This is a genomic window from Bradyrhizobium huanghuaihaiense (genome assembly GCF_007830635.1).
Lineage (GTDB): Bacteria > Pseudomonadota > Alphaproteobacteria > Rhizobiales > Xanthobacteraceae > Bradyrhizobium > Bradyrhizobium huanghuaihaiense.
Map to the genome: position 1 here is coordinate 1 of NZ_VLLA01000023.1, position 113,978 is coordinate 113,978.

Sequence of the window (113,978 nt, forward strand, 5' to 3'; positions counted from 1 at the left end):
TTCTGTCAAACCCCGTCGGTGTTGCGCGTGCTTGACCAGTGGATCAGGCGACGGTTGCGCGCCGTTGCCTGGAAGCAATGGAAGTATGGACCCGCTCGCTTTGCCGAGTTGCGACGCCGCGGCGTCGGCCGGGATCTGGCGGCGCAAACCGCCGGCAGCCCACGTGGCCCTTGGCGGCTCGCGAACAGCCCCGCGCTCACCATTGCTCTGCCAAACGGCTTCTTTGCCTCACTCGGCTTGGCTTCCGTCGCGGCACGGCGACCCGCATAATCCGCTGAACCGCCGGATACGGACCCGTATGTCCGGTGGTGTGGGAGGGGCGGAGCCGCGAGGCTTCCCCCTATCCCGATTGTGGCGCAGCTGTCACCACAGCGTCATTGCGAGCGAAGCGAAGCAATCCAGAGTCTTTCCCTGGAGGCAGTCTGGATTGCTTCGTCGCAAGAGCTCCTCGCAATGACGGAGGATGGAGCTACGGCGCCGCTACTCCGCCGGCTCGGCCGCCAGCGTCGGGTAGTCCGTGTAGCCCTTCGCGCCGCCGCCGTAGAACGTGTTCTTGTCCCAGTCGTTCAGGCCAGCACCCTGCTTCAGCCGCTCGACGAGGTCGGGGTTGGAGATGAACGGCTTGCCGAAGGCGATGAGATCCGCAGCGTTCGCGTCCAGCACCTTGGTGGCGAGATCGAAGTCGTAGCCGTTGTTGGCGACATAGGCGCCGGCAAAACGCTTGCGCAACGACGCATAGTCGAACGGCGCGATGTCGCGCGGCCCGCCGGTAGCGCCCTCGACAACGTGCAGATAGACCAGCTTCAACGCGCTGAGGCCGTCGACGATGTAATTGTACAGGGCCTGCGGGTTGGAATCCGAGATGTCGTTGGCCGGCGTCACCGGCGAGATGCGGATGCCGGTGCGATCGGCGCCGGCTTCAGCCACGACGGCCTTGGAGACTTCGAGCATCAGCCGCGCGCGGTTCTCGATCGAGCCGCCATAGGCGTCCGTGCGCTTGTTGCTGCCGTCCTTGGCGAACTGCTCGAGCAAATAGCCGTTGGCGCCATGAATCTCGACGCCGTCGAAGCCGGCTTCCAGCGCGTTCTTCGTCGCACGCTTGAAGTCGTCGATGATGCCGGGGATTTCGGAAAGCTCGAGTGCGCGCGGCTCGGAGACATCGGCGAAGCCGCCGTTCACGAACGTCTTGCCCTTGGCGCGGATCGCGCTCGGCGCCACCGGGGCTGCGCCATTCGCCTGAAGATCGACATGCGAGATGCGGCCGACATGCCAGAGCTGGATGAAGATCTTGCCGCCGCGCTCATGCACCTTGTCGGTGACCTTGCGCCAGCCGGCGACCTGCTCCTTGCTGTAGATGCCGGGGGTGTCCTGGTAGCCCTGGCCCTGCTGCGAGACCTGGCTTGCTTCGGTGATCAGGAGCCCTGCGGACGCGCGCTGGCCGTAATAGTCGGCGGCGAGCGCGCCGGGTACGAAGGTGCCGGGCACGGCGCGGTTGCGCGTCAGCGGCGCCATGACGAAGCGGTTGGCCAGCGTGATCGGGCCGAGCTTGTAGGTCTCAAACAATTTGGTCGAACGGCTCATGGGAATGCTTCCAGGCGGTGAGAGGTCCCGAACACTTGTGCATCGCGACATCAGGCGCAAGGGATGAGCCATACGGAAAGTGCAGGCGAGCTACGCGGCAGCGCCCGCGTAGCATAATTCATGTGCAATTCCGGCTGCGACAGCGGATTTCCACTGACGCCGCCGTGCGATTTCGCAAATCAGTTCGCGCCGAGGAAATCGCGCTTGCCGATCTCGACGCCGTTATGGCGCAGGATGCCGTGGGCGGTCGTGGCGTGGAAATAGAAGTTCGGCAGCGAGAATGCGCTGAGGAATTCCTGGCCCTTCATTGTGGTGGTTTTGTTGGGGCCGGTCGGGAAGGTGACGTCCTTGGCTTCGGCGCCCTCGAACTGCTCGGGCTTGAACGATTTGACGTAGTCGATCGTCTTCGCCAGCCGCTGCTTCAATTCCGCAAAGCTGGTCTCGGTGTCGGGATTCGAAGGCACTTCGCTGTGCGTGAGCCGCGCGCAGCCCTTGGTGGCGAAATCGCTGACGAGCTGGATCTGCTTCGACAGCGGCAGCATGTCCGGGAACAGGCGCGAGCCGAGCAGCACGCCGGGGTCGATCTTTTTCGCCGCGCAATGCGCCTCGGCCTTGGTGAGCAGGCCGGTCAGGCTGTTCAGCATTTGCAAATAAGCAGGGACGACGGCGTCGTAGAAGGACATGTGATGCTCGCTTCAATGAGAGGAAATCTCAGGAGAAAACCTGAGCCACTCACATGGGAGCCTCATGGAAAAATACAATCGCGAAAGCGGCTTGTGCGGTGCGAAAATTCTATCGCGCTACCTTCTTCGCTGTCATCGCCGCCATCCCCTCGCTGTCATCGCCCGGCTCGACCGGGCGATCCAGTACGCCGAGACAGTTATGGTTGAATCGATAGGCCGCGGCGTACTGGATGCCCCGGTCAAGCCGGGGCATGACAGCCAGATGGGTCGCTACCGCACCACTCCCGCCGGCTGCGCCTGCGCCGTGCCGCCGCGCATCCGGGCGAGCAGCTCGGCGGTCGGCCAGGAATCCGCCGGCAGGCCGAACTTGATCTGCATCGCCTTCACCGCGGCGCGGCTCTGCTGGCCGAGCACGCCGTCGACCTTGCCGACATTGAAGCCGGCCTGGACCAGGAGCTGCTGCAATTGCTTGAGCTCGTTGAACGGCAGCTGCGCAACCGGCGCAGCAGGCTTGCGCATCGGGGCCGCGCCCGCGATGCGGGTGGCGAGATAGCCCGCGGTGGTCGAATAGATCAGCGAGTTATTCCACTCGGTGTAGGCCGCGAAATTCGCATACGCCATGAAGGCAGGACCGGTCCGTCCCATCGGCAGCAGCACGGAGGCCGGCAGATTGTCGTTCGGCAGCGGCCGTCCGTCGGGATAGGTGACGCCCAGCTGCGCCCATTTCGAGCGCGGCTGTTGCACGGTGAGATCGGTCTGCTCCCACGGCAGGTTTTGCGGCACCTTGATCTCCTCCAGCCACGGCTCGCCGCGCCGCCACTTCAAGCCGTTGGCGATGTAGTTCGCGGTCGAGCCGATCACGTCGTCCTCGCTGCGCAAGAGATCGCGCCGCCCGTCGCCGTCATAGTCGACCGCGTAGTTGACGTAGTGCACGGGCAAGAATTGCGTCTGGCCGAGCTCGCCGGCCCAGGAGCCGACCATCTCGTCGGGCGTGAGATCGCCGCGGTCGATGATCTTCAGCGCGGCGATGGTCTCGTTCACGAACATCTCCGAGCGGCGGCAGTCATAGGCGAGCGAAACCAGCGATTTCAGCGTCGGCAGGTTGCCCATGTTGGCGCCGAAATCGCTCTCCAGGCCCCAGAAGGCGGCGATCACCGCCGGCGGCACGCCGTATTCCTTTTCGGCGCGCGCGAAGGCAGAGGCGTGGTTCTTGATGTGCTGCTGGCCGTTCTGCATGCGATAGGGCGCGGCCATGCGTCCGGCGAACTCGGTGAAGAGCTGGCCGAACACGCGCTGGCCGCGGTCGCGGTTGACGATGCCCTGGTCGTAGACGAGGTAGGGCGAGGCTTCCGCGATCGTCCGCTGCGATACGCCGGCGGCGACCGCCTGGCTCTTCACGTCGGCGAGGAAGCGATCGAAGCTCGCGCCGTTATGGCACGAGGGCGCGCGCAGCGACGGTGCGGTCGCTTTGGGCGCCGCGGGCCTTGCGGGCGGCGGTGCGAACTGGGCAGAGGCGGTGGTGGAGCATGCGAGGAGCGCGACGGCCGCGATCGCAAATCGGGTCTGGAGCATAGGGGTTCCGGCGGGGAGGGCAGGCGTGGATTCGCCCGAAGTCTAAAGCATGATCCGGAAAAGTGCGAAGCGGTTTTCCGAAAAGATCATGCCTATCCAAACAGCCGCATCAGCAGCGCCTTTCCGACCGGGAGCGCCCTGACGCCCTGATAGGCGCGCACATATTCGCCGGCATAGAACGCCCTGATCGCGTGCACGCGCGTGTCCATGCCCTCCTCGAACCGCACCGCGAATCCGTCCGTCGTCCGCCGCACCACGATCGCGGCGATCGAGCGGCCATAGATCCGGCAGTCGATCGTGCTGCCGGGCGCGGGCGGCTCGGGGTCGATCAGCCGGGCGCCGGTGATGGAGATGTCGGCGAGCCGCGCCAGATGCCAGTTGCCGTCCTGGCGCAGCAGTACCGGTTCGTTGCGATGGAAGCGCTCCGCCTTGCGCTTGCGCGGCTGCTCGATGCAGACGAAGCAGACCACGGTGAGGATGAGCGCGTTGTAAAGGCTCCATGCCAGCGCCAGTCCGCCATAGGCGATGTTCTCGCCGCGCAGATGCAGGATGAAGGCGTAGGCGATGGCCGCCAGCGTGATGAGAAGCGCGCTGCCATAGAGCCGCAGCAGCGGCCATTCGACGAACCGCCTGTCACGGTCGCCGCCTTTCGCGGTGACCTTGAACTTATGTCCTTTCGGCCTCAAGAGGCCGGTTGCCACCGCCATGAGCACCGCAGGCGCCGCGATGAGTTGCGACACGTCCGTCATCATGGCGAGCGAGCGGCCGCGCGACAGCCAGGCCATGGTGAGACCGTGCCAGACATAGAACGGCAGAAAATAGCGCAGCAGCTCGGTCAGGTCGGCGCGGACGGCCTTGATGCCGAACAGCAGGAACAGCCAGGGCACCACGAGGCCCGCCACCTTCGAGGTGTAGACCGCGGCCCAGCTCATGAAGGCATCGACCAGCGAGAGCCGGTCGATGAAGGAGAGCTTCGACCTCCGCGACAGCGGTCCGCTGCGGCCGCGCACGATCTGCATCAGGCCGAGGCACCAGCGGGCGCGCTGGGTGATGTATTCCTTCAACCCTTCCGGCGCGAGCCCGATCGTCAATCGCTCGTTGAGATAGATCGTGGTGAGGCCGCCTTCCTTCAGGCGCAGCGTGACGAGATAGTCCTCCGTCACCGAGTCGGTCGGAAAGCCGCCGATCCGCACCAGGCCGGCATAGCGAATGAGCGACGAGGTGCCGCAGCAGAAGGCGACGCCCCAGGCATCCTTCGCCGGCAGCAGGATGTCGAAGAAGAATCGTTGCTCGTCGGGCCAGACGTCGGTCGCGGCAAGGTTGGTCTGGATCGGGTCGGGATTGATGAAGTGCTGCGGCGTCTGCACCACGCCGACCGAGGGATCATCCATGAGCGAGATGGTTCGCGCCAGGAAGTCGGGCCGCGGCACGAAGTCGGCATCGAGGACGGCGATGAATTGTGGCGGCTCGGACATTGCGCCGACATGCCGGAGCGCGTGATTGATGTTGCCGGCCTTGGCGTGGCGGTTGTCGGGCCGCGTCAGATAGTGGCAGCCGAGTTCGCCGGCGAGCCGCCTTAGCCAGGGCCGCCTTCCGTCGTCGAGCACCCAGACGCGATAGTTGCCGTACTCCATGCCGGTGGCGCCGATGATCGTGCGCTCGAGGATCGATCGCTCCTCGTTGTAGGTGCAGATGAAGACGTCGATGAGCGGTGCGCGCGGATCCCTGGCGCGGCCATCGATCCGGGCCGCCTTGGTGCGGTCGAGCGTGCGGCTCAGGAACAGCAGCGACAGTGAGACCGCAACGAGCGACGCCGCCTCCAGCAGCATGAAGGGATAGCCGATCACGGCATCCGCCGTCAGGTGCGGCGGCGGCAGCGTTGCGGTCACACGCCAGTGGAGATAGCGCAGCAGCAGAACGAGTGACGCGATGGCTAGAAACGAGCGGGCCATCGTGCTCTCGCGCCGGAGCAGCGGCACGATCGCCATGAAGGCGCCGAGCGCGATCAGGCCAGGCGTCAGCGCGCTCGTCACGGCGCGGTCTCTTGCCTTGCAAACACGACGCGGCCGGTGCGCCCCACCGTGCAGCCATGGGCGGCGGCATCGGCCAGCGCAACGGTCACGCGATACGGCTCCTTGCTCAGCGCGTCGGGATTGATGGCGAGATTGGCGGGCGCGCCGGCGGCGCCGGTCAGATTGACCACGGTGCCGGAGATCGGCGCACCGCCGTCGTTCGGCTCGAACGTCGCGTGGTCACCGAGCTGCAGGCGGTTGTAGACACCCTCGGTGACGTTCGCGGTGATGACGGCGCCGCTGCAATCGAGCACCTTGAGCAGCGGCTGGCCGGCCTGCACGTCCTCGCCCGGCGAGGTCATCATCTCCCAGACACGCCCTGAGACAGGCGTCGTGATGTTGGCCTCGGAGAGATCGGAGAAGCGAACCTCCTCGATGATGATCTCGTTGGCGAGCCAGGCGATCTCGGTGTCGATGCGTGCGAGGTCGGCCTCGAGATCGCCAGCACGCTGGCGCATCTCCTCCTCGCGCTGCACCGAGCTCGGACGGTCGTTGTAGCTGTCGCCGAGGAAGGAGCCGCTCCGTGCCGCGGTGAGCTCGACCTTGGCAGCGTCCAGCCGCTTGCGCGCACCGAGCTCGGTCTGCTGCGACACCGAAAGCTCGCGCGTCAGCCGCGCCAGCTCGACGGTGGAGACATTCCCGGTTTTCGCCAGCGAGGAGGCGCGCTCGACGGCGGCGCTGGCCTCGTCCCGCCGCGCCGCGGCCGCTTCGATCGAGGTCTGGATCTCGGCGATGCGGGCCTCGAGCTGCAGCACGCGTCCGTCGCGGAATTGCGCGGCCTGTCGCGCCAGGTCCTTTTGCGCGGCTTGCGCGGAGGCGAGCTTGGCGGCGAGGCTCGGCCGCTCGTTCTCCAGGCGCGATTTCTGCCGCCGGAGGTCGTCGAGCCGGGTGCGATCGCCGCGCGAGTTGACCACGCGCAAGACCACGGCGCCGGCGTCTAACCTGGCCTGGTCGGTCAGGCGCTGGGCGGCGACCACGCGCCCGCCGATCGGCGTGCGCAGGGTGACGAGGCGGGAATTCAGCACGGCCTCGACGCTCGAATATTCCCATATCGCGCGCAGCGGCAACCAGCCGAACACGGCGAGGAGGGCAAGGCCGATGGCGATCTTGGCGCCACGTCGCAGATGCGGCCAGCGCGGCTGCGATTCCGCCGTGGTCTGCGCCTCTGGCGAATGATCGGGCTCGTCGTTGGCGAACAGCTGCTCGTGCAGCGCCTCCTGCAATCCCTTGGCATCGCCTCTGGCGTCCTTGGCGTCGTGAGGCGGGGCAGCGGATGCTGGATCGGTGGAAGCTGCGCGAGAGCGATCGATCATGACGGTCACCGTGCTGACGCAATGTCAACGGAACCAGGTCAATGCACGACAACCGTGCGGTGTGCCCGGTTACCGCCAATTTAGCCCAGGCTGCACTTTCCAGGTTCCTAAGCCTGTGCGTGTGTTTTTGCGCAAATCCCGGTCAAGCTTTAGCAACGCAGGAAAGGCTGGCCGCGCATCCAGGAATCTGCGGCCCGGCGACGCACGAACCTTGCAGCGGCTGCCTGCATTCATACCTCGGAGGTGCCGGCCGGAGGCTTGCCCGCGGCCGCTCCAGGAGACGGCCATGAACTATCTTCGTACCGCAATGCTGCTTGCAGGCCTCACCGCCCTGTTCATGGGCGTGGGCTATCTGATCGGCGGCGCCTCCGGTGCCATGATCGCGCTCGTCATTGCTGCCGCGACCAATCTCTTCACCTACTGGAACTCCGACCGCATGGTGCTGCGCATGTACGGCGCCCATCAGGTCGATCGCGCGAGTGCGCCGGAACTGATCGGACTCGTTGCGGAACTTGCGGGCCGCGCCGGCCTGCCCATGCCGCGCGTATTCGTGATGGACGAAGCGCAGCCGAATGCATTCGCGACCGGCCGCAATCCCGAGAATGCCGCGGTCGCCGTCACCACCGGCCTGATGCAACAGCTCAGCCGCGAGGAGCTCGCCGGCGTGATCGCGCACGAGCTCGCGCACATCAAGCATCACGACACGCTGCTGATGACGATCACCGCGACCATCGCCGGTGCCATCTCCATGCTCGCCCAGTTCGGCATGTTCTTCGGCGGCCACCGCGACAACAACAGCGGCCCGGGCATCGTTGGCTCGATCCTGCTGATGATCCTTGCCCCGATCGGCGCCATGCTGGTGCAGATGGCGATCAGCCGCACCCGCGAATATGCAGCGGACAATCTCGGCGGCCGCATCGTCGGCCAGCCGATGTGGCTCGCCTCGGCTCTGATGAAGATCGAGGGCGCCGCGCATCAGGTCCCGAACTTTGAGGCCGAGCGCAATCCCGCGACCGCGCACATGTTCATCATCAATCCGCTGTCGGGCCAAGGTATGGACAATCTCTTCACCACCCATCCCTCGACGCAGAACCGCATCGCGGCGCTTCAACAGCTCGCCGCCGAGCTCGGCGCGCATGCGGCGCCGTCGCTGGGCGCCAACGAGAACTATCCGCCGCAAGGCCCGTGGGGCCGCTCGTCCTGGCGCGGTCCTTCACGCGGTCCGTCTCGCGGTCCTTGGGGCTGACGGAACCCTCGGGTTTTACGCCGGGGTTTGTGACCTGGCGCACACAGGATCGTCGCGGCGGGTGTTAACACCTCGCCGTGAGATTTGCTTCGAAAGGGGATGCATGGCCGGCCCTCAGCCGGCCAGCGTCGAAGATGACCAGAATTGCCGTACCATTGCTGATCGTCCTGGCCGTGCTCATTGGCCTGTCCACGCATATGGTGGTCAATTGCGGGGACGAGGACGATCCCGACATCTGCGCGGCCGTGATCGGCTTCTCGCCGCTGCGCGGCTCGCTGATCGCCTTTGCTTATGAGGGCCGCGGACGGATCGCGCTGCGCCGCGGCGACTTTCGCCGGGCGATCGCCGATTTCGACGAGGCCATCCATCTCAATCCCAACCGCGCCTCGCTCTATCGCGACCGCGCGCTCGCACGCCGGCAGAACGGTGATCTGGAACTGGCCATCGAAGACTATGACGAAGCGATCGCGCATGATCCCAAGCACGCCGCGCCCTATCACCAGCGCGGCCTCGCGCTCGCGGCCACCGGCGATCTCGACCGCGCCATCCTGAGCTACAACACGGCGGTGCGCCTCGATCCCTCTGATGCGCAGGCGCGCCTCGACCGTGGTCTGGCATTTCTCGCCCGCGGCCAGCTCGACGACGCGCGCGCCGATTTCGAAGCGGCGCTGGCGCTTCCGCCCGGCAAGGACGTCCGAACCCGCGAAGCCGCCCGCGCCAAGCTCGCCGAACTCGCCAGTGCCGAGCCGACCCGGCTCACCACGCCAAGGCGGTGAGGGAAGGTCTCTCTCCCTCTCCCCGCAAGCGGTGGGGCTATCGCAGCCGCGAAGGTGAGTGATTTCTATCCGCGAATCCCGGAATCGTAGGGTGGGCAAAGGCGCACTTGCGCCGTGCCCACGATCTTTGCAATACGGCAACAGGCGCGTGGGCACGCTTCGCTTTGCCCACCCTACGATGCTGAATGTGCAGAAAGATGGCGCCTACTTCGCCTTCTTGGCCTTTGCCTTCTTCGCTTTCGCGGCCTTCTTCGCCGGCTTCTCTTCCTTCGCCTTCTTCTCCACCTTCACCGTGACAGGCGTGCTGGCGGCGAGGCGCATCGCGCGGGCGTAGCTGTCGGCGACGTTGTCGGCGGACATCTGCAGGCGCTTGGCGGCGGCGGTGGCCTGCTCCATGGTGGCCTTGGCCATCATCTTGAAGCGGTCGCCGGTCTCCTTGCCCTTGGCCTTGGCCGCGAGGCCGTTGAAGCGATCCCGCCGCTCCTTGGCGCGGGTCATCAGGCCCGTATGCAGCTGTCTGGCCAGTTGCCGGATCACGACATCCAGGTCGGCGTCCGCCATGTTCTTCCATCCTCTTGAAAACAGGTATCGATGCGGGCGGGACTATGCAGATCGGGCCCCACCTTGGCAATTGGTGGCCGCCCGTCATCCGCAGCTTCCGGTACCCAAAACAAGAAAGCCGCGCATTTTGCGCGGCTCTTGTGTGTCCGGCGGTGTTTCCGCCTTACTTCAGCGAGGCAACCGGGCCGCTCGACGCGGCCGGGTCGGGGTCGAAGCCGAACACGCCGACCAGGTATTTGTAATAGTCCGGCATCTTCTCCTTGAGCACCTCGCGCGACTTGGGGTCGTGGAATTCGCTCTTTCCGGAGAGGAAGATGCTGGCGGTCACGGCGAAGAACTCCATCGGGTTCTTCATCGCATAGGATTCCTTGGGCAGCATCTCCTTGGACTTGGCCAGGGCATAGTAGCCGATCACGCCCTTGTTGGCGTAGCCGTCCGGCAGAAGCCGCGCGTGGAAGGCGTGCAGCATCTCGTGCAGCAGCACGGCCTCCTTCTCGTAGCGCATCATATCCGGCCGCAGCATGATCACGCCGAGACCGGAATCGACCGCGAGGTCGACGGCATTGGGATTGCTCCAGCGCTGCTTGGCGGGATCCCAGACCGTCAGGGTCCGGGGCGCGGTGCGCTGCATGTCCGGCGTGACCCGGCCGTAGCAGGCGGTGGCGGCGCCTTCGTCGAGGCAGGCGAGCTCGCTCGCGACGATCGGAACGGTGTGGAAGAAGCGCAGCACGCGCGGGGAGAGGCCGACGCCTTCGACGACGTCGATCTGGCTCTTCAGGTTCTCGGTGAGCTTGTCGACGTCCTTGCGGTCACGGTTCTCGGAAATGTCGAACATGTAGCCGCGATAGCTCTGGAAGCCCGGCGGCAGCGCCTGCACCGCGTCGGCATCGAGCGAACCGGCATTGGACGGATTGGCAAAGAGCGCGCCGACAATGGTCGCGGTCAGCAGCAACGCAATGCGCATGATGAACCCCCTGATGTCACTTCGCCCGGCAGGATAGGCCGCCGTTGTTTGCGAAAAGTGAGTGGGGCGAGACTAAGGCAGCGATGTTGAGGCGTGCTTAACCGTTGGTTGCAGATCGCGAAGACGGATTAGGGCCGGGTTAACCAAGGAGGGCCAGCTCGAAGTGGCCCAGCAAACTGCTTCCCCGTCATCCTGAGGTGTGAGGCTGGTGATGCGGAAGCATCGCCGGCCGAGCCTCGAAGGATGCACGGCCCGGCTGCTGCACCCGGGCCCTCCATCCTTCGAGGCTCACTATGGGGCGCTCTGCGCCCCATAGTGAGCGCCTCAGGATGACGGGGTTGGCTATCCGGTGTAAATTGACGCCACCAAGCTTCAGACAGCCGGAAGGGGAGGATGCCATGTATGCCGCCATCCGTCAGGCCAAGGCGAAAAGCGGGAGTGCGGAAGAGCTGACGCGCCGCATCAAGGACGGCGCCGTTCCGATCATCAGCGATGTCGAAGGTTTCCGCGCCTATTACGTCGTCTATGCCGGCGACGACACGGTCACCGCGATCTCGATCTTCGACAAGTTCGAGCAGGCCGAGGAGGCGAACAAGCGCGCCATCGCCTGGATCGAGAAGGATCTCGGCCCGCTGCTCGCCGGCGACGCCCGCGCCGTGGCGGGGCCGGTGATCGTGCATACGCTGGCGTAGGGTTGGCGGGAAGTCACGCCTCATTCTCAGCTGTCATCGCCCGCGAAGGCGGGCGATCCAGTACTCCGTGACGGCAGTGATTGAGCCGATAGGCTGCGGCGTACTGGATGCCCCGCCTTCGCGGGGCATGACAGCGGAGTGAGCGGCGCGCGCTTGCCACTAAGCACGCCTCCCCTCACAACTCCCTGGCATTCGAGAACGCGAAGCTCGACACCCTTCTCGTCGTCTCATCCAAAATCAGCGTGCGGGTGATCGGCGGCTCGGCGCGCTGGGCGCAGTTTTCACGTTCGCAGAGGCGGCAGTTGACGCCGATCGGCGTGCCCTCTGTTTTCTCCAGATCCATGCCGGCGGCGTAGGTCAGGCGCGCGGCGTGACGGATCTCGCAGCCGAGGCCGATGGCGAAGCGCGGCTGCGGCAGCGGGTGCGGCGCGACCGGGCGGCGCACCATTTGCGCGATCGAGAAATAGCGCGTGCCGTCGGAGAGCTCGATCACCTGCTTGAGCAGGCGGTCCGGCGTGTCGAAGGTCGAGTGCACGTTCCAGAGCGGACAGGTGCCGCCGAATTTCGAGAACGGGAACGTGCCGGACGAGAAGCGTTTTGACACGTTGCCGGCATTGTCGACGCGGAGCAGGAAGAACGGAATGCCGCGCGCGTTCGGCCGTTGCAAGGTGGTGAGGCGATGGCAGACCTGCTCGAAGCCGGAATTGAAGCGCTGCGCCAGCACGTGGATGTCGTAGTTGAGCGCTTCGGCGGCCGCGAGGAACGCGGGATAGGGCATCATCACGGCGGCCGCGAAGTAATTGCCGAGCGTGATGCGGAACAGCCGCCGCGGCGCATCGTCAAGCGGGCCGGCTCGGGCGATGATGGTCTCCAGGGCTTGCGCGCATTCGCCAAGCCCGAGCTGGAAGGCGAGCTGGAACGCGCGGCCGGGCGGGTCGACCAGCTCGGAGATCAGGAGCTGCCTGCGGTGCCGGTCGAAGCGCCGCAGCGTCTCGCGCATGACGTCGACGGGCATGATCCGGGTCTGGATCGAATGCTTCTCGCGCAATCGCGCAACGAGTGCCGCGTACAGCGCCTCGGCCGGCACGTTCAGTTCATCGCGCAGGTTTTCCGCGGCCTGCTCCAGTTCCGGAAAATAGTTGCGGTTGGCTTCGATCAGCTCGCGCACGCGCTCGACCGGATTGGCCTCATAGCGCGTGCCGACGTCGCGGTCGGCCATCTGGGCGGCCGCCAGCGTCTCGCCCTGGCGCGCCTCGGTATAGGCGGCGTAGAGCCGTTGCAGCGCATGGGTGACGCCGGGGCAGAGTTCGGCGAGGTCACGCAGTTCCTGCTTGGGAACGTCGATCTGGCGGAACAGGGGATCGGAGAAGATCTCGTTCAGCTCGGCGAAGAAGCGGTCCTCATCGGCGGTTGCGAGGTCGCGCAAATCGAGGTCATAGGTCTCGGCCAGCCGCAGCAGGATCTGCGCCGTGACCGGTCGCTGGTTGCGCTCGATCAGGTTGACGTAGCTCGGCGAGATTCCGAGCCCCTCGGCGATCTGGGTCTGCGACAGCCCCAATTGCTGCCGGATCCGCCGGAAGCGCGGGCCGACGAACAGTTTCTTCCCGGATTCAGCGGGCATGTTTCAGATCTCCTGACGCATCAAGGACAGTCTTGCTGACCTATATTTTTACAAAATTTACAAAATAACATCTATTACATGTTCTGATGTTACATGACATCACCAATAAAAAACAAGCCATCTATACGAAGTTTATGTTTTCGCGTTTAGCTCCTGACACGCATCTCGCAATGCATTGTCAAGAATGTCGATGGCCAGCCATCGGGCATCGTCAGCGAAAGGATAGGCACATGAATTACCAGCCCCGCGGCATCAACGCGCTCCAGCGCCCGGCCTCGTATCAAGACGAGATCAAGGCGGCTCAGGCGCTCCTCGAGACCAAGCCGACGTGGAACGGGGTGTCCGCCGAGGCGGTCGCACGCATGCGCCTGCAGAACCGCTTCAAGACCGGCCTCGACGTCGCCCGCTACACCGCGGCGCTGATGCGCGCCGACATGGCGGCCTATGACAACGATCCGACCAAGTACACGCAGTCGCTGGGCTGCTGGCACGGCTTCATCGCGCAGCAGAAGCTGATCTCGGTCAAGAAGCATTTCGGCGGCAAGACCGATCGCACCTACCTGTATCTCTCGGGCTGGATGATCGCGGCGCTGCGCTCCGAGTTCGGTCCGCTGCCCGACCAGTCGATGCACGAGAAGACCTCGGTGCCGGCGCTGATCGAGGAGCTCTACACCTTCCTGCGTCAGGCGGACTCGCGCGAGCTCAACGACATCTTCCGCAGCCTCGACAAGGCGCGCAAGGAAGGCGACAAGATCCGCGAGAAGGAGCTGATCGAGAAGATCGACAACTTCCAGACCCATGTCGTCCCCGTCATCGCCGACATCGATGCCGGCTTCGGCAACGCGGAGGCGACCTATCTGCTCGCCAAGAAGATGATCGAGGCGGGCGCCTGCGCGCTCCAGATCGAGAACCAGGTCTCGGACGAGAAGCAGTGCGGCCATCAGGACGGCAAGGTCACCGTGCCGCATGACGTCTTCCTCGCCAAGATCCGCGCCTGCCGCCACGCCTTCCTCGAGCTCGGCATCGAAGACGGCATCGTCGTGACCCGCACCGACTCGCTCGGCGCCGGCCTGACGCAGCAGATCGCCGTCAGCCACAAGCCCGGTGACATCGGCGACCAGTACAACAGCTTCCTCGATTGCGAGGAAATCACTGCGGAGAACGCCCGCAACGGCGACGTCATCATCAACCGCAACGGCAAGATGATGCGTCCGAAGCGGCTGCCCTCCAACCTCTACCAGTTCCGTCCCGGCACCGGTGCGGACCGCTGCGTGCTCGATTGCATCACCTCGCTGCAGAACGGCGCCGACCTGCTCTGGATCGAGACCGAGAAGCCGCATATCGAGCAGATCGCCAGCATGGTCGATCGCATCCGCAAGGTCGTGCCGAATGCGAAGCTCGCCTACAACAACTCGCCGTCGTTCAACTGGACCCTCAACTTCCGTTGGCAGGTCTACGACGCGATGAAGGAAGCGGGCCAGGACGTCAGCAAGTACAACCGTGCCGAGCTGATGAAGGCGGAGTACGACGATACGCCGCTGGCGAAGGAAGCCGACGAGCGCATCCGCACCTTCCAGGCGGATTCGGCCAAGCGCGCTGGCATCTTCCACCACCTGATCACGCTGCCGACCTACCACACGGCCGCGCTGTCCACCGACAACCTCGCCCGCGAGTATTTCGGCGAGCAGGGCATGCTCGGCTACGTCAAGAACGTCCAGCGCGCCGAGATCCGTCAGGGCATCGCCTGCGTGAAGCACCAGAACATGGCCGGCTCCGACATCGGCGACGACCACAAGGAGTACTTCGCGGGTGAAGCTGCCCTGAAGGCGGGCGGCGCTCACAACACGATGAACCAGTTCGGCTAACGCACCACGCAGTTCGAGAGGAGACTGACATGACCACAGGCAGCAATTTCTGGGTGATCGGCGGCGAGTTCGGTTCGATGAACTTCCACAAGCTCGTGGAAGGCTCGGCCCAGGTCAAAGGTCCGTTCAAGACCCGCAAGGAAGCCGAGGACTGCTGGCGCGAGGTGTCGGAAGAGAGCCGCCACAAGGCCGGCGTCCGCTTCTCGATCGTGGAAGAACCGTCGCGCGTCTCGGCCTGAGGGCCGACCTGCCGACCTGAACTAAGAAGACGTCCAAGGACGGATGGTCCCATCCAGGCTCTGCCTGGGTGGGATCGTCTGTTTTTGGCACAGGTCACGCGCCTGTGGGCGCCGTAAGTATTTGGAATTATGGGCCCTTTGCGCAGGGTTTGGTTGCTGATAGGTTAACGGGAATAAGTCGAGGACGAGGCCGACAATGTCAGAGCCCGAGACCAGCGGGACCCATCCCAGCCAGCCGCGCCCGGTGCGGCTGCGCGATGCGCTGTTGCGCGCACGGATCGAGGCCGCGGACCGGACCGGCGTCGTCGTCGACCTCCGCGACGCCGAGGTGGCGCGGCTCGAGATCCTCAATGACGCGCTCGATCCGCTGTTCGCCCAGGTGCCGGAGCAGATCGACCTGTTCGACCGCGGCATCAGCCAGGGCGATACGCCGAGACTCTGGATCGACGTCGTCGCGCACATCATGATGGGGCGCGACAAGCGGATGTACCGCTTCGTCCAGGACACCCGCTTCGGCCGCATCGTGCTCGCCGAATCGCACGATACCGCGGTCATCGTCGAGGCCGTCACCGACTATGTCGCCCGCCGCATGATCGAGCGCGAGCATGCGATGGTGGTCCCGCCCGAGCCGCAAGCCCCAGCCGCCGAGCAGCCAGCCCGCTCGCGGGTCTGGCCGTTCATATTCGGCTTTGTGCTCGGTGCTGCTGCGCTGTTTGGCCTCGCCGCGCTGGCGGTCTTGCGGAGCTGGTGAAGACGCTCCCGTAGCCCGGATGGAGCGAAGCGCAATCCGGGAAACCTGCCGCTGCAGATGCACTGTCCCGGATTACGCTGCGCTCCATCCGGGCTACGGAACGGGCTCGCACCCCGCATGCCCCGGAATGACAGCGAACTAAATCAACCTCGCCTGCTTGATCTGCCCGATCTGGAATCCCGCCCCCAGCGCCCGCACCGTCTGCTCGCAGCGCCAGCCCGCATTGTCCTTTTCGATCCTGAATAGATTGTACGCCGCCGCCGGATAACGTCCGTGCGCGAGCGCCGAGGCCGAGGGCACGCCCAGCGCGGGAATGTTGCCGTTGGGACCCTCGAACCACATCGTCGAATGAATGTGGTCGTGTCCGTGCAGGATCAGCTCGACGCCGTGGCGCCTCAACAGCGCCAGGAGATCGGCGGAGTCCGTCATCCGCTTCTGGCGCGCGGCGGACTTCAGCGGATGATGCACCAGCAGCACGCGGAAGACGTCTTCGGTCGCGAGCCGTTCGAGAACTTCGGCGAGCGCGGCGAGCTGATCGCGCCCGAGCGTGCCCGTCGCCATCAGCGGCAGGGTCGGCACCGCCGTGGACAGGCTGATCAGCGCCAGCGGCCCGCGCCGGCGCAACGCAGGAAAACCGATGCGGCCGTCGTCGCCCGCGAGATAAGGTGCAAAGGTCTCGCCGAAGCGATGAAAGGTGGCGCGGACATAGGCGTCGTGATTGCCGGGAATCGTGGTGACGCGATCGGGCGGCCCGACCTCGTCGAGCCAGGCGCGCGCCGGCGCGAACTCGGCTTCCAGCGCCAAATTGACGAGATCGCCCGTCACTGCGATGTGGTCGGGCGCCTGCGCCTTCATGTCGGCGACGAGTGCGTCGAGCACCTCGCGGCGCTGGTATTTGTGGCGGTTGCGCGTCCAGTTGACGTAGCCGAGCGCGCGCTTGCCGGCGAGTTCGACCAGCCGCGGCTTCGGCAGCGGCGCTAGATGCGGGTCGGACAGATGGGCGAGCGTGAAGGGGGCCATGGTGCGCGATTGCCTCGCTATTGGTCCACTGTAATGGCAAGGTCGCGAGGACTGTGCAAGCGTGGCCCGGACAGGGGCCTGTTGGGAGCCTGATGGGGGATCGTCTGAATCGCGTTCGACGCAAATTCGAGCCGCTGCTGCGGCGGATCTTCCACGCCTATTTCCTGCTGGTGCGCGGCATGACCCTCGGTGTCCGCGCCGTGGTGCTGGATGCCGAGAACAGGGTGTTCCTGGTCAGGCACAGCTACATCAACGGCTGGTATCTGCCCGGCGGCGGCGTCGATCTCGGCGAGACCATGGAGCAGGCGATGCGGCGCGAGCTCAAGGAGGAGGGCGACATCGATCTCACCGGCGAGCCCGTGCTGCACGGCATCTTTTTCAACAGCCACATTTCCCGGCGCGACCACGTCGCGGTCTACGTCGTCAGGCATTTCCGGCAGGACCGGCTGCCCGAGCCCAACCGCGAGATCGTCGAATGCGGGTTCTTCGCAATTTCCGCATTGCCCGAGGGCACCACGCTCGGCACCCGGCAAAGACTCGCGGAGGTGCTGGATGGCCGGCCGCTGATTGCGACGTGGCGGTGAGGGCGGCCTGTGCTAGTAGTCACCGCGTACGCGGTCTCGACGTATGGACGGGGGATGGAGATTGTCTGAAGCGACGAGGTCATGGCCATTTCGGGTCGCCGTGCTGGTCCCCTGCTACAATGAGGAAGCCGCCGTCGCGACGGTCATCGCGGACTTCCGCAAGGCACTGCCTGCGGCCGAAGTCTACGTGTACGACAACAACTCGACCGACCGTACCGCGGCGATCGCGCGCGAGGCCGGAGCGATCGTGCGTAGCGAATGGCGCCAGGGCAAAGGCCACGTCGTGCGCCGCATGTTCGCGGACGTCGAGGCAGACATCTACGTGCTCGTCGACGGAGATGCGACCTACGATGCGCCGAGCGCGCCGGGTATGATCGACAAGCTCGTCGATGAGCATCTGGATATGGTTGTGGGGCTGCGTGTCGATCGATCGCAAGCGGCCTACCGGCGCGGTCATCGCATGGGCAACCGGCTGTTCACCGGTTTCCTGGCATCGACCTTCGGCCACGCCTTCAAGGACATGCTGTCCGGTTACCGCGTTTTCTCGCGCCGCTTTGTCAAATCATTTCCAGTTTTGTCCGATGGTTTCGAGATCGAGACCGAATTTGCGGTCTATGCGCTGGAATTATCGCTCCCGGCCGCCGAGATCGAGACGCCCTATTACGCGCGCCCGGAGGGTTCCTTCTCCAAGCTCAATACCTGGCAGGATGGTTTGTGCATCTTCAATATGATGCTGAAGCTCAACCGATCGGAGCGGCCGCTGCGCTTCTTTTCGGCGATCGGCATCGTCCTCGCGCTGCTGTCGATGGCTCTCGGACTGCCCGTCGTAATCACCTTCCTCGAAACCGGCCTCGTGCCGCGCCTCCCGACCGCCATGCTTGCCATGGGTCTGATGATCATGGCGCTGCTTTCGGCTTCGTCGGGGCTCGTGCTCGACACCGTGACGCGCGGCCGGCGGGAAATGAAGATGCTCGCCTATCTGTCCCAACCGCCGCTCGGGAGGAACTGAAATTGCCTCTGAGGCGGGCCTAATCCCATGGACCACCGCCCTCCGAGGTGATATCCCGCCCACGCCGGTCGACCATTTTTTCCCGACGTGAACCGATGACTCCGCTTGAAGACGCATTGAGGCGATGAACGATCTCTCACTCACCATCCTGCCGGAAGTTGCCGGCGATGCTCAGGCGATCGAGCGGCTGCACGAACGCACCTTCGGACCCGGCCGCTTTGTGCTGAGCGCCTACCGCATCCGCGAGCACGTGGATCACGTGCTCGAACTGTCCTTCACCGCCCGTATCGGGACGTTGCTGGTCGGATCCGTGCGGCAATTGCCGATCTGCGTCGGCGATACGCCGGCGCTGCTGCTCGGACCCCTAACGGTCGAACCTCCGTTCCGCGGCCGCGGCGTCGGCCGGCTGCTGCTCGAGCGCGCGCTGAAGGATGCGAAGGCGCTGGGCCACCGCCTGGTGCTGCTGGTCGGCGACGAGCCCTATTACAGCCGCGTCGGCTTCAAGCCGGTGCCGAAGGGACGGGTCACGATGCCGGGCCCGGTCGATTACGCCCGGATCCTGGTCCTCGAGCTCGTCGAGGGCGCGTTCGAAGGCGTGTCTGGGCCGGTCGGTCCGGACTGGAGCAAGACGCCAACCTGACGCGCCATCGCTTTGCAGCCCACGTGGGGTAACGTAGTGCCGGTCGATCAGCAATATTACCGGGAGGTGGCGTCCGGGAGCACGGCGGAAAAGCTGCTCATCACGGCGCGCGACCGCATATTCCAGGATTTCATCGCTCACATGCAGCCGTCTGCGTCGGACGAGGTCCTGGACGTCGGCGTGTCCGACGTGATCAACGACGGCGCAAACGTGCTGGAAAGAAGCTACCCACATCAGCACAAGATCACGGCCTGCGGGCTCGGCGAAGGAGTCGGGTTCAAGGCGGCTTTTCCGCTTTGCCGTTACGTGCAGATCGAGCCGAATACACGGCTGCCGTTTGCCGACAACGAATTCGATGTCGCTACGTCCAATGCTGTTCTCGAGCATGCCGGCAGCCACCAAAATCAGGTGCTCCTGGTCAAGGAGCTTTGCCGCGTCGCGAGGAGGGTATTCATCACCGTGCCCAACAGGTTCTTTCCGGTCGAGCACCACACGGCCATCCCGCTGGCGCACTACCTGGACGGCACTTTCAGGATCGCCTGCATGATCACCGGCAAGTCGGAATGGACCGACGAGCAGAACCTGATCCTGATGACGCGGAAACGGCTGCTGGCGTTCACCGCGCTGATCGCCAAGTCAGCGGCGGTGGGTTACACCGGCTTGTCGCTCGGCCCGTTATCGTCCAATCTCTATCTTGCATTCCGCTGAAGCGGAGCCAGCCTCCCGCCGCGGCATGATCCCAATGAAGCGAAACGGCACGAGCAAAGTCATCTTCGCCGTCTTGTTTATCGCGATGCTGGTCGGCCATTTCTGGACCATGTTGCGATGGAATGAGGCTCGCGGCGTCTACGACGACATCTGCTACCTGCGGCAGGCGCATCTGTTTCAGAGGTTCGGGCTGGCGGGAGGCTTCGACACCAACCTCGCCCTCGACGACGATGACTATCTGAAATCAAAGCTGAAGGAGATCGACTACCCGAACTGGGACGATACGACCGATGCGCCCTGTCACAACTTGATGCCGGCCACAGGGAAGGTCGTCATCCAGTACCCGCCGGGTGTCGGCCTCGTGTTGGCGTTATTTCCGAGAGGTCACCAGGTCGTACCCATGTACATGATGGCGACCGTTGTCGTCTTCGGGTTCGCGCTGTTTGCCCTTTCTATCGCGCGCACCGCGAGATCGATCCTGATGGCTGGAACGTTCGGCTGTCTTGCAATCTACCTGATGGTCAATCCGGTCAAGGCGAGCTATTCGATGGCCCCGACGGTCGTCGTGTGTGCGCTTGCAGGATGTCTCACGGCGCGATGGTTGGCGAGCCCGCAATCTCAACCGAGGATCGGGCTGTTGGCGTCCATCGGCTTCCTGCTCGGATTGACGGTCGATTTCCGGTTGGCCAACCTCTTCCTTGCGTCCGGCTATGGCATATTCCTCCTCGTCGCGTTCCTTGCGGAACGCACGATGTCCCGGTTCTTGCAGGGGGCCGTGTTCGGCATTGCGTTGCTGGCCGGTGTGACGCCGACCATCGTCTCTTACGCCGTCAATGCCGGCAGTCCTTTCGCGTCGACCTACGGCAACAACCCCGATGTCAGACCACTCGATTTTTCGTTCGCGGTGATCCGGGACTACCTCGCCGACCCGCTCCAGACGTTGTTGCTCATCATCGGAATTGCGGGATCGATCTGGCTGTTGCGGCAGGCGAATGGCCTCCGCCGTGTCGCGCAGCTTACGATCACCAATCTGGTGATGAATCTCGCCTTTTTCTTCACCTATCCGATCGCGACGCCATACTACACGATTCCCATTTCTCTCCTGACGCTATGGAGCCTGCTGTTTGCCTTCCTTTTTCAGGAGGAGGCAGAGGATGCTCCCGAAACGGCCGCCGCTTGGGCCAAAGCGCGATGAGTTCAGCCTGGTCAACGCGCTTCGGCTTTGCTTGAGTGATCGTCCCGGAAGACTGGTGCGTTTCCGGATCGTGCCTAGAACTTGAAGTCCACAGCCCGGACGACCCTCTCATACGGAGTATCGCCAATGCAGGTGCGTCCCGCTGATGCCGGTGAGATCGATCATCTCGCGCAGCTCTGGCACGATGCCTGGCACGGATCGCATGCCTCGCTTGCGCCGCCCGAACTGGTCCGCCTCCGCACCCTCTCGAGCTTTCGCGACCGGCTCGCGGTCATGCTTCCCACGATCAGCGTCGTCGGTCCAGCCGGTGCGCCGCTCGGCTTCTGCGCCATCAGGGGCGATGAATTGTACCAGCTCTTCGTATCGTCGCAGGCGCACGGCGCGGGCGTGGCGGCCGCGCTGATCGCCGACGCGGAGGCACGGCTCGCGGCGGGAGGTGCGGAGCTGGCGTGGCTTGCCTGCGCCGTCGGCAACGCGCGCGCCGCGCGGTTCTACGAGAAGAGCGGCTGGCGCAACGCCGGCACGTTCGTGATGATGTCGGAGACGTCGAACGGGCCTTTCCCGGTCGACCAATGGCGCTTCGAGAAGCGGCTGATGCATTCGGCGTAAGTTGGAAGCGCAGCGGCGTCACCTCATACTCCGTCATTGCGAGCGCAGCGAAGCAATCCAGAGTCGTTCCGCGGAGGGATTCTGGATTGCTTCGCTTCGCTCGCAATGACGGAACTGGTCGGGGCCCGCAGGCGCGGGCCCCGACACGATCGTGCCTAGAACTTGAAATTCGCGAACGCCCTGACGCCGATGCCGGGCATCAGCACCTCGTCCTTGGTGTAGGACACGGAGTTGCGGATGCTCTCGTTGAGGAGATTGTTACCGACGATGCCGGCAATCATCTCGCGCGCGCCGAACCAGTTGCGATCGAGCTTGGTCTTGTAGCTCACCTCGGCCTTCAGCAAATTGTAGCCCGGCGTCGGCGTCTCCGCGATCGCGGCGATGTTGTTCTGCGCGAAGGCGTGCAGCAGGTTCACCCGCATCAGCCAGTTGTCGTCGCGCCAGAACACGCCGCCGCCCAGCCGCACCGGCGGAATCCGCGGCACGTTGGTGCCGTCGGTGAAGGTGGCACGGACGACGTCGAGCTGGTTCTCGATGCCCCAGATGCCGCCCTGGAATGCGCCGACATCGAGCTGCGACTGGAATTCGCCGCCGCGGAAGTTGGCATTGCGCTGCGAATAGACCGCCTGATTCAACTCGGCACCGGGCGTGCCGCACGAGGCGAAATCGTCATCGCACATCACGCCGGTGAGGCGGCGAAAGATGAAATTGTCGAAATGCGTGTAGTAGACGGTCGCCTCGAAGCGGAACGGTCCCGCCGCCTTGCGCAGGCCGACCTCGACGGACTTGGCGGTTTCGATGGTGAGATTGGGATTGCCGATGTCGAAGGTCGCGGTCGCATCATGCGCGCCGCGCGAGAACAGCTCCGCCGCCTTTGGTGCGCGCTCGACATATTGCGCGGTGATGCTGCCGACCATGCCGCCCGGCAGGTCCTGCAACAGGCCGATGCTGCCGCTCTTCGGCGTGTAGGCGGGATTGCGCGCGATCGCCACCTGCGGCGTGCCGTCGGGCAAATAATCCGCCGGGAAGTTCGGCGTCGTGCCGTGCAGCTCGACATGCTCGATGCGCCCGGCGATTTGCGCCCGCGTCGCTTCCGTGAACTTGAACTCGTTGAAGGCGTAAGCGGCAACGCGCGTGTTGTTGTTGGGGTCCCACAGGCCGTTGAACAGCGTGCCGGGATTGTCCGGGCTCGGCGCGCTCAATTCCTGATGGCCAACCTGGAAGCCCAGCGCCGTCGTCACCTCGGCGAAGCGCGCGTTGAACGGCATCAGCTGCACCTCGGTGCGGATCTCCTGCTCCTTGTTGGTGAAGGTCTGCCGCACACCGTCGGTGTTGGGATCGGCGGGATCGGCAAGGCCGATCTCGTTGTGCCGATAGTCGGTCGCGCCGGCCCAGAAACGGACGGCGTCGATCGCAGCACTGTCGGGATGGTACTCACCCTTGACGTTGATCTTGGTCTGGTGCGCGTCGATCCGGGTGTTGTGGTCGGCGCCGTCGATGCCGGGGATGTGGTAGAGCGAGTCGTTCTGCGTGATCGACGCGCCGATATAGCCGCCCTGGAAGAAGTACGAGCCGCCGATCGATGCGCCGTCCGATCGCGTCGCCGAATTGGGCTGGCGCCCGTTGGCGACGGTCCGCGTCTGGTCATTCAGATACGGGTAGCTCGGGATGCTGTAGTCGGTGGTGTTTCGGCCGTAGACGTCGGCGTGGAACGCGAAATTGCCGCCGCCGGTGTCGAGCAGCACGCCGCTCTCGACGCCGCGGTCGACCGAGCTGAACGCGCTACGCGTTTCGGCGGTCACGCAGGGCGTCCCGGCGCCTGCGAGCGGCGCCTTGACCGGCAGGCCATAGCTCTGGAACGGCTGGCCGCCGCAGTTCGGCAGCGCGTCCGGAATCCGGTTGTTGGTGGCGCTGACGACGCCGCCGATCGAGGTCGAGCCGTAGCGAAGCGCGGCCGGCCCGCGCACCACCTCGACCTGGTTGGTCGCGAGCGTATCGACCGGGACGAAATGATCCTCGCCGAGATCGGATGCGCCGTTCGAATTGGTGCCGTTCTCGACGATGCCGACGCGGTTGACGTCGAGACCCCGGATGATCGGCCGGCTGGAGGCGCCGGGCGCGAAGCTCGATCCGGTGATGCCGGGCTTGGAGAACAGGAGATCGCCGAGCTGACCGCCGCCCTCGCGGCGGATCTCCTCGTTCGGCACCACGGTGACGGTGGCGAACTGGTTGGTCACGATCGGCAGCACGCCCTGCTGAGGCGCGGCCGTCGCGGGTGCCGCCGGCGCTGCTTCTGCCGTGCGCTGCTGGCTGCGGGAGCGTCCGGTGCGGGCGACGCGGACCGGGCTGCGGGTCGGCACCGCCCTGCGCACGATCGGGCTCGGCGCCGTCACGGTGACGGCGGGGATCTCCGTCGACGACTTGTCCTGCGCAGGCGCTTGTGCAGGTGCCTGTGCAAGCTCTTGGGCGAACGCAGATGTGGCGGCGGCGCCGAGCAGGAGCAGGCTCGCTCCGCCCAGACGCTGCACGCGTCGCAATTCAAATGACATGGTCCTGATTCCATCAGGCGCCGTCCGCATGTGGGTGTGTTGATCGGACGCGGCCTGCCGTCGCAGCGCGACGGAATTCGACTTCAACTTCTCCCGGCCGATCGCCTGAAAACGGCGAGGGCGGGCGTGATCACGCGATGTTGGAAGTCAGGACGCGGGAGGGGCGCGCGGCTGGAATGCCGTGCCGGCCGATTTCAGATGGATGAATTCGGCATCAGTGGTGCGGTGGAGCAGCTCGATCGCCTGCGGCAGCTGCAGCAGCGGCGGCGTCGCGAACAGGACGGTGCCCGCCATCGCGACCAATGCGCAGATCGCGCAATTGTCGTCGCCCGGCTGCTCCCGGTCGGGGCTTCCAGGCACTTGCTTCTGGACCGCCGCACGGTCGATCGAAGCGGCCGCCTTGGCGCTGTCTGTTTGCTGGAGCGAGGCTGCCGCGAGGGGAGCGGCCTGGGCAAACCAGTGGCTATGGCCGAAGGTCAGCGCGAATTGCACCAGCATCGCGAACAACGCGAGTCGTGCACCGTGCCTGATATGCGACCGGAACCACTTCATCTGCAGACGCCACCCCGCATCGCGAGGCGCCAATCCGCGGCGTCTGCGATGTTATAATGTAACATCGCAGCATCGGTCAGTGGATGTCAACGGCGGGCGGCCCCGCGAGCGCAGGCAGCCGGCCCGATGTGTCGTTCGGGCAACTAACGCCCGATGGAACGGAGGTGCGCTCCCTCTCCCGCTTGCGGGAGAGGGGTGGGGAGAGGGTGTCTCCGCGTCGGGATTGTCGCGGATCGCGGAGGATGTCCCTGCGTGGCGAGAGCCCTCACCCGCCGCGCTCCGCGAGTGCGTCGGCCTCTCCCGCAAGCGGGAGAGGCGGAGCAAGCCCGCGGACAGTCCTCGCGAGATCCGTTTGCGATCGCCCTCCCGCACGAGAGGGAGGGAAGGGAGAGAGCGCTGCCGGCGACTGAAAGTCGATCCAACAGATCGCGCTTTAGCGCCCCTCGCGCGCCCAGGTCGCCGCAAACGCGCCGAGCAGCAGCAAGAGACCGATCAGGCCGGCGAAGATCGGCAGCACGCCGACGCCCTTCACGACGCTGGCGTCGCGCATCCTGACGCCCATCCAGCCGTCGCCGGCGAAGACGCTCGCCGAGCGCGACGGCACGATGCGCGGCAGCTCGACGCTGTTGCCGTCGACCACGCGCACGGCATTGCCGCCGGTCGCCTGCGTCAGCGGCCTCAATGTCTCGGTGGTGGAGGTGACCTCCGAAAACTCCTTCGGATTGGTCGGGCCGACATTGATCAAAGCCTTCAGCGTACCGTCGGTCGCCTGCCACAGGCCGAGCTCGTTCGCCGGCAGGCTGGCGCGCCACTCGCCGGGATCGCCGGCGCTCAGCGTCAGGTCCTGCGACACGCCCGACGGCGAGGTCACGCTGACAGGCTGGACGCTGTCTGCCATGGTCTGGCGCACCACGACGAGATTTTTGCCCTGCACCTGGAGGCGCAACGCCTCCTCGTCGAGATCGGGCTGCTTCATCAGCCAGTGCGACATCCGCCTGAGCAGATCGAGATGCGGCCCACCGCCCTCATAGCCGCGCGCCCACAGCCAGATGTGGTCGGACAGCAGAAGCGCGACGCGCCCCTCGCCGAAGCGCGACAGGAACAGCAGCGGCTTGCCGTCGAGGCCCGTCATCACCGGCGGGTTGACGGAATTGCGGGTGTCGACGGTACGGAAGAAGCGGCTCCAGTGCGGCGGCTCGAAGGCCGAGCCCTCCAACCCGCGCGTAACCGGATGCCGTTTGCCGATGTCGGACAGATGCGCATAGAACGGTTTCTCGGTCACGCCGACCGGTTCGGCCGGCAGCACCGAATCCAGCGGCGTGCGCCAGATGCTGGTGTTGGAGGCATAGTCGGGCCCGGCCGAGACCAGCACCGCGCCGCCTGCGCGCACATAGCGCGCGATGTTGTCGAAATAGGCGATCGGCAGCACGCCCTGGCGGGCATAGCGGTCGAAGATGATCAGCTGGAATTCGTTGATCTTCTGCTGGAACAGCTCGCGGGTCGGAAACGCGATCAGCGACAATTCGTTGATCGGCGTGCCGTCCTGCTTCTCCGGCGGCCTTAGAATCGTGAAGTGCACGAGGTCGACGCTGGCGTCGGACTTCAGGAGGTTGCGCCAGGTGCGCTCGCCGGAATGCGGCTCGCCCGAGACCAGCAGCACGCGCAGCTTGTCGCGCACGCCGTCGATGGCGACAACGGCGCGGTTGTTCACCGGCGTCAACTCTCGCTCGAGCGGCGAGGCCTCGATCTCGACGATGTTCGGGCCGGCATGCTTGATGTCGACGTCGACGCTCGCGCTCTGGCCGCTCGAGAGCGTGCGCTCGTTGATGACCTCGCCGTCGCGGCGCACCGTGACCCTGGCGCGCTCGCCGGACACGCCCTGGTCGTCGAGCCGGTAGGTGATGGTCTGCATCTGGCCGACGATGCCGAAGCGCGGCGCCGCCGTGATCGCGATACGGCGGTCGCGCTCGTCCTTCTGTCCGGTGATCAGCGCGTGCACCGGCGCCTGGAAGCCCAGCGCGGCGGCGTTCGCGGGAATGTCGTGGACGCGGCCGTCGGTGATCAGGAATGCGCCGGCGACGCGGTCGACCGGCACGTCCGACAGCGCCGAGGCGAGGGCGCCGAACAGCCTCGTGCCGTCGGTCTCGCCGTCCGCCTGTCCGGCCTCGACGACGCGGACATCCAGGCCCTTGATCTTCTTCAGGCCGTCGACCAGCGCTTCCTGCGCCTGGGTGGCCTCGCGATTGCGGTTGCCGAAATTCTGGCTCGGGCTCTTGTCGACAACGATGGCGGCGACCGAGGTGAGCGGATCGCGGTCCTCGCGGGTGAAGGAGGGATTGGCGAGCGCCAGCAGGAACAGCGCCAGCGCGGCCACGCGCACGGCCGCACCGCGCGCACGCGCCACCGCCAGCAGAAGTGCGATGACGACGATCGCAGCCAGCGCCAGCCAGAGGACGATCGAAGGAACAAGCGGCGTGAACGCTATGCCGTAATTCATCAGACTGACCTATCAACGTCATTCCGGGGCGCCTCGAAGGGGCGAACCCGGAATCTCGAGATTCCCCGGTGCGCAGTGCGCACCTGTGGTCTGGTCCTTCGGACCATCCCGGAATGACGAGGCGTATGGCTCAAGTTCGTCACGCGCATCTCTATTGCCCCAGCCGTTCGATCAGGGCCGGTGCGTGCACCTGGTCGGCCTTGTAGTTGCCGGTCAGCGTGTACATCACGATGTTGGCGCCGGCGCGGTAGGCGAATTCGCGCTGGCGGGGGTCGCCGCTGGTCACCGGCAGCATGTACTGGCCGTCGGGGCGCACGGCCCAGGCGCCGGCAAGATCGTTCGAGGTGATGATGATCGGCGAGACGCCGTCGCCGCCGCGCGCCGGGCGCTGCGCGCTGTCCTCGTCCTCGTCGCGCGGCAGGGTCTCGACCCAGGTCTGGCCAGTGTTGAAGCGGCCGGGGAAGTCGCGCAGCAAATAGAAGGTCTTGGTCAGCACGTGCTCGCGCGGCACCGGCTCGAGCTCGGGCACGTCGAGCGAGGACAGGATTTCGCGCAAGGCCCGCATGCCCGGCGTCTGCGAGGCGCCGTTGTCGCCCGGCGGCGCCTCATAGGCGTCGCGGGTGTCGAACAGCACGGTGCCGCCCTGCTTCATGTAGGCGTCGATCTTGTTGATGGCGTCCTGCGGCGGCTTGGGCGCGCCGGGCACGATCGGCCAGTAGATCAGCGGGAAGAAGGCGAGCTCGTCGCGCGCCGGATCGATGCCGACGGGATCGCCGGCCTCCAGCGCCGTGCGCTGCGCCAGGAACAGCGTCAGTCCGGTGAGGCCGGCCTTGACGATGGAATCGACGTCGGCATTGCCGGTGACGACATAGGCGAGGCGGGTCTGCGACACCGCCTTCATCGCGAACTCGTCGGACGCGCTGTCGGCGCGCGACGGCGTGGGCGACAATGCGACGGCGCCCGCAAGGACGAGTCCGAGGACGATCATCGCCGGCGCGGCGCGGCGGCGCAGCAGCGCGGCGAGGCCGCCGCCGAGCAGCGCGACGATGATGGCGTCGATCAGGAACAGCCCGAGCGCGGTGGACAGCAGCCAGCCGCGCAAATCGCGCGGCTCGGCATTGGTGTAGGTGGCGTGCCGGGCGCGCAGGCTCGCGGTGCTCAGGGCTGCGATGCGGTCGGCGCTGGCAAGCGTGTTCACGGCGAGCGGTCCTTCTGCAGGACCATAGAAGCCCGGCGGATGATCTGATGTGGCGCGGTCGCGGTAATCCGCGGGCAGCGGCTTTGCTGTGGCCGGCGGCGGGCCGAAGGCGCCAAAACCGTCGAGGATGTGCAGCGGCGCCACCGTTTCAGTGGTCGCCTCGCTGGCAACGCCGGGGCCGGGCTTGGTGGTGTAGCCGGACATGTCGACGACCCGCCGCAGCATCTCGACGAAGATGCCCGACATCGGCAGATCCGACCAGCGCATGTCGGCGCTGACATGGAACAGGCTGACGATGCCCTTGCCGCGATGCTCGCCGGTGACGAGCGGCGTGCCGTCTTCGAGCGAGGCCCAGCTCTTGGTGGCGAGCACGGCGTCGGGTTCGGCCAGCACCTGGCGGCTCACGGTGACGTCCTTGGGGACCACGACGCCGGCGAACGGGCCGTCGGCGGCGAACGAGGCGAGATGCTGCGGCTTCTCCCAGGTCAGGCTGCCGCCGAGTGTGCGGCCGCCCTTGCGCAGCTTCACGGGCACGAGATCGTCCTCGGCCTGCGCCAGGCGGGGCCCTGCGAACCGCACCAGCACGCCGCCCTGGTCGATCCAGGCATTGAGACGCTCGCGGATTTCAGGGGCGATGGTGCCGACATCGGCGAGGATGATCATCGGCAGCTTCTGGTCCAGGAACTGCGTGATACCCTGCTGCGGCGAGCCCTTGTCGGCGAGCCGCACGTCGGCGAACGGCGCCAGCGCGCGGGTGAGGTAGAAGGTCGGCGCCAGCAGCGGCTGCGCGGTCTCGCTGGTCGCCCCCGAGACGATGCCGATGGCGCGGCGGCGCCAGCGCTTGTCGAGCAGCTGCACCGCACCGGCGGAGCGCTCGCCCGAGATCTCGAGCCGGGTGATGTCGTTGCGCAGCTCGACCGGCAGGTCGAACGCGGCGTCGGTTTCCTTGTCCTGCGGGCCGAACGAGAAGCGCGCCTCGCCGATCGGCGAGGCCTTCTGGTCCAGCGCGCGCACGGTGCCGGCCGCAATGCCGCTGTCGGTGCGCAGCACCTTCACCGTCATCTTCGCCGCGGCGTTCTCGGCCGCGACCAGTGCGAGCGGCGAGGAGGTGCCGCCTTCGAAGATGGTCAGGCTGCGATCCCCTAAGGTCTTGCCGAGGCCGGCCACGAACTCCTCGCCGCGGCCGGTGTCGACGCCGTCGGACAGCCAGGCGATCTCGCAATCGCCGGTCGCTTTCAGGAAACGATCGACCGCAGTGAGCGTGTCGACGCGGTCGATCGAGTAGGGCTTTGGCGCGAGCTGGCGCAGCGCGACGCGCGCGGCACCCGCCGGCATCAGGGTGATGTCGCGGTTCGGCTCGGACAGCGGCACCAGCGCGATGGCGCGGCGGTCGTTGTCGGCATTGGCGATCAGCTCGTCGGCGGCTCTGATCCTGATGTCCCAGTTCGACGCCGCGCTCCAGCCGTCGTCGAGCATGATCATCAGCGGCGCCTTGCTATTGGCGGCACCGACCTGCGGATTCCAGATCGGCCCGGCGGCGGCGAAAATGACGAGGGCCGCAGCCAAAAGGCGCAGCGCCGTCAGCCACCACGGCGTCCGCGACGGGGTCTCCTCGCGCGGTGCGATATCGAACAGCAGGCGCGTCGGCGGAAACTCGATGCGGCGCGGCCGCGGCGGCATCACGCGCAAGAGCCACCACAGTACCGGCAGGCTGACGAGGCCGATCAGGAGCAGCGGTTCGGTGAAGGCGAGCGGCAATCCCATCATGCGGCCGGCCCCACCTTGATGGTCGTGGTGCGCGCGCCAGATTTGCTCACCTGCATGCCGGCGTGCAGATACAGCAGCAGCTCGGCGGCGGAGCGGTCGGTCGCATGGGTCGTGAACAGCCAGTCGAGCCTCGAGGTCTCGGCGCGGATCTGGTCGCGATGCAGCGCAAGGCGCGCGGTGTAGTCCTGCGCCCAGCTCTCGGCGCGGCCGGCGGTGATCACGCCAAAGCCCTCGGGCTCGACGAACTCGATGCGGCCGGAATAGGGGAACGATTCCTCGGCGGGATCGACGACCTGCACCATCGTGCCGTGCGCGCCGGAGCCGGACAGCCCGGCGAGCGTCGCACCGATCTCGGAGATCGGCGACCAGAAATCCGACAGCACGATGATCTCGGCCAGCGCCGACGGAACGAAGGAGGGCGGCAGGCTGAGGCGGTCGGCGTCGTCATGCAGCATCGCCTGCGCCATCTTGTCGATGACGCTGCGGCTCGCGGTCGGCGCCATCAGCCCGGGAATGCCGACGCGTTCGCCGCCCGACACCAGCAGCTCGGCCAGCGCGAAGGCGACGATCAGCGTGCGCTCGAGCTTCGACTCGCGCGCCGCCTTCGAGGCGAACGCCATCGAGGGCGAGCGGTCGGGCCAGATCCAGACCGTGTGCGATGCCTCCCATTCGAGCTCGCGGACATAGAGATGGTCGTCGCGCGCCGAGCGGCGCCAATCGACGTTCTGCGCCGGCTCGCCGGAGACGAAGCGGCGGTATTGCCAGAAATTCTCGCCGGAGCCCGCGCGGCGCCGGCCGTGCAGGCCGTGGATGACGTTGGCGGCAACGCGGCGGGCTTCGAGGACAAGGCGCGGCAGCGAAGCGGCGAGCGTACGGCTTTCGCCATCGGCACGTCGGATCGCGATGATCTCCTTCGCTGTGTGCCCGGTCTCTGCGGCCATCAACCGATCCGTGTCTTCAATTGCCGGATCACGTCCGGAATCGTGCGGCCTTCGGCGCGCGCCTGGAATGTCAGCGCCATGCGGTGCTTCAAGATGGGCTCGGCGAGGTCGAGCACGTCGTCGATCGAGGGCGCGAGGCGTCCGTCGATCAGCGCGCGGGCGCGCACGGCGAGCATCAGGGATTGGCTGGCGCGCGGGCCGGGGCCCCAGGCGATGAACTTGCCGGCTTCGCCGCTCTCCTCGCCCGGACGGGCCGAGCGCACCAGCGACAGGATCGCCTCCACCACGGAATCGCCGACCGGCAGGCGGCGGACCAGCCGCTGCGCGGTGATCAGCGCATCCGCGGTCATCGAGCCCTTCGCCAGCGTCTCCTCGGCGCCCGTGGTCTCGAACAGGATGCGGCGCTCGGCCTCGCGGTCGGGATAGTCGACGTCGATCTCCATCAGGAAGCGGTCGAGCTGCGCTTCCGGCAGCGGATAGGTGCCCTCCTGCTCCAGCGGGTTTTGCGTCGCGAGCACGTGGAAGGGTTTCGGCAGATCGTGACGCGCGCCGGCGACCGTGATGTGCTGCTCCTGCATCGCCTGCAACAGCGCCGACTGCGTGCGCGGGCTGGCGCGGTTGATCTCGTCCGCCATCAGGAGCTGCGCGAACACGGGACCGGCAATGAAGCGGAACGCGCGCCTGCCGGCGGTGCTCTCGTCCAGCACCTCGGCGCCGAGGATGTCCGATGGCATCAGGTCGGGCGTGAACTGGATGCGCTTGGCGTCGAGACCGAGCGTGACGCCGAGCGTCTCGACCAGCTTGGTCTTGGCAAGGCCGGGCACACCGATCAGCAGCGCATGGCCGCCGGAGAGGATCGTGACCAGCGTGTTCTCGATGACGCGGTCCTGGCCGAAGATGACGGAGCCGATTGCCTCCTTCGCCGCGCGTATCTGGGCCGACACCTGCTCGGCCGAACGGACGATCCCATCCTCGAGTTTCTCGACACTCTCCGCCATTTCGCTCGCTCCTTCAGCCTGCCATGCGGCTTGCTTGCGCGGTCACTTCCTGCGTCGTCGCGCCGTCACATGGGCCCTATGCTAGACTTGCAGGAAGGCCATGTATTCGTTGAATTAACCTATCCCCACCTTATCGGCTTAAGGGTATGTAGGGCATCACGAAGTGGCGACCTCCACACCGGACTAATCCGGGGTGGAACCGAGCACCAATCTGCAACGTAGACCTGCACCAATCGTGCCAGATGACAAAGTCAGGGCAAACCATGGCGAACCAAGGGCAGAGCGCCGATCGCGGTCTTGAGGGGCTGACTGCCGCCGCCAAAAGTGCTGCCAATGCCGAAGGCGCCAAAAAGGGCCTGCCTCCGGTGCATCTGTGGAATCCGCCGTTTTGCGGCGATCTCGACATTCGAATCGCCTCGGATGGTACATGGTTCTACATGGGGACGCCAATCGGGCGTCACGCCCTCGTGCGCCTGTTCTCGACCATCCTGAAGCGCGAGGACGACAAGCACTTCCTCGTGACGCCGGTGGAGAAGGTCGGCATCCGCGTCGACGATGCGCCGTTCATGGCGGTCGAAATGCAGAAAGACGGCGAGGACAACCATCGCGTGCTGAGCTTCCGCACCAATGTCGACGACTGGGTGACATGCGATGCCGCGCACCGGCTGCGCTTCGAGCAGGCGGCGGACGGCGGGCTGACGCCTTACCTGCATGTCCGCGCCGATCTCTGGGCCAAGGTGACCCGTGCGCTCTACTACGATCTGGTTGACATGGGCGAGGAGCGGATGGTCGATGGCCAGCCGATGTTCGGCGTCGAGTCGGCCGGCGAATTCTTCGCCATGGCCGACGCGGAGCAGGTGAGGGCCGCGCTTTGAACAAGCCTATCCCCGATAGCAAGCCTGAGCGCGAACCTGTCGCGCTGGGAGCTACGGATTTCTTCGCCCGCTCGCGGGCGCGGCTCGGCTTCGACGTGCCGGCCGGCCTCTACGATCCCAACATCATTCCGGCCTCGGGCGATCCCGGCACCGACAAGATGCTGGAGATCATCGCGCGCGAGCAGCCGGTGCGGCCGGCAGCGGTGCTGATCGCCGTGGTCGACCATCCCGAGCCGACCATCCTCTTGACGCAGCGCTCGGCCCATCTCAACGACCACGCCGGCCAGATCGCCTTTCCCGGCGGCAAGATCGATGCGACGGACGCGTCCCCGCTCGATGCCGCGCTGCGCGAGGCCGAGGAGGAGGTCGGCCTGTCCAGAGACTTCGTCGAGCCGATCGGCTATCTCGATCTCTACGGCACAGGTTTCGGCTTCCGCATCCTGCCGACGGTCGCAAGGGTCAGGCCGGGCTTTGCGCTCACCATCAACCATTCCGAGGTTGATGATGCGTTCGAGGTGCCGCTATCCTTCCTGATGAACCCGGTGAACCACCAGCTGCACAGCAAGGAATTCCGCGGCATGGAGCGCTTCTATTACGCGATGCCGTTCGCGGAGCGCTACATCTGGGGTGCGACGGCTGGAATGCTGCGTGTGCTGTATGAGCGGATCTACTCGTCATGATCCGGACGGTCCTGACCGAGATCGGAATTTTCCTCATCCCTTTTGCCGTCTATGCGTTGTTCCTGGCCGCCACCCGCTCCGGGCTGTTCGCGCGATCGTCCTGGCCGGTCACGATCGTCTCCCGCCTCGCCCTGGTCGCGCTCGCGCTGGTGATCGCGGGCCTGATTGGTCTCGCACAATTCTCCGGCGGCGGACCGGATTCGACCTACGTTCCCGCCCATATCGAGGACGGCAAGTTCGTGCCGGGCACGGAAAGATAGGGGCGGGACGATGAGCGCGGAGCCGATCCTTACGCCGATTCTTGCCGATGCGCCCTGGCTGACCGCCGGCGGGACCGCGCGCGTCCTGCAATTGCTCGGCACTGATGGCGAAGAGGCACGGGTGGTCGGCGGCGCCGTGCGCAACGCGCTGCTCGGCCTCGTGCCCGGCGACATCGACATCGCGACCACGGCGCTGCCGGAGGAGGTGATCCGCCGCGCCAAGGCCGCCGGCATCAAGAGCGTGCCGACCGGCATCGAGCACGGCACCATCACGCTCGTCATCGACGGTCACCCTTACGAAGTGACGACGCTGCGCGAGGACACCGAGACCTTCGGCCGCAAGGCCAGGGTCGCGTTCGGCCGCGACTGGGTGAAGGACGCCGAGCGGCGCGACTTCACCATGAACGGCCTGTCGGTCGACGCACGGGGCGTGGTCTACGACTATGTCGGCGGCATCGCGGATGCGAAAGCGCGCCGCGTGCGCTTCATCGGCGATGCTGACCAGCGCATCGCCGAGGATTATCTGCGCATCCTGCGCTTCTTCCGCATCCATGCCGCCTTCGGGGCGGGCGAGCCCGACCGCGACGGCTATCTCGCCTGCATCCGCGGACGCGAGGGGCTAGCCAGGCTGTCGGCCGAGCGGTTACGGATGGAGATGCTGAAGCTGCTGGTCGCCGGCGGCGCCTCCGCGGCTGCGGTGGCCATGGCCGATGGCGGATTGCTGCAAACGCTGATCGGCGGCGTTGCCTATACCGGGCCGCTCACCGCGATGATCGCGATCGAGCGCGAGCTTGGCCTCACCCCCAGCGCCACGCGGCGCCTCGCCGCGCTGACGGTCGCCGTGACCGAGGACGCCAAGCGCGTCGCCGCGCGCCTGCGGCTCTCCAATGCCGAGGCCAAGGCGCTGGACTCGATGGGCCATCGCTGGTGGCGCTTCGCCGCCAAGGACGAGGCGAATGCGCGGCGGCTGCTCTACCGGCTCGGCCCTGAGCGCTATCACGATCGCGTGTTGCTCGGCTGGGCGCGCGCCGCCGGCGAGGTGCATTCGCCGCGCTGGCGCGCGCTCGCCGAGCTGCCGCAGCGCTGGACTGCGCCGAAATTCCCGCTGCGCGCCGCCGACTTCATCGCGCGCGGGTTGGCGGAAGGACCTGCGCTCGGACACGTGTTGACACTCGCCGAGGACGCTTGGCTTGCGGCGGATTTTCCCCTAGAGGAAGCCGCGCTCGCCTCCATCGCCGATCAAGCTGCGGCACGCGTCAGCCGCGACGGGAAAACGTGACCATCGTTTCAGGCTTCGCCGACATCTCGATCCTTCAGCTCCTGCTGGTCGCGTTGATGGCGTTGTTTGCTTCGATCATCGGTGGTCTCGCCGGCTACGGCACCGGCGCCTTGATGCCGCTCGTGTTGGTGCCGCTGGTCGGCGCCGAGCCCGTGGTGCCGATCATCGCGATCTCCGCGATGCTGACCAATGCGAGTCGTGCCGTCGCCTATCTGCGCTATGCCGATCGCCGCCGCGCGCTGATCGTGCTGGCCTGTGCGGCGCTGACGACCGCGCTCGGCGCCTACGGTTACACGCGCCTCACCAATGCCGGCGCAGCCCTCGTGATCGGCACCATGCTGATGCTGAGCGTGCCGCTGCGCCGCGTGCTGCGACGGCGCGAGGTCAAGATCGGCGACACCGGCCTTGCCGCCGGCTCGGTCGGCTACGGCGTGCTGGTCGGCGGCACCTCCGGCTCCGGCGTAATCCTGCTCTCGCTCCTGATGGCCGCGGGCCTCGAGGGCGCCGCCGTGATCGCGACCGACGCGATGATCTCGCTCGGCACCGGCCTCATCAAGATCTCGGTGTTCGGCCTCGCCGGCGCCGTCACCGCGCAGGTGCTCGCCTTCGCGCTGCTGATCGGAGCGATCGCGATCCCCGGCGCGTTTCTCGCAAAGGCGTTCGTGGAGCGGATGCCGCTGCACATCCACACTGCCATTCTCGACGTCGCCGTGATCACGGGCGGGCTGGTGATGATCTCGGCGGCGGCAAAGCAGCTGATCGGATAGCGAGGATCGAAGCCTGTCGGGCGTGTACGCACAGACGTCGGCTTTCGATTCCCAGCCGGGACGCGTCAGCAGCCCCGGCACACGCCCTTCAGCCGGTTACGAAGACTGATCTCATCTCGTAGGAGGTCACAACTTCGCTTAAAGTCTTGCTCTGTAACATCAGGCGGCCTTGCGAAGACAAGCACGACTGCCAAGCTCAGGTCACTGTCGGGAAGTTCGGGAGGCGCGGGAGGAAATGGTTGAGCGCTAATCACCGCGGCCAAAGCTGCAGCATCAATTGAAGCGACCCCTGACCCGCTCAGGAGCCTGCTGGAAATCACTTTGCCGGAACGATCAAGAGCGAAGCCCAATTTCGGTTCACCGCTCCGACCGCACGCCTCTGCCGGAAATCGCGCATGGGACTTCAGTTGGAGATGAACTTTTTGCTTCCACGCGCTTATCGCGTCCGACTGTCCCCAACAGGGCGGGCTAACGATCGCCAGAAGCAAGAGCCAAGGCCCCAATTTTTTCGTCAATCGACCACGCACCAAAAAGCCCCGTCCCAAACGACAAACTTCATATCACAACTGTTGGTCGGTGTCGCCTTCCGGCCTATACCCGAGCAGCATCGTCAGCCGAACGCGACTATTGGGCGATCGATTTGCGCATTGAATCTGGTTAACTTACGCAAATACTGGCGCCTGAAGAACATGAAGAGCATCGACGGCCTGCCGACCGAGTTTGCTCCCGACAGCATGGTTCCGCCTGGCTGACAGGCCGGGGATTGCGTGCCATGCCGGAGCGGGCTGGCCTTGCGGGCGATAGCAGCTCGGCGGCTATTATTGTCGGGCTTCCAAGTCTCCCGCCCGAGGTTTACGCTGCTGTCGTCAGTCCAAACCAGCAGGGGCAGCGGTGGTCACGGCGCGCGTTGAGAGGCGGTTGGCGGCGGTGTTGGCGGCGGACGTTGCCGGCTATTCGCGGCTAATGGGCGCTGACGAAGTCGGCACGCTCGAAGCCCTCAAGGCCATCCGCCGCGAAATCGTCGATCCAGCCATTGCGGAGCACAAGGGCAGGATCGTCAAGACGACTGGCGACGGCCTCCTGGTCGAATTCGCCAGCGCTGTCGACGCGGTGACTTGCGCCGTGGCTGTTCAAGAGAAGATGGCTGGCCGCGAAGCACAGATTGCCTTTCGCATCGGCATCAACATCGGCGACATCATCAGCGACGAAAACGACATCTTTGGTGATGGCGTGAATGTCGCCGCGCGCGTCGAGAACGAGTGCTCGCCGGGTGGCGTGTGTTTGTCCGGAAGTGCGTTCGAGCAAGTCAGGGGAAAAACGAAATTCGAGTTCGACGATCTCGGTGAACGATCACTGAAGAACATTGACCGGACGGTTCGACTGTATGGCGTCAAACTTGGCAACGCGCCGAAGGCCACGATTGCGGACAGCAATCGACCGCTGCCGCTGCCGGAGAAAGCCTCGATCGCAGTTCTGCCGTTTCAGAACATGTCCGGTGACCCCGAGCAGGAGTATTTCGCCGACGGCATGGTGGAAGACATCATCACCGCGCTGTCCCGTTTCAAATGGCTGTTCGTGATCGCCCGCAACTCGACCTTCACGTACAAGGGGCGGTCCGTCGACATCCGGCAGGTTGGGCGCGAACTGGGTGTTCGTTACGTGCTGGAGGGCAGCGTGCGACGGGCAAACGATCGAGTGCGAATCACTGCGCAGCTCATTGACGCCGAGACCAGGGCCCATATCTGGGCGGATCGCTACGATCGCGCCGTCGACGACATCTTTGCCTTGCAGGATGAGATTACCGTGAGCACGGTCGCCGCGATCGAGCCCAGCCTGCGTCAAGCCGAAATCGAACGGGCGAAGCGCAAGCGCCCTGACAGCCTCGACGCCTACGACCTTGTGCTCCGTGCGACGCCTCTGGTGGATACCGGGATGCCGGAGGGCGCGTCGCAGGCCGTGCCACTCCTCGCGCGCGCACTTGAACTCGAGCCGAACTACGCGCTAGCGCACGGACAGACAGCGTTTTGCAATGAAATCCTGTATCTCCGAGCGGGCAGGCGTGAAGAAAATCGCGCAGCTGCGATACAGCACGCGCACACTGCAGTGGCACTCGGCCCCGACGATGCCCCGGCACTTGTCTACGCCGCGATCGCTATCGGTCTTGTCGAGCACAACCGCATGCTGGCTCTCGAAACGTTCGAGGCTGCGCTTGCAATCTCCCCATCAGCTGCCTGGGCATATTCCTGGGGTGCGTTGATCTTGGGCTGGGGAGGCGAAGCCGAGCGTGCCATCGAATGGGGCGAGCGAGGTATCCGGCTTAGTCCGCTCGATCCGTGGATTACGGCGGCGCTGCATGGCATCTGCATGGGCCATTTTCTTCGCGGGCGCTATGAAGAAGCTGCGGCGGCGGCACAACGGGCCATTCGGAGCAAGCCAGGTTTCAGCGTCTCGCACATGTTTCTGGCGGCAGCGCTTGCCAAACTCGGACGAATGCAGGATGCGAATGCGGCCGCCGAACGCGTCATGCAGCTTCAACCCAATTTCAGCAGCAATGGTCAGTGCTCCGCCATCGGTTGCGTCCCGGTGCTTGCAGCGCCTCTTATCGAAGCAATGCGCGCTTCAGGTCTTCCGGACTGATCGGGATCGGCCACCGAACGAGCTGACCTCGCGGGCAGCCTGTTCCTCGTCGAACAGGCGCGAACGGCGATAACGGTGTCGCATTTTGGTGACAGTCAGCTTCGCTAAAGCATCGGCGTGGCCACCCCGCCTTGGACAGCGGGGAATATGCGTGTAGCTTTCTCTTGGGAACCCTGCCGCGGAGTTGGGGGCAATGAAAGCCTTGCAGGCCGCCTGCATCGTGGGTGTCATTGCATTCACGGGGATGATTCATCGCGCCGTAGCGGAGATCTCTGCCGCACCCGGAGCGTCGCCTGGAGCAACGCGCGGGCCGGTCTCCGGGGCGGCTTCTGCCCGGTCACTGGTTGCCCAAGCCAAAATCGATGACGATTCCAGCGCGACGAAAGCGAACGCAGTGGACCACATTGATGCTGCGCAGCCGGTCCCGGCAATGCGCGATGCATTGGATGTTGCGTCCAGCCCCGCGCCGGTGAGCCAGGATTTCCGGTATCTGATCTATTACATTTGGTCAGAATATCCGCCCGCAGAGAAGCCGGCCGATATCGTGTTGAGGTCGCTCAAGGACACCCTGGTCGGAACGCCGATCGAGGAGATCAAGCGCGCGTCCGATGCGTTCGGTCTCGATTTCAATTTCATGAAAGCGGTCGCGAAGGTCGAGTCCGGGTTCGATCCCAAGCAACGCACCGGGTCGTATATCGGCCTGTTCCAACTGAGTGAATATGAGTTCAACAAGTTCGGCTCGGGGCAGATTCGCAGTCCCCGCGACAATGCCGTAGCGGCGGCCTACAAGGTCATTACCGAAGGCGTGCTGTTCGAGTGGGTGACGCACCAGAAGCCGACCTTGAGCGATCTCTACCTGATCCATCAACAGGGCTGGGAAGGCGCCGCCGAGCACATCAGCCAACCTGATCGCATCGCCTGGAAATCAATGTGTGCCACCGGCGAGGGCAAGGAAAAAGGCGAGAAATGGTGCAAACGTGCGATCTGGCGGAACACTCTTCCGGCCGTCAAGCAGGCATGGAAATCGGTCGACAAGCTGACATCCGGAGCGTTCGTCGGCATGTGGCGCGCGCGGATTGCTGAACTCTATTCGAAATATATGGCTACAGCCGCCGCCGAAGGGCCGAAGCAGTAACTTTCGTTGAGTGGTCGGCTGCAGACAGTGTGAGCAATTCAAATGACGATGGAGCTGAGAGGCGCGAGAGGCGAGGGATTTGCGACGATTGCCGCTGACGGTCGCGTGTTGGATTCCTGGTTTCTTCAGCTGAGCCTGGTCGAGGAGGCCGGCAAGGCGGCAACGGTACGGCTGACGACGGACGAGATCATTGGATCGTTGGGTGAGCCGGCGGACGGATATGCGCGACACGACGACATTCGCAATGTCGACATCGTTCCAATCCGCACAGAGATTGACTCTCTCGCGTCTGCGCCGACTGATGTCCACGACGCGTATCTTCGACTCCATCTCCTGAGCCACCGGCTCGTCCAGCCCAATTGCCTGAACCTTGACGGAATTTTCGGTCTGTTACCCAACGTTGCCTGGACGACCCTGGGTCCCTGCGAATGCTGTCGTGTGCCGGAAGCGCAAATGGTCGCGCGAAAGCGGGCCCTCGCGTTCGAGGTGACGGGCGTGGATAAGTTTCCGCGCATGACTGACTATGTGACGCCTGCGGATGTGCGAATTGCGGATGCGGATCGCGTCAGGCTCGGAGCCTATTTAGCGCCGGGCACGACCGTCATGCATGAAGGCTTTTGCAATTTTAACGCAGGTACGCTCGGTCCCTGCATGGTCGAAGGTCGGATCAGCGCCGGTGTGGTCGTGGGACGTGGCAGCGACGTTGGTGGCGGGGCCTCGATCATGGGCACGCTATCAGGAGGAGGCAAAGAGAGGATTACGGTTGGTGAGCGCTGCCTGATCGGAGCCAACGCCGGTATCGGCATTTCACTGGGTGACGATTGTGTCGTCGAAGCGGGCTGTTACGTCACGGCAGGCGCGCGCATCCTTTTGGAGGACGGCCGAGTGCTGAAAGCCAAGGAACTTTCCGGGCAAAAGGGTCTTCTTTTTCGCCGCAACTCCCAGAGCGGCGCTCTTGAGGCAACCAGACGCACATCCAATTGGGACGGCCTCAACTCGCAACTTCACGGCTAGGCAGCGCCAGCGTCGGCGCCTGCCGAGTTTGAAGCGGCGGGCCGATTGAGTGCGCCGTCACGCTGCGTCACACCGCCGCTTGCGACCCAACTCGGACATCGTTTGCCGGGAGTTTGAACGCTTGCACGACACAATTAGGAACTGAAGCGGGACCAGCCTGTTGGTTCGATCAGCCAAGCGGAGTCTCGCAATGCGGATCATTCTGATAACGGCGGTTGGCTGGGCGTTGTCGTGCGGATTTGCGACGGCACAGACCGATCCCAAGGACATGACAACTGGACGCTCGGCACCTGAAGAAAAAGGTCAATTGCAGCCACAAGGTTGGACCGGACCGCTCGACACGAAGTCGGGTGGCGCGCCGCCGGAAAGCCCGCAAGGTCAAAGCCCACCGGGAATGCAGGCAGCGCCGGACGGATCAACCAAAGTGGTGACCGAGCCACGGAAGTAAGTCTGACTTGATTTGTCGTTGGGAGGTCGGCTTCGCCCGCGATGAGCCGACCCGTAACGTCTGCCTGTGGCCCGAGGCTGCCTAGCTCGGTGCTCGTCCAAGTGCTCATCCAAGTGCTCATCCAAGTGCGGCTGCCAAGTGTCGAGCAGAAGTGGCCGGCAAGGATCCGCGCCGGGTGCTGATGTATCTTGCAGTCGTTGATCTATCGCAATGGTCCCCTCGCGCCGGGACGGACGGTCGGGCCCCAGGGAGCTTGCGATGAACACGGATTACATGGCGGAAGCCGCCCGGCATCGGCACGTAGCCGAGGAGTACCGAACGATGGCGTCATGCACCTCGGATGAGGGACTGCGTAAGGTCTACCTTAGGCTTGCAGACGATTACGATTCGCTCGCCACGAACGAAGATAGGGTCGCCTGCAATCGCAGGCTCGCAAACTAGAGGCCGAGTGGTTGGCGATCTTCAGTCGTATCGATGTTGGGATTCTGGCCCATCTGCGAAGTCGCGAGATAAGTCATTTAGGTCCGCTTGGCAGGGCCAAAGCGCGGCGCGATTTGGATGAATCGTCATCGCGCTTTGGATGTTGTTGACGCATGATCCTCCCGGAAAACCGCTTCCCGCTTTTCCGGATCATGCTTGAGCGCTAGCGCTTTGACCGCTTGAGATCGGCGACTTGAAACTTGTTGCCGGCGGAGAGGCTGCTGCAGAGCCAGTAGGCTCTGTTGCGGTAGTCTCCCAGGAACACCTTGGTCTCGACGCAATCCACGTAGTTCTTGTGAGTGATGGTGTCTGTGCAGGTCGGCGAGAAAGGTGCATCTGTTTGTCCGCCGCCCGACTCGCTGCACCCGACCCAGGGATCCTTGCCGTGTCTGAAGCTTGTTTGACAGCCACCGTTACAACTGCTGGCGCGCTTCTCCAGCGCGGCAATCCTCGCCAATGGTGAACCCGGTGCTGGCGATGGCGTTCTACCGGATGACGGTTGAGCGGTTGCCGATCGTATGTGGCGGGTTGACGATGTCGGGCGAGATGCCCCGGTGTTGACCGCCTGCTTCGGCCTTGCCGCCTGCTTCGGCGCATCGACCGTGACGGAGGGAACCTGAGTGGGGGAGCTTGTTGCGGTTTGCGACACCGCAGGGCCGCACAGCAAGACCGTTGACAAGAAAGCGAAGGCTGAAGGCGCGACAAATCCTGGCGACAATCTCATGATATGTCCTTTCGGGGACGGACATTCCGTCCCAATGCCGGCACGCCGCAAAATGCTAGCCGAAACTTCCGAATCTGACTACCGGGGGTTGAAACGATTTCTGCGGATGACTGCCATGCGCATGCGGCCGAGGAGAATGCGGACGATGCGCCCGGAGCGGTTGCCATGTCGGCTGCCGGCTCTTCCGTGACATACAGTGATGTCCGCTATAGCGCTGTCATCGGCGGAGCAGCGGACATCATGGGCGCCGGAGCGGAACGCTCCGATCTGACGAGGGGGCGGTCCTAGAGGCGCCTACTCCTCGTCTTCGTCCTCGTCGTCATCCTCGTCTTCGTCGTCCTCTTCTTCCACCTGCACGAGCGCGGCCAGCGGCAGCGTCTCGCGGAAGAGATCGCCTTCCATGCCCATCCAGAGGCAGAGCACCTCGTCCTCCTTCACCTCCGCAACCGTCAGCGGCTGGCCGCCGGATTTCAGCATCACGACATCGCCGGCTTTCAAGTCCATGGATTGTCCTTTCGGGTTGATCGACCGGACAGGAGGCTAGCAGGCGGTCATGACACGGGGAAAACGGACGGGGCGGCGATGGCCAGCGCGGTCTATGTGCGGACCGCTCGAATGAGGGGAGAGGGCTCACATGGGAAGCTTCTTCATCGCACGCATCCCGACGATGGCATTATGCCCCTGTTTTGCCCGACGGGTCAAACGCGATTCGTAAAATCCGTAAACCCTTGATCTTGCAGCAGCCCGCTACTGTGCATGGGGTTGTTTTCGCAGTTTTGTTCGCGAGCCCCGTTACGGCTGGTCCGGCACCAGCTCGGTCAGCGAGCGGATGATGCGGTCGGGCTTGACGGTCGAGCCTTCGGGCAGGCCGTCGCCATGCACGTCCATCCAGATCGCGTAGATGCCGAGACGCTGCGGGGTGACGACTTCCCATTCCAGATTGTCGCCGATCATCCAGGTGTCCTTGGCGGTGACGCCGAGCGCCTCCATCGCGTGCAGATAGGCGCGCTCCTCGGGCTTGCCGAAGCCGTGCTCGCCCTCGATCTGGATGTGGTGGAAACGGTGCGCGAGCTCGAAGCGCTCGACCTTGGCGCGCTGCATGTCCGCGGCGCCGTTGGTGACCAGCGCCAGCTTGATGCCGAGCGCCTTCAATCTGTCGATCGCCTCATGCGCGCCGGGGAACACGAACATCTCCTCCTCACGATAGGCGGTGAAGCGGTCGGCGAGGCGGATGGCGAGATCGTCGGGGAGGGCGCGATGGCCGGCCGCCGCGAGCGCGGCAAAGCCGCCCTTGACCGTCAGGTGCCGCGCTTCGGCGAGCTTCATCCGCCAGGCGGCTTCCGCGTTGGCCCAGAAGTTTCGCGCGAAGGCCAGAACGGCGGTCGCGACCTGCGCCGGAGGCAGCGGCGCAAGCTCCTCGGCGAACTCGTTCGCGATCGTGTTCCAGGCGATCTCGGGCCGGCCATAGGCCGACAGGATGGTGTCGTCCATGTCGATCAGCATGGCGCGGGGGAGCGGACGCATCACAGCGCTCATGGCCACTTCACCTCCGGCGGCAGCGACGACAGGATGGAGTCCACGTTGCCGCCGGTCTTGAGCCCGAAGATGGTGCCGCGGTCGTAGAGCAGGTTGAACTCGACATAGCGGCCGCGCCGGATCAATTGCTCCTCGCGGTCCTCAGCCGTCCAGGCGCTCGCGAAATTGCGCCGGACGATGTCGGGGTAGATCTTCAGGAAGGCGCGGCCGACATCCTGCGTGAAGGCGAGGTCGGCGTCCCAGTCGCCGCTGTCGTGCCAGTCGTAGAAAATGCCGCCGATGCCGCGCGCCTCTTTCCGGTGCGGCAGATAGAAATATTCGTCGCACCATGTCTTGTACTTGTCGTAATCGGCAACGCCGTTCGGCTGCGCACAGGCCTCCTTCATCGCCGCATGGAAGGCGATGCTGTCCGCATCCTCCTGCGTGCGCCGGCGATCGAGCACCGGCGTGAGATCGGCGCCGCCGCCGAACCAGGCTTTTGTCGTCACGACGAAGCGCGTGTTCATGTGCACGGCAGGGACGTTCGGATTGCGCATGTGCGCGATCAGCGAGATGCCGGAGGCCCAGAATTTTGGATCCTCCGCGGCGCCGGGGATCTGGGCGCGAAACTCGGGGGCGAATTCGCCATGCACGGTCGAGCAGTGCACGCCGACCTTCTCGAACAGCCGGCCATGCATGATCGACATCACGCCGCCACCGCCGGCCGCGCCAGTGTGGTCGGTGCGCTGCCAGGGCGTGCGTTTGAAGCGGCCGGCCTCGCCGGGATAGAGGCCTTGCGGCGCATCATCCTCGAGGCGCTCGAAGCTCGCACAGATGTCGTCGCGCAAGCGCTCGAACCAGGTTCGGGCGCGCGTCTTGCGGTCTTCGATGGCTGAAGCGTCCATATCCAATTCCCAAACTGGCTCTCGTAGGGTGGGCAAAGGCGCCCTTGCGCCGTGCCCACCATCCTTCATCGTCGCACTCGATGGTGGGCACGCTGCGCTTTGCCCACCCTACGAGACCGCGATCGTAGCTAACCTTGCGGACCGTAATAGGTGCAGCTTTCGTTGCAACTGTCGCGGTGGATGCTGACGCGGGTCAGCTTGCCGATATGCTGTAGCCGCTCCCAAACGAAGCGCGACAGGTTTTCCAGCGTCGGCTTGCCCAGCGCCTCGATCTTGTTGAGGTACTTGTGGTCGAGCGTCAGGCGCACGTCCTCGATGGCGCGCTGGAGCAGGCCGAGATCGACCACCATTCCGGTGTCGGGGTCGGGCGTGCCGCGCACGGTCACCTCGGCGCGGAAGGAGTGGCCGTGGATCTCTTCGCTCGCCGCGCCAAACGTCGTTCCCGACAGCGAATGCGCCGCCTCGAAGCGGAACGATTTCGTCAATTCCCACATCTGTTCGAAAACCAATCCTATCTGATGCCGAGCGATTTATGCGTCTGCACGCTGAGCCGCCATTGCGGATGATGCAGGCAGTAGTCGATCGCCCGCGCGGTGTTCTCGGCGACCTCGGGTCCGTCCATCGGCTGCAGCGAGAAGCGCTCGAAGGCGAGGCCTTCGAAGGTCTCGGGCGCGGCGAGGGCCTGCGGATAGACCAGCTTCAACTCGTGGCCGCGGCGCAGCACCAGCTCGCTGCCGCCCTTCGGGCTGACGCAGATCCAGTCGAGCCCTTCGGGCGCCTCGATCGTGCCGTTGGTCTCGACGCCGATCTCGAAGCCGCGCGCATGGAGCGCCTCGATCAGGGCGGTATCGACCTGGAGCAGCGGCTCGCCGCCGGTCAGCACCACGTAGCGGTTGGCGGCCGTTGCCGTCCATTGGGCCGCGATGGTGTCCGCGAGGTCCGCAGCCGAGGCATAGCGGCCGCCGAGCGTGCCGTCGGTGCCGACGAAATCCGTGTCGCAGAACTTGCAGGTCGCATCCCCGCGGTCGGCCTCGCGGCCGCTCCAGAGGTTGCAGCCGGCAAAGCGGCAGAACACCGACGCACGCCCGGCATGGGCGCCTTCGCCTTGCAGGGTCAGGAAGATCTCCTTGACCGCGTAACTCACTGGTCTCTCCTCAATCCTGTGGACCGCAATCCTGTGGACCGTTCGGGTTCCGGATCTGCCGCAGCGCCTCGCCTGCGGCCATCGCCGCGCTCATGGCGACATTGAGCGATCGCAGCCCTGGCATGACCGGGATCACCAGCCGCGCATCGGCGGCCTCGACCACGGCGTCGGTGACGCCGGCGCTCTCGCGTCCGAATAGCAGGATGTCCGACGTCTGGTAATGAAAATCGCGGTAGTCGGTGGCGGCCTTGGTGGTGAACAGCAGCAGGCGGTAGCCTTGGCCTGCGCGCCAGTCCTCGAACTTCGCCCAGGAGTCATGGCGGGTAATGCTGACCTGGTCGAGATAATCCATTCCCGCCCGGCGGAAATGCCGGTCGGAGACCGGGAACCCCGCAGGTTCGATGATATGGGCGGCGATCCCCAGGCAGGCGCACAGCCGGAGAATCGTGCCGGTGTTCTGGGGGATGTCGGGCTGGAAAAGCGCTATCTGCATGGGCGGCGGCGGGTGGGTTGCGGGCCGGAAATGTCTCAATAAAACATCGCCTGCCCGGGAATTCGTGCATTGCACGCTTCCCCGCCGTTAGCGGGCTTGCGCTCGCCCGGCAAGGGTGCCAATAGAACGATTCTGGACTGCTGTTTTCGCCCTATTCTGGTGGGGACAAGCGAAGTTCTGCCGCCGCGGGGGGCCGCGGGCGCCGGCAGCACTGTTCTAGGGACCTTTGGGGGGCTCCTGGAGCGGTTCCACCGGCAGCATAAGAAGAAAGGGTTGGAATCGTGACGACAGCGTCTTCGGCGGACCATCCGACACGCCGTGATTTCTTATTCGTTGCAACGGGGGCAGCTGCAGCAGTAGGGGGCGCGGCCGCGCTCTGGCCCTTCATCTCTCAAATGAATCCTGATGCTTCGACCATCGCCGCCGGTGCGCCGATCGAGGTCGATCTCAGCCCGATCGCCGAGGGCCAGGACATCAAGGTGTTCTGGCGCGGCAAGCCGATCTACATCAGCCACCGCACCAAGAAGCAGATCGACGAGGCGCGCGCCGTCAACGTCGCGAGCCTGCCCGATCCGCAGTCCGACGAGGCCCGGGTCAAGTCCGGCCACGAGCAGTGGCTGGTCGTGATCGGCATCTGCACCCATCTCGGCTGCATCCCGATCGCCCATGAAGGCAATTACGACGGGTTCTTCTGCCCCTGCCATGGTTCGCAGTACGATTCGTCCGGCCGCATCCGCCAGGGGCCCGCGCCCGCGAACCTGCCGGTGCCGCCGTACCAGTTCGTTTCCGACACCAAAATCCAGATCGGCTGAGCTTCGGACCCGCGTCCGAAGCTTCGCGCCGTCTCGTCGTACTATTTCCTCAGGATCGCATCATGAGCGGACCATCCGACTACCAGCCGAGCAATCCGGCCCTGCAATGGATCGAGCGACGTCTGCCGATCTTTGGTCTCATCCATTCCTCCTTCGTCGCCTATCCCACCCCGCGCAACCTGAACTACTGGTGGACCTTCGGCGCCATCCTCTCCTTCATGCTGGGGATGCAGATCCTGACCGGCGTGATCCTGGCGATGCACTACACGCCGAATGCCGATCTCGCCTTCAAGTCGGTCGAGCTGATCGTCCGTGACGTGAACTACGGCTGGCTGCTGCGCAACATGCACGCGGTCGGTGCCTCGATGTTCTTCGTCGCCGTCTACGTCCACATGTTCCGCGGCCTTTACTACGGGTCGTACAAGGAGCCGCGCGAGGTGTTGTGGATCCTCGGCGTCATCATCTACCTCCTGATGATGGCGACCGGCTTCATGGGCTACGTGCTTCCCTGGGGCCAGATGAGCTTCTGGGGCGCCACCGTCATCACCAACCTGTTCTCCGCCATTCCCTATGTCGGCGAGAGCATCGTGACGCTGCTGTGGGGCGGCTATTCGGTCGGCAACCCGACGCTGAACCGCTTCTTCTCGCTGCACTATCTCTTGCCGTTCGTGATCGCGGGCGTCGTGGTGCTCCACGTTTGGGCGCTGCACGTCGCCGGCCAGAACAACCCTGACGGCGTCGAGCCGAAGACGGAAAAGGACACGGTGCCGTTCACGCCGCACGCGACCATCAAGGACATGTTCGGCGTCGCCTGCTTCATGCTGCTCTACGCCTGGTTCATCTTCTACATGCCGAACTACCTGGGCGATGCCGACAACTACATTCCGGCGAACCCGGGCGTGACGCCGCCGCACATCGTGCCGGAATGGTATTACCTGCCGTTCTACGCGATCCTGCGCTCGATTCCGAACAAGCTCGCGGGTGTCATCGCGATGTTCGGGGCGATCATCATCCTGTGCTTCCTGCCCTGGCTCGATGCCGCCAAGACCAGGTCGTCGAAGTACCGCCCGCTGGCCAAGCAGTTCTTCTGGATCTTCGTCGCGGTCTGCATCCTGCTCGGCTATCTCGGCGCGCAGCCGCCGGAGGGCATCTACGTGGTCGCCGGCCGCGTCCTGACGGTCTGCTACTTCGCCTACTTCCTGATCGTGCTGCCGCTGCTCTCGCGCATCGAGACGCCGCGGCCGGTGCCGAACTCGATCTCGGAGGCGATTCTCGCCAAGGGCAGCAAGGCCGTGGCTTCCGTCGCGGTCGCGCTGGTCGCCGCCGGCGCGCTGTTCCTCGGCAGCTTGCAGGACGCCCGCGCCTCCGAAGGCAGCGACACGCCCCCGGGCAACAAATGGTCGTTCGCCGGTCCCTTCGGCAAGTTCGACCGCGGCGCGCTCCAGCGCGGCCTGAAGGTCTACAAGGAAGTCTGCGCCAGCTGCCACGGCCTGTCCTATGTCGCCTTCCGCAACCTCGCGGAGCCCGGTGGACCCAGCTATTCCGTGGCGCAGGCGGCGGCCTTCGCCTCCGAGTACAAGGTCAAGGACGGCCCGAACGACGCCGGCGACATGTTCGAGCGCCCGGGCCGGCCGGCGGATTATTTCCCCTCGCCGTTCCCGAACGAGCAGGCCGCGCGTGCGGCGAACGGCGGCGCGGCGCCGCCCGACCTGTCGCTGATCACCAAGGCGCGCTCCTACAAGCGCGGTTTCCCCTGGTTCATCTTCGACTTCTTCACCCAGTATCAGGAGCAGGGCCCGGACTACGTCGCGGCGGTGCTTCAGGGGTTTGAGGAGAAGGTGCCGGAGGGCGTCACCATCCCGGAGGGCTCGTACTTCAACAGGTACTTCCCGGGCCACGCCATCAAGATGCCGAAGCCGCTCAGCGACGGCCAGGTGACCTATGACGACGGCTCCCCGACCACGGTCGCGCAGTACTCCAAGGACGTCACCACGTTCCTGATGTGGACCGCCGAACCGCACATGGAAGCGCGCAAGCGCCTCGGCTTCCAGGTGTTCGTGTTCCTGATCATCTTCGCCGGCCTGATGTACTTCACCAAGAAGAAGGTCTGGGCCGACTCGCACTGAGCGGCGCGCGACAAGACGAAATGAAAAAGCCCCCGCAAGGGGGCTTTTTTGTTGGGCCCGTGTCCCGGACGCGCGAAGCGCGAGCCGGGATCCAGAATGCTCGTGGGTGGGCCCCGGCTCAGCAGCGCATCACGCCGCAAGGGCGGCGCGCTGCGCGGCATCCGGGGCACGAGAGTGCGTTGTTTGGCGCGATTGCGTATCGCTCGCTCACCCGCCAAAATACCGCCAACCGCTCCCCCAAAAACTCACCCGGAGGACACCATGGGAACCGCCATCACCTTCAAGCGCCCGGACGGCAAGGACGCATCGGGCTATCTCGCCAATGCCGCGCGCGGCAACGCGCCGGGCGTGGTCGTGATCCAGGAATGGTGGGGCCTGTCGGACCAGATCAAGGGCCTGTGCGACCGCTTCGCGCTCGCCGGCTTCGATGCGCTGGCGCCCGATCTCTACAAGGGCAAGGTGGTGCCGTATCACGACACGGAGAGCGCCAACAAGGAGATGAACTCGCTCGACTTCATGGACGCCACCACGCAGACCGTGCGCGGCGCCGCGCAGTACCTGTCGCGCAACGGCGCCAAGGTCGGGCTCACAGGCTTCTGCCTCGGCGGCGCCGTGACCATCATCGGCGCGACCAAAATCCCGGAGCTCGCCGCCGGCGTCGTGTTCTACGGCATCCCGCCGGAGCAGGCGGCTAAGCCCGCCGACGTCAAGATCCCGCTGCAGGCCCATTTCGCCAACAAGGACGATTGGTGCACGCCGGAGCTGGTGGGCGGCTTCGAGAAGGCCATGAAGGCCGCCGGCAAGTCGCTCGAGCTGTTCCGCTATGACGCCGAGCACGCCTTCGTCAACGAGCAGCGCCAGGCCGTGCACGACCGCGAGGCCGCCGAGCTCGCCTGGGGCAGGGCGACGGAGTTTTTCAGGAAGCATTTGGGGTGAGACCGGAGCGACCGATCGGGAGCGACGGAGCATGTCGACGTCGTCTTTCACGCGCCTTCTTGGGCTGATCATTGGATCGATGGTCGGCGTTGCCAGCGTCACCGCGCTGACGACGGCTCAGGCGGCGGCGCAGCAGGCATTCGTCACGCTGAACGGCGACCTCAAGAAAGAGGCCTGGTGGGTCATTGCGGATTTCCATCCATTCACGACCGAGGTTCGCGGCATCCCCGCGAACCAGATCCGCAAGAGCTGGTGCAAGGCGACTGAATTCCGCAAGGACCTGATTCCGAAAGAGCTTCTGTTCGAAGGTGGCGTCGATGTGATGCAGTCAGCCGGCATGTCGTTTGCCGTCGAAGGCCGCTTCGACGACACGGCGGCAAGACAGGTCGCGGTGGTTGGCGTTTTTCAGGATTGCGCCGGTCCGAAGGGCCGGTTCATCCTGATCCTCGATCACCCCGCCGACGGAAAGCCCAAGGTCCGGTTTGTCAACGCTGTGCACACAGATCGTCAGTTCGGCGCGCTTCGGAAGGGGAAGGGCGGCACGCTGGTCGCCTCGGCGTGCATGGAATGCGACGAGAGCTCTGTCCTGAAATGGGATCGGAAGAAACGCAAATTCGACTGGGTGCCTCAGGCCGACGAGCTATAGTCACGCGCAGCAATCCCCGGCTGGCGGGCACTTCAGTCCGAACCGGCCCAGGTTCCGGCCCTTGACGCCGCCCCCGCGCCATGGTGAGTATCCCGCCCATGAGCACCGCCGACCGCCCAGCCCGTCTTTGGTGGCGCACCTCCTGACGAGGTGGCCGGTGCGATTTCTTTTCTCAAAATCGTCGAAGGTCGCCAGCACAGCGCGGCGGCCTGATCGTTTGTCCTGTGTGGCGTTCCCTCGGCAAGTCTCGTAAGAGGACCCCAAGAGGATCACATGAACAGGACAGTCTTTGCCCTCCCGGCCAGAAGTGAGTACGCGACCCGCGCCGGTCTCGCGATCACGCGCGTGGCGGAGCAGTTCACCGGCGGCGCCAACAGGCTCGACGATCTCGTAAGCCTGCTCGACCGCCGCCGCGGCGTGGTGCTGTCCTCGGGCACGACCGTGCCCGGCCGCTACGAGAGTTTCGACCTCGGCTTCTCCGATCCGCCGCTCAAGCTCGAGACATCAGGCGTCAATTTCAAGCTGGAAGCGCTGAACGCGCGCGGGCAGGTGCTGATCGCCTTCCTCGCTGACGTTTTGCGCGAGCCCTGTGTCGTCATCTCCGAGAGGACGGCGACGCGGCTTGCCGGCCACATCATCCGCGGCGATGCCCCGGTCGAGGAAGACCAGCGCACGCGGCGCGCCAGCGTGATGTCGCTGGTGCGCGACCTCGTCGCCGCCTTCTCCACCAACGATGACGGGCTGCTCGGCCTGTTCGGCGCCTTCGCCTATGACCTCGTGTTCCAGATCGAGGACCTCGTGCAGAAGCGCGCGCGGGAAGCCGACCAGCGCGACATCGTGCTGTACGTACCCGATCGCCTGCTGGCCTATGACCGCGCCACCGGCCGCGGCGTGGTGCTTTCTTACGACTTCGCCTGGAAGGGCAAATCCACGGAGGGTCTGCCGCGCGAGACCGCCGACAGCCCGTATCTGAAGACACCGCGCCAGGGCTTTGCCGATCACGCCCCCGGCGAATATCAGGCGACCGTCGAAACCGCGCGCGCGGCGTTTGCCCGCGGCGATCTGTTCGAGGCCGTGCCGGGCCAGCTGTTCGCCGAACCCTGCGATCGCTCGCCGGCCGAAGTGTTCCAGCGCCTCTGCGTCATCAACCCGTCGCCTTATGGCGCGCTGATGAATCTCGGTGAAGGCGAGTTTCTCGTCTCGGCTTCGCCGGAAATGTTCGTGCGCTCGGACGGCCGGCGCGTCGAGACCTGCCCGATCTCGGGCACGATCGCACGCGGCCTTGATGCGATCGGCGATGCCGAGCAGATCCGCCAGCTCCTGAACTCGGAGAAGGACGAGTTCGAGCTCAACATGTGCACCGACGTCGATCGCAACGACAAGGCGCGCGTCTGCGTGCCCGGCACGATCAAGGTCTTGGCACGGCGGCAGATCGAGACCTACTCAAAACTGTTCCACACCGTCGATCACGTCGAGGGCATGCTGCGCCCCGGCTTCGATGCGCTCGATGCCTTCCTCACCCATGCCTGGGCCGTCACCGTCACCGGTGCGCCGAAGCTGTGGGCGATGCAGTTCGTCGAGGATCACGAGCGATCGCCGCGGCGCTGGTACGCCGGCGCCATTGGAGCTGTGAATTTCGACGGCAGCATCAACACCGGCCTCACCATCCGCACCATCCGCATGAAGGATGGCCTTGCCGAAGTGCGCGTCGGCGCCACCTGCCTGTTCGACTCCGACCCCGCCGCGGAAGACCGCGAATGCCAGGTCAAGGCGGCAGCGCTGTTCCAGGCGCTGCGCGGCGATCCGCCGAAGCCGCTCTCGACCTTCGCGCCCGATGCCACCGGCTCGGGCAAGCAGGTGCTGCTGATCGATCACGACGACAGCTTCGTGCACATGCTCGCCGACTATTTCCGCCAGGTTGGCGCCAGCGTCACCGTGGTCCGCTATGTGCATGCGCTCGACATGCTCAAGCAGAAGAGGTGGGACTTGCTGGTGCTGTCACCCGGCCCCGGGCGCCCTGAGGATTTCGGGATCAGGAAGACCATCGATGCGGCGCTGGAGAAGAAGCTGCCGGTGTTCGGCGTCTGCCTCGGCGTGCAGGCGATCGGCGAATATTTCGGCGGCGAGCTCGGCCAGCTCACCCATCCCGCCCATGGCCGTCCCTCGCGGGTCCAGGTGCGCGGCGGCCGCCTGATGCGCAACCTGCCGAACGAGATCGTCATCGGCCGCTATCACTCGCTCTTCGTCGAGCGCGACAGCATGCCGGAGGTGCTTGATGTCACCGCGAGCACCGAGGACGGCGTCGCCATGGCGCTGGAGCACAAGACCCTGCCGGTCGCCGGGGTGCAATTCCACCCGGAATCGCTGATGTCGCTCGGCGGCGAGGTGGGACTACGTATCGTTGAGAATGCGTTCCGGCTGGGTGCTGGGGCGAGTTGAGTAAGGGCCGTCATTGCGAGGAGCGAAGCGACGAAGCGATCCAGACTGCTGCCGCGGAAGAACTGGATTGCTTCGCTTTGCTCGCAATGACGGTGGAAAAGCCAGAGCGAGATAACCATGACCTTTGACCACGATCTGAAGGCGAGCGTCCGCACCATTCCCGACTATCCCAAGCCGGGGATCATGTTCCGCGACATCACGACCCTGCTCGCGGATGCGCGCGCCTTCCGCCGCGCGGTGGACGAACTCGTCAATCCCTGGGCCGGCAACAAGATCGACAAGGTCGCCGGCATGGAGGCGCGCGGCTTCATCATCGGCGGCGCGGTGGCGCATCAGCTCTCGGCCGGCTTCGTGCCGATCCGCAAGAAGGGCAAGCTGCCGCACACCACGGTGCGCATCGCCTATTCGCTCGAATACGGCATCGACGAGATGGAGATGCACGTCGACGCGATCCAGCCCGGCGAGCGCGTGATTCTGGTCGACGACCTCATCGCCACCGGCGGCACCGCCGAGGGCGCGGTGAAGCTGCTGCGCCAGATCGGCGCCAACGTCGTCGCCGCTTGCTTCATCATCGACCTGCCCGAGCTCGGCGGCGCCGCCAAGCTGCGCGCCATGGACGTGCCGGTGCGCACGCTGATGACGTTCGAGGGGCACTAAAGGTCGGCGCGATCGTCAGATCGCCTCTGCCTTCAACTCGGCCTGCCAGTGCAGCACGCGATCCTTCAGGAGGGCGTTCCTGACATAGGCGCTCTCCTCATCCTCCAGACGCTCGCATTCGCCGAAGGTCAGGCCTGCCTCGCCATGCGCGTTCCAGGCCGCCTGGAGACCGCGGCAGGTGTGGCTGCCCTGGCGCAGCGAGAACCAGATGCGGTTCTGGATCGTCTCCAGGTTCGGCGCCTGGCCGACCCAGGCCTCGCCTGAGGCCGCGCAGCGGACGACGTAGATGCCCGCAACGGTCTTCCGCTCCTTGTAGGCTGCGATCGCTGCTTTCCGGTCGATGCTCACGGGGGATAGGACCTTGTTGAGGGATACCGATGTCCGCCTCAATAAGCCCGCTCCAGCCCGCAGTCAATATTATCCGGGTAAAATAACCTACGACCGCTGCAGAATCAGATTGAGCTCCAGCTCGCGGAACGCGAGGTAATTCCTGCGGGTCCACTGGTGCAGCTCGGTGGAGTGGTCCTTCTCCTGGCGCAGATAGCCGGTGAAGGAGAAGCTGAGCCGGTCGATATAGGTCTTGAGGAACCCCGGCAGCGCGGGCAGGCGGAACAGCCGCCCGCCTTCCATCGCAGGCGGCAGCTCGCCGCGCACGACATATTCGTTGTCCACCGTGATCAGGTTCATCCGCGGGATCTGCCCGCGCAGCATCTCGTGGGCGCGGGCCGAGACGCGGTCGGTGTCGGCAACGAACAGGATCTGCGGCGCGACGTGACGGCGTGCCGCCTCCTTGAGCAGGCCGATCTCCTCGGTCATCTTGAAGAACTCGTCGAAGGCGTGGAAGCCGAGGTCGATCACCTTGGCGAGCCCGTCATCGATGATGACGCGGTCCATCAGCTGCATCTTGCCGTAGGTGTCGATCACGTCGGCGGTCTCGGTGATCTTCGGCAAATAGTCCAGCAGCGACGGTTCCTTCAGGTTGACGTCGAAGGCCGCGACGTTGCCGTTCTTGAGCAACAGGAATTCGCTCAACAGCCGCGCCAGCAGGGTCTTGCCGACCTGCGGGCGGGGCGAGCAGATGATGTAGACGGGCGTTGCGGACATTGCAGGCTATTATTTGAGCGAACTTGTCGCCCAATCCAGCCGAATCCGTCCGGGGTCCGCAACTATTTTTCGGTGTTGCGGGTCGCAGGCTTCGAACCGACGATGTCGGTCAGGCGGATGCGGTCGAACTCGCTCCAGACATTGGCCAGCCAGTGCCGGACGTAGCCGCGCAGCACGAAGGAATAGTTCGCGGCCTCGTCGCTGATGCCCTTGTTGGCGACGAATTTCAGGAACGGGACGGAGGACACCTCGACCTGCTCATAGGCCATTTCGTTGAGCTTGGGGATGGTGAGCTCGGTCGCGTCCTTGATGCGATGGAAGTAGGAATTATAGGTCGCCTGGTCCCACTGGAAGAACTGGGTGTCGTTGATGAAGTTCTTGACCAGGAAATATTTCGCGCCGGTCATGAAGCCCGCGGTCTCGGCGATCTCCTCCAGCGAGGCGATCGAGGGTCCGAGGATGTGGAACACCGCGAAGGTGATCTGGCCGGCCTTGGCGGCGTCGAGGAAGCCGATGTCGCGCAGCGAGGCCAGCGCCGGCGAGAGCAGGCCGGCGCGGACGTCGATCACGGTCACCGACGGGCTCACCGCGTTGAGCGTGTCGAAGATCTTCATCTGGTCCGACGTCGTCGTCATGTCGACGATCTCGGTGATGTCAGGGTGGAAGCGCTTCAGGGTTCCGCGCGGCGACTCCGTGTCGAAGGCGCGCGTCGGCACGTTGTTGGCTGAGAAATAATCGAGCAGGGTGCGCGATACCGTGGTCTTGCCGACCCCGCCCTTGTCCGCGCCCACCACAACCACTGCCGGCTTTGCCATTGCTGTCCCCTAACGCGCGCCCCCGATCGCGAGGTCGCAATCGGCCGGGCCCCAAATCGATGTCCCGAAAGACGTCCCAAGTCTGCTGTTGGGCGCGAAGATGGCAGAAACAAGGGAGAATTCAATTCCTTGCGCCCCGGTTGCGGCAATTCCCGAGGTTTTTCCCGATCGGTGTCAAACCCGCAACGAACCGCGGTCGATCACATGGCTCAGTGACGGCCCCACGGTCCCATCGGATTGGCTGTCGGGGCCTCTGAGGGGCGTGGTGCGGGAACGGGCGGCGGATTGGCTGGACCGGCTGCATCGCCCCATGGCCCCTGCGACAGCGGCGGCGGGGCATCCTTCGTCTCGGGTTGGTCCGTCTCGGGCTGATCCGTCTCGTCAGTGGGGTCGGGCAGCGGACCGGGATCATGGCCGCCGGCGAACTTGACCAGCGCGTCGACCCGGGACTGCACGGAAGGGTGGGTCGCGAACAGGTCGGCAAAGCCCTCGCGCGGATTGTCGACGCAGAGCTCCATCACCGCCGAAGTTGCGCCCGGCAGCTCGCCGCGATTCTCGATCTTGCGCAGCGCCGAGATCATGGCGTCCGGATCTTTCGTCAGCTCGACCGAGCCGGCGTCGGCGAGATATTCGCGCGAGCGCGACAATGCGAGCTTCACCACCTGCGACATCAGCCAGGCCACCACGATCAGCACGACCGCGATGATGATGACGATCACCGCGCCGCCGCCGGAGCTCTTGCTGTCGCTCGACGACGAGGACGAGCGCGACGACGAGGAGGAGCCCGAGGACCACGAGCCGCCGGAGTTCCAGCTCAAATTGGTGAACAGGCGGAAGAACAATTCGCCGAAGAAGCCGACGACGCCGGCGATGATGACGGCGACCACCATCAGCTGCACGTCGCCGTTCCTGATGTGGGTCAGTTCGTGGCCCAGCACCGCCTCGATCTCCTTGTCGTTCAGCGCGTTGAGGAGGCCGGTGGTGACGGTGACCGAATATTGCCGCGGGTTGAGGCCGGTCGCGAACGCGTTCAGCGCCGGGCTCTCCATGATCTTCAGCTTCGGCATGGTGATGCCGCGCGAGATGCAGAGATTTTCGAGCAGATTATAGAGCCGCGGCTCTTCCTGCCGGGTGACGTCGTGGCCGCCGGTCACCGCGTCGATCATCGACTGGTGGAAGAAATAGGCGATCACGACCCAGACCGCCGTCACGACCGTTGCAACGGGCGCAGCGACGATCAGATCATGGAAGGCGTGGCTCAGGTAGAAGGCGACGGTCCGGTTGCTGTCGATCAGAACTTCGGCGACCAGTGCGCCGGCATAGACCAGTACATAGACCAGCGCGAACAGGCCGGCGAGCAGCAGCATCGAACGAAACTTGTTCGAGGCGATGTGCGTGTAGAGACCATACGCGGCCATGACGCCACTTCGTCAAAGTCTGTCGTTCCGGGGCGCGCCGAAGGCGTGAACCCGGAACCTCGAGATTCCGAGTTCGTCGCTTTGCGACGCCCCGGAATGACGGAGAAAAACAATGGACATGTTAGGCAATCAGAACTTCACCTGAGGCGCCGCCTCGACCTCGGTGCGGCTGGCGCCGAGATCGAAGAAGTCCTTCTTGGTGAAGCCGAACATGCCGGCGAACAGCGCGGCGGGCATCTGCTGGATGCCGGTGTTGTATTCCTGGACCGCGTTATTGAAGAAGCGGCGGCTTGCCGCGATCTTGTTTTCGAGGTCCGACAGTTCGCTCGCGAGCTGCTGGAAATTGGCGTTGGCCTTGAGGTCCGGATAGGCCTCCGACAGCGCGATCAGCCGGCCGAGCGCGCCGGAGAGCTGGGTCTCGGCCGCGGACACCTGCGCCGGCCCCTGCGCCGACATCGCCGAATTACGTGCCTTGATGACGTCGTCGAGCGTGCCGCGCTCATGCGATGCATAGCCTTTCACCGTCTCGACCAGGTTCGGGACCAGATCGTGGCGCTGCTTGAGCTGCACGTCGATATCGGCAAAGGCTTGGCCGACGCGCTGGCTCAGCGCCACCAGACGGTTGTAGGCACTGAAGGCCAGGAACACGAGGACGACGACAACGCCGAGAACGATCCAGCCGGTCGACATGGAGAACTCCTGAAGAGGGAAAGAAGGCGGGCGCTAGGGTAGACCAATTTGGCGCAGGGCGAGAGCCCCGGCGGAGAGGGGAGGCAAGACTTGGTCGGATCTGGAGCCCTTGGAGTTCAAGGCAAAAGGCCCGAAGAGGTTAACTTTCGGCAATGACGGCGGCTGCCGGTTACGCCACGGTATCGAACCTGGGGATGCCGGTGGCACGCACCAGATGCGATACGGCGAGACTGACATCGCGAAGCGTCCCGCTCGGCAGGGGAATGGAATATTTCCCACCTTGCTTCAGTTCGATATAGGCACCGTAACTAACTCCGCCCTCGTTGCGGTATTCCATCGTTCCAACCCGGGTGCATTCGTCGAGCGGACAATCGAAAACGATCGTGTTCGGGCGGCCAAGCAGGCTTTGCGAAATCGTCAACTTTTGACCGGTGAGATCGAACTCCACGGTCCAGCGTCGCATGACCGTCAGAAGCAGAGAGATCGCGAGCACGACGAGGGCGATGAGAAGCCCAGCCGCGCCTGCAGGTGTCACGACCGTTCCGGTCGCGCCCTTTGCGAAAACCAACATCAAGCCGAGGGCAATGACGATCCCGCCGATGGCTGCGCCCGAACTGGGTTTGGACGTAACGTAGGTGAGCTTTCCGTCCAGGACGGTTGGATGAGGTTCGACCATTGTGCGGTGATCCGACCGAAGTGCGGCCCATGATAGCCGGTAATCGGCAAGAGTTGTAGCCGGCACCAGTCTCAATCTTTGATACTTAGCTCGTCGTATCTCCCCAGCGCCAACGCCTTGCGTCCGCATAGGCCAGCTTGTCGCGCCGCGGCACCTTCGTGATGGCGACACCTTCCTCCCTGCAAAGCTTGGCCGTGATTTCGGCCTTGCCGACATCGGGCGGCGCCAGCACGCGTGTGGCGCGCGTCGCCGGCGGCGTGCGGGTCAGCGCGACGTAGATGAAGCGCTCGTCCTCGAACGGCACGTCGGCGCCCTTGATCTGGCGGTGCGCCTGCGAGCGCGGCAGGCGCTGGGAGAAATGGCACCAGTCGGGCGCGGCGAGCGGGCAGGGGTTTTCGTGCGGGCAGGGGGCGGCGACGTAGGCCCCGGCCCCGATCAGCTGCTGGCGCAGCGCGAGGATGCGGGCGTAGCCGGCGGGCGTGCCGGGCTCGATCACGACCAGCGCGTGGCGGGCTTTCGTCCACATGGCCTCCGTAAGCTTGCGCTGGTCGCTCTCGCCGAGCTCGCCGATGATGTAGCTGGCAATCACGAGATCGGCTTGCGAGACCTCGGCGAGGTTCGCACCGGCATCGCCCGGCAGGTAGCGGCACTCGGCGAGGCGCGTGCTGTCGCGGGCCAGTTCAAGCGCAAGGCGGCTCAGGGTGGCATTGGCGTCGAGCAGGGTGAAGTCTTGGAGCGACGGAAACGCCTCCGCGGCGGCCCAGCTCGCGGTGCCCGGGCCTGCGCCGACGTCGAGCAGCGTCTCTGGGGCGAGGTTCGGTACAATCTCGGTCAGTGCGTTCAGGCTCGCGGCCACGGCCGCGTAGGTCGCGGGCATGCGCGCCAGTGCGTAGGCGAGCGCGTCGGCCTCCGACTTGATCGTGCCGGAGCCGCCGCCGGCACGGTAGGTGGTCGAGATCTTCTGCGATCGCTGCGCCGCGTCGGTGCGGGAGAAGCCCTGCAGTTTGCCGTCGAGGGCGGCTTTCAGTTCGGCGGGGAGGGTGGGGGAGATCATCATCCGCAGTCATGCCCCGCGAAGGCGGGGCATCCAGTACTCCGAGACAGTGCCGTCAACCGAGAAGCCGCGGCGTACTGGATCATCCGCCTTCGCGGATGATGACGCAATGGGTGTGGCGCGACTGCGAAATCACGCCACGTTCTGGTCGAGAATGTCCACCGCCTCGGCGAGGCTCACCGACACCAGCTGCGACACGCCGCGCTCGGCCATGGTGACGCCGAACAGCCGGTTCATCCGCGCCATCGTGATCGGATTGTGGGTGATGATGATGAAGCGCGTGTCGGTCGAGCCGGTCATCTCGTGCAAGAGGTTGCAGTAGCGTTCGACGTTGTGATCGTCGAGCGGCGCGTCGACTTCGTCCAGCACGCAGATCGGCGAAGGGTTGGTCAAGAACACGGCGAAGATCAGCGCCATCGCGGTCAGCGCCTGCTCACCGCCCGAGAGCAGCGACAGCGTCTGCGGCTTCTTGCCCGGCGGCTTTGCGATGATCTCGAGACCGGCTTCCAGCGGATCGTCGCTCTCGATCAGGTGCAGCGCGGCCTCGCCGCCGCCGAACAACTCGACGAACAGGCGCTTGAAGTGGTTGTTGACGACCTCGAACGAGGTCAGCAGCCGCTCGCGGGCCTCCTTGTTGAGGCTCTGGATGCCCTGGCGCAGCCGCTTGATGGCTTCGACCAGGTCGTCGCGTTCGGTGACGAGACCGGTGTGCTGGGTCTCGACCTCGCGCAGCTCTTCCTCGGCGCGCAAATTGACGGCGCCAAGGCGCTCGCGGTCGCGACGCATCTTTTCGAGGTCTTCCTCGATGTCGTGCAGCGGCGGCAGCTCCGCGCCCGGCTCGATCTCGGCGAGGCCGGCAACGGCCTGCGGCTCGACCTCGAGCATGTCGCGGATCTCGCGCTCGATGTCCTCCAGGCGGCGGCGGGCGCCTTCCATGCGCTCCTCGGCGCGCGCGGTGGCCTCGCGCGAGCTGGAGAGCGCTTCGAGCGTCAGCTTGGCGACGCGGTCGGTCTCGGCCATCGCGGTTTCCGCGGTGGCGAGTGCGTCGGCGGCCATGCGGCGGTCGTTCTCGGCGTATTCGATCTCGGTGATCAGCGCGCTGCGCTTCTCGGCGAACACTTGCGGCGCGTTTTCGAGATCGCTGCGCTCGATCGTGAGCTCGGCGATACGGGCCTGGATGGTGTCGATGTGCGAGGCCGCGCTTTCCTTGCGGTTCGCCCACTCGGTGCGCTCGGCGAGGATCGCCTGCACGCGGCGATCGGCAAGCTCGGCCTCGCGCGCCAATGCCTGCGCCTCGGCGCGGACCTGGGCGGCCATGCGGCGATGAGCCTCGATGTCGCTGCGGACGGCGGCGAGGCGGGTCTCGGTGTCTTCGCTCGACGGCAGCTCGGAGATGCCGGCCTCGGCGTATTCGTAGGCGGCCTCGGCCTCGGCACGGTCGGCGGCGAGACGGCTGTGCGCTTCCGACAGCGTCGCCTTGCGGGCGGCGTGGCGGCTGATCTCGCGCTCGGCGGTGGCGTGACGCTCGCGCGCGACGTTCAGCTCGCGCTGCGCGGCACGCCAGGCTTCGCGGCTTGCACCTTCGGTGCTCGCGGCCATCTGCAATTCGGACTCGGCATTCTCCAGCGCCTGACGCTTGATCTGCGCGTCGATGCGGGCCTGCTCCAGCTCGTTCTCGATGTCGACGAGGCGGGCGCGCTCGGCAAGGCGGCGCGCCGCGCCGGTCGGGGCATGCGCCGCGGCGACAAAACCGTCCCAGCGCCAGACGTCGCCCTCGGGCGAGACCAGCCGCTGGCCGGTCTTGAGCTGCGAGACCAGCTCGGCGCCGCGCTCGCGCGGCACCACGCCGATCTGGGCGAGGCGGCGGGCCAGCTCGGCAGGCGCCTGCACATGGTTGGAGAGCGGAACGGCGCCTTCGGGCAGCTCCGGATCGCCTTCGGTGTGTCCGACATTGGTCCAGCGCATCGGCGCCGACGGGTCGATCGGCGCGTCGAGATCGTCGCCGAGCGCGGCGCCGATCGCCTTTTCAAAACCCTTGTCGACGGTGATGCCGTCGATGATCGGCGGCCACAGATTCTTGGTCTCGCCGTTGACGATCTTGGAGATCGTGCGCGCCTCGGTCTCGAGGCGCTGCACGCGCTTGTCGGCTTCGTTCAGCGGCGAGCGCGAGGATTCCAGCGTCTGGCGTGCCGCGACGTGGGCGGCTTCGCTCGCCTGCGCCGCGGCTTCCGAAGCCGCCAGCGTCTGCTCCGCGGTCTCGACCAGAGCGGTCAGCTCGTCGAGATCGCCGAAGCCGCCGGTCGCTTCAGTGAGCTTCTGCTCTTCGGCGGTGACGTTCGCGATCTCCTGGTCGAGCCGGGCGAGCTTGTCGCGATGGGTGCGGACGTTGGCCTCGAGCTGGTTGCGCTTGGCGGTGAGGTCGGCGAGCGCGGTGGTGAGCTCGGCGAATTGCTGCTCGGTCTCGGTCAGCACCGCCTCGGCTTCGCCGACGCGCTCGTCGACGCCGGAGCGCTTCTCGACGCGCGACTTGATCTCTTCCTTCAGCTCGGCGTCTTCGGTGTCGAGCCGTTGCAGCGCGACGTCGGCGTCCATGGTTTGTTGCTGAGCACGGGAAATGTCGCCTTCGAACTGCGCGAGGCGGCGCTCGAGTTCGGCGACACGCTCCTTGGCGCGCTCTTCCTCGCGGTCGAGCAGCTCGCGGGCATTGGTCAGGCGCTGGAGGCCGGCGGCAGCGCGCGCTTCGGCATCGCGCAGCGCCGGCATTTCGGCGGCGCGGATCGCCTGGATGCGGGCGGCTTCAGCCTGGTGCTGGGTGCGCTCGGCCATCTCGCGCACCGCGAGATCATGGGTCTGGCCGGATTCGTTGACGTCCGCATGGGCGCCGATCCAGCGCAGATGGAACAGGGTGGCTTCGGCCTTGCGGACCTTGGCCGCGACCTCGCGGTAGCGCACGGCCTGGCGAGCCTGCTTCTTCAGGCCTTCCATCTGGCCCGAGAGCTGGCCGATCACGTCCTCGACGCGGGTGAGATTGGTTTCGGCGGCCTTCAGGCGCAGCTCGGCCTCGTGGCGGCGGGCGTGCAAGCCGGCGACGCCGGCGGCGTCTTCCAGCACGCGGCGACGCTGCTCGGGCTTGGCCTGGATGATCTCGCCGATCTTGCCCTGGTGGACGAGGGCCGGCGAGCGCGCGCCGGTGGCGGCATCGGCGAACAGGATCTGCACGTCGCGGGCGCGCACGTCGCGGCCGTTGATGCGGTAGACCGAGCCGGCCTCGCGCTCGATGCGGCGGGAGATTTCGAGCAGCTGGCTGTCGTTCATCGCCGCCGGCGCGGTGCGATCGGCGTTGTCGATCGTCATCGTCACTTCGGCGTGGTTGCGCGCGGGGCGGTTGCCGGAGCCGGCAAAGATCACCGCGTCCATGTCGGCGGCGCGCAAGCTCTTGTACGACGTTTCACCCATCGCCCAGCGCAGCGCTTCGACGAGATTCGACTTGCCGCAGCCGTTGGGACCGACCACGCCGGTCAGGCCGGGCTCGATGACGAAGTCCGTGGGCTCAACGAAGGACTTGAAGCCGTGAAGTCGCAGGCGGGTGATTTTCATAAGCACGCATCTCTGTTGGCAGGCGCGAATCCCCCTGCCGGGACAATACCATGGAAGGCAGTGTCGCTATCCGGGGCGAGTCGCGCGAGGCGCCTCATGCGGCTGGACAATGGCCGCGGTGCGCCGCGAGGGCAACCGGCGAAAGCCGCTTTTCCCAAGGGATTTATGCCGGGAAAGATACGGCTTTCGAGATGCGAATCAGGATCTTGACGAGCGAATCAGCTCTTCAGCAGCGGGTTGATCTTCTTGGCGAACTCCTCGAACGAGGCCTCGCCCTTGATCTTCTCGCCGTTGATGAAGAAGGTCGGCGTCGAATCCACCTTCAACACGTCGCTGGCATATTTCTGGTCGGCGGCGATCTTGTCGAGCAGCGCCTGGTCCTTCAGGCAGGCTTCGACCTGCTGCTGGGTGAGGCCGGCCTGCTTGCCGATCCGTGTCAGGGTCTCGGTGGTGTTCTTCAACACCCAGTCGCTCTGCTGGCGGAACAGCATGTCGGTGACGGCGAAGTATTTCGGCGCGTCGTCCTTGGCGATGCAGCGCGAGAGCATCGAGCCGGCGGCCGCTTTGATGTCGAGCGGGAACTCGCGGAAGATGTAACGCACCTTGCCGGTGTCGATGTACTCCGACTTGATCTTGGGGAACACCTGCTCGTTGAAGGCGGCACAGTGCGGGCAGGTCATCGAGGCGTATTCGGTGATGGTGACGGCGGCGTCCTTCGGGCCGAGCGCCATGTCGGGCAGCGACACCGGCTTCGCCACATCGGCGGCAGATTGTGCCATCGCCTCGGAGATGAACCGCAGCGGCGAGAGCCCGGCGACCGCGGCAAGCCCGGTCAGCGACAGCATCGTGGTGAAGGCGCGGCGGGTGATGATCAAGGTCGGCTCCCGAATTGGCAAAGTGTCGCCCAAAGGATCGGGTCAAGGTTCCCGCCCGGGCGGCCTGTCGCTAGCTTGAAACGTCGCTTGAGGCAATGGCGGGCCGCAAGGACGGGTCCAGATTGCCCGCGAAATGAGGCTCAATTTCGCTTGATGGCGGCCCCGAGCCGCGCCAGCGCCGACTTCAATTGTTCATCTTCGATGTCGGTCAGGCTCTCGGCCACCTTGGCGACCGCCTTGGGGTCCGGCGGGCCGGGCCGCTTCCGGGCCCTCGGCCGCGACAGGGGGGCCTGGCGGAAGGCCAGCTTGCCGACCGCGCTCCAGCCGAAGAAGCGGTTGACCCGCTCCAGGATCACGTCGGCCGAGTGCTGGATCTCCAGCGCCATCGGTCCCTCGACCCGCAGCACCAGCGTCGCCGGCTCCTGCGGCTGGCCCTCGACCGGCCGCGGCCATTGCATCTTGAGCGGCTCGGCATGGGCGGCGATCTCGGGTCCCGCGATCTGCGCCCACCGCGTCACCAGCTCGCGCGCCGCAAAGCCCTGCTTGGCATAGGCCTCCGCAAAGACGTCGCTGAGCAGGGTCCCGAGCGGTTTTGCGCTGATGGGACCGGGCTTGAAGATGGGACCGGATTTGGACATGGGAGCCTTATAGCACTGCGGACGGGCCACCACGAAGAAAGACGTGGATGCCCGCGACCGGCGCGGGCATGACGTGGAGAGATCGGCTTGAGGCCGTTACAGTGAGCGCATGAGCCGCAGATCCGCCCTGAAAGTGAAATCGGAACCAGTTCTACCGGAGACCTCATCGCGTCCGACGCTGCTCCTCCAGTGGTACGACCGTCATCGCCGCCGGTTGCCCTGGCGCGCCGCGCCCGGCGAGGCGTCGGACCCTTACCGCGTCTGGCTGTCCGAGATCATGCTGCAGCAGACCACGGTGAAGGCGGTCGGCCCCTATTTCGAAAAGTTCGTCGCGCGCTGGCCTGACGTCACGGCGCTCGGGCGGGCCTCGCTGGACGACGTGCTGCGGATGTGGGCCGGGCTCGGCTACTATTCACGTGCACGCAATCTCCACGCCTGTGCGGTCGCGGTGACGCGCGAGCATGGCGGCACCTTTCCCGATACCGAGGAGGGCCTGCGCGCGCTGCCGGGGATCGGACCCTACACGGCGGCGGCGATTGCGGCGATCGCGTTCGATCGCCACACCATGCCGGTCGACGGCAATATCGAGCGCGTGGTGTCGCGGCTCTTTGCCGTTGAAGACGAGCTCCCGCAGGCAAAGCCGCTGATCCAGCAGTTGGCGGCGACTCTGCTCGCCAACTCGCGCGCCGGCGACAGCGCTCAGGCGCTGATGGATCTCGGCGCCTCGATCTGCACGCCGAAGAAGCCGGCCTGCTCGCTGTGCCCGTTCATTGAGGATTGCACGGCGCGCGCGCAAGGCACCCAGGAGACGTTTCCGCGCAAGGCACCGAAGAAGAGCGGAGCGCTGCGGCGGGGCGCAGCCTTCGTGGTGACGCGCGGTGACGAAGTGCTCGTCCGCTCAAGACCCGAGAAGGGCCTGCTCGGCGGCATGACGGAAGTCCCGGGCTCGGACTGGCTCGCCGGACAAGAGGATGCGACGGCGAAGCAGCAGACGCCGGAGCTGAAGGGGCTGTCGCGCTGGCAGCGCAAGGTAGGCGTCGTCACCCACGTCTTCACGCATTTTCCGCTGGAGCTGGTGGTCTACACCGCGAAGGCCGAAGCCCGCACCTGCGCGCCCGCAGGCATGCGCTGGGTGCCGATCGCGACGCTTGCCGACGAAGCGCTGCCCAACGTCATGCGCAAGGTGATTGCGCACGCGCTGGATCATTCGTCGGGCGCATCCTCCTGACAGCACGCTGGCAGCAGCGTTAAGCTATCAGGGCGCGACACGGAGGCTGCCAATGGTCAAGACCGCGCTCGACAATTTTCCAAGGCCGCCTTGCGCCGAACTGCTCGGATGGCGCCTGCTCGATGCTCGCCCCGAGGAGGGCTGGATCAGGCTCGCCTTCGAGGGCAAACCCGAGTTCTGCAATCCGGCGGGCTTCATCCAGGGCGGCATGCTTTCAGCCATGCTCGACGACACCATGGGTCCCGCCGTGCTGGTGATGAGCGAGGGCCGGCTCTACACCACCACCATCAGCATGACCGTGAATTTCCTCAGCCCCGCCAAGCCTGGGCCGATCATTGGTGAAGCGAAGGTAACACAGCTCGGCAGGACGATCGCGTTCGTCGAGGCCAAGCTGACGGCGGAAGACGGCACGGTGCTGGCGACGGCCAGCGCGAGCGAGCGGCTGCTGGAAGCGGCGAGGGTGGTGAAGTAAGGCGGGCGCCGCTCTCTCGCTCCCTCGCCCCGTTCTTACGGGGAGAGGGCGGGGTGAGGGGCCTCTCTCCGCGCATACGATTGTCGTGAGACCTGTACCCCCTCGCCCGGATCGCAAGAGCGATCCGACATCTCCCCGCAAGCGGGGAGAGGTGAAGAGCAGTCCGCGTCTGAGTGGCTAACTCACACCTTCGCGCGCGCATCCCTGCTCACGATCGGCGGCTTCGCGTTCAGCGCCTCGACCTGGAATCCCGCGACGCGCTTGTAGTTCGCGGCGATATTCTCGAGCTCCTGTTGCGACAGCACGTCGGTGACCATCTTGTAGCCGTCCGGCGCGCGCTCCTCGACGAGCTGCATCACCTGCTCCGGGCCGTTCTTGCGATTGAGCAGCACGAGGTCGGTGGTCGCGGGCCTGCGCTCGGCTTCATAGGCGAGCAAGGCCGCTTGCGTCGGGCCGTGCGCCAGGATCTCGCGGGTAATGGTTCGTGCATCGAGGATCGCCTGCGAGGCGCCGTTCGAGCCGATCGGATACATCGGATGCGCGGCATCGCCCATCAGCGTGACGCGGCCGAAGGTCCATTGCGACACCGGATCGCGGTCGACCAGCGGATATTCATAGGCGTGCGGGCAGTTCCTGATGAGGCCGGGCACGTCGAGCCAGTCGAACTGCCAGCTCTCGAACCAGGGCAGGAACTCTTCGAGCCGCGCGGTGCGGTTATAGTCCTCGCGCCGCCACTGATAGGTCGGCGGCATGTGGCGCTCGGCGACCCAGTTGATCAGGTGGTTGCCTGCCGCATCCGGCTCCTTCGAGATCGGATAGCAGACGAATTTCAGGATCTCGTGCCCGGCCATGATCATGGTGCGGCCGGTCAGGAAGGCCTTTGCCGGCGTGACGCCGCGCCAGAGGATACGGCCGTTCCAGATCGGCGGGCCTTCGTTCGGATAGAGCTTTTCTCGTGCGGCGGAATGGATGCCGTCGGCGGCGATCAGGATCGCGCCTTCGTAGGTCCCTGCGGCCTTGCCGGTCGCCTTGTCGATGAAGTCGGCGCGGACGCCGTTCGCCGTTTCGGTCCATCTGGTCAGATGATGGCTGGTCAGGATGTTGTCGCCGCCGAGCCGCTCGACCGCGGTGTCAAGCAGGATCTGCTGCAGCGTGCCGCGATGGATCGAGAATTGCGGCCATTTATAGCCGGCCTCCAGCCCGCGCGGCTCGCTCCAGATCGGCTTGCCGTGCTTGGAGAAATAGGCGAGCTCGCGCGTGCGCACGCCGCTGGCATCCAGCTTGTCCATCAGACCGAGCTCGATCAGCTCGCGCACCGCATGCGGCAGCACGTTGATGCCGACGCCGAGCGGCTTCAGTTCCGCGACGCTCTCGAACACTTTTACGGGAACGCCGATTTGATGCAGGCTGAGCGCAAGCGTCAGCCCGCCGATGCCGCCACCGGCGATGAGTACCGTCATGACAAGACCCCTCCAATTGCAGGCGTCTTGGCACAGGCGGGCGGATGTGGGCAACTGCGAAGAGAAGGGCGTGCTATGGACCTGGGTGCCGGCAGCGGGTATTTTCCAATTTTCCCATGAGGTCCGACATGCTCAAGCTCTACTACGCCACCGGCACCTGCGCGCTCGCCACCTACATGACCCTGGAGGAGGCCGGCGCCGACTACACCGCCGAACGGCTGAGCTTCAAGGACAACCAGCAGAACAGCCCGGACTATCTCGCCATCAATCCGAAGGGCCGGGTGCCGGCCCTGGTGACCGACCGCGGCGTCCTGACCGAGACGCCGGCGATGCTGGCCTATATCGCGCAGACCTTCCCGAAGACCAAGCTCGCGCCGCTGGACGATCCCTTCGACTTCGCCCAGGTGCAGTCGTTCAACTCCTATCTCTGCTCGACCGTGCATATCAACCACGCCCACAAGATGCGCGGCGCGCGCTGGGCGACGGAGGAGAGCTCGTTTGCCGACATGAAGGCGATGGTGCCGAAGACCATGGCCGCCTGCTTCAAGCTGATCGAGCAGAAGATGTTCAAAGGCCCCTGGGTGATGGGCGATCAGTTCACGATCTGCGATCCCTATCTCCACACACTCTCGAACTGGCTCGAAGGCGACAGCGTCGACATCAACGCCACGCCCAAGATCGCGGAGCATTTCAAGCGCATGTCGGATCGCCCGGCGATACGCAAGGTGATGGACGCGCAGAAGGCGTAATAGCCCGGCTCTTGTAGGATGGGCAAAGGCGCGGCAGCGCCGTGCCCACGTTCTTTCTAGACAACGGCGGGATGGTGGGCACGCTTCGCTTTGCCCACCCTACGGGAGCTAATCCGCCTTACGACGCCCTCCGCTTCTCCAACCCCCGTCCCGTCTCCAGCATCAGCCGCCGCAGCCAGATCGAGCCCGGGTCCATCTGCGCCCGCGTCGGATGGAACATGAACTGCTCGTCGATCCCGGGATCGAGCGGCGGCGTCACCGTGACGAGCCCGAGCTGCTTCGACAGCGCCGCGATCAGCCGGCGCGGCACGAAGGCGACGAGGTCGGTGCGGGCGGCGACATGCAGCGCCTCGAGATAGCCTGGCACGACCAGCGAGATGTGCCGTTCGATGCCTTTGGCGTGCAGCCAGGTGTCGATCAGATCCTCGGGCTGGCCGCGAATGATCACGCCGACATGGCGCGCGGCCAGGAACGTCTCGTGCCGTTTCAGCTTCGCGGCCATCGGATGGCCGCGCCGCACCGCCAGCGCGTCGCTGTCGGTGTAGAGCAGCTGGCGGTGAAACCCCTTGAAGGCATTGCCGATCGAGATCACGAGGTCGATGGTACGGGCGAACTCGGCGTGGAAGATCGCAGGTCCCCGCCACGGCACAACGTCGATGCGGACATTGGGCGCAAGACGTGTCACTTTCTCCATCAGCGGCGGCATCAGCAGTTCGACCGCGAGATCCGGCATCATCAGGCGAAACTGCCGCTCGCTGCGCGCGGCGTCGAAGTCCTCAGGCACGAACAGCCCGCGGACCTGGTCGAGCGCCTGCGCCAGCGGCGCGCGCAGGGCCTGCGCCCGCGGCGTCAGCTCCATCCGCGCGCCGGTCCGTACCAGCAGCGGATCGCCGAAGATGTCGCGCAGGCGTTGCAGTGCGTGGCTCGTCGCCGGCTGTGACAGGCCGATCCTCATGGCCGCGCGGCTGACATTGGCCTCGCGCAGCAGCGCGTCCAGTGCGGTCAACAGATTGAGGTCAAGCGAATTCAAATTCATCAGGCGAATAGATATCATATTCTCTATCGATTTGAAGAATGCCGATCGCCCGACGATGATCTCTGCGTTGCCATGACAAGGAGATGCCGCCATGAGTGCGAGCGCCAACAAGAAACTGATGCAGGATATCTTTGCCGCCGCCGCAAACCCCGATCCGGCCGCGCGCGACCGCGCCCTGTTCACCGCAAGCCTTGCCGACGATGCCAGATGGGTCGTGACCGGCCAGTATTCCTGGTCGCGCACCTTCACCGGCAAGGAGGCGATCCTCAACGACCTGCACGGCTACGTGCGCACCCGCCTGCGCGGCCGGACGCGCACCGTGGCTCACCGCTTCATCGCCGATGGCGACATCGTCGTGGTGGAGGCCAAGGGCGACAACGTCACGCCCGAGGGCGTGCGTTACGACAACGACTATTGCCTGGTGTTCCAACTCGAGGACGGCAAGATCAGGGAGATCCGCGAGTATTGCGACTCGGTGCTGACCGAGAAGGCGCTCGGTCTGTTTCCGCAGGCACCGGTGAGGGCCGCGAGCTGAGCGGATTGGACGACGTCGCGTCCACCGGCCGATCCCGTCCGTTACAGCCGGTGGTGTTCGTGCGGCTTTGGCGGGCGCTGGTGGATCTCATGCGTATCAGGCGGGAGCGGTCCCGGGCCCGATGCCAGCTCGAGGCCATGACCGAACGGGAGCTGCAGGACTGCGGCATGACCCGGTCGGAGATTGCCTACGAGCTGCATAAGCCCCACCGCGGAAAATGAAGAGCGGACCGGCCATGGAAAGCGTGTGCCGGTCCCGGTCGGGGCCCCCTGCACGTTGGAGACCGCACCGGGCAGAGTGACGCAGGCAACCGCCGAACCAACGCCCTTTGGGGGGGGGCCGATGCGACGATCTGCCCGCGGCTGCAGGGCCATGCGCCAAAGCCCTGCGCAACTGCCGATAAAATCAGCAGATTTTGTATGAGCCCGGGCGCGCTGACGCGAAAAATCAGAAGGTTCAATTAACGAGTGTCCCCCATTGTGTCGCGGTGCAGCGTGGGTCGCAAGGACGTGACGCGCGGCTGCCAGGGTGGCCGACGACGATCCTCGGACGGATTCGGCCGCTCGAAGTCGCATGCATCTGGTGGACAGTGGGAATGCCGAAATTTCGTTTGCGGATCAGGGGACGCCTGTACGCAGGCTTCATGGCCCTGGTGGCGGTTGGTCTCGTGATGGCAGTGGTCGCCGTCTGGAATTTGCGGGCCGTGCAGGATCAGGTCGCAAAGCAATCGGCGCTATCGGACAGCACCGCGCGGGTGCTGGAGATATCGACTCACCTCCAGGCGATCCAGCGGGCCAATCTGCGCTACATCTACGACGCCAGCGAGCCTGCGATGAAGGAGGCTCAAGAACGGGAAGCCGCGGCGACCGAGCTGTTGAAGGTCGGGGCGCAAGGGACGGCCTCCGAGGAGCGGCGCAAGCTTTACGAAGATCTCATCACCGACATCGCCAGGATGCGGAGCCTGCGTGACAATCTCGGGGACGCCGTCAACGAGGCGCGAACCGGCAAGGCGACGCTGCTGCCGAGTGGTGACGAATTGACCGTCAAGATGGGCAAGCTGGTCGATGTGGCCCGCGCGGCCGTCGATGAGGACACCGCGGCGCTCGTCGCGGACCTCGAATCCAGGCTCCTTCAGGTTCAGATCGCCAACTGGCGTTTCCTGGCGCTGCGCGACACCAAGGGCCCCGCCAACTTCAGGACCAATGTGGACAGGGCGATGCAGCGCCTCTCGGCGCTCGAAAAGAGCCCGCAGGCGACGGAGCTGCGGACCACGCTCGCCCCGGTGAAGACCTCGCTCGGCATCTACAAATCCGCGTTCGAGACGACCTCCGCCGCGATGCTCCAGGCCGATGAGATCTACCACAAGAACCTCGCCCCGCTCATCGTCGAGAGCATCGGCAAGCTCAAGGTCGCGGAAACCACGTTGAAGAAGGACTACAAGGCGTCGCGCTTCGCCGCCGAAGCCGTGATCGAGGGCACGACATCGGTGCAGATGATCGCGGGCGGCCTCGCCGTCCTGTTCGGATTGATCGTCGCCTTCCTGATCGCCCGCAGCATCGTCGGTCCATTGACCTCGATGACGCGCGCGATGGGGCTGCTTGCCGGCGGCAACCTCGCGGTCGAGATTCCCGGCCGCGGCAAGACCGACGAGATCGGCGACATGGCCAAGGCAATCGCGGTGTTCAAGGACAACATGGTCGACACCGAGCGCCTGCGTCACGAGCAGACCGAGATCGAGGCGCGGCAGGCCGAGAGCCGCAAGGCTGACATGGTCAGGCTCGCCGACCAGTTCGAGCAGGCGGTCGGCGAGATCGTGAACACCGTGTCGTCGGCCTCGAACGAGCTCGAAGCCTCTGCCGGGACGCTGACAGCGACCGCCTCGCGCGCCCAGGATATCTCCACCGAGGTGGCGTCCGCTTCCCAGGAAGCCACGGCCAATGTGCAGGCCGTTGCCTCCGCGACCGAGCAGCTGTCCTCGTCAGTCTCCGAGATCGCCCGCCAGGTGCAGGAATCGGCCCGCATCGCCAGCGAAGCCGTAGGCCAAGCGAGCCGGACCAACGAGCGCGTCGGCGAGCTGTCCAAGGCTGCTGCGCGCATCGGCGACGTGGTCGAGCTGATCAACACCATCGCGGGCCAGACCAATCTCCTTGCGCTGAACGCGACCATCGAGGCCGCGCGCGCCGGCGAAGCCGGCCGCGGCTTCGCCGTGGTCGCCTCCGAGGTGAAAGCGCTGGCCGAGCAGACCGCGAAGGCGACCGGTGAGATCGGCCAGCAGATCTCCAGCATCCAGGCCGCCACCGAGCAGTCGGTCGGCTCGATCAGGGAAATCAGCGGCACCATCGAGCGGCTGTCGGAGATCTCGTCGACGGTCGCCGCCGCCGTGGAGCAGCAGGGCGCAGCGACGCAGGAGATCTCCCGCAACGTCCAGCAGGCCGCCCACGGCACCCAGCGCGTCTCGACCAATATCGGCGACGTGCAGCGCGGCGCGTCCGAGACCGGCTCGGCCTCCTCGCAGGTGCTCTCTGCGGCGCGCTCGCTGTCGGCGGACAGCAACCGGCTGAAGCAGGAAGTCGCGAACTTCCTGAACTCGGTGCACGCCGCCTGACGTCTCAAAGGCAAAGGTCCACGCGCATGCGCGTGGACCTGAAGCGATGCTGTGGCTTGATCAGGCCGCCAATGCTGTGCCGCCAGTGCCCAACTCTTGTTCATCCGAGCAGACGACGGGGATGCCTTCGTCGGCTTCTCCGTATTCGACACCGGTAAAATACAGCCTCAATTAACACTTGTTCCGCACTGTACGGCGGTGCAGCCCGATTCCTTGCGGACGTGGTTTGCAACGAAGCGTCGTTGCAATCGCGAGAACGTCGTCGGCTGCTTGTCTTTTCTTCCTGCTATGGGTGGACAGTGATGCCGAGCTTGGGTTTGGGAATTCGGGGGCGTCTGTACGCCGGATTTTCGGTTCTCGTGGTCCTTGGCCTGGTGATGGCCGCGGTCGCGGTCTGGAATCTGTGGGCCGTGCAGGGCCAGATGACGCGTCTGTCGGCCCTCTCGGACAACGCGGCCCGCGTTCAGGAAATCTCGATCCAGCTCCAGGCGCTGCGGCGCGCCAATCTGCGCTACATCTATGACGCCAACGAGCCGGCCTTCAAGGAAGCCGCGGAGCGGGAAACTGCGACGGTCGAGCTGTTGAAGGCCGCGGCCAAATCGACCATCTCCGAGGAACGGCTCAAGATCTATAACGGCCTCACCAGCGACATGGAAAAGTTGAAGTCCCTGCGCGAGCGTATGGGCGGTGCCGTCAATGAGACCACCAAGGGCAAAGCCGTTCTGCTCGCCGGAGGCGACGAGCTGACCGCCAACACCGGCAAGCTGGTCGATGCCGCGCGTGAAACCGGCGATACCAGCGTGAGCGCTCCCGTCGCCGATCTCGAATCCAAGATCCTGCTGGTTCGTGTCGCAAACTGGCGTTTCCTCGCCGTCCGGGACGCAAAGGGGCCGGCGACATTCAGGACCAATGTCGATCGGGCGCAGCAAGCGCTCAAGTCACTGGAGGGCGCCGGTCTGCCGGACGAGGTCAAGGCCGGGTTCGGGCCGATCAAGAGCTCGCTTTCGGCCTACAGGGCGGCCTTCGAGACGACCTCCGCCGCAATCCTCAAGGCCGATGAGATCTACCGCAACGATATCGCGCCCCTGATCAGCGACAGCGTCGACAGGCTCAAGGTGGCGGAGACCGGACTGAAGGCCGACTACCAGAAGTCGCGTGCGGCCGCTGATGGCGTCATTGCCAACACGACCTGGATTCAGGAAGTCGCCGGCGGTCTTGCCGTTCTGTTCGGCGGCCTCGTCGCCTTCCTGATCGCCCGCAGCATCGTCGGTCCGTTGACCTCGATGACGCGCGCGATGGGGCTGCTGGCCGGCGGCGATCTCAAGGTCGAGATCCCCGGTCGTGGAAACCGAGACGAGATCGGTGACATGGCCAAGGCGATCGAGGTGTTCAAGGACAACATGGTCGAGACCGAGCGTCTGCGCCACGAGCAGGTCGAGATCGAGGCCCGGCAGGCCGAGAGCCGCAAGGCTGACATGAGAAACCTGGCCAACCAGTTCGAACGCGCGGTCGGCGAGATCGTGAACACCGTGTCGTCGGCCTCGAACGAGCTCGAAGCCTCCGCCGGCACGCTGACCACGACTGCAGCGCACGCCCAGGATCTGTCGACGGAGGTCGCGAGCGCCTCGCAGGAAGCTTCGGCGAATGTGCAGGCCGTCGCCTCCGCGACCGAAGAGCTCTCGTCCTCGGTCTCCGAGATCGCCCGCCAGGTGCAGGAATCCGCCCGCATCGCCAGCGAAGCCGTAGGTCAGGCGAGCCGGACCAACGAGCGCGTCGGCGAGCTGTCCAAGGCTGCTGCGCGCATCGGCGACGTGGTCGAGCTGATCAACACCATCGCGGGCCAGACCAACCTCCTCGCGCTGAATGCGACCATCGAGGCCGCGCGCGCCGGCGAAGCCGGCCGCGGCTTTGCCGTGGTGGCCTCCGAGGTGAAAGCGCTGGCCGAGCAGACCGCGAAGGCGACCGGTGAGATCGGCCAGCAGATTTCCAGCATCCAGGCCGCCACCGAGCAATCGGTCGGCTCGATCAGGGAAATCAGCGGCACCATCGAGCGGCTGTCGGAGATCTCGTCGACGGTCGCGGCCGCCGTGGAGCAGCAGGGCGCAGCGACGCAGGAGATCTCCCGCAACGTCCAGCAGGCCGCGCATGGCACCCAGCGCGTCTCGACCAATATCGGCGACGTGCAGCGCGGCGCGTCCGAGACCGGCTCGGCTTCTTCGCAGGTGCTCTCGGCGGCGCGCTCGCTGTCGGCGGACAGCAACCGGCTGAAGCAGGAAGTCGCCAAATTCCTGAGCTCGGTCCACGCCGCCTAAAAGCAAAAGGCCACGCGCATGCGCGTGGCCTTCAAATCGCGGCGAGGTCTGATCAGGCGACCTTGGTCGTCATGTGCTTGAACATGTTGGCGCGCGCCTCGTCGTCCATCTCGGCCTTGAAGGTGAACTTGTCCTTCAACGCGATCGCGCGTACGGCCGCGGGCCGCGCCGAGATCTCGTCCACCAGCCGCTTCACGTTCGGGTAGCGCGCAAAGGCGTCGTCGCCGAGCTTGAACGGCACCATCCGCGCCCAGCCCCACAGCGCCATGTCGACGATCGAATAGCTGTCGCCGATCATGTAGCTGCGGCCTTTGAGGTGACCGTCGAGAATCTTGTAGTGGCGATCGGTCTCGTACTGGTAGCGGTTATGGGCGTAGTCGTGGTTCTGGTCCTTCGGCGCGAAATGCTTGAAGTGCACGGCCTGGCCCGAATACGGCCCGACGCCGGTGGCGATGAACATCAGCCATGACAGCGTCTCGCCGCGCAACGACGCGGCGGGCAGGAACTTGCCGGTCTTCTCGGCGAGATAGAGCAGGATGGCGTTCGAGTCGAACACGATGGTGCCGCCATCGTCGATCGCCGGCACCTTGCCGTTCGGATTGATCTTGAGGAATTCCGGCGTGAACTGCTCGCCCTTGCGGGTGTCGATCTTCACCGGCTCGAAAGGCAGGCCGGACTCTTCGAGATAAAGCGCCACCTTGGTCGGGTTCGGCGAGCCGTTGAAATAGAATTTGAGCATCCGTCATCTCCCCAGTGTTCGTTGGCCGAGCGCGAGCGCGGCGTCATTGCCGCTGTGCCCTTCTCTTGCCTGAACCGCGTCGGAGAGAGCAACCGGCGAGTTTGCCGGGCGGTATCTGCGCGCCACGCAGATCAGCCGGCGTAACAAAGGCCGATCGCCGCCGTAAGGATCATCGCCGCGCCGACCGCTTCCAGGCGCAGCCCGAGCCGCGCGGCGAGATGCATGTCGGAGGCGCGCGCCGCGCGCTCCGATCCCCGCGCATAGCCGTGGACGATGACGTCGTGATTGAAATTGTCGTGCGCCTCGTTGCTGCTGGCGAGCCCGACGCAGACCACGAGCACGCCGAACAGCGCGAGGCCGAAAAACCCGAGCAGGGCGATCAGGAACATCGGAAACATGCCGAGCAGGAAGATCGGCAGCAGCGGCACCAGCAGCAATGTCTCGGACTGTCGTCGCATGGGGCCCAACCGGTCAGGACGGGGCTGATCGGGCGAATCTAGTCCTGGCGGGGGCGGCATTCAAGACGCCGTAGGGTGGGCAAAGCGAAGCGTGCCCACCAAATCTGTATCCCCGGGAGAGATGGTGGGCACGGCGCAAGGGCGCCTTTGCCCACCCTACGAGAGCGGAGGAAAATTACTCCGCCGCCATGCCGGCGCGGATCTCCGCGCGGAGCTCGTCGATCAGCTTGAGACCTTTCTTGGTCTCGACATGCCAGAAGGTCCAGCCGTTGCAGGCCTGGGCGCCTTGTGCGACGGCGCCGATGCGGTGGATCGAGCCGACCTTGTCGCCGAGCATGATGGCGCCGTCGGCACGGACCAGCGCGCCGAGCTTTTTCTTGGCGTCGAACAGCTTCGTGCCGGGCATGATCATGCCGCGCTCGATCAGCTCGGAGAACGCGACGCGCGGGGCTTCGCGCGCGGTCATGAACGGCGCGAGACTTTCCTCCGGCAACGGCTCGACCGCCGCGATGCGGGCTTCTGCCGCTTTCGCATAGGTCTTGTCGCGCTCGAAGCCGATATAGGAGCGGCCGAGGCGCTTGGCGACGGCGCCGGTGGTGCCGGTTCCGTTGAAGGGGTCGATCACGAGGTCGCCGGGCTTGGACGAGGACAGCAGCACGCGCGCGAGCAGGCCTTCCGGCTTCTGCGTCGGATGCACTTTCTTGCCGTCGGCGCCCTTGAGGCGCTCCTCGCCGGTGCAGAGCGGGATCAGCCAGTCGGAACGTGCCTGCACGTCCTCGTTGGCGGCTTTCAGCGCCTCGTAGTTGAACGTGTAACCCTTGGCCTTTTCGTCGCGCGCGGCCCAGATCATGGTTTCGTGCGCGTTGGTGAAGCGGCGGCCGCGGAAATTCGGCATCGGATTGGTCTTGCGCCAGACGATGTCGTTCAGGAGCCAGAAGCCGAGGTCCTGCATGATCGCGCCGACGCGGAAGATGTTGTGATAGGAGCCGATCACCCAGATCGTCGCCGACGGCTTCATCGCGCGGCGCGCGGCAAGCAGCCAGGCGCGGGTGAAATCGTCGTAGGCGGAGAATGAATCGAACTTGTCCCAGTCGTCGTTGACGGCGTCGACATGGGATTCGTCGGGGCGCTTGAGATCGCCCTTGAGCTGAAGATTGTAGGGCGGATCTGCGAACACCAGATCGACGCTGCCTGCCTGAAGCTTCGACATCTCGGCGACGCAATCGCCGAGGATGATACGATGCGACGGAGACTCAAAGTTTGTGCGGGGCGCCCTTGCAGACGCCCCGCGACGCGACTCTACCATGACTCAAGAACTCTGACTCAGGCGACGCTGTCGGCGACGCGGGACCAAACAACCGACTGACCGTTACATTGAAGCGGCAAAGTAAAAATCGACTTAACCCGCTGCTTTTGTGAGCAGGCCGCGCGTCGTGCGTCGCGTGCCGTCGTCTGTTTGCATTCGCCGTGTTTTACAGCGTATTTCGCGGTTCTTCGCGTTGCGGGAGCGGCCACGGCGCCAGAAAGACTGCAAATTTCTCTCGGAAAAAATTGCACGTTCCCCGGAAAAAATTGCTGGCAGGCGCATGCTGTCGCACTAGGCAATTTTTGCCGAGCGCGATATTGATAAAGGCAACGGAAATTTTACGTATGTGGCGCGTTGAGCTTTCGCGCTTCTGCGCCCAAATGATGCCAATCGAGGATTTAAGGGAAAGCCCGCCATGCGCTACGATGATTTCCGCCGGAGCGACGATGTCGAGGATCGTCGCGACGAGGGTGGCGGTGGATTCGGCGGCGGCGGAGGCGGCGGGTTCGGCCTGCCGATGGGCGGCGGCGGGCTCGGCATCGGCACCATCATCGTGCTCGGCCTGATCGGCTATGCCTTCGGCATCGACCCGCGCATCCTGATCGGCGGCGCCGAGATCCTCACCGGCGGCGGCCAGGCGCCGAGCTACCAGACCGATCGCCAGTCGTCCTCGACTTCGGCCAAGCGCGGCGCGCCGACCGACGAGGTGGGCAGCATGATCGCCGGCATCCTCGGCGAGATCGACGATCGCTGGAGCGAGATCTTCCAGGCCAGCGGCCAGAACTATACCGGGCCGAAGGTCGTGCTGTTCCGCAATGCCACCAATGGCGGCCGCTGCGGCATGGCGCAGTCGGCGATGGGCCCGTTCTATTGCCCGCCGGATCGCACCATCTTCCTCGACACCGCCTTCTTCCGTGAGGTCGAGACCCGCTTCCGCGGCTGCTCCGGCAAGTCGGCGTGCAATTTCACCACCGCCTACATCATCGCGCATGAGGCCGGCCACCACATCCAGAATCTGCTCGGCATCATCCCGCGCGTGACGCGGCTGCAGCAGCAGGCCGGCAGCAAGGCCGAAGCGAATGCGCTCCAGGTCAAGGTCGAGTTGCAGGCGGATTGTCTCTCCGGCGTCTGGGTCAACCGCGAGGCGAAGAAGCGTCCGAACTTCCTGGAAGCAGGGGACATCGACGCCGCGCTGACCACGGCGAGCGCGATCGGCGACGACACGTTGCAGCGCCAGGCCACGGGCCGCGTCGTGCCCGACTCCTTCACCCACGGCTCGGCCGCGCAGCGCAAGCAATGGTTCATGACCGGCTACCAGCAGGGCACGGTCCAGGCCTGCAACACCTTCGGCGGCGGTGCGTTGTAGGCACGAGTTTGTGCCCCGGACGCAGCGCAGCGCTTCTTCAGCGGTGCGCTGCAGAGCCGGGGCCCACAATGCCGGTCTCCCAAGCCTCTGAAATGGGTCCCGGCTCTGCGGAGCAGCGCTGAGGCGCTGCACCGCGTCCGGGACACGAGAGGAAAGCGCAATGGCCTCGATCGACGAATCCAAACAGTTCATCCCGCTCAACATCGCGGTGCTCACCGTGTCCGACACGCGCGCGCTTGCGGATGACAAGTCCGGCCAGACGCTGGCGGACCGCCTCACCGGCGCGGGCCATCATCTCGCCGCGCGCGAGATCGTCACCGACGATGTCGAGGCGATCCGCGCCGTGATCCGTCGCTGGATTGCCGATAGCGGTGTCGACGTCGTCGTCACCACCGGCGGCACCGGCTTCACCGGCCGCGACGTCACGCCGGAAGCGATCGAGCCGCTGTTCGAGAAACGCATGGACGGTTTCTCGATCGCGTTTCACATGCTGAGCCACGCCAAGATCGGGACGTCGACGATCCAGAGCCGCGCCACCGCGGGCGTTGCGGGCGCGACCTACATCTTCTGCCTGCCGGGCTCGCCCGGTGCCTGCCGCGACGGCTGGGACGGCATCTTGGCCGCACAGCTCGACTACCGCACGCGCCCCTGCAATTTCGTCGAGATCATGCCGCGCCTGGACGAGCATCTGCGAAGACCGAAGGCGCAGGGCGCGACGGTGTAGCTACGCGCGCTGGTGCGCGGGCATCATTCGTAAGCCAGGCATAAGGTATCGTAGGGTGGGCAAAGCGACTTGTCCGCCGTAGCTCGAAGAGCGAAGGCGGAAGCGTGCCCACCAATTTTACCGTAAAGCTGGATTGGTGGGCACGGCGCTGGCGCGCCTTTGCCCACCCTACGATATCAGGCTCGCGGAGAGATACCCCTCACCCAAGCGAGGTTGTGTCTGACGGCGTCGCGCAGCTAGAGATCCCGCTCCCACGTCTCGCCGACGAGATCCGCACCAAAACTGTGGTGCTTCTCTTCCTTCACCAGCTTGAAGCCGGTGCTTTTGTAGATGCCGCGCGCGGCGACCAGGATGCTCTGCGTCCACAGCGTCATCTTGCTGTAGCCCCGCTCGCGGGCGCCCTGGATGCATTGCTCGACCAGCGCGCGGCCGACACCGAGTCCGCGCGCCTTCTTCTCCACCTGCAACAGGCGGAGCTTGGCGATCTCGTCCGTGGCCTTGACCAGAAAGATCGAGCCGACCGGCTCGCCACCGACTTCCGCGATCCAGCAGTGCTCGCGCGCGGCGTCGTAGTTCCTGATGAACTGCGCACAGATCTCGGCGACCAGCGCCTCGTAGCTAATGTCCCAGTTGTAATCGGCGGCATAGGCGGCGCCCTGCCGGGAGATGACCCAGCCCATGTCGCCGACGCGATGGCTGCGCAGCACGACGGAAGCGGGCCGGCTTCGCCGTTGCTCCAGCACGGCCTCGATGGTCGCCATGGCCTGCGTGAGCTGCGTTGCATCGTCGGCTGAAAGCTGGGCCAGCATTGCGGCAACCTCGTTTTGCGAGCTCAGGTTCAGCTTGGCGAAGGTCTGGCGGCCCTTGGCGGTCAGGCTGAGCTGGTATTGCCGGCGATCTGCGGGCAGGGGCTTGCGCGTGATCAGCCCCTTTTCGTCAAAGCTCTGGACGATGCGGCTGAGATAGCCGGGATCGAGACCAAGCTCGATTCCGATCTCCTTTGCCGCAAGGTCGTCGCGATGCGCGAGCTCGTAGAGCACTCGGGCCTCGCTGAGCGAAAACGGGGTTTTTCCAAGGTGCTGGTCGAGCACGCCGAGCTTGCGGGTATAGAAGCGGTTGAAGGCGCGGACCGCTGCGATGGGGTCTTCGGTACCGTTAAATGACATGGCTCACCTCGATGCTTGCCATTGTCAAATAATTATTTGACTTTGGCAAGTATCAAGGGCGCGGAGCGACTGGCCTCAGCCGACCATGACGATCCGGCTGCGCAGCATGGTCCGGGACGAGCGGCCGAGCCGCCGCAGCAGCCGTGCCTCGGAACGGCGGGCCTGGGGCGGATAGCCGCCGATCCGGTCGTAATGATCACGCGCGATCAAAAGGCCCTGATCGCCGAACGGACCGACCAGCTTGCGTGCCACGGCCCGAAGGACGTCGCGCAACCCGGTATCGGCGTAAGGTGTACGTGCATAGCGGAACACCGCCGCCCGGTCCCGGCCGCTGGTTGCGACGCTCTGGATGAATTGGGTGGTCTCCTCGATCCAGCCGGTTTCCAGCACCGCGCCTGCGGGGAGGAACATCAGCCAGGGCGAACGAGCCTGAAGCGCGCCGGCGGCGAGCGCCGCGCCCTGCGAGGACCCCTCGATGCCGACGAAACGGCAGCCTGCGACGTCGGCAACGCGCTCGATGACGCCGTTGCGGGTGCCGTCGACCAGCAGGACTTCCCGGATGATGCCGGCGGCGGCACCGGGGACCAGCGCGGCCAGGGTTGCGACCGTCGTCTGCTCGACGCCTTCGGTCGGAATGATGACGCTCAGCATGATTGAGGCTTCAGTGTCCGCGCTTCGGGAGAAGCGCAATTCGTTATGATATTGTCATAAACACGCGGCATTGCCGAGTGCAACTTTTCGACGGGACTTCGCCGTTCGATGGTAAACTGCCAGAGCCATCGCATCCAAATATGTCTCCTGCGGGGTGGCAATGTTGCCGAATATTTCGGCGCGAATTCGCGGTGACGGTATTACTCCGGAGTTTCGCTGCGATCCTTGCGCAGCATGCGGGCCACCGCGATCCTGCATGCGGAGGATGCGCGCGGACCGACACCGGGGAATGGGAAGCTTGCAATCCACGGTGCTGACGAGGGCCTTGCATGAACGCCGATCAACTCGCCGTTAGCGCGCCGACAACATCGCCCAGGCCGGACGCCGCGCCGAGCTTGCGGATCCGGGCGCTGATGCTGGGGGACCGCATCAATGCGTCCGGCCTCGAGATCGGCACGCTGGTGTCATCGACGCCGGCCGCCTTCCGCGTTCACGCCGGCCTCGCGGTGATCTTCCGCTACGGCGTCGTGGTGCTGATCGGCCTCTTGCCTTCGGAGGAGAAGGTGCTGATCGACAGCCTGAAGTCGCGCGTGATCGGCGAGTTCAGTCCCTATGAAGAGGAGATCGCGCAGGCCCAGCTCTGCAAGGATGAAAACCGCGAGGCGATCCAGCCGGGCGGGCCGATCTGCCTCTCCAAATTCTCCGACGACCGGCTGCTTCTGGTCGCGGACGCGCTCGCCAAAAGCACGTCGCTGGCCCGCGACGAGCGGCGGGTCGCCGCGGTGTTCGACGTGATCGAGCCGTTCGCGCGCGAGCTCGCCGAGTTCGGCCGCACGCCGCGCCGCCGCAAGGGCATTTTGCAACTGATCGGCAACGCGCTTCTCGTCCAGCAGCGCGTCGCCGGCCGCGTTGCGGTGGCCGAGAAGCCCGACGTGCTCTGGGAGAAGCCCGAGCTCGACCGGCTCTATGCCCGCCTCGAGGACGAGTACGAGCTGAAGGAGCGTCTCGACACGCTCGAGCGCAAGCTCACCGCCGTCTCCGAGACCGCCAACGCGCTCACCGACATCATCGACACCCAGCGCTCGCTTCGCCTCGAGATCGCGGTGGTGGTGCTGATCGTGATCGAGGTCGTGATCGGCTGCGTCCAGATCCTGTCGGGCACGCATTAGCAGCAAGCCCGCGAGCGAGCTGCGCGTTACTGTGCCCTCTCCCCTTGCGGGAGAGGGCAGCAGCGCTGGTGGACGCGGGCTCACTTGGGTGAGGGGTATCTCTCCGCATACTCTTTTGCAAACGTGTGCGCGGACAGAACCCCTCATCCGGCGCTTCGCGCCACCTTCTCCCACAAGGGGTCCGGAGCTGCCGACGCATTTCATCATGAACGATGCGCTGGAGCTCACATCGCTCGGAGCACCGCTGCGCAATGCCGCGCGATCATCAGCTCCTCATTCGTCGGAATGACGAGCACTTCAATAGCACTGTCGTCACCGTTGATCCGCTCGCGCGCTGCGGCATTCGCAGCTGCATCGATGTGCACGCCGAGCCACGCCAGGCGCTCGCCGATCGCGCCGCGGATCTCGCCGGCATGCTCGCCGATGCCGCCGGTGAAGACCAGGCACTCCAACCCGCCGAGCGTGGTCGCCATCATCGCGATCGCCTGCGCCGCGCGGAAGATGAAGAGATCGACCGCTTCGCGCGCCGCTGGCTCGCGGCTGGCGAGCAGCGTGCGCATGTCCGCGGAGAGCCCGGAGACGCCGAGCAGGCCGGACTGGTGATAGAGCAGGTGCTGGACCTCCTCGACCGCCATCCCCTCGTGCTGTTGCAGATAGAGCAGCACGCCGGGATCGATGGTGCCGCAGCGCGTGCCCATCACGAGGCCATCGAGCGGCGTCAGTCCCATCGTGGTGTCCACGCTGCGGCCGTCGCGAAGAGCACACAGGCTTGCTCCGTTACCGAGATGCGCGATGACGGTGCGTTTGGCTGCAAGCTCCGGTGCGATCTCGGCAAGACGGCCCGCGACATATTCGAAGGACAGGCCGTGAAAGCCGTAGCGCCTGATGCCGCGCGCCTCGAAACGCCCGGGAATGGCGAAGCGGCTCGCCGGCGGCTTCAGGTCGTGGTGAAAGCCGGTGTCGAAACCGGCGATCTGTATCAGCGCGGGCTGGATCGCCGAGATGGCATGGACCGGCGCAAGGCACCGCGGCTGGTGCAGCGGCGCCAGCGGCGTCAACGCCTCCAGCTTCGCGGTGACGTCGTCCGTCAGGACGAGCGGACCCGAATAATTCGGACCGCCATGAACGATGCGGTGACCGACCGCGCGCAAGCAGCCTTGGCCGAACCGGTCCTCGATGAAGGCGAGCACCTCGGCGAACAGATGACCGCCGTCGGCACCCGCGCCTGCTCGCTGCTTGTCGAACAGGGTATTGCCTGCGGCGTCTCTCACGACGAGCCGCGGCTTGTCCTCGTGCTCGTCGAGCAGGCCCTTGCAGAGCAGGACCGGCTCGGCCGCGATATCGAACAGGCCGAACTTGATGCTCGACGAGCCCGAATTGAGGACCAGAACCGCCTCGGGCGCCGGCATGACGTCACCCCGCCTTGGCCGGCCAGACCCACTCGCGGACCTCTGGCATGTCCTCGCCGTGCTCGCGCACGTAACGCGAATGCTCGATCAGCCTGTCGCGGAATTGCTGCTTCACCTGCGCGGCCCTGGTCGCCAGATCAGGTACGCGTTCGATGGCCTCGATGGCGAGGTGATAGCGGTCGAGCTCGTTGAGCACGACCATGTCGAACGGCGTCGTCGTGGTGCCTTCCTCGGCAAAGCCGCGCACATGCAGGCCGGCATGGTTGGTGCGGTTATAGGTGAGACGGTGGATCAGGTAGGGATAGCCGTGGTAGGCGAAGATGACGGGCTTGTCGCGCGTGAACAGGCTGTCGAAGTCGCGGTTGGACAGGCCGTGCGGATGCTGCTCCCTGGGCTGCAGCGTCATGAGGTCGACGACGTTGACGACGCGGATCTTCAGATCCGGCAGCGCCTTGCGCAGGAGATCGACGGCGGCGAGCGTCTCCAGCGTCGGCACGTCGCCAGCGCAGGCCATCACCACGTCGGGCTCGGTGTTCGTGTCCTCGTTGCCGGCCCAGGTCCAGATGCCGATGCCGGCATCACAATGCGTCGCGGCCTCCTGCATCGACAGCCATTGCGGCCCCGGTTGCTTGCCGGCGACGATGACGTTGATGCGGTTGTAGGTGCGCAGGCAGTGGTCGGCGATCCACAGCAGCGTGTTGGCATCCGGCGGAAAATAGATGCGGACGATGTCGGCCTTCTTGTTGGCGACGAGATCGACGAAGCCGGGATCCTGATGGCTGAAGCCGTTGTGATCCTGGCGCCACACATGCGAGGTCAAGAGGTAGTTCAGCGAGGCGATCGGACGCCGCCATGGCAGATGCCGCGTCACCTTCAGCCATTTGGCGTGCTGGTTGAACATGGAATCCACGATGTGGATGAAGGCCTCGTAGCAGGAGAAGAAGCCGTGGCGTCCGGTCAGCAGGTAGCCCTCGAGCCAGCCCTGGCAGAGATGCTCGCTCAGCACCTCCATCACACGCCCGTTCTGCGCGAGATGCACGTCGTAAGGTTCGGTCGGCTCCATCCAGACGCGTTCGGTCGCCTCGAAGACCGCATCCAGCCGGTTTGATGCGGTCTCGTCCGGGCCCATGATGCGGAAGTTGCGCTCTTGCGCGTTCAGGCGAATGACGTCGCGCAGGAATTTGCCGAGCTCGCGCGTCGCTTCTCCAACGACGCCGCCAGGCTGCGACACGTCCACGGCAAAGCTGCGGAAGTCCGGCAGCTTCAGCTCCTTCTTGAGGAGACCGCCATTGGCATGCGGATTGGCGCCCATGCGCCTGTTACCTTCAGGGGCGAGCGCCTGCAGTTCGGGGACGAGCGCGCCGCTCGCGTCGAACAGTTTGTCCGGCTCGTAGCTGCGCATCCAGGCTTCAAGGATCTTCAGATGCGCCGGATTCTCGCGGCAGCTTGCAACGGGCACCTGATGGGCGCGCCAAAAATCCTCGACCTTCTTGCCGTCGACCTCCTTCGGGCCCGTCCAGCCCTTCGGGCTGCGCAGCACGATCATCGGCCAGCGCGGACGCTCGACCGTCTTGCGTCCGTCGCGAGCGTGTTGCTGGATCGAGCGGATGCTGGCGAATGCGACGTCGAGCGCGTCCGCCATGGCCTGGTGCATCAGTTTGGGATCGCCACCCTCGACGAACAGCGGCTCGTGGCCGAGGCCGCGGAACAGATCGCGGATCTCGCTGTCGGGCATCCGTCCAAGCACGGTCGGGTTGGCGATCTTGTAGCCGTTGAGATGCAGGATCGGCAGCACCGCGCCGTCATGGGCAGGGCTCAGGAACTTGTTGGAGTGCCAGGACGCCGCGAGCGGACCGGTTTCGGCTTCACCGTCCCCGACGACGCAGGCGACGACCAAATCAGGATTGTCGAACGCCGCGCCATAGGCGTGCACCAGCGCATAGCCGAGCTCGCCGCCCTCGTGGATCGAGCCGGGGGTCTCAGGGGCGGCGTGGCTCGGAATGCCGCCGGGGAAGGAGAACTGCTTGAACAGCTTGCGCAATCCGTCCGCATTGCGCGCGATATCGGGATAGATCTCGCTGTAGCTGCCTTCGAGATAGGTGTTGGCGACCATGCCCGGACCGCCATGGCCGGGGCCGCAGACATAGAGCACGTTGAGATCGAGCGCGCGGATGACGCGGTTGAGATGGGCATAGATGAAGTTCAAGCCGGGCGTCGTGCCCCAATGGCCGAGCAGACGCGGCTTGATGTGCTCGGCCCGCAGGGGCTCGCGCAGCAGCGGGTTTTCGAGCAGGTAGATTTGCCCGACCGAGAGGTAGTTGGCAGCGCGCCAATAGCGATCGAGGAGATCGAGGTCGCCGCTCGCGGCGGCCGTTTTTTGCTGGATTGTCATGTTCCTGCCGACCTTCACACAGCGATCGTCACCAACCCGGTTCCGGCGCGATCGATCCGTCGGTCATGAAACGGGATGGCCGCGACGCCGGTGTTGCGAGAGGTCAAAGGCGGGCGCGCGAAGTTTGGGCAGCTCTACTGTGCATGGGTTGTTTTCGGGTTTTTTGTTTGCGTTCTTGATTTGTTCCTTTGGCGTGTTATCTTGGCTGCATGAGTCCAGCATCTTCTTCTGCTCTCAAGCACCCGCCGGTCACGGCGCCCTCCGAGCCGGCGGGTGCGCCTTCTGACTTTCCTGAGCTGGCGGTCGCCATCGACCGCCAGCGCAGGCGAGGTCGGGGTGCCCAGTCCAACGCCAGCGGCCGCTATGAGGCCGAGGCGCGCGTCGCCTTCGACGACGGCTGGCAGAGCCTTGAGGATTTGCCGCCGTTCAAGACGACGGTGGCGGTGGACGCCTCACGCAAGGTGATCACCCGCAACGACTCCCCCGATATCGGCTTCGACCGCTCCATCAATCCCTATCGCGGCTGCGAGCATGGCTGTGTCTATTGCTTCGCGCGGCCGACCCATGCCTATCTCGGCCTGTCGCCGGGGCTCGACTTCGAGTCGAAACTGTTCGTGAAGCCCGAGGCGCCGGCGCTGCTGGAAAAGGAGCTCGCCGCCCCCGGCTACGAGCCGCGGATGATCGCGATCGGCACCAACACCGATCCCTACCAGCCGATCGAGCGCGAGCGCAAAATCATGCGCGGCATTCTGGAGGTGCTGGAGCGCGCCGGGCATCCCGTCGGCATCGTCACCAAGTCGGCGCTGGTCGTGCGCGACATCGACATTCTCCAGCGCATGGCCAAGCGCAACCTCGCCAAGGTCGCGATATCCGTGACCTCGCTCGATCCGAAGCTGGCGCGGACCATGGAGCCGCGCGCCTCGACGCCGCCGAAGCGGCTGGAGGCGCTGAAGCAGCTCTCGGAGGCCGGCATTCCCACCACCGTGATGGTTGCGCCTGTCATTCCCGCGCTGAACGATGCCGAGATCGAGCGCATCCTCGATGCCGCCGCCCATGCCGGCGTCAAGGAAGCCTCCTACGTGCTGCTGCGGCTGCCGCTGGAGGTGCGCGATCTCTTCCGCGAATGGCTGATGGCGAACTACCCGGACCGCTATCGCCACGTCTTCACGCTGATCCGCGACATGCGCGGCGGCCGCGACTACGACGCGAAATGGGGCGAGCGGATGAAGGGCACCGGACCGATGGCCTGGACCATCGGCCGCCGCTTCGAGATCGCCTGCGACAGGCTCGCCCTCAACAAACGCCGCTCCAAGCTGACCACGGATCACTTCGCGCGGCCGAAGCGGAACGGCGAGCAGCTCAGCCTGTTCTGACCGGACAAGTTCTAATCGGGAAAGTGGAAGAGGCGTCGCATGAGCAAGGAAGTTCCGGCTCCGATCCCGCGGCTCACCGTCATCACGCTCGGTGTCAGCGACATCCGTGCCAGTATCGTCTTCTACGACGCGCTCGGCTTTTCGCGCCGGCTGAAGGCGACCGGCGAGGCCGTAGCGTTCTATGACACCGGCGGTCCGGTGCTCGCGCTGTTTCCCTGGGACCTGCTCGCAGCGGACGCATCCCTGCCAGATGAGCCGAGACCAACGACCTTCCACGGCACCACGCTCGCCTGGAACTGCCGCACGCGCGATGAGGTCGATGCGGTGCTGGCTTTCGCCGTCGGCAAGGGAGCAAGGCTGCTGAAGGCTGCATGCGAGACCGATTATGGCGGCTATCGCGGCTATTTCGCCGATCCGGACGGTCATGCCTGGGAGGCCGTGGTGGCGCCCGGCATCGAGGTCGGCGAGGACCGGCGGGTGCATCTGGCGGAGTAGGGCGGCCGACCTGAATAACGGGAATTATCCGGGGTTCCCGGTTGCGCCGGCGAGGCCGCTTGCGCACGATCCCGGCCATGATTCGAGACAAGTCCGCCAGGAAGCCGGCCAAGGGCGTGCCGAAAGAGGATGCTGCGAAGAAGGCCGCGCCTGCCAAGGCCGCCAAGCTTGCCGACGTCAAAGCTCCCACCGGCAAGAAAGGCATCATCGCGATTACGCCGCCGAGCTTTCGCCGCGAGCGCGCGCTGATCAAGCGTGGCGTCTGGCCGGTCGCGGGCTGCGACGAGGCCGGCCGCGGACCGCTGGCGGGACCCGTGGTGGCGGCCGCGGTGATTCTCGACCCCGACCGCATCCCGCGCGGCATCGATGATTCCAAGCGCCTGACCGCCGAGGAGCGCGAAAGACTGTTCGACAAGATCTGCGCCACTGCGCAGGTCTCGGTGGTCGTCGCCTCACGCGCCCGGATCGACCGCGACAACATCCTGCGCGCCTCGCTGTGGGCGCTGAAGCGTGCCGTGGTGGCACTGCCCGAGGCGCCCCGCCATGTCTTCGTCGACGGCCGCGACCGCCTCGACACGGCTTGCGACTGCGAGGCCGTGATCGGCGGCGACGGCATCGTGCTGTCGATCGCGGCGGCCTCGATCGTCGCCAAGGTGACGCGCGACCGGCTGATGTGCGCGCTGGCGCAGGACTGCCCGGGCTACGGTTTCGAGCAGCACAAGGGCTACGCCGTCCCCGAGCACCTCGACGCGCTCGACCGCCTCGGCCCCACCGTCCATCACCGCAGCTTCTTCGCCCCTGTCGCCGCCGCCCGGGCCAAGCACATGCCCTGGACCGTGGAGCCGGTGCGGGATCTGTTCGAGGTCACCGAGGTCGAGGTGCAGGCGGATGCGGGCGTTGAAATTGATGCTTCTGCCGGCCTCTAGGGCAGACGGTCGTTGCCACAAAGCGTGACGCCCCTTATCAAAGTATACGTGAGCGAATAGGGCCGGCTGGACGGGTTGGCTGCATCTTTCGGACGTTGCATGCGGTTTACCTCCCTGGTCATCGAGCTCATTCGCGCCCGGCCGCGGCTGATCGTGTGGATCGCCGTGCTGCTGCAAGCCGCGATGTGGCTGTTCGTGGCCTTGGTGTTTTACCGCAGCCCGCCTGGCTCCCTGGCGACGCTGCTGGCGTTCGGCAGGGAATACCGGGTCGGCACCGATCTCGGCCCGCCCTTGCCGGTCTGGCTCGCCGACATCGCCTATCGCCTCGCCGGTGGCCACATGTTCGGCGTCTATGTCCTTGCCCAACTCTGTGAGATTGCGACCTTCATCGCGCTCTACCATCTCGCCCGCGCCGTGGTCGGCTCGCAGCAGGCGGTGCTCGCCGTGCTCCTGACCATGACGGTGCTGGCCTTCTCCTCGCCCGCGCTCGATTTCGGCCCGCTCGTGCTGGCCCGCCCGCTCTGGGCGCTGCTGCTGCTGCACTCCTGGCTGATCATCGGCCAGCGCCGCGGCAATGCCTGGTTCGCCTGGTCGATCGAGGCGGGTCTCCTGCTGCTGACGACGCCTGCGGCGATCTTCCTTCTCGCCCTGCTCGTCATCTTTGCGCTCGCAACCGCCGGCGGCCGCCGCACGCTGCGCGCGCTCGACCCGCTGTTCGCTCTGATCGTCGTCGCCGTGCTGGCGCTGCCCTATGCGGTCTGGCTGATGCGCGCCGAGACGCTGGTGCTGCCGGCCCTGCCGCAGCTTGCCGAGCTGAGCACCCGCGCGATCCACGCGGCCTGGCTACTCGGCGGGCTCGTGCTCGGGGCGGCCGCGATCCCGGCGCTGACCTTCCTCAACACCCGTCTGTTCGTCGCCAAGGGCGAGGAGGCGCCGATCATCTACCGGCCGCCGGTCGAGCCGCTCGCGCGCAACTTCGTCTATTTCTTCGCGCTGGCGCCGGCGCTCGGCGCGGTGCTGATCTCAGGCCTCCTCGGCCTCGATTCCGTCGTCGGCGGTGCGGGCGTCGTGCTGGTCATGTCGGGGCTTGCCGTGGTGGTCGCGGCCGGCGAGCTCATCGCGATGCGCCGTGCGCGAATGCTGCGCATGGTCTGGGCTGCCGCCGTCGTCGCCCCCGCCGCCGGCGTGGTGCTCGCCGTGCTGTTTCTGCCCTGGACCGGCGCCAATGAGATTACGACCTCGATGCCGGCGCGCGCGATCTCGGATTTCTTCGACGAGAGCTTTGCCCGCCGTACCAACCATCGCCTGCGCGCGGTTGCCGGCGAAACCCAGCTCGCCAGCCTGATCACGCTGCATTCCGGCCGGCCGCATCTCTTCATCGATGCCGACCCGGCGCGTACGCCGTGGATCAATCAGGCCAGATTCGCCGAGACCGGCGGCGTCGTGGTCTGGCGCGCCTCCGACACGGCCGGCACGCCGCCGCCCGAAATTCTCAAGCGCTTCCCCGGCATCGTGCCGGAAGTGCCGCGTGCCTTCGAATGGCTCGTGACCGGCCGGCAGCAACTGCTGCGTATCGGTTGGGCCATCGTGCGGCCGAAGGGGACGTGAGGCTCTCGTGCCCCGGACGCTGCGCAGCGCCTCTTCGGCGGTGCGCTGCAGAGCCGGGGCCTATCTCGCCGCATCGTCCTGTGTTGCTTTCTGGGTCCCGGCTCTGCGGAGCGTCACTGCGTGCCGCACCGCGTCCGGGACACGAGATCATCACCCCGCCAGCACCTTCGCGATCGCCCGCAGGTCCTGCCAGGCCAGGCGTTTGTAGGACGGCGAGCGCAGCAGATAGGCCGGATGGAAGGTCGGCAGCGCGCGGATGGTGCGCTGGCCCGTCTCGTACTCGAACCAGCGCCCGCGGGTGCGCATGATGCCCTCGCGCGTCGCCAGCAGCGTCTGCGTCGAAGGATTGCCGAGCGTCACCAGCACGTCAGGGTTTACCAGCTCGATCTGGCGCTGGATGAAGGGCAGGCAGATTTGTGTCTCCTGCGGCGTCGGCGTGCGGTTGCCCGGAGGCCGCCAGGGAATGACGTTGGCGATGTAAGCGGTGGTGCGGTTGAGCCCGATCGCCCCGATCATGAGATCGAGCAGCTTGCCGCTGCGCCCGACGAAGGGCAGTCCCTCGATGTCCTCGTCGCGGCCCGGCGCCTCGCCGACGAACATGATGCGCGCCTGCGGGTTGCCGTCGGCGAACACCAGCCGCGTCGCCGTGTTCTTCAGCGCGCAGCCCTCGAAATTCTGCATCAACTCGCGCAGCGCCTCCAGGGTCGGCGCGGTGCGCGCAGCCTCGCGCGCCGAAGCAATGGCAACGTCGGGTGCAGGGGCGGCCTCGCCGCGCATCACCGCGGGCGCGGCGACCGGACGGGGCGCCTCGACTGGCGCCGCGCGCGGGGCCGGCGGTGGCGCATCGATTTCCGCCAGGCGGTCTATCGGTTCCTCCGCCAGCGCGCAGTCGACTCCGGCCTCCAGATAGAAGGCGAGCAGCTCTCGGACGGTGGGTGCGGGTTCGGGGATCATGGGAAAGTCTGACTTTTATAGCATAGCGTTTTCAAGCGAAGTGGACACCGGTTCGCGTGAAGAAAACGCGTCAAAAAATGATCGGGACCTCCCCGGTTCTGGCGTACCAGACCGGGGAGGTCCCGTTTGGACGGCCTTGCATCCCGGCGGAACGCGATTCCGAGGTTGTCCTACCCGGAAAAATCGGAAACAAGAGGGCGCAAACGACCGAGGACCGTCTCAAGGGCTGAGATCAGATGAGCACCGAAGAACTTCCCCCGCGCGAATCCATGGAATTCGACGTCGTCATCGTCGGCGCCGGCCCCTCGGGCCTGTCGGCCGCGATCCGGCTGAAGCAGCTCAACGCCGATCTCAACGTCGTCGTGGTGGAGAAGGGCTCCGAGGTCGGCGCACATATTCTCTCGGGCGCGGTGATCGATCCGGCCGGGCTCGACAAGCTCATTCCGGACTGGCGTGAGGATACCGACTGCCCGCTGAAGACGCAGGTGAAGGACGACCGCTTCTACTGGATGACCGGCGGCGGCGCGATCAAGCTGCCGAACTTCATGATGCCGCCGCTGATGGACAACCATCACTGCTATATCGGCTCGCTCGGCAATGTCTGCCGCTGGCTGGCGCGGAAAGCGGAAGCGCTCGGCGTCGAGATCTATCCTGGCTTTGCCGCGGCCGAGGTGCTCTACGACGAGGAGGGCAAGGTCAAGGGCATCGCCACCGGCGACATGGGCATCGGCCGCGACGGCAAGCCGAAGGACTCCTTCACCCGCGGCATGGAATTGCTCGGCAAGTACACGTTGTTCGCCGAAGGCGCCCGCGGCAGCCTGACCAAGCAGCTCATCAACAAGTTCGCGCTCGATGCCAAGAGCGAGCCGCCGAAGTTCGGCATCGGGCTCAAGGAAGTCTGGCAGATCGATCCCGCCAAGCATCAGAAGGGTCTGATCCAGCATTCGTTCGGCTGGCCGCTCGATCTGAAGACCGGCGGCGGCTCGTTCCTCTATCATTACGACGACAACCTCGTCGCCGTCGGCTTCGTCGTGCATCTCAATTACGACGATCCCTATTTGTCGCCGTTCGACGAATTCCAGCGCTTCAAGACCCATCCCTCGATCCGCGGCACCTTCGAGGGTGCCAAGCGGCTCGCCTATGGCGCGCGCGCCATCACCGAGGGCGGCTATCAGTCGGTGCCGAAGCTGAGTTTTCCCGGCGGCGCGCTGATCGGTTGTGCCGCGGGCTTCGTCAACGTGCCGCGCATCAAGGGCGTGCACAATGCGATGGGCACCGGCATGCTGGCTGCCGAGCATGTCGCCGCGGCGCTCGCCGCCGATCGCGCCAATGACGAACTCGTCGAATACGAGAACGCCTGGCGCTCCTCGTCGGTCGGCAAGGATCTGTTCCTGGTCCGCAACGTCAAGCCGTTGTGGTCGAAATTCGGCACCGTGCTCGGCGTCGCGCTCGGCGGCTTCGACATGTGGTGCAACACGCTGTTCGGCGCCTCGCTGTTCGGCACGCAGTCGCATTCCAAGCCCGATCGCGCGACGCTCGATCCGGCCAAAAGCCACGCGCCCAAGAACTATCCGAAGCCGGACGGAAAGATCTCCTTCGACAAGCTGTCCTCGGTGTTCCTCTCCAACACCAATCACGAGGAGGACCAGCCGGTCCATCTCAAGGTCACGGACATGAACCTGCAGAAGACGTCCGAGCACGACGTGTTCGCCGGTCCCTCGAATCGCTATTGCCCGGCCGGCGTCTATGAGTGGGTCGAGGAGGGGGCGAGCCCGCGCTTCCAGATCAACGCCCAGAACTGCGTCCACTGCAAAACCTGTGACGTGAAGGACCCCAACGGTAACATCACCTGGGTTCCGCCGGAGGGCGGCGGCGGTCCGAACTACGAGGCGATGTAAAAACGCGCTCAGCCAGAGCGGACGACGTCACAAAGCGTGATCTGGCGCACGTTCGCGTGAGAACCGGGCCGCGGCCACCTGTCGCGGCCACGATAAGGCCATAGTAGCAGCGTCTTGGGGCGCTCTTGACCGGTCAGTTGGCCGATTTGGGGCGTGCGGAGGGGATCGCCCGGTCCGAATCCTTGCGGTGAACCGCCAAAAGCGGCATTGTCCGACCCGACGGTTCCGGGTCCCGATGCCACTGGCCGCGTTCGCATGCGAGACGGCCTTCTGCTGCAAACCCAGGCACTACCAACTCAAGGCGAGCCCTGATGTTCTCAAATCGTTTCAACCGCTGGACTGTTGCTGCCATCGCCCTCATGGGCACAGCGATCGCGACGGTCCCCGGCGCGGTCCTGGCGCAGACGCCGGATCACCCGGCCGATACAGCGGCGCAGTTTCCGACCAGAAACGATCTGAAGTCGCTCACCGGCGCCGGCAGCTATCTTGCCGCCCGCCACGCCAGTGTCGAACGCGACGCGGCTTCGGCGGCAGCGTTCTACCGCTCGGCGCTTCGCACCGATCCCAAGAACAACGAGCTGCTCGACCGCGCCTTCATCTCGTCGGTCGCCGACGGTGACATCGACGAGGCGGTCAAGCTCGCCGAGCGCATCCTCACGATCGACAAGACCAACCGCGTCGCGCGTCTGGTCGTCGGCGTGCATGATCTGAAGTTCAAGAAGTACGCGACCGCGCAGAGCAACATCAACCAGTCGATCCGCGGTCCCATCACCGATCTCGTCGCCACGCTGCTGTCGGGCTGGGCCGCCTATGGCGCCGGCGATGCCAAGGGCGGCGTCGCCACCATCGACAAGCTGGCCGGTCCGGAATGGTATCCGCTGTTCAAGGACCTGCACGCCGGCATGATCCTGGAGCTCTCCGGCAAGGAGAAGGATGCCGGCACCCGCTTCGAGCGCGCCTACAAGCTCGATGATTCCATGCTGCGCGTCACCGAGGCCTATGCGCGCTGGCTGTCGCGCAACAAGGATTCGGCTGCGGCGACCAATGTCTACCAGGCCTTCGACAAGAAGCTCGCCCGACATCCGCTCATCGTGGAAGGTTTGCGCGACACCAAGGCCGGCAAGAAGCTGCCGCCGCTGGCCGATTCCGCGCAGGCCGGCGCCGCCGAAGCGCTCTACGGCATCGGCGCCACGCTGACCCGTCGCGGCGGCGAGGATCTGGCGCTGGTCTACCTCCAGCTCGCGCTCTACCTGCAGCCCAGCCATCCGCTGGCGCTGCTCTCGCTCGCCGATCTCTATGAATCGGTGAAGCGGCCGCAGATGGCGATCAAGGTCTATGAGCGCGTGCCCGCGACCTCGCCGCTGAAGCGCAACGCGCAGATCCAGCTCGCCATCGACCTCGATTCGGCCGACCGCACCGACGAGGCGATCAAGATCCTCAAGGGCGTCACGACGGAGGATGCCAAGGATATCGAAGCCATCATGGCGCTCGGCAATATCGAGCGCGGCCGCAAGAAGTTCGGCGACTGCGGCGCGACCTATTCGCAGGGCATCGAGGTGCTGACGCCCGGCAACGACAAGGCCAACAGCGTCTGGTACTATTATCGCGGCATCTGCGAGGAGCGCTCCAAGCAGTGGGCCAAGGCCGAAGCCGATATGAAGAAGGCGCTCGAGCTGCAGCCCGACCAGCCGCATGTCCTCAACTATCTCGGCTATTCCTGGATCGACCAGGGCGTGAACCTCGACGAGGGCATGAAGATGATCAAGCGCGCCGTCGAGCAGCGTCCCGACGACGGCTACATCGTCGATTCCCTCGGCTGGGCCTATTACCGCATCGGCAACTACGAAGAGGCGGTGAAGAACCTCGAGCGCGCGATCGACCTCAAGCCCGAGGATCCCACCATCAACGATCACCTTGGCGACGCCTATTGGCGCGTCGGCCGCACCCTGGAAGCCAAGTTCCAGTGGTCGCACGCGCGCGATCTCAAGCCCGAACCGGATGAGCTTCCGAAGATCGAGGCCAAGATCGCCAACGGTCTGACCGACGACAATTCCAACTCTTCCGCGGCGCAGGCCGAGAAGAAGAAGGACGACGGCAAGGGCGGCTGATCTACGCGCATGATCCGGAAAAGTGTGTAGCGGTTTTCCGATCAGATCATGCGCAAACACGTGAGTCATTTGGGGGCTGATCGCCGATGTCGGCGCTGATTGAAGAAGGGCGGGCGAAGGTCAATTTGAGCCTTCGCGTCGTTGGCCGTCGTGCGGACGGCTATCATGATCTCGAAAGTGTGGTCGCGTTCGCCGATTGCGCCGACCGGCTCACGCTGGAGCCGGGCGGCGAGCTGAAGCTCACCACCACCGGGCCGCTGGCTGCAGCCTGCGGCGAGACATCGGACAATCTCGTGTTCAAGGCGGCCAAGCTTCTGGCCGAGGCCGTGCCGGGCCTGAAGCTCGGCGCCTTCGCGCTCGACAAGGTGCTTCCTGTGGCCGCCGGCATCGGCGGCGGCTCGGCCGATGCCGCGGCGGCGCTACGTCTCCTGGCGCGCCTCAACAATCTGTCGCTCGACGATCCCCGTTTGCAGAAGGTCGCGCTCGCGACCGGCGCCGATGTGCCGGTGTGCCTGCTCTCGAGCGCCTGCGACATGACCGGCGTCGGCGAGCAGCTGCTGCCGCTGGCGTTGCCGAGCATGCCCTGCGTGATGGTCAATCCGCGCGTGCCTGTTGCCACCAAGGACGTGTTCCAGGCGCTTGGCCTGCGCAACGGTGAGCTTCTGGTTGGCGCCACCTCGGTTCTCGAAGCGCCGGCCTGGCCGGAGGAGGGCGGCTCCATTTCCGACTGGGTTGAGGTTCTCGAAACCGTCGCCAACGATCTCGAGGCGCCCGCGCTGCGGATCGAGCCGGTGATCGGTGAGGTGCTAGAGTCCTTGCGCGATTCCGCCGGCGTCAAGCTCGCCCGCATGTCCGGCTCCGGTGCGACGTGCTTTGCGATCTATGGTGCGCCCACCGACGCACATGCCGCCGCCGAAAAGATCCGGCGCGATCACCCCGGCTGGTGGGTGCATGCGGGGACGTTGAGCTAGGTCTTTCCTCGACGATGCTGCTGTAGGGTGGGCAAAGGCGCGAAGAGCCGTGCCCACCATCTTTCAGATAGGCGACAGAAGCGTGGGCACGCTTCGCTTTGCCCACCCTACGGCAGCGGCGCTAGAGGCTTTCTTCGCCGAGCCCCAAAAACTGCCGGATCGCACCCAGCACCTCCTGCGGCTTGTCGTGCTGCAGCCAGTGTCCTGCCCCGGCGATGGTCTCCACACGCGCCTGCGGGAAATACCGCTCCAGGCCTGCGGCCCTGGCGCCCGCGAGGAAGCTCTCCCCTGCATTGAGCAGCAGCGTCGGGCAGGCAATGCGCGACCACAATGCGACGTGATCGTCCGGCCACAGCCGGTGCGGTGCACTGGCGCGCTGATAGGGATCGAACTTCCAGCTAAAGGTGCCGTCCTCGTTCTGCCGCGCGCCGTGCGTGGCGAGGTGCAGCGCAAGTTCGCGGGACAGCCGCCTGTTGTGCAACACCATCTGCGCGGCGGCGTCCGCGAGGGTCGCATAGCGGCGCGGCGTGCGGTCGTGCAGTTTGTCGAGCTGGCCGACCCATTTGCCGATGCGCTCGTGCGCCGGCGGCTTGGGCGCGTCCGGCAGCATGGTCACGCCGTCGAGGACCACCAGTTTCGCGACCTGCTCCGGGAAAGACCCGGAAAAGATCAGGCTCACCATGCCGCCCATCGAGTGACCGATGAGGGTGATCTGGGGCGCGGCGATGGTGCGGACCAGCTGGACGAGATCGTAGACGTATTCGGTCAGCGCGTAGCTACCGCCCCGCGTCCAGTCGGAATCGCCGTGGCCGCGCAGATCGGGCGAGATCACGTGATAATGCGGTTGCAGCGAGCGCGCGACGACGTCCCAGCTGCGGCAATGATCGCGTCCGCCATGGACCAGGATGAGGGGCGGAGCGCTCTCGTTGCCCCAGTCGGCGTAGTGCAGCCGCAGGCCGTGGGATTCATAGAAGCGGTCGTGCGGGGCGCTAGCCATTTGCCGGCCGCCGTGCCAGCGCGAGCGAGAGGCCGAGGCCCGCGATGATGACGCCGGAGCCCTGCGTGAGGCGCCGCATCAGACGCGGCCTTCCGATCAGCTGCGTGCGCGTCGCGGAGGCTATCAGCACCACGACGATATCGGCGACCGTGTTCAGCGTCACCGAGATCGCACCCAGCACGATGAATTGCAGCATCGGGTTCGGTCCCGCGGTATCGAGGAATTGCGGAATGAAGGCGAGGAAGAACGCGGCAGTCTTCGGGTTCAGTGCCTCGACCAGCACGCCGTCGCGAAATGCGCGCTTGTCGCCGACGGCTTCGCTCTCGAGCGAGATCGTCCGGCCGGCGCTGCGAAACGTCTTGATGCCGAGCCAGACCAGATAGAGCGCGCCGACAAACTTCACCGCGGTGAACAGTTCCGCGCTGGCGAGGATGATCGCGGAGATACCGAGGCTGCCGGCGACGACATGGACCATCCCGCCCAGCGCCGTGCCCGCCGTCGAGGCAAAGCCGCTCGCGCGGCCCTCGGACAGGGTTCGTGCCGCGACGTAGAAAATGCCGGGGCCGGGAATTGCCGCAATGAGGAATGCTGCGGCGAGGAACAGCCAGAAATTGGTTTCGCTCATCCTGTTTTCGTAGCGCAGGCTACCGCGATTGCAAGGCCTCTCGTTCAGCCCATCCGGCGGAAGATCGCGCTGGCATTCACCCCGCCGAAGCCGAACCCGTTGGAGATGGCGTATTGCATCGGCATTGGCCGCGCGCGGCCCGAGACGATGTCGATGCCGTCGGCGTTCGCATCGGGGTTTTCGAGATTGACTGTGGGCGGCGCAATCTGGTCGCGCAAGGCGAGCACGGTGAAGATGGCTTCCAGGCCGCCGGCGGCGCCGAGCAGATGGCCGGTGGCGGATTTGGTTGCGCTCACGGCGATGCCGCGGTTGCGGCCGAACAGCGTGGCGATCGCGCCAAGCTCGCTCTCGTCGCCGGCCGGCGTCGACGTCGCATGCGCGTTCAGGTGCTGCAGATCTGCAGGCACGAGGTTCGCCTGCCGGAGCGCGATCTCCATGGCGCGGCGGGCGCCGTCGCCATCGGGCGGGCCCGACGTCATGTGGTAGGCGTCCGCCGTCGTGCCGTAGCCGATGATCTCCGCGATCGGCGTCGCGCCGCGGGCAAGCGCATGCTCGAGATCCTCGATCACCAGGATGCCGGCGCCTTCGCCCATGACAAAGCCATCGCGGTCGCGATCGAACGGGCGCGAGGCGCGTGCGGGTTCGTCGTTGAAGCCGCTCGACAGCGCGCGCGCCGCGGCAAAGCCGCCGAGGCTGACGATGTCGATGCAGGCCTCCGCGCCGCCGCAGATCGCGACGTCGGCTTCGCCCGCGCGGATCATGCGCGCGGCATCGCCGATCGCCTGTACGCCCGCGGCACAGGCCGTGACAGGCGTGCCCAGCGCGCCCTTGTAGCCGTACTTGATCGAGACGTGGCCCGCGGCGAGATTGGCGAGGAACGAGGGGATCGTGAATGGCGACAGCCGACGCGCGCCGCGCTGTTCGGTGATGCGCACGGCTTCCGCCATTGCCGGGAAGCCGCCGACGCCGGAGGCGATGATCGTCGCTGTGCGATCCAGCAAGCCTGCATCCTGCGGCGTCCATTTGGCCTGCGCGACTGCTTCCGCGGTGGCGAGCAGCGCGAACAGGATGAAGCGGTCCATCTTGCGCTGGTCTTTTGGCGCGGCAGCTTGCGACGGGTCGAAGCCGCCTTCGGCGTCATCGGCCTTGTCGGGCACGATTCCGGCGATGTGCGCCGGCAGCGCTTGCGCCCATTCCGGCAGAGGCCGCAGCCCGCTCTGGCCGGCGAGGAGCCGGCGCCAGGACAGTTCGACACCGCAGCCGAGCGGCGACACCGCGCCCATTCCCGTCACGACGATACGACGCATGTCAGTCTCCCACCGGGGCGATGGCCGGGTTCATGGCCTTGAGTGAAGCGAGCCGCTTGCGCATCAAGCGGCTGGCGCCCGGGCCTGCGATGACCACGGCATTGGCGAGTGTGATCGGCTGCATGTCGGTGGCATCGACCACGACGGGATCGAGCGGGCGGACATCTTCACGGTTCGCCAGCAGGATGGCTTCGCCTTTGGGGGCGAGATGCTTGTTGCCCCAGGCGAGCAGCGCCGCGACCACGGGGAAGAAATCCCGAGCCTTGTCCGTCAGCACATATTCGTAGCGCGGTGGCCGCTCCTGATAGCGGCGGCGGACGAACATGCCGCTGTCAGTGAGATGGGCAAGCCGCCGCGACAGGATGTTCGGTGCAATGCCGAGGTTTTTCGAAAACTCGTCGAACCTCGTCGCGCCCTGGAACGCATCCCGCAGGATGAGGATGCTCCACCACTCGCCGACCGTCTCAACGGCGCGGCCGACCGGGCATTCGAGAATGGAAGGGGATTTCGGCTGCATGGCGGGAAGGTAGGAGAGTTACTTGCAAAATGCAAGTGACTAGGCGGGCGGCGTCCCGGCTCCGGCGCGGCGAGTTGTGGGTCTTGGAGGGCGTCGGCCGAAAGTTGAAAGCGTGTTGGCGAATGGCGCCTGCGCGCCTTGCTCCGTCATTGCGAGCGCAGCGAAGCGATCCAGAGTCTCGCCGCGGGGACGGACTGGATTGCTTCGCTGCGCTCGCAATGACGGTGGTGAAGCAGCGCGCACTTATCCATCACCGTCACCCTGAGGCGCGAGACGAGCGACGCGAGAGCGGCGCTTGTCGAGCCTCGAAGGGCGACGGCCCGGCTGCACATCCTTCGAGGCTCGCTACGCGAGCGCCTCAGGATGACGGGCTGATAGTGGTGCGGAAGCGATGGAAGCGCTTCGCCTAATGCGACCGCGCCAGGCAGAACGCCACGACCTGCTCCAGCGCGCTCTTCATCGGCGAGGACGGGAACAGGGCCAGTGCGTCGACGGCCATGGCGCCGTAATGCTGGGCGCGGCTCAGCGTATCCTCGAGCGCGCGGTGCTTGTTCATCAGACCGATGGCGTGATCGAGATCGCTGTCGCCGATCTCGCCGCGCTCCAGTGCGCGGATCCAGAAGGCGCGCTCGGTGTCGTTGCCGCGGCGGAAGGCGAGCACGACGGGCAGGGTGATCTTGCCCTCGCGGAAATCGTCGCCGGTGTTCTTGCCGAGCTTGGCGCTCTTGCCGCCATAGTCGAGCACGTCGTCGACGAGCTGGAAGGCGATGCCGAGATTCATGCCGACCGAGCGGCAGGCGGTCTGTTCCGCCTTCGGGCGGTTGGCGATGACAGGTCCGACCTCGCAGGCGGCGGCGAACAGCTCGGCAGTCTTGCCGCGGATCACGGCGAGATATTCGTCCTCGGTGGTCGCAGTGTTCTTGGCGGCGGCAAGCTGCATCACCTCGCCCTCGGCGATGGTGGCGGCGGCCGCGGAGAGGATGTCGAGCGCGCGCAGCGAGCCGACCTCGACCATCATGCGGAAGGCCTGGCCGAGCAGGAAGTCGCCGACCAGCACGCTGGCCTCATTGCCCCAGAGCATGCGCGCCGACAGCTTGCCGCGGCGCATCTCGCTCTCGTCGACGACGTCGTCGTGGAGCAGGGTCGCGGTGTGCATGAACTCGACGGAGGCAGCTAGCTTGATGTGGCCGTCGCCGGTGTAGCCGGCGAGGTTGGCCATGGCCAACGTCAGCATGGGGCGCAGGCGCTTGCCGCCGGAGGAGATCAGATGGTTGGCCACCTCCGGGATCATGGTGACGTCCGACCCGGTCCGCGACAGGATCGTGGCGTTGACGCGTTCCATATCAGGGGCGACAAGGGCAACCAGCTCTTCGATCGACGCGCCGGGAGTTTCGAAAGGTACGATGACGGCCACGCCGGTCTCCAATATTTGCCCCGGAGGGGCTATTCTGATGGAAATACAATAGAAACTGGCGGCGGATGCGGCAAGGCCTGCGGAACCATTGACATTTGCCGCTTTAGCCCCCTTCAGGCAGGAGACCTCAGTTTTGCGTGAACTGGTTCGGACCAACGATATGGTGCTGGTGTCGGCGATCGGCGCGCTGCTCGACGGCGCCAATATCCATCATCTGGTGCTGGACCAGAACATGAGCATCATCGAGGGCTCGCTCGGCATTCTGCCGCGGCGGATCCTGGTCCATGAGGACGACGCCCTCGAGGCCCGGCAGATCCTGACCGACGCCGGCCTCAGCCACGAACTGCGCGGCGATGATTGAGGCCGCAGCAGATATCACCGAGGACGCCATTCTCGGTGGACAGTTGCTCCTGAAGCAGAAGCGGTCCGGCCATCGCGCCGGGCACGACGCCGTCCTGCTCGCCGCGGCGACGCAGGCCGAGGCCGGGGACCGCGTGGTCGACCTTGGCGCCGGCATCGGCACGGCGGGCCTCGCTCTCGCCCGCCGCGTCGCAGGCATCAGACTGAGCATGGTCGAGATCGATCCGGAACTGGCGGAGCTGGCACGCGCCAATGCGGAGGCGAATGCGATCGCCGCCGAGGCGATCGTGCTCGACGTCACCGCCGACGCGCAGGCGTTCGCGGCACATGGGCTGGTGCCCGACAGCGTCGACGTGGTGCTGACGAATCCGCCCTTCAACGATCCGGCGCGGCATCGTGGGTCGCCGGATCAGTCGCGCCACACCGCGCATGTCGCGACCGGGGAGACGCTGCATGCGTGGGTGCATGCAGCGCGGCGTATCCTCCGATCGAACGGCGTGCTGACTCTGATCTGGCGCGCAGATGGAATCGCCGAGGTTTTGGCAGCGCTGTCACGCGGCTTCGGCAGCCTTGTGGTCCTGCCGGTTCATGGCGAAGCGGGAAGGCCTGCGATCCGCGTGCTGGTGCGCGCGGTCAAAGGCGGCCGGGCTCCGACACGATTGCTGCCGGGCCTCATGCTTAACGAAGAGTCAATCGTGCCTAAAAAAGAGGTGAGGGATATTCTGGAAGGGAGGGCGGTGTTGCCGCTGGCGGAGCCGTGACGGCTTACTGCGGAAGCGATTCCGTCTGCTGTTCTTGCGGGGACGTAAAGCGAATCGCCGTGAAAAGCACACCGATCAGCAGCAGCAGCAGATAGATCTTCATGGCGTTTCCTCCGCTGCCTATTGCAGCTTCCCAACGGGAATTCTGCAAAACACGTTCCAGGCACTTTCAATGACACTCGCGTGATAAGAAATGGTTAAACAGAGGTAACGGCATGGCCGAACAATTGAACGATCGTGGGAGTTCCGGCCTAGCCGACAAGCTCATGCAATACCTGCCGGCGCGCTTCCGTCCCGGCACGGCGGTCGTGCCGGTGGTGCGACTGTCGGGTGTGATCGGTGCGGTGACGCCGCTGCGGCCGGGCATGACGCTCGCGGGCGTCGCGCGGATACTGGAGCGGGCGTTTTCGTATCGGAATGCCAAGGCGGTGGCGCTGGTGATCAACTCGCCCGGCGGCTCGCCGGTGCAGTCGCGCCAGATATTCTTGCGCATCAAGCAGCTCGCTGCCGAGAAGAAGCTGCCGGTGCTTGTCTTCGTCGAGGACGTCGCGGCGTCCGGCGGTTACATGATCGCCTGCGCGGGCGACGAGATCTTCTGCGATCCGTCCTCGATCCTCGGCTCGATCGGCGTGGTCGGCGGCAGCTTCGGCTTCCAGGACGCGATCAGGCGGCTCGGCATCGAGCGGCGCCTCTACACCGCCGGCGCGCACAAGGCGATGCTTGATCCGTTCCTCCCTGAGAACCCCGACGACGTCGCCAAGCTGAAGGCGATCCAGCGCGAGATCCACCAGATCTTCATTGCGCTGGTGAAGGAGAGCCGCGGCGCGCGGCTGAACGGCGCCGACGACACCCTGTTCACGGGTGAATACTGGGCCGGCGAGAGCTCGATCGCGCTTGGCCTCGCCGACGGCATCGGCGATCTCCGCTCAACTCTTCGTGCCCGCTACGGCGAGAAGGTTCTCACCCCCGTGATCGCGCAGCCGACAGGACTTTTGTCCGGCCTTCTCGGGCGGAAATCGCCCGGCGCGGGGCAGCTTTTGGCTCTGGAATCAATGGCCGGCCTGCCGGACGATCTGATCTCGGCGGTCGAGACGCGGGCGATTTGGGCGAAATTCGGGTTCTAGGCGGCGCCCTCCCGCGCCATTTGGTCCGGCGCGAGCCAATTGCGGCGTAGCCCCGACTGCGCGACAATGCGTGTGGGGGCTGAGCACTAGACAAGGATCGACAGATGCCGCCGTTCGTCGCTTTCGCGGGCGTCCTGGGCGGGCTTGCCGTGGTCCGCTGGGCCTACAAGACCGCCGTCCGGATCAACCAGGAGCTGGAGGAGATGCGCCTGTCACGCGTCGCCGAGGCCGCGCACATGGGGGAAATCCAGACGTTGAAGCGCGACCCCGTGACCGGAGCTTACCGGCCGGGCTAGCCGCGCCAAAAACCGCTGCCGTAGGGTGGGCAAAGCGAAGCGTGCCCACCACCAGCATCGGAAGTCCCCGGAAAGATGGTGGGCACGGCGCAAGAGCGCCTTTGCCCACCCTACCGCACCGTCCAAGATCGGCCCGAATCCACCCCCCTTTGCCTTGATTCCCATCCCTGCCGTCGATACGGTCCCGCGCGATTCAAAACCCCCCGCGAGAGCCTGATCTGACGATGGACGCCTCATTGCCCGCCCATATGCGCCCGGAACGCTCGTTCCAGGGCTTCATCCTCGCGCTCCAGCGGTTCTGGGCCGAGCAGGGCTGTGTGATCCTGCAGCCCTACGACATGGAGATGGGCGCGGGGACCTTCCATCCGGCGACCACGCTGCGCGCGCTCGGCCCCAAGCCCTGGAACGCGGCCTATGTGCAGCCTTCGCGCCGGCCCAAGGACGGCCGCTACGGCGAGAACCCGAACCGGATGCAGCACTACTACCAGTTCCAGGTGATCATGAAGCCGTCGCCGCCGAACCTTCAGGAGCTGTACCTGAAGTCGCTCGCCGCGATCGGCATCGATTCCGCCGTGCACGACATCCGCTTCGTTGAGGACGATTGGGAGAGCCCGACGCTGGGCGCCTGGGGCCTGGGCTGGGAGTGCTGGTGCGACGGCATGGAAGTCAGCCAGTTCACCTATTTCCAGCAGGTCGCCGGTTTCGAATGCGCGCCGGTTGCGGGCGAGCTCACCTACGGGCTCGAGCGCCTCGCGATGTATGTGCAGGGCGTCGACCGCGTCTACGACCTCAACTTCAACGGCCGCGAGGGCGACGCCAAGGTCACCTATGGCGATGTCTTCCTGCAGGCCGAGCGGGAATATTCGAAGCACAATTTTGAAGTCGCCGACACCGCGATGCTGTTCGAGCAGTTCAAGATGGCGGAAGCGGCGTGCAGAAAGTACCTCGACGCCGGCTGGAAGGACGACAAGCGCGAGGCGCATCTGATGGCGCTGCCGGCCTATGACCAGTGCATCAAGGCGAGCCACGTCTTCAATCTGCTCGATGCGCGCGGCGTGATCTCCGTGACCGAGCGGCAGAGCTACATTCTCCGGGTGCGCGAGCTGGCCAAGGCCTGCGGCGAGGCCTGGATCCATACTGAAGCGGGCGGAGCGGCCTGATGCCCGAACTTTTGCTTGAACTGTTCTCGGAAGAAATCCCCGCCCGCATGCAGGCCAAGGCGGCCGACGATTTGCGCCGCATGGTCACCGACAAGCTCGTTGCCGAAGGCCTCGTCTACGAGGGCGCCAAAGCCTTCGCGACGCCGCGTCGCCTTGCGCTCACCGTGCACGGAATCCCTGCGCGCCAGCCGGACCTGAAGACCGAGCGCCGCGGCCCGAAGGTCGGCGCGCCCGATGCGGCCGTGCAGGGCTTTCTGAAAGCGACGGGCTTGAAGTCGCTGGACGAAGCCAAGATCCAGCGCGACCCCAAGGGTGATTTCTACATCGGATTGATCGAGAAGCCCGGCCGTGACGCGATCGATGTGCTCGCGGAAATCCTCCCGGTCATCATCCGCACCTTCCCCTGGCCGAAATCGATGCGCTGGGGCGCGCGCTCGGGCAAGCCCGGCTCGCTGAGCTGGGTGCGTCCGCTGCACGCGATCACCGCGACCTTCGGGCTCGAGACCGAAGAGCCCGATGTCGTGAAGTTCGAGGTGGACGGCATCGAGACCGGCCAGACCACCTACGGCCACCGCTTCATGGCGCCGGAAGCTATCTCCGTGCGCCGCTTCGAGGACTATGAAGCGAAGCTGAAGGCTGCAAAAGTCATCCTCGATCCGCAGGCGCGCAAGGACATCATCTTTGCCGACGCCAAGGAACTGACCTTCGCGCAAGGTTTTGAGCTCGTCGAGGATCAGGTGCTGCTCGACGAGGTCTCCGGCCTCGTCGAATGGCCCATCGTCATGATGGGATCGTTCGAGGAAGAGTATCTCGCGATCCCGGAAGAAGTGATCCGTGCCACCATCCGCAACAACCAGAAGTGTTTTGTGGTCAGGGATTCCAAGACCGGCAAGCTGACCAACAAGTTCGTGCTCACCGCCAATATCGAGGCGACCGACGGCGGCAAGGTCATCGTATCGGGCAACGAGCGCGTGATCCGTCCGCGCCTGTCGGATGCGAAGTTCTTCTACGAGACCGATCTGAAGACGAAGCTCGAGGATCGTCTGCCGAAGTTCGAGCAGATCGTGTTCCACGAGAAGCTCGGCACGCAGGCCGCGCGCATCAAGCGCATCGAGCGGCTCGCCGCCGAGATCGCGCCGCTGGTCGGCGCCGATGTCGCAAAGGCGACGCGGGCCGCGCATCTGGCGAAGGCGGATTTGCTGACCGAAGTCGTCGGCGAATTCCCCGAGGTGCAGGGCCTGATGGGCCGGTACTACGCGAAGGCCCAGGGCGAGGATGATTCCGTCGCCGCCGCCTGCGAGGAGCATTACAAGCCGCAAGGACCCGCCGATCGCGTGCCGACCGATCCGGTCAGCGTTGCGGTGGCGCTCGCGGACAAGATCGACACGCTTGTTGGCTTCTGGGCGATCGACGAGAAACCGACGGGATCGAAGGACCCGTATGCGCTGCGCCGTGCCGCGCTGGGTGTGATCAGGCTGATCGCCGAGAACGCACTGCGTCTGTCGCTGATGAAGGTGGCGGCGTCCGCGCTCGCCGGCTTGTCGGTGAATCCTGCCGACGCCCAGAAGCTTCCAAGCGATCTCCTTGCCTTCTTCGCCGATCGACTGAAAGTCCAGCTCCGCGAGCAGGGCGCTCGGCACGATCTCGTCGATGCCGTGTTCGCGCTTGGCGGCCAGGACGACCTCCTGATGATCGTCCGCCGCGTCGATGCGCTCGGCAAATTCCTCGACAGCGACGACGGCAAGAACCTGCTCGCCGGCACCAAGCGTGCCAGCAACATCCTCTCGATCGAGGAGAAGAAGGACAAGCGCAGCTTTGACGGCGCGCCCGATGCTGCGCTCTACAGCCTCGCTGAGGAGAAGGCGCTGGCCAAGGCGATCGGCGAGGTCAAGGCGGAAGCGAGTGCTGCCGTCGCCAAGGAGGACTTTGCCGCCGCGATGAGTGCGATGGCGAAGCTGCGTCCGCCGGTCGATGCGTTCTTCGACAAGGTCCGCGTCAACGACGACGATGCGAAGGTGCGCGAGAACCGCCTGAAGCTGCTGAACGAGATCCGCAGCGCCACGCGTGCGGTGGCGGATTTTTCGAAGATCCAGGATTGAGGCGCGGGTATCGCGGCTCTCGTCCCCCGGACGCTGCGCAGCGCTTCTTAGCGGTGCGCTGCAGAGCCGGGGCCCATATTGCCTCGTGCTCGGAGCTTCTGGGTCCCGGGTCGCGGTTCGCTTGCCCGGGACACGAGAGAAAAAAGCCCCGCCCGGCGGGGGGAGACCGGGCAGGGCCTGATGTCCGATTTTACACTGCTCACGCCAGCCTGATTGAAGTGGCGCGCCGGACATCTAGTCGATCAGCGGCGTTCTTAAGCGGAGTGGGTACCGGTTCGCGTGACGAAACGCGTCCGGACAACGATCTAGTCCAGCACCTCGACGATGCGGCGCGAGCGCGGCTCGACCAGCACCGTTTCGCCGTTCACGACGGTGTAGCGATAGGTGGTGGCGCCGAAACGTTGCGGCACGTCATAATAGGTGACGCCGCTTTCGGGTAAGGTGGCGCCGACCACCACGCGATCCGGGACACGGAAGGCTGGCACACGTTGCTCGACCACATAGTCGCGGAAGGCCGGTCGTTGTTCGACCGCAATCGTCGGGCCGCTCTCGACCACAACAGGTGCGCGTCCGACCGTGCCGCTTTGCGCCTGCGCCGCCAGGGGCGAGCCGATCGCGGCCGCGAGCGCTGCAAGGGCAAGAATCCTGTTCTGCATGCAAAACTCCTTCGCATGTTTCGGGAAGCGCCAGTGGCGCGACTCGTTGCCAATGCATGCGTCTTGGCAATGTTCCGGGAAAACGCCCGCCGCATTCGCGGCAATTTCAGGCAGTTTTCGCGAAAGGGGGAACCCGCATCGCGCCTTGTGCGTCTCTACTCGCGGAACCGGGACCGCTATGATCCGCCCGCGATTCGCGCCACCTCCACAGAAAGATAATTCATGCACATCACCGTCGCCCACATTTCGCCGATCCTGTCGTTGATTGCGGGCGTGCTCATCCTGATCATGCCGCGGCTGCTCAACCTGATCGTCGCGATCTTTCTCATCGTCAACGGCGCGATCGGGCTCGGGCTCCTGAAGTGGCTCCACCTCTAGGGGTTCATTTTCCGGAACTGTCCGACTTGCGCGGGCCCCTCCAAAGTGGTGTAAGGCCCGCGATTTCCCATTCCTCTCGCAGGTTGTGTGCAAGCTATGGCCAAAGCCGCCTCGAAGCCTAAGAAAATACCAGCGAAATCAAAGTCCTCCGCCAAGGCGAAAGCCGCGCCGGCGGCCCGCAAGACGCTTGCCAAGAGCGCCTTGAAGAGCGCCCCGAAGCCGGTGGCCAAACCCGTGGCGAAGCCTGCCGCGAAGGCCGCAACCAAGCCGGCTGCGCCGAAGGTTGCCGCCAAGGTCGCGCCGAAGAAGGCTGCACCAGCCAAGGCGGCGCCAGCTGCCCCCAAGGCCGGCAAATGGGTCTACACATTCGGCGACGGCAAGGCCGAGGGCCGGACGGAGATGCGCGACCTGCTCGGCGGCAAGGGCGCCAACCTCGCCGAGATGGCCAATCTCGGCCTGCCGGTGCCTCCCGGCTTCACCATCCCGACCTCGGTCTGCACTTACTTCTACGCACACGACAAGTCCTATCCTAGGGAATTGCAGTCGCAGGTTGAGAAGGCGCTCGACCATGTCGGCAAGTTGACCGGCAAGGTGTTCGGCGACACCAAGAACCCGCTGCTCGTCTCGGTGCGCTCCGGCGCGCGCGCCTCGATGCCGGGCATGATGGACACGGTGCTCAATCTCGGCCTGAACGACGAGACCGTGGAAGCGCTGTCGGAGCTGTCGGGCGACCGCCGCTTCGCCTATGACAGCTATCGCCGTTTCATCACCATGTATTCCGACGTGGTGCTCGGCTTCGAGCATCATCACTTCGAGGAAATCCTCGACACCTTCAAGGACAGCCAAGGCTACACGCTCGACACCGACCTGTCCGCCGACGACTGGGTCGAACTGGTCGGCAAGTACAAGGACGCGGTCGCGCGCGAGACCGGCAAGGACTTCCCGCAAGATCCGCACGACCAGCTCTGGGGCGCGATCGGTGCGGTGTTCTCATCCTGGATGAACGCGCGCGCGGTGACCTACCGCAAGCTGCACGACATCCCGGAATCCTGGGGCACCGCGGTCAACGTGCAGGCCATGGTGTTCGGCAACATGGGCGAGACCTCGGCGACCGGCGTTGCCTTCACCCGCAACCCCTCGACCGGGGAGAGCAAGCTCTACGGCGAATTCCTGATCAACGCGCAGGGCGAGGACGTGGTGGCGGGCATCCGCACGCCGCAGGACATCACCGAGGAGGCGCGCAAGGAGTCGGGCTCCGACAAGGCGTCGATGGAATCGGCGATGCCGGAAGCCTTCAAGGAGCTGACGCGGATCTACACGCTGCTCGAGAAGCACTACCGCGACATGCAGGACATGGAGTTCACGGTCGAGCAGGGCAAGCTCTGGATGCTCCAGACCCGCGGCGGCAAGCGCACCGCCAAGGCGGCGCTGCGCATCGCGGTCGAGCTCGCCAATGAGGGCCTGATCTCGAAGAAGGAAGCGGTGACGCGGATTGATCCGGCCTCGCTCGATCAGCTGCTGCATCCGACCATCGATCCCAACGCCAAGCGCGACGTGATCGCCACGGGCCTGCCGGCTTCGCCGGGCGCGGCCTCCGGCGAGATCGTCTTCTCCTCGGACGAGGCGGCCAAGCTTCAGGGCGACGGACGTAAAGTGATTCTGGTCCGCATCGAGACCAGCCCGGAAGACATCCACGGCATGCATGCCGCGGAAGGCATCCTCACCACCCGTGGCGGCATGACCTCGCACGCCGCGGTCGTCGCCCGCGGCATGGGCAAGCCCTGCGTCTCCGGCTGCGGCACCATCCGCGTCGATTACGGCCGCGGCACCATGAGCATCGGCTCGCGCACCTTCAAGACCGGCGACGTCATCACCATCGACGGCTCGCTCGGCCAGGTGCTGGCCGGCCGCATGCCGATGATCGAGCCGGAGCTCTCCGGCGAGTTCGGCACGCTGATGAACTGGGCCGACCAGGTCCGCAAGATCGGCGTCCGCGTCAACGGCGACACGCCGGATGACGCGCGCACCGCGATCAAGTTCGGCGCCGAAGGCATCGGCCTCTGCCGCACCGAGCATATGTTCTTCGAGGAGACGCGCATCCGCACGGTGCGCGAGATGATCCTCTCCGAGGACGAGCAGTCGCGCCGTGCCGCGCTCGCGAAGCTGCTGCCGATGCAGCGTGCCGACTTCGTCGAGCTGTTCGAGATCATGAAGGGCCTGCCCGTCACGATCCGCCTGCTTGATCCGCCGCTGCACGAGTTCCTGCCGCACACCCATGCCGAGGTCGAGGAAGTGGCGCGCGCCATGCACACCGATCCGCGGCGCCTCGCCGACCGTGCGCGCGAGCTTTCGGAGTTCAATCCGATGCTCGGCTTCCGCGGCTGCCGCATCGCGATCGCCTATCCGGAGATCGCGGAGATGCAGGCACGCGCGATCTTCGAGGCGGCGGTCGAAGCCGAGAAACGTACCGGCAAGGCCGTCGGCCTCGAGGTGATGGTGCCGCTGATCGCGACCAAGATGGAGCTCGACCTCGTCAAGGCGCGCATCGATTCCACCGCGAAGGCGGTGATGCGCGAGACCAACACCAAGATCGGCTATCAGGTCGGCACCATGATCGAGCTGCCGCGCGCGTGCCTGCTTGCGGCCGAGATCGCGGAGAGCGCCGAGTTCTTCTCCTTCGGCACCAACGACCTCACGCAGACGACCTACGGCATCAGCCGCGACGACGCGGCGAGCTTCCTCGGTCCCTACGTGACGAAGGGTATCCTTACTGTCGATCCCTTCGTCGCGCTGGACCAGGAGGGCGTCGGCGAGCTTGTCAAGATCGGCGTCGCGCGCGGCCGCAAGACGCGTGCGAAGCTCAAGGTCGGGATCTGCGGTGAGCACGGCGGCGATCCGGCCTCCGTCGCCTTCTGCCACAATATCGGCCTCGACTACGTCTCCTGCTCGCCGTACCGCGTGCCGATCGCACGCCTCGCGGCGGCGCAGGCCGCGCTCGGCAAGGAGATCGCGAGCCAGGCGTAAGGCGAAGCGCAGGATTGAGTTGAGAGAGGCGGGGCTTTGGCCCCGCCTCTTTTCGTTTTGTGCGACGCTCCCTCCACGCCGTCATTGCGAGCGCAGCGAAGCAATCCAGAATCTTACCGCGGTGGCAGTCTGGATTGCTTCGCTGCGCTCGCAATGACGAGTGTGTTGCAACGCCAGGAACCCATCACGCGTCCCGTAATGATACGCGCACGCAAGAGTTCCTTCACCATTCGCGTTGACCAGATGTTTACCGTTTTACGTGAGGTCGCATTTACCAACGCGCATCGTCGCCCCGTGAAAACACCTGCAATCGCTTGAGTGTGCCGCGCGCGCAACGCCGATTAACGCCCCGGCAACCTAAATTGGATACTTACGATAAAGATCGAATTGCACGGATGTACTGAGTTCGATCAGACGAACGTAAGCGTAGCGTGAGCGTATCGATGTCAGTGTTGCGTAAGCATCCGAAGGGCGCGCGGTTCGCGTCCTTCGGCATCGGTCTCTGCATCTTCGCATTGATGCCGAGAGAGACCGGCTATCAGGACATTGCCTCTCTGCTGGCGCGTCAGCCCGGCGTCGCCGAGCGTTGGCAGAAGCAGGTGTTCTCCGCGGCGTCCTCGATCCAGCTCGCCACCTACAGTTTCTCCCGCCCCATCGGCACCTCGGTTCCGCAGAGCGCGATGGTTCGCCTCGCAAGCATCGATGGCCGCGATGTCACTGGTGCGATCAGCCGCAATCCCGCGCTCCAGGCGGCGCCGCGCTATCAGGCCGCAGATTTTCCCAAGGTCGATCGCGCGCTGAAGGGTGATCGCCTTGCAACGGCTACACCCGCGCAGGCTCCGGAGATCGCGCCACCCGCCGCGACGCCCGCGCCGGAAGATCCCGCGACGTCGAACAGCTCGGTGTTCGGCGCCAAGACCGCTGCATTGCCGCAAGCGATGTCGCAAGCAATGTCACCTGAGTCTGCGGCCGCGCTCGACCCGGAGCTTGCAGAAGCGATGCGCGCGCCGCCATTGCCGCAATATGCCAATCCTCCGCAGGCCAGCGACGTTGCACGCTCGTTCGCGGTGCAGCCGCTGGAGGCGCTGAAGCGAGCGACTGCGCCGACGACGCCCGTGCGCGATCCGTTCAGCGTCAAGACCTCGAACCTGTTCTTCGGCAGTTCCTCGCTCGGCGGCAATCTCGAGAGCATCGAGAGCTGGCAGCCCGGTGCCGAGCCGCTGATCGTGATGCCCGACCCCGACATGAAGGTCACGGCCTCGCTGACGCCGCCGACGGCGGAGATCGCCAAGGACATCGAGAGCGGCGAGAGTGTCGCGCCGAAGGGCGAGGTCAACGCCGACAACCAGCGCGCCAAGTCCCCGGCGGAGCGGCTCGCGCTCGACGACAAGTCGCGCGCGAAGTCGGAGAAGTGTCTCGCCGAGGCCGTCTATTTCGAATCCCGCGGCGAGGCCGTGCGCGGCCAGATCGCGGTGGCGCAGGTGGTGATGAACCGCGTATTCTCGGGCAAATATCCCGACACCGTGTGCGGCGCGGTCTATCAGAACAAGCACCGCCATTTCGCCTGCCAGTTCACCTTTGCCTGCGACAACAATCCCGATGTGATCCGCGAGCCCGAGATGTGGGAGCGTGCGAAGAAGATCTCGAAGGCGATGCTCGATGGCCAGATCTGGCTGCCCGAGGTCGGCAAGTCGACGCACTACCACGCTTATTGGGTGCGCCCGTCCTGGGTTGCCGAGATGAAGAAGATGTACAAGACCGGCGTGCACACCTTCTATCGGCCGCGCAACTGGGGCGACGGCAGCGAGGAACCGAGCTGGGGCACCCCGGCCCAGACCGCCGCACTCTCGGCTGAACTCGCGCAGGAAGCCAAGAGCTCCGCCGAGATGGGTGTGAGCGAGCGAAGGTAGTCTTTCTTAACCTCGCCCCGCTTGCGGGGAGAGGTCGACGCGCGAAGCGCGTCGGGTGAGGGGGACGGTCTCTCGAAGATCTCACGCGTGGAGAGAGGCCCCTCACCCCAACCCTCCAGCGCGAGCGAAGCTCGTCGCGGCCCCGTAAGAACGGGGAGAGGGGGTAGACCGTCTCACGCCGCGATATCCAACGCGCAG

The 113,978-nt window shown here is 65.4% G+C and carries 104 protein-coding genes (1 of these 104 running past the window's edge); 55 read left to right on the top strand and 49 right to left on the bottom strand.

The genetic code is table 11. The features are described from left to right. A partial coding sequence (locus IQ16_RS34055; protein WP_283812201.1) for a group II intron maturase-specific domain-containing protein occupies window positions 1–270 on the top strand: 270 nt, incomplete at its 5' end. A 210-nt stretch (window positions 271–480) separates the two neighbouring features. Here IQ16_RS34055 and IQ16_RS34060 read toward each other — a convergent pair. The 5 genes from IQ16_RS34060 to IQ16_RS34080 form a co-directional block, all read right to left on the bottom strand. After that, complete coding sequence (locus tag IQ16_RS34060; protein WP_018648881.1) at window positions 481–1,581, bottom strand: alkene reductase; 1,101 nt, start codon at window positions 1,579–1,581, stop codon at window positions 481–483. 179 nt (window positions 1,582–1,760) lie between these two features. Further along, window positions 1,761–2,264 carry a DUF1993 domain-containing protein gene (locus tag IQ16_RS34065; RefSeq protein ID WP_018648880.1) on the bottom strand — a complete coding sequence of 168 codons (504 nt, stop codon included), beginning with the start codon at window positions 2,262–2,264 and terminating at the stop codon, window positions 1,761–1,763. Between the two features lie 270 nt (window positions 2,265–2,534). Continuing rightward, the gene (locus IQ16_RS34070; protein WP_018648878.1) at window positions 2,535–3,836 is read right to left on the bottom strand and encodes a lytic murein transglycosylase; all 1,302 of its coding nucleotides are present in this window, start codon (window positions 3,834–3,836) and stop codon (window positions 2,535–2,537) included. A gap of 92 nt (window positions 3,837–3,928) precedes the next feature. After that, the gene (locus IQ16_RS34075; protein ID WP_018648877.1) at window positions 3,929–5,869 is read right to left on the bottom strand and encodes a glycosyltransferase; all 1,941 of its coding nucleotides are present in this window, start codon (window positions 5,867–5,869) and stop codon (window positions 3,929–3,931) included. Next, complete coding sequence (locus IQ16_RS34080; RefSeq protein ID WP_026312983.1) at window positions 5,866–7,221, bottom strand: HlyD family secretion protein; 1,356 nt, start codon at window positions 7,219–7,221, stop codon at window positions 5,866–5,868. The genes IQ16_RS34075 and IQ16_RS34080 overlap by 4 nt, the downstream gene beginning before the upstream one ends. A gap of 286 nt (window positions 7,222–7,507) precedes the next feature. On the opposite strand from IQ16_RS34080, the gene htpX reads away from it, so the two are divergent. Both htpX and IQ16_RS34090 read left to right on the top strand, forming a co-directional pair. Further along, a complete protein-coding gene (gene htpX, locus IQ16_RS34085; RefSeq protein ID WP_018648875.1) occupies window positions 7,508–8,467 on the top strand; it encodes a zinc metalloprotease HtpX in 960 nt (319 codons plus the stop codon). 134 nt (window positions 8,468–8,601) lie between these two features. Next, complete coding sequence (locus IQ16_RS34090; RefSeq protein ID WP_018648874.1) at window positions 8,602–9,243, top strand: tetratricopeptide repeat protein; 642 nt, start codon at window positions 8,602–8,604, stop codon at window positions 9,241–9,243. A gap of 204 nt (window positions 9,244–9,447) precedes the next feature. On the opposite strand, the gene IQ16_RS34100 is transcribed toward IQ16_RS34090, so the two are convergent. Then, window positions 9,448–9,804 carry a hypothetical protein gene (locus IQ16_RS34100; protein ID WP_018648873.1) on the bottom strand — a complete coding sequence of 119 codons (357 nt, stop codon included), beginning with the start codon at window positions 9,802–9,804 and terminating at the stop codon, window positions 9,448–9,450. Window positions 9,805–9,967: 163 nt separating this feature from the next. After that, complete coding sequence (locus IQ16_RS34105; RefSeq protein WP_018648872.1) at window positions 9,968–10,768, bottom strand: hypothetical protein; 801 nt, start codon at window positions 10,766–10,768, stop codon at window positions 9,968–9,970. Between the two features lie 398 nt (window positions 10,769–11,166). Here IQ16_RS34105 and IQ16_RS45965 point away from each other — a divergent pair, with 398 nt between their 5' ends. Then, window positions 11,167–11,460: an antibiotic biosynthesis monooxygenase gene (locus IQ16_RS45965; protein WP_018648871.1), complete on the top strand. Its 294-nt coding sequence runs from the start codon at window positions 11,167–11,169 to the stop codon at window positions 11,458–11,460. Between the two features lie 175 nt (window positions 11,461–11,635). On the opposite strand, the gene IQ16_RS34120 is transcribed toward IQ16_RS45965, so the two are convergent. Beyond that, complete coding sequence (locus IQ16_RS34120) at window positions 11,636–13,081, bottom strand: helix-turn-helix domain-containing protein (protein WP_018648870.1); 1,446 nt, start codon at window positions 13,079–13,081, stop codon at window positions 11,636–11,638. A gap of 230 nt (window positions 13,082–13,311) precedes the next feature. Between IQ16_RS34120 and IQ16_RS34125 the strand changes: the two genes are divergently transcribed. From IQ16_RS34125 to IQ16_RS34135, 3 genes are all read left to right on the top strand, one after another. Then, window positions 13,312–14,946: an isocitrate lyase gene (locus IQ16_RS34125; protein ID WP_026312982.1), complete on the top strand. Its 1,635-nt coding sequence runs from the start codon at window positions 13,312–13,314 to the stop codon at window positions 14,944–14,946. Window positions 14,947–14,975: 29 nt separating this feature from the next. After that, the gene (locus tag IQ16_RS34130) at window positions 14,976–15,185 is read left to right on the top strand and encodes a DUF4170 domain-containing protein (protein ID WP_018648868.1); all 210 of its coding nucleotides are present in this window, start codon (window positions 14,976–14,978) and stop codon (window positions 15,183–15,185) included. A 196-nt stretch (window positions 15,186–15,381) separates the two neighbouring features. Continuing rightward, the gene (locus IQ16_RS34135) at window positions 15,382–15,936 is read left to right on the top strand and encodes a hypothetical protein (RefSeq protein WP_018648867.1); all 555 of its coding nucleotides are present in this window, start codon (window positions 15,382–15,384) and stop codon (window positions 15,934–15,936) included. A gap of 138 nt (window positions 15,937–16,074) precedes the next feature. Here the strand turns inward: IQ16_RS34135 and IQ16_RS34140 are convergent, their stop codons facing one another. Next, on the bottom strand, window positions 16,075–16,956 hold the full coding sequence (locus IQ16_RS34140; RefSeq protein WP_018648866.1) for a metallophosphoesterase family protein: 882 nt from the start codon (window positions 16,954–16,956) through the stop codon (window positions 16,075–16,077). 92 nt (window positions 16,957–17,048) lie between these two features. On the opposite strand from IQ16_RS34140, the gene IQ16_RS34145 reads away from it, so the two are divergent. The 6 genes from IQ16_RS34145 (at window position 17,049) to IQ16_RS34170 (ending at window position 21,701) form a co-directional block, all read left to right on the top strand. Next, entirely contained in the window at window positions 17,049–17,540 is a 492-nt protein-coding gene (locus IQ16_RS34145) for an NUDIX domain-containing protein (protein ID WP_018648865.1), read from the top strand. Between the two features lie 43 nt (window positions 17,541–17,583). After that, a complete protein-coding gene (locus IQ16_RS34150) occupies window positions 17,584–18,549 on the top strand; it encodes a glycosyltransferase family 2 protein (RefSeq protein WP_035668666.1) in 966 nt (321 codons plus the stop codon). A gap of 124 nt (window positions 18,550–18,673) precedes the next feature. Further along, entirely contained in the window at window positions 18,674–19,189 is a 516-nt protein-coding gene (locus tag IQ16_RS34155) for a GNAT family N-acetyltransferase (RefSeq protein ID WP_018648863.1), read from the top strand. Between the two features lie 36 nt (window positions 19,190–19,225). Further along, window positions 19,226–19,897, top strand: coding sequence for a methyltransferase domain-containing protein (locus tag IQ16_RS34160; protein WP_018648862.1), 672 nt, complete (start codon window positions 19,226–19,228; stop codon window positions 19,895–19,897). 34 nt (window positions 19,898–19,931) lie between these two features. After that, window positions 19,932–21,092 carry a hypothetical protein gene (locus tag IQ16_RS34165; RefSeq protein WP_018648861.1) on the top strand — a complete coding sequence of 387 codons (1,161 nt, stop codon included), beginning with the start codon at window positions 19,932–19,934 and terminating at the stop codon, window positions 21,090–21,092. Window positions 21,093–21,218: 126 nt separating this feature from the next. Next, on the top strand, window positions 21,219–21,701 hold the full coding sequence (locus IQ16_RS34170) for a GNAT family N-acetyltransferase (RefSeq protein WP_018648860.1): 483 nt from the start codon (window positions 21,219–21,221) through the stop codon (window positions 21,699–21,701). 155 nt (window positions 21,702–21,856) lie between these two features. Here the strand turns inward: IQ16_RS34170 and IQ16_RS34175 are convergent, their stop codons facing one another. From IQ16_RS34175 to IQ16_RS34200, 6 genes are all read right to left on the bottom strand, one after another. Beyond that, entirely contained in the window at window positions 21,857–24,250 is a 2,394-nt protein-coding gene (locus tag IQ16_RS34175; RefSeq protein ID WP_026312981.1) for a TonB-dependent receptor, read from the bottom strand. A gap of 147 nt (window positions 24,251–24,397) precedes the next feature. After that, window positions 24,398–24,802: a DUF2946 family protein gene (locus tag IQ16_RS34180; RefSeq protein WP_018648858.1), complete on the bottom strand. Its 405-nt coding sequence runs from the start codon at window positions 24,800–24,802 to the stop codon at window positions 24,398–24,400. Window positions 24,803–25,235: 433 nt separating this feature from the next. Further along, window positions 25,236–27,299, bottom strand: coding sequence for a membrane protein (locus IQ16_RS34185; protein ID WP_018648857.1), 2,064 nt, complete (start codon window positions 27,297–27,299; stop codon window positions 25,236–25,238). A 151-nt stretch (window positions 27,300–27,450) separates the two neighbouring features. Then, on the bottom strand, window positions 27,451–30,264 hold the full coding sequence (locus tag IQ16_RS34190) for a DUF4159 domain-containing protein (protein ID WP_018648856.1): 2,814 nt from the start codon (window positions 30,262–30,264) through the stop codon (window positions 27,451–27,453). Beyond that, the gene (locus tag IQ16_RS34195) at window positions 30,261–31,205 is read right to left on the bottom strand and encodes a DUF58 domain-containing protein (protein ID WP_018648855.1); all 945 of its coding nucleotides are present in this window, start codon (window positions 31,203–31,205) and stop codon (window positions 30,261–30,263) included. The genes IQ16_RS34190 and IQ16_RS34195 overlap by 4 nt, the downstream gene beginning before the upstream one ends. Beyond that, window positions 31,205–32,203 (bottom strand): AAA family ATPase, encoded by a 999-nt coding sequence (locus tag IQ16_RS34200; RefSeq protein WP_018648854.1) that lies wholly within the window; start codon window positions 32,201–32,203, stop codon window positions 31,205–31,207. Before IQ16_RS34200 ends, IQ16_RS34195 begins: the two co-directional genes overlap by 1 nt. 263 nt (window positions 32,204–32,466) lie before the next feature. Here IQ16_RS34200 and IQ16_RS34205 point away from each other — a divergent pair, with 263 nt between their 5' ends. Genes IQ16_RS34205 through IQ16_RS34225 form a run of 5 tightly spaced genes read left to right on the top strand, consistent with a single transcriptional unit; the run spans window position 32,467 to window position 36,064 of the window. Beyond that, window positions 32,467–33,078, top strand: coding sequence for a DUF1285 domain-containing protein (locus tag IQ16_RS34205; protein WP_018648853.1), 612 nt, complete (start codon window positions 32,467–32,469; stop codon window positions 33,076–33,078). Then, window positions 33,075–33,758 (top strand): CoA pyrophosphatase, encoded by a 684-nt coding sequence (locus IQ16_RS34210; protein ID WP_018648852.1) that lies wholly within the window; start codon window positions 33,075–33,077, stop codon window positions 33,756–33,758. Before IQ16_RS34205 ends, IQ16_RS34210 begins: the two co-directional genes overlap by 4 nt. After that, window positions 33,755–34,018 (top strand): DUF6111 family protein, encoded by a 264-nt coding sequence (locus tag IQ16_RS34215; protein WP_018648851.1) that lies wholly within the window; start codon window positions 33,755–33,757, stop codon window positions 34,016–34,018. Before IQ16_RS34210 ends, IQ16_RS34215 begins: the two co-directional genes overlap by 4 nt. A 10-nt stretch (window positions 34,019–34,028) precedes the next feature. Then, the gene (locus IQ16_RS34220; protein WP_018648850.1) at window positions 34,029–35,297 is read left to right on the top strand and encodes a CCA tRNA nucleotidyltransferase; all 1,269 of its coding nucleotides are present in this window, start codon (window positions 34,029–34,031) and stop codon (window positions 35,295–35,297) included. After that, window positions 35,294–36,064, top strand: coding sequence for a sulfite exporter TauE/SafE family protein (locus tag IQ16_RS34225; protein ID WP_018648849.1), 771 nt, complete (start codon window positions 35,294–35,296; stop codon window positions 36,062–36,064). The genes IQ16_RS34220 and IQ16_RS34225 overlap by 4 nt, the downstream gene beginning before the upstream one ends. A 65-nt stretch (window positions 36,065–36,129) precedes the next feature. Here the strand turns inward: IQ16_RS34225 and IQ16_RS47690 are convergent, their stop codons facing one another. After that, window positions 36,130–36,579 (bottom strand): TonB family protein, encoded by a 450-nt coding sequence (locus tag IQ16_RS47690; protein WP_158646958.1) that lies wholly within the window; start codon window positions 36,577–36,579, stop codon window positions 36,130–36,132. Between IQ16_RS47690 and IQ16_RS46765 the strand changes: the two genes are divergently transcribed. From IQ16_RS46765 to IQ16_RS34255, 5 genes are all read left to right on the top strand, one after another. Then, window positions 36,460–36,816, top strand: coding sequence for a hypothetical protein (locus tag IQ16_RS46765; RefSeq protein ID WP_244635987.1), 357 nt, complete (start codon window positions 36,460–36,462; stop codon window positions 36,814–36,816). The two genes, IQ16_RS47690 and IQ16_RS46765, sit on opposite strands and share 120 nt — an antisense overlap. Before the next feature lie 175 nt (window positions 36,817–36,991). Continuing rightward, the gene (locus IQ16_RS34240) at window positions 36,992–38,701 is read left to right on the top strand and encodes an adenylate/guanylate cyclase domain-containing protein (protein WP_244635990.1); all 1,710 of its coding nucleotides are present in this window, start codon (window positions 36,992–36,994) and stop codon (window positions 38,699–38,701) included. Window positions 38,702–38,894: 193 nt separating this feature from the next. After that, window positions 38,895–39,836 carry a lysozyme family protein gene (locus tag IQ16_RS34245; protein ID WP_035668663.1) on the top strand — a complete coding sequence of 314 codons (942 nt, stop codon included), beginning with the start codon at window positions 38,895–38,897 and terminating at the stop codon, window positions 39,834–39,836. 42 nt (window positions 39,837–39,878) lie between these two features. Then, window positions 39,879–40,850 carry a 2,3,4,5-tetrahydropyridine-2,6-dicarboxylate N-succinyltransferase gene (dapD, locus tag IQ16_RS34250; protein ID WP_018648845.1) on the top strand — a complete coding sequence of 324 codons (972 nt, stop codon included), beginning with the start codon at window positions 39,879–39,881 and terminating at the stop codon, window positions 40,848–40,850. A gap of 190 nt (window positions 40,851–41,040) precedes the next feature. After that, complete coding sequence (locus tag IQ16_RS34255; protein WP_145832006.1) at window positions 41,041–41,298, top strand: hypothetical protein; 258 nt, start codon at window positions 41,041–41,043, stop codon at window positions 41,296–41,298. A gap of 1,498 nt (window positions 41,299–42,796) precedes the next feature. Here the strand turns inward: IQ16_RS34255 and IQ16_RS34270 are convergent. From IQ16_RS34270 to IQ16_RS34295, 6 genes are all read right to left on the bottom strand, one after another. Further along, window positions 42,797–43,006 (bottom strand): YodC family protein, encoded by a 210-nt coding sequence (locus IQ16_RS34270; protein ID WP_018648841.1) that lies wholly within the window; start codon window positions 43,004–43,006, stop codon window positions 42,797–42,799. Window positions 43,007–43,294: 288 nt separating this feature from the next. Then, window positions 43,295–44,038: an HAD family hydrolase gene (locus IQ16_RS34275; RefSeq protein WP_035668651.1), complete on the bottom strand. Its 744-nt coding sequence runs from the start codon at window positions 44,036–44,038 to the stop codon at window positions 43,295–43,297. Then, a complete protein-coding gene (gene hemF, locus IQ16_RS34280; protein WP_026312979.1) occupies window positions 44,035–44,922 on the bottom strand; it encodes an oxygen-dependent coproporphyrinogen oxidase in 888 nt (295 codons plus the stop codon). Before hemF ends, IQ16_RS34275 begins: the two co-directional genes overlap by 4 nt. 128 nt (window positions 44,923–45,050) lie before the next feature. Next, window positions 45,051–45,416 carry a 6-pyruvoyl trahydropterin synthase family protein gene (locus IQ16_RS34285; protein WP_018648838.1) on the bottom strand — a complete coding sequence of 122 codons (366 nt, stop codon included), beginning with the start codon at window positions 45,414–45,416 and terminating at the stop codon, window positions 45,051–45,053. Between the two features lie 17 nt (window positions 45,417–45,433). Then, window positions 45,434–46,066, bottom strand: coding sequence for a 7-carboxy-7-deazaguanine synthase (queE, locus tag IQ16_RS34290; RefSeq protein ID WP_018648837.1), 633 nt, complete (start codon window positions 46,064–46,066; stop codon window positions 45,434–45,436). 10 nt (window positions 46,067–46,076) lie between these two features. Continuing rightward, on the bottom strand, window positions 46,077–46,559 hold the full coding sequence (locus IQ16_RS34295) for a tRNA (cytidine(34)-2'-O)-methyltransferase (RefSeq protein ID WP_018648836.1): 483 nt from the start codon (window positions 46,557–46,559) through the stop codon (window positions 46,077–46,079). 281 nt (window positions 46,560–46,840) lie between these two features. Here IQ16_RS34295 and petA point away from each other — a divergent pair, with 281 nt between their 5' ends. From petA to IQ16_RS34325, 6 genes are all read left to right on the top strand, one after another. Then, on the top strand, window positions 46,841–47,371 hold the full coding sequence (gene petA, locus IQ16_RS34300; RefSeq protein WP_011085272.1) for a ubiquinol-cytochrome c reductase iron-sulfur subunit: 531 nt from the start codon (window positions 46,841–46,843) through the stop codon (window positions 47,369–47,371). A 62-nt stretch (window positions 47,372–47,433) separates the two neighbouring features. After that, entirely contained in the window at window positions 47,434–49,497 is a 2,064-nt protein-coding gene (gene fbcH / locus IQ16_RS34305; protein ID WP_018648835.1) for a cytochrome b/c1, read from the top strand. Window positions 49,498–49,758: 261 nt separating this feature from the next. After that, window positions 49,759–50,433: a dienelactone hydrolase family protein gene (locus IQ16_RS34310; protein WP_018648834.1), complete on the top strand. Its 675-nt coding sequence runs from the start codon at window positions 49,759–49,761 to the stop codon at window positions 50,431–50,433. A 31-nt stretch (window positions 50,434–50,464) separates the two neighbouring features. Further along, window positions 50,465–51,079, top strand: a complete 615-nt coding sequence (locus IQ16_RS34315) for a hypothetical protein (protein WP_018648833.1) — start codon at window positions 50,465–50,467, stop codon at window positions 51,077–51,079. Between the two features lie 273 nt (window positions 51,080–51,352). Then, window positions 51,353–53,518, top strand: coding sequence for an anthranilate synthase component I (locus tag IQ16_RS34320; RefSeq protein WP_018648832.1), 2,166 nt, complete (start codon window positions 51,353–51,355; stop codon window positions 53,516–53,518). Between the two features lie 117 nt (window positions 53,519–53,635). Then, window positions 53,636–54,175 (top strand): adenine phosphoribosyltransferase, encoded by a 540-nt coding sequence (locus IQ16_RS34325; RefSeq protein WP_011085277.1) that lies wholly within the window; start codon window positions 53,636–53,638, stop codon window positions 54,173–54,175. A 15-nt stretch (window positions 54,176–54,190) separates the two neighbouring features. On the opposite strand, the gene IQ16_RS34330 is transcribed toward IQ16_RS34325, so the two are convergent. The 10 genes from IQ16_RS34330 to IQ16_RS34375 all read right to left on the bottom strand — a co-directional run bounded on the left by IQ16_RS34330 (window position 54,191) and on the right by IQ16_RS34375 (window position 65,042). Beyond that, window positions 54,191–54,523, bottom strand: coding sequence for a GIY-YIG nuclease family protein (locus IQ16_RS34330; RefSeq protein ID WP_018648831.1), 333 nt, complete (start codon window positions 54,521–54,523; stop codon window positions 54,191–54,193). 87 nt (window positions 54,524–54,610) lie between these two features. Then, window positions 54,611–55,279, bottom strand: a complete 669-nt coding sequence (locus IQ16_RS34335) for a hypothetical protein (RefSeq protein WP_018648830.1) — start codon at window positions 55,277–55,279, stop codon at window positions 54,611–54,613. Window positions 55,280–55,341: 62 nt separating this feature from the next. Continuing rightward, the gene (locus tag IQ16_RS34340; protein WP_018648829.1) at window positions 55,342–56,094 is read right to left on the bottom strand and encodes a P-loop NTPase family protein; all 753 of its coding nucleotides are present in this window, start codon (window positions 56,092–56,094) and stop codon (window positions 55,342–55,344) included. 209 nt (window positions 56,095–56,303) lie between these two features. Beyond that, complete coding sequence (locus tag IQ16_RS34345; RefSeq protein WP_145832008.1) at window positions 56,304–57,512, bottom strand: M48 family metallopeptidase; 1,209 nt, start codon at window positions 57,510–57,512, stop codon at window positions 56,304–56,306. A 129-nt stretch (window positions 57,513–57,641) separates the two neighbouring features. After that, window positions 57,642–58,202, bottom strand: a complete 561-nt coding sequence (locus IQ16_RS34350) for a LemA family protein (RefSeq protein WP_018648828.1) — start codon at window positions 58,200–58,202, stop codon at window positions 57,642–57,644. Between the two features lie 169 nt (window positions 58,203–58,371). Beyond that, on the bottom strand, window positions 58,372–58,878 hold the full coding sequence (locus IQ16_RS34355; RefSeq protein ID WP_018648827.1) for a hypothetical protein: 507 nt from the start codon (window positions 58,876–58,878) through the stop codon (window positions 58,372–58,374). Between the two features lie 85 nt (window positions 58,879–58,963). After that, on the bottom strand, window positions 58,964–59,935 hold the full coding sequence (locus tag IQ16_RS34360) for a small ribosomal subunit Rsm22 family protein (protein ID WP_018648826.1): 972 nt from the start codon (window positions 59,933–59,935) through the stop codon (window positions 58,964–58,966). 129 nt (window positions 59,936–60,064) lie between these two features. Continuing rightward, entirely contained in the window at window positions 60,065–63,529 is a 3,465-nt protein-coding gene (smc, locus tag IQ16_RS34365; protein ID WP_018648825.1) for a chromosome segregation protein SMC, read from the bottom strand. A gap of 218 nt (window positions 63,530–63,747) precedes the next feature. Further along, a complete protein-coding gene (locus tag IQ16_RS34370) occupies window positions 63,748–64,404 on the bottom strand; it encodes a DsbA family protein (protein WP_018648824.1) in 657 nt (218 codons plus the stop codon). A 140-nt stretch (window positions 64,405–64,544) separates the two neighbouring features. Beyond that, window positions 64,545–65,042: a DUF721 domain-containing protein gene (locus IQ16_RS34375; protein WP_018648823.1), complete on the bottom strand. Its 498-nt coding sequence runs from the start codon at window positions 65,040–65,042 to the stop codon at window positions 64,545–64,547. 109 nt (window positions 65,043–65,151) lie between these two features. Between IQ16_RS34375 and mutY the strand changes: the two genes are divergently transcribed. Next, entirely contained in the window at window positions 65,152–66,270 is a 1,119-nt protein-coding gene (gene mutY / locus IQ16_RS34380) for an A/G-specific adenine glycosylase (RefSeq protein WP_026312978.1), read from the top strand. Between the two features lie 52 nt (window positions 66,271–66,322). After that, on the top strand, window positions 66,323–66,742 hold the full coding sequence (locus IQ16_RS34385) for a PaaI family thioesterase (protein ID WP_018648822.1): 420 nt from the start codon (window positions 66,323–66,325) through the stop codon (window positions 66,740–66,742). 182 nt (window positions 66,743–66,924) lie between these two features. Here the strand turns inward: IQ16_RS34385 and IQ16_RS34390 are convergent, their stop codons facing one another. Beyond that, the gene (locus IQ16_RS34390; protein ID WP_018648821.1) at window positions 66,925–68,202 is read right to left on the bottom strand and encodes a flavin-dependent oxidoreductase; all 1,278 of its coding nucleotides are present in this window, start codon (window positions 68,200–68,202) and stop codon (window positions 66,925–66,927) included. Between the two features lie 128 nt (window positions 68,203–68,330). Here IQ16_RS34390 and IQ16_RS34395 point away from each other — a divergent pair, with 128 nt between their 5' ends. Further along, window positions 68,331–68,951, top strand: coding sequence for a glutathione S-transferase family protein (locus IQ16_RS34395; protein WP_026312977.1), 621 nt, complete (start codon window positions 68,331–68,333; stop codon window positions 68,949–68,951). A 118-nt stretch (window positions 68,952–69,069) separates the two neighbouring features. Here IQ16_RS34395 and IQ16_RS34400 read toward each other — a convergent pair whose 3' ends face one another. Next, window positions 69,070–69,987: a LysR family transcriptional regulator gene (locus IQ16_RS34400; RefSeq protein ID WP_018648819.1), complete on the bottom strand. Its 918-nt coding sequence runs from the start codon at window positions 69,985–69,987 to the stop codon at window positions 69,070–69,072. Window positions 69,988–70,078: 91 nt separating this feature from the next. Between IQ16_RS34400 and IQ16_RS34405 the strand changes: the two genes are divergently transcribed. From IQ16_RS34405 to IQ16_RS34420, 4 genes are all read left to right on the top strand, one after another. Next, window positions 70,079–70,522: a nuclear transport factor 2 family protein gene (locus tag IQ16_RS34405; RefSeq protein ID WP_018648818.1), complete on the top strand. Its 444-nt coding sequence runs from the start codon at window positions 70,079–70,081 to the stop codon at window positions 70,520–70,522. A 5-nt stretch (window positions 70,523–70,527) separates the two neighbouring features. Further along, on the top strand, window positions 70,528–70,743 hold the full coding sequence (locus tag IQ16_RS34410; protein ID WP_018648817.1) for a DUF1127 domain-containing protein: 216 nt from the start codon (window positions 70,528–70,530) through the stop codon (window positions 70,741–70,743). A 374-nt stretch (window positions 70,744–71,117) separates the two neighbouring features. Next, window positions 71,118–73,127 carry a HAMP domain-containing methyl-accepting chemotaxis protein gene (locus tag IQ16_RS34415; RefSeq protein WP_026312976.1) on the top strand — a complete coding sequence of 670 codons (2,010 nt, stop codon included), beginning with the start codon at window positions 71,118–71,120 and terminating at the stop codon, window positions 73,125–73,127. A gap of 302 nt (window positions 73,128–73,429) precedes the next feature. Beyond that, window positions 73,430–75,439, top strand: a complete 2,010-nt coding sequence (locus IQ16_RS34420; protein WP_020608177.1) for a HAMP domain-containing methyl-accepting chemotaxis protein — start codon at window positions 73,430–73,432, stop codon at window positions 75,437–75,439. Window positions 75,440–75,491: 52 nt separating this feature from the next. Here IQ16_RS34420 and IQ16_RS34425 read toward each other — a convergent pair whose 3' ends face one another. The 3 genes from IQ16_RS34425 to IQ16_RS34435 all read right to left on the bottom strand — a co-directional run bounded on the left by IQ16_RS34425 (window position 75,492) and on the right by IQ16_RS34435 (window position 77,942). Next, window positions 75,492–76,178 (bottom strand): glutathione S-transferase family protein, encoded by a 687-nt coding sequence (locus tag IQ16_RS34425; protein ID WP_018648814.1) that lies wholly within the window; start codon window positions 76,176–76,178, stop codon window positions 75,492–75,494. A gap of 131 nt (window positions 76,179–76,309) precedes the next feature. Continuing rightward, window positions 76,310–76,636: a hypothetical protein gene (locus IQ16_RS34430; RefSeq protein ID WP_018648813.1), complete on the bottom strand. Its 327-nt coding sequence runs from the start codon at window positions 76,634–76,636 to the stop codon at window positions 76,310–76,312. A 175-nt stretch (window positions 76,637–76,811) separates the two neighbouring features. After that, window positions 76,812–77,942 carry a site-specific DNA-methyltransferase gene (locus tag IQ16_RS34435; protein WP_018648812.1) on the bottom strand — a complete coding sequence of 377 codons (1,131 nt, stop codon included), beginning with the start codon at window positions 77,940–77,942 and terminating at the stop codon, window positions 76,812–76,814. Between the two features lie 415 nt (window positions 77,943–78,357). Here IQ16_RS34435 and ypfJ point away from each other — a divergent pair, with 415 nt between their 5' ends. After that, a complete protein-coding gene (ypfJ, locus tag IQ16_RS34440; protein WP_018648811.1) occupies window positions 78,358–79,308 on the top strand; it encodes a KPN_02809 family neutral zinc metallopeptidase in 951 nt (316 codons plus the stop codon). A gap of 160 nt (window positions 79,309–79,468) precedes the next feature. Then, window positions 79,469–80,032, top strand: a complete 564-nt coding sequence (gene moaB, locus IQ16_RS34445) for a molybdenum cofactor biosynthesis protein B (protein WP_018648810.1) — start codon at window positions 79,469–79,471, stop codon at window positions 80,030–80,032. A 236-nt stretch (window positions 80,033–80,268) separates the two neighbouring features. Here the strand turns inward: moaB and IQ16_RS34450 are convergent, their stop codons facing one another. Together IQ16_RS34450 and IQ16_RS34455 are read right to left on the bottom strand one after the other, a co-directional pair. Then, window positions 80,269–81,198: a bifunctional helix-turn-helix transcriptional regulator/GNAT family N-acetyltransferase gene (locus IQ16_RS34450; RefSeq protein ID WP_145832010.1), complete on the bottom strand. Its 930-nt coding sequence runs from the start codon at window positions 81,196–81,198 to the stop codon at window positions 80,269–80,271. A 75-nt stretch (window positions 81,199–81,273) separates the two neighbouring features. Continuing rightward, complete coding sequence (locus tag IQ16_RS34455) at window positions 81,274–81,849, bottom strand: glycosyltransferase family protein (protein ID WP_018648808.1); 576 nt, start codon at window positions 81,847–81,849, stop codon at window positions 81,274–81,276. Between the two features lie 329 nt (window positions 81,850–82,178). Between IQ16_RS34455 and IQ16_RS34460 the strand changes: the two genes are divergently transcribed. After that, window positions 82,179–83,018: an RMD1 family protein gene (locus IQ16_RS34460; RefSeq protein ID WP_018648807.1), complete on the top strand. Its 840-nt coding sequence runs from the start codon at window positions 82,179–82,181 to the stop codon at window positions 83,016–83,018. Between the two features lie 224 nt (window positions 83,019–83,242). Here IQ16_RS34460 and IQ16_RS34465 read toward each other — a convergent pair whose 3' ends face one another. Both IQ16_RS34465 and IQ16_RS34470 read right to left on the bottom strand, forming a co-directional pair. Further along, the gene (locus tag IQ16_RS34465) at window positions 83,243–84,427 is read right to left on the bottom strand and encodes an acetate/propionate family kinase (RefSeq protein ID WP_018648806.1); all 1,185 of its coding nucleotides are present in this window, start codon (window positions 84,425–84,427) and stop codon (window positions 83,243–83,245) included. 4 nt (window positions 84,428–84,431) lie between these two features. After that, window positions 84,432–86,819 carry a phosphoketolase family protein gene (locus tag IQ16_RS34470; protein ID WP_035668682.1) on the bottom strand — a complete coding sequence of 796 codons (2,388 nt, stop codon included), beginning with the start codon at window positions 86,817–86,819 and terminating at the stop codon, window positions 84,432–84,434. Between the two features lie 209 nt (window positions 86,820–87,028). On the opposite strand from IQ16_RS34470, the gene IQ16_RS34475 reads away from it, so the two are divergent. From IQ16_RS34475 to IQ16_RS34490, 4 genes are all read left to right on the top strand, one after another. Then, complete coding sequence (locus IQ16_RS34475; protein ID WP_018648804.1) at window positions 87,029–88,192, top strand: PA0069 family radical SAM protein; 1,164 nt, start codon at window positions 87,029–87,031, stop codon at window positions 88,190–88,192. A gap of 39 nt (window positions 88,193–88,231) precedes the next feature. Further along, window positions 88,232–88,687, top strand: a complete 456-nt coding sequence (locus tag IQ16_RS34480; protein WP_018648803.1) for a VOC family protein — start codon at window positions 88,232–88,234, stop codon at window positions 88,685–88,687. A 77-nt stretch (window positions 88,688–88,764) separates the two neighbouring features. After that, window positions 88,765–89,613 (top strand): ribonuclease HII, encoded by an 849-nt coding sequence (rnhB, locus tag IQ16_RS34485; RefSeq protein ID WP_026312975.1) that lies wholly within the window; start codon window positions 88,765–88,767, stop codon window positions 89,611–89,613. Window positions 89,614–89,712: 99 nt separating this feature from the next. Beyond that, complete coding sequence (locus tag IQ16_RS34490; protein WP_018648801.1) at window positions 89,713–91,221, top strand: glycosyltransferase family 39 protein; 1,509 nt, start codon at window positions 89,713–89,715, stop codon at window positions 91,219–91,221. A gap of 150 nt (window positions 91,222–91,371) precedes the next feature. Here IQ16_RS34490 and IQ16_RS34495 read toward each other — a convergent pair whose 3' ends face one another. Then, complete coding sequence (locus tag IQ16_RS34495; protein ID WP_018648800.1) at window positions 91,372–92,175, bottom strand: uracil-DNA glycosylase; 804 nt, start codon at window positions 92,173–92,175, stop codon at window positions 91,372–91,374. Between the two features lie 236 nt (window positions 92,176–92,411). Here IQ16_RS34495 and IQ16_RS34500 point away from each other — a divergent pair, with 236 nt between their 5' ends. From IQ16_RS34500 to IQ16_RS34510, 3 genes are all read left to right on the top strand, one after another. Further along, window positions 92,412–94,073, top strand: a complete 1,662-nt coding sequence (locus tag IQ16_RS34500; protein ID WP_018648799.1) for an electron transfer flavoprotein-ubiquinone oxidoreductase — start codon at window positions 92,412–92,414, stop codon at window positions 94,071–94,073. Window positions 94,074–94,384: 311 nt separating this feature from the next. Beyond that, window positions 94,385–96,181, top strand: coding sequence for a tetratricopeptide repeat protein (locus IQ16_RS34505; protein WP_018648798.1), 1,797 nt, complete (start codon window positions 94,385–94,387; stop codon window positions 96,179–96,181). A gap of 86 nt (window positions 96,182–96,267) precedes the next feature. Beyond that, window positions 96,268–97,152, top strand: a complete 885-nt coding sequence (locus IQ16_RS34510; RefSeq protein ID WP_018648797.1) for a 4-(cytidine 5'-diphospho)-2-C-methyl-D-erythritol kinase — start codon at window positions 96,268–96,270, stop codon at window positions 97,150–97,152. A 121-nt stretch (window positions 97,153–97,273) separates the two neighbouring features. Here the strand turns inward: IQ16_RS34510 and IQ16_RS34515 are convergent, their stop codons facing one another. The 5 genes from IQ16_RS34515 to IQ16_RS34540 all read right to left on the bottom strand — a co-directional run bounded on the left by IQ16_RS34515 (window position 97,274) and on the right by IQ16_RS34540 (window position 102,012). Next, entirely contained in the window at window positions 97,274–98,149 is an 876-nt protein-coding gene (locus tag IQ16_RS34515; RefSeq protein ID WP_018648796.1) for an alpha/beta fold hydrolase, read from the bottom strand. Continuing rightward, window positions 98,142–98,774: a LysE family translocator gene (locus tag IQ16_RS34520; RefSeq protein ID WP_018648795.1), complete on the bottom strand. Its 633-nt coding sequence runs from the start codon at window positions 98,772–98,774 to the stop codon at window positions 98,142–98,144. Before IQ16_RS34520 ends, IQ16_RS34515 begins: the two co-directional genes overlap by 8 nt. A 44-nt stretch (window positions 98,775–98,818) precedes the next feature. Next, the gene (gene fabF / locus IQ16_RS34525; RefSeq protein WP_018648794.1) at window positions 98,819–100,081 is read right to left on the bottom strand and encodes a beta-ketoacyl-ACP synthase II; all 1,263 of its coding nucleotides are present in this window, start codon (window positions 100,079–100,081) and stop codon (window positions 98,819–98,821) included. A gap of 1 nt (window position 100,082) precedes the next feature. After that, complete coding sequence (locus IQ16_RS34530; RefSeq protein WP_018648793.1) at window positions 100,083–100,598, bottom strand: winged helix-turn-helix transcriptional regulator; 516 nt, start codon at window positions 100,596–100,598, stop codon at window positions 100,083–100,085. A gap of 406 nt (window positions 100,599–101,004) precedes the next feature. Beyond that, window positions 101,005–102,012 (bottom strand): polyprenyl synthetase family protein, encoded by a 1,008-nt coding sequence (locus IQ16_RS34540; protein WP_026202916.1) that lies wholly within the window; start codon window positions 102,010–102,012, stop codon window positions 101,005–101,007. A gap of 133 nt (window positions 102,013–102,145) precedes the next feature. Here IQ16_RS34540 and IQ16_RS34545 point away from each other — a divergent pair, with 133 nt between their 5' ends. The 6 genes from IQ16_RS34545 (at window position 102,146) to glyS (ending at window position 107,812) form a co-directional block, all read left to right on the top strand. After that, a complete protein-coding gene (locus IQ16_RS34545) occupies window positions 102,146–102,373 on the top strand; it encodes a putative signal transducing protein (protein WP_018648792.1) in 228 nt (75 codons plus the stop codon). Next, window positions 102,366–103,133 (top strand): tRNA1(Val) (adenine(37)-N6)-methyltransferase, encoded by a 768-nt coding sequence (locus IQ16_RS34550; protein ID WP_018648791.1) that lies wholly within the window; start codon window positions 102,366–102,368, stop codon window positions 103,131–103,133. The genes IQ16_RS34545 and IQ16_RS34550 overlap by 8 nt, the downstream gene beginning before the upstream one ends. A gap of 215 nt (window positions 103,134–103,348) precedes the next feature. Beyond that, window positions 103,349–104,257 (top strand): S49 family peptidase, encoded by a 909-nt coding sequence (locus IQ16_RS34555; RefSeq protein ID WP_018648789.1) that lies wholly within the window; start codon window positions 103,349–103,351, stop codon window positions 104,255–104,257. Window positions 104,258–104,361: 104 nt separating this feature from the next. Next, window positions 104,362–104,553 (top strand): hypothetical protein, encoded by a 192-nt coding sequence (locus IQ16_RS34560; RefSeq protein WP_018648788.1) that lies wholly within the window; start codon window positions 104,362–104,364, stop codon window positions 104,551–104,553. A gap of 224 nt (window positions 104,554–104,777) precedes the next feature. Next, window positions 104,778–105,713, top strand: a complete 936-nt coding sequence (locus IQ16_RS34565; protein WP_018323356.1) for a glycine--tRNA ligase subunit alpha — start codon at window positions 104,778–104,780, stop codon at window positions 105,711–105,713. Continuing rightward, window positions 105,713–107,812, top strand: a complete 2,100-nt coding sequence (glyS, locus tag IQ16_RS34570; protein WP_018648787.1) for a glycine--tRNA ligase subunit beta — start codon at window positions 105,713–105,715, stop codon at window positions 107,810–107,812. The genes IQ16_RS34565 and glyS overlap by 1 nt, the downstream gene beginning before the upstream one ends. A 305-nt stretch (window positions 107,813–108,117) precedes the next feature. Here glyS and IQ16_RS34575 read toward each other — a convergent pair whose 3' ends face one another. Beyond that, window positions 108,118–108,468, bottom strand: coding sequence for a DUF1236 domain-containing protein (locus IQ16_RS34575; protein WP_018648786.1), 351 nt, complete (start codon window positions 108,466–108,468; stop codon window positions 108,118–108,120). Window positions 108,469–108,690: 222 nt separating this feature from the next. On the opposite strand from IQ16_RS34575, the gene IQ16_RS34580 reads away from it, so the two are divergent. From IQ16_RS34580 to IQ16_RS34595, 3 genes are all read left to right on the top strand, one after another. Continuing rightward, on the top strand, window positions 108,691–108,846 hold the full coding sequence (locus IQ16_RS34580) for a DUF3096 domain-containing protein (RefSeq protein WP_018648785.1): 156 nt from the start codon (window positions 108,691–108,693) through the stop codon (window positions 108,844–108,846). Between the two features lie 96 nt (window positions 108,847–108,942). Further along, window positions 108,943–111,870 carry a pyruvate, phosphate dikinase gene (ppdK, locus tag IQ16_RS34585; RefSeq protein ID WP_026312974.1) on the top strand — a complete coding sequence of 976 codons (2,928 nt, stop codon included), beginning with the start codon at window positions 108,943–108,945 and terminating at the stop codon, window positions 111,868–111,870. A gap of 443 nt (window positions 111,871–112,313) precedes the next feature. Further along, window positions 112,314–113,780: a cell wall hydrolase gene (locus tag IQ16_RS34595; RefSeq protein WP_026312973.1), complete on the top strand. Its 1,467-nt coding sequence runs from the start codon at window positions 112,314–112,316 to the stop codon at window positions 113,778–113,780. Window positions 113,781–113,953: 173 nt separating this feature from the next. On the opposite strand, the gene nadC is transcribed toward IQ16_RS34595, so the two are convergent. Beyond that, window positions 113,954–113,978, bottom strand: the final stretch of a protein-coding gene (nadC, locus tag IQ16_RS34600; protein WP_018648782.1) for a carboxylating nicotinate-nucleotide diphosphorylase. The gene runs 854 nt beyond the window's last position; 25 of the gene's 879 nt are visible here — the last part of the coding sequence; its start codon lies beyond the right edge, outside the window; the stop codon is at window positions 113,954–113,956.

Coding starts and splice junctions, on each gene's coding strand:
- IQ16_RS34460 (WP_018648807.1), top strand. CDS start 82,179: ATGAACGCCGATCAACTCGCCGTTAGCGCGCCGACAACATCGCCCAGG.
- IQ16_RS34340 (WP_018648829.1), bottom strand. CDS start 56,094: ATGGCAAAGCCGGCAGTGGTTGTGGTGGGCGCGGACAAGGGCGGGGTC.
- IQ16_RS34185 (WP_018648857.1), bottom strand. CDS start 27,299: ATGAATTACGGCATAGCGTTCACGCCGCTTGTTCCTTCGATCGTCCTC.
- IQ16_RS34500 (WP_018648799.1), top strand. CDS start 92,412: ATGAGCACCGAAGAACTTCCCCCGCGCGAATCCATGGAATTCGACGTC.
- IQ16_RS34220 (WP_018648850.1), top strand. CDS start 34,029: ATGAGCGCGGAGCCGATCCTTACGCCGATTCTTGCCGATGCGCCCTGG.
- IQ16_RS34455 (WP_018648808.1), bottom strand. CDS start 81,849: ATGCTGAGCGTCATCATTCCGACCGAAGGCGTCGAGCAGACGACGGTC.
- IQ16_RS34080 (WP_026312983.1), bottom strand. CDS start 7,221: ATGATCGATCGCTCTCGCGCAGCTTCCACCGATCCAGCATCCGCTGCC.
- IQ16_RS34245 (WP_035668663.1), top strand. CDS start 38,895: ATGAAAGCCTTGCAGGCCGCCTGCATCGTGGGTGTCATTGCATTCACG.
- IQ16_RS34430 (WP_018648813.1), bottom strand. CDS start 76,636: ATGCGACGACAGTCCGAGACATTGCTGCTGGTGCCGCTGCTGCCGATC.
- IQ16_RS34195 (WP_018648855.1), bottom strand. CDS start 31,205: ATGGCCGCAGAGACCGGGCACACAGCGAAGGAGATCATCGCGATCCGA.
- IQ16_RS34295 (WP_018648836.1), bottom strand. CDS start 46,559: ATGCAGATAGCGCTTTTCCAGCCCGACATCCCCCAGAACACCGGCACG.
- IQ16_RS34510 (WP_018648797.1), top strand. CDS start 96,268: ATGTCGGCGCTGATTGAAGAAGGGCGGGCGAAGGTCAATTTGAGCCTT.
- IQ16_RS34155 (WP_018648863.1), top strand. CDS start 18,674: ATGAACGATCTCTCACTCACCATCCTGCCGGAAGTTGCCGGCGATGCT.
- IQ16_RS34495 (WP_018648800.1), bottom strand. CDS start 92,175: ATGATCCCCGAACCCGCACCCACCGTCCGAGAGCTGCTCGCCTTCTAT.
- fabF (WP_018648794.1), bottom strand. CDS start 100,081: ATGCGTCGTATCGTCGTGACGGGAATGGGCGCGGTGTCGCCGCTCGGC.
- IQ16_RS34125 (WP_026312982.1), top strand. CDS start 13,312: ATGAATTACCAGCCCCGCGGCATCAACGCGCTCCAGCGCCCGGCCTCG.
- IQ16_RS34385 (WP_018648822.1), top strand. CDS start 66,323: ATGGTCAAGACCGCGCTCGACAATTTTCCAAGGCCGCCTTGCGCCGAA.
- IQ16_RS34555 (WP_018648789.1), top strand. CDS start 103,349: ATGGCCGAACAATTGAACGATCGTGGGAGTTCCGGCCTAGCCGACAAG.
- IQ16_RS34140 (WP_018648866.1), bottom strand. CDS start 16,956: ATGGCCCCCTTCACGCTCGCCCATCTGTCCGACCCGCATCTAGCGCCG.
- IQ16_RS34150 (WP_035668666.1), top strand. CDS start 17,584: ATGGACGGGGGATGGAGATTGTCTGAAGCGACGAGGTCATGGCCATTT.
- htpX (WP_018648875.1), top strand. CDS start 7,508: ATGAACTATCTTCGTACCGCAATGCTGCTTGCAGGCCTCACCGCCCTG.
- IQ16_RS34395 (WP_026312977.1), top strand. CDS start 68,331: ATGCTCAAGCTCTACTACGCCACCGGCACCTGCGCGCTCGCCACCTAC.
- IQ16_RS34360 (WP_018648826.1), bottom strand. CDS start 59,935: ATGATGATCTCCCCCACCCTCCCCGCCGAACTGAAAGCCGCCCTCGAC.
- IQ16_RS34270 (WP_018648841.1), bottom strand. CDS start 43,006: ATGGACTTGAAAGCCGGCGATGTCGTGATGCTGAAATCCGGCGGCCAG.
- IQ16_RS34215 (WP_018648851.1), top strand. CDS start 33,755: ATGATCCGGACGGTCCTGACCGAGATCGGAATTTTCCTCATCCCTTTT.
- IQ16_RS34550 (WP_018648791.1), top strand. CDS start 102,366: ATGATTGAGGCCGCAGCAGATATCACCGAGGACGCCATTCTCGGTGGA.
- IQ16_RS34310 (WP_018648834.1), top strand. CDS start 49,759: ATGGGAACCGCCATCACCTTCAAGCGCCCGGACGGCAAGGACGCATCG.
- hemF (WP_026312979.1), bottom strand. CDS start 44,922: ATGGACGCTTCAGCCATCGAAGACCGCAAGACGCGCGCCCGAACCTGG.
- IQ16_RS34325 (WP_011085277.1), top strand. CDS start 53,636: ATGACCTTTGACCACGATCTGAAGGCGAGCGTCCGCACCATTCCCGAC.
- IQ16_RS34435 (WP_018648812.1), bottom strand. CDS start 77,942: ATGGTAGAGTCGCGTCGCGGGGCGTCTGCAAGGGCGCCCCGCACAAAC.
- IQ16_RS34315 (WP_018648833.1), top strand. CDS start 50,465: ATGTCGACGTCGTCTTTCACGCGCCTTCTTGGGCTGATCATTGGATCG.
- IQ16_RS34375 (WP_018648823.1), bottom strand. CDS start 65,042: ATGTCCAAATCCGGTCCCATCTTCAAGCCCGGTCCCATCAGCGCAAAA.
- moaB (WP_018648810.1), top strand. CDS start 79,469: ATGGCCTCGATCGACGAATCCAAACAGTTCATCCCGCTCAACATCGCG.
- IQ16_RS34180 (WP_018648858.1), bottom strand. CDS start 24,802: ATGAAGTGGTTCCGGTCGCATATCAGGCACGGTGCACGACTCGCGTTG.
- IQ16_RS34200 (WP_018648854.1), bottom strand. CDS start 32,203: ATGGCGGAGAGTGTCGAGAAACTCGAGGATGGGATCGTCCGTTCGGCC.
- dapD (WP_018648845.1), top strand. CDS start 39,879: ATGACGATGGAGCTGAGAGGCGCGAGAGGCGAGGGATTTGCGACGATT.
- IQ16_RS34275 (WP_035668651.1), bottom strand. CDS start 44,038: ATGAGCGCTGTGATGCGTCCGCTCCCCCGCGCCATGCTGATCGACATG.
- IQ16_RS34415 (WP_026312976.1), top strand. CDS start 71,118: ATGCCGAAATTTCGTTTGCGGATCAGGGGACGCCTGTACGCAGGCTTC.
- IQ16_RS34355 (WP_018648827.1), bottom strand. CDS start 58,878: ATGGTCGAACCTCATCCAACCGTCCTGGACGGAAAGCTCACCTACGTT.
- IQ16_RS34470 (WP_035668682.1), bottom strand. CDS start 86,819: ATGACAATCCAGCAAAAAACGGCCGCCGCGAGCGGCGACCTCGATCTC.
- IQ16_RS34135 (WP_018648867.1), top strand. CDS start 15,382: ATGTCAGAGCCCGAGACCAGCGGGACCCATCCCAGCCAGCCGCGCCCG.
- IQ16_RS34190 (WP_018648856.1), bottom strand. CDS start 30,264: ATGATGGGATTGCCGCTCGCCTTCACCGAACCGCTGCTCCTGATCGGC.
- IQ16_RS34120 (WP_018648870.1), bottom strand. CDS start 13,081: ATGCCCGCTGAATCCGGGAAGAAACTGTTCGTCGGCCCGCGCTTCCGG.
- smc (WP_018648825.1), bottom strand. CDS start 63,529: ATGAAAATCACCCGCCTGCGACTTCACGGCTTCAAGTCCTTCGTTGAG.
- IQ16_RS34400 (WP_018648819.1), bottom strand. CDS start 69,987: ATGAATTTGAATTCGCTTGACCTCAATCTGTTGACCGCACTGGACGCG.
- IQ16_RS34345 (WP_145832008.1), bottom strand. CDS start 57,512: ATGGCCGCGTATGGTCTCTACACGCACATCGCCTCGAACAAGTTTCGT.
- IQ16_RS34565 (WP_018323356.1), top strand. CDS start 104,778: ATGGACGCCTCATTGCCCGCCCATATGCGCCCGGAACGCTCGTTCCAG.
- IQ16_RS34480 (WP_018648803.1), top strand. CDS start 88,232: ATGAGCAAGGAAGTTCCGGCTCCGATCCCGCGGCTCACCGTCATCACG.
- IQ16_RS34335 (WP_018648830.1), bottom strand. CDS start 55,279: ATGTCCGCAACGCCCGTCTACATCATCTGCTCGCCCCGCCCGCAGGTC.
- IQ16_RS34090 (WP_018648874.1), top strand. CDS start 8,602: ATGACCAGAATTGCCGTACCATTGCTGATCGTCCTGGCCGTGCTCATT.
- IQ16_RS34405 (WP_018648818.1), top strand. CDS start 70,079: ATGAGTGCGAGCGCCAACAAGAAACTGATGCAGGATATCTTTGCCGCC.
- mutY (WP_026312978.1), top strand. CDS start 65,152: ATGAGCCGCAGATCCGCCCTGAAAGTGAAATCGGAACCAGTTCTACCG.
- IQ16_RS34060 (WP_018648881.1), bottom strand. CDS start 1,581: ATGAGCCGTTCGACCAAATTGTTTGAGACCTACAAGCTCGGCCCGATC.
- IQ16_RS34560 (WP_018648788.1), top strand. CDS start 104,362: ATGCCGCCGTTCGTCGCTTTCGCGGGCGTCCTGGGCGGGCTTGCCGTG.
- IQ16_RS34580 (WP_018648785.1), top strand. CDS start 108,691: ATGCACATCACCGTCGCCCACATTTCGCCGATCCTGTCGTTGATTGCG.
- ypfJ (WP_018648811.1), top strand. CDS start 78,358: ATGCGCTACGATGATTTCCGCCGGAGCGACGATGTCGAGGATCGTCGC.
- IQ16_RS34490 (WP_018648801.1), top strand. CDS start 89,713: ATGCGGTTTACCTCCCTGGTCATCGAGCTCATTCGCGCCCGGCCGCGG.
- IQ16_RS34065 (WP_018648880.1), bottom strand. CDS start 2,264: ATGTCCTTCTACGACGCCGTCGTCCCTGCTTATTTGCAAATGCTGAAC.
- IQ16_RS34420 (WP_020608177.1), top strand. CDS start 73,430: ATGCCGAGCTTGGGTTTGGGAATTCGGGGGCGTCTGTACGCCGGATTT.
- IQ16_RS34320 (WP_018648832.1), top strand. CDS start 51,353: ATGAACAGGACAGTCTTTGCCCTCCCGGCCAGAAGTGAGTACGCGACC.
- rnhB (WP_026312975.1), top strand. CDS start 88,765: ATGATTCGAGACAAGTCCGCCAGGAAGCCGGCCAAGGGCGTGCCGAAA.
- IQ16_RS34070 (WP_018648878.1), bottom strand. CDS start 3,836: ATGCTCCAGACCCGATTTGCGATCGCGGCCGTCGCGCTCCTCGCATGC.
- IQ16_RS45965 (WP_018648871.1), top strand. CDS start 11,167: ATGTATGCCGCCATCCGTCAGGCCAAGGCGAAAAGCGGGAGTGCGGAA.
- fbcH (WP_018648835.1), top strand. CDS start 47,434: ATGAGCGGACCATCCGACTACCAGCCGAGCAATCCGGCCCTGCAATGG.
- IQ16_RS34105 (WP_018648872.1), bottom strand. CDS start 10,768: ATGCGCATTGCGTTGCTGCTGACCGCGACCATTGTCGGCGCGCTCTTT.
- IQ16_RS34465 (WP_018648806.1), bottom strand. CDS start 84,427: ATGCCGGCGCCCGAGGCGGTTCTGGTCCTCAATTCGGGCTCGTCGAGC.
- IQ16_RS46765 (WP_244635987.1), top strand. CDS start 36,460: ATGGGACTTCAGTTGGAGATGAACTTTTTGCTTCCACGCGCTTATCGC.
- IQ16_RS34130 (WP_018648868.1), top strand. CDS start 14,976: ATGACCACAGGCAGCAATTTCTGGGTGATCGGCGGCGAGTTCGGTTCG.
- IQ16_RS34595 (WP_026312973.1), top strand. CDS start 112,314: ATGTCAGTGTTGCGTAAGCATCCGAAGGGCGCGCGGTTCGCGTCCTTC.
- IQ16_RS34205 (WP_018648853.1), top strand. CDS start 32,467: ATGGCGAACCAAGGGCAGAGCGCCGATCGCGGTCTTGAGGGGCTGACT.
- IQ16_RS34505 (WP_018648798.1), top strand. CDS start 94,385: ATGTTCTCAAATCGTTTCAACCGCTGGACTGTTGCTGCCATCGCCCTC.
- IQ16_RS34515 (WP_018648796.1), bottom strand. CDS start 98,149: ATGGCTAGCGCCCCGCACGACCGCTTCTATGAATCCCACGGCCTGCGG.
- IQ16_RS34425 (WP_018648814.1), bottom strand. CDS start 76,178: ATGCTCAAATTCTATTTCAACGGCTCGCCGAACCCGACCAAGGTGGCG.
- IQ16_RS34530 (WP_018648793.1), bottom strand. CDS start 100,598: ATGCAGCCGAAATCCCCTTCCATTCTCGAATGCCCGGTCGGCCGCGCC.
- IQ16_RS34170 (WP_018648860.1), top strand. CDS start 21,219: ATGCAGGTGCGTCCCGCTGATGCCGGTGAGATCGATCATCTCGCGCAG.
- IQ16_RS34350 (WP_018648828.1), bottom strand. CDS start 58,202: ATGTCGACCGGCTGGATCGTTCTCGGCGTTGTCGTCGTCCTCGTGTTC.
- ppdK (WP_026312974.1), top strand. CDS start 108,943: ATGGCCAAAGCCGCCTCGAAGCCTAAGAAAATACCAGCGAAATCAAAG.
- IQ16_RS34255 (WP_145832006.1), top strand. CDS start 41,041: ATGCGGATCATTCTGATAACGGCGGTTGGCTGGGCGTTGTCGTGCGGA.
- IQ16_RS34175 (WP_026312981.1), bottom strand. CDS start 24,250: ATGTCATTTGAATTGCGACGCGTGCAGCGTCTGGGCGGAGCGAGCCTG.
- IQ16_RS34390 (WP_018648821.1), bottom strand. CDS start 68,202: ATGACGGTACTCATCGCCGGTGGCGGCATCGGCGGGCTGACGCTTGCG.
- IQ16_RS34520 (WP_018648795.1), bottom strand. CDS start 98,774: ATGAGCGAAACCAATTTCTGGCTGTTCCTCGCCGCAGCATTCCTCATT.
- IQ16_RS34100 (WP_018648873.1), bottom strand. CDS start 9,804: ATGGCGGACGCCGACCTGGATGTCGTGATCCGGCAACTGGCCAGACAG.
- IQ16_RS34145 (WP_018648865.1), top strand. CDS start 17,049: ATGGGGGATCGTCTGAATCGCGTTCGACGCAAATTCGAGCCGCTGCTG.
- IQ16_RS34165 (WP_018648861.1), top strand. CDS start 19,932: ATGAAGCGAAACGGCACGAGCAAAGTCATCTTCGCCGTCTTGTTTATC.
- IQ16_RS34450 (WP_145832010.1), bottom strand. CDS start 81,198: ATGTCATTTAACGGTACCGAAGACCCCATCGCAGCGGTCCGCGCCTTC.
- IQ16_RS34575 (WP_018648786.1), bottom strand. CDS start 108,468: ATGCAGAACAGGATTCTTGCCCTTGCAGCGCTCGCGGCCGCGATCGGC.
- IQ16_RS34285 (WP_018648838.1), bottom strand. CDS start 45,416: ATGTGGGAATTGACGAAATCGTTCCGCTTCGAGGCGGCGCATTCGCTG.
- glyS (WP_018648787.1), top strand. CDS start 105,713: ATGCCCGAACTTTTGCTTGAACTGTTCTCGGAAGAAATCCCCGCCCGC.
- IQ16_RS34475 (WP_018648804.1), top strand. CDS start 87,029: ATGAGTCCAGCATCTTCTTCTGCTCTCAAGCACCCGCCGGTCACGGCG.